Genomic DNA, 115,343 nt, shown 5'->3' on the forward strand with positions numbered 1-115,343 from the left:
ACCACGAAATCTGCGTCGTGCTAGGTCTATCTTTGCCACAAGATGTTTGCAATCGAGCTACTGCGTGCGGACCGGGAACGCCCGCAAGTGGGCGTTTCCAGTCCGTCCGCTTAGCCGCCCGAAAGCTGCCAGTCCGCTTTGGGGAGCATCCGGCGCCCCCACCGTACCTAAACGTCGCGAACTGGTGGTAAGCGGAACGGCAGCTATCGTAACGCATGCATGACAGTCCCGCCGATGCCGCTTAGAAAAACGATATAGATAAAAACCGGAAGGGTGAGGAACTTAGATAACCGCCACGCCTTGTTAGGGGGTTGCGCGGTGCGCCCCAGGTATACTGAAGCGATTATAGCACCGACACCGAATAGCGCCGGGATAGCCGCCAAACCTTCCCTGCCTGACTTGGTGCTCTCGATTACTGACCAAGTTGCAAATGCGCAGACGCACGCCGACGACCACAGTGCCATCCGAAGCTGGTTTTTAGAGGTCATCCAACGGTTTAGTTTGTCCTCGGCAGAGCCGGGCCTTGCGATCCATCCCATTGTGTCAAAGTGCCGGATCAGAGCCGACGATGCAATGACTGCAACTGGCCGTTTGCGGAACGTCCGCTCCGCCGCCCGAAAGCTGCCGGTCGGCTTCCGGCAACGGTGGTCATGTTCAGACCGGCTGAACGTCGCGATCTGGTGGTTAGCGGACGTCTGTTTTTAGCAACACAGCTTCGACATCACCGCCGACGGTTCCCGACGACTTTGACGCGCTCCACGTGTTTGTAAACGAGCTAATCCCGCCGCTGGCGTAGCAGATTTGAAGCGTGCGCCCGTCCGGCCAACGAAGTGACAGGTGATCCATATTGTCGCCCGATAAAATTAACCGGCGATCTGCACCGTTCTTCGCAGAGATATAGACGCTTGAATAGGTCGACGTCGCCGCTCCGCCTCCGGCGTCGAATCGAATTTCTGCACAATATTCTGCTGTGCACGATCGCTGCTGTAATTGTCCATTCGCAGAACTCGCTGAACACCCGATTAGCGTCGCGGCTGTTATGAATGATAGGACAGCCGAGCGGTTGCGAACATACGTCATATCAAGCGACCTAACATGACGCGCGTATGTCAGCTATTGGGCGTGAGCGGACTGGCAGCTTTCCCACCCGATAGCTGCCGGTCAGCTTTTAGGCGTCTTGGACGCCCGCGAAGGCTTTGAACGGCGACAGATGGTGGGAAGCAGCCGTCAGCGATGCTTGGCAGAGCCAATAGCGCCCCATAGACAAAGGCCGACCCAAGTAAGGTTCCAAATCACTGCGGGCCAAAACCCAATCGGCTGCGTCTTTCGCTCGGCGGTGAGAGAGAGAGACCTTTGTAGATTGCCTCCATCGTGCCGGTGCGAAACCCTTGGAGCTGAGGATTACGGTACCCACTCCCTTCGACGCACCAAGGCGTCGATCATCCACAAGGCGACGGGCAACCTTCGCGCAGTGCCAAGCCTGCTCGGTCATGCCAAGATCGAGAGCACCGTCCGCTATCTAGGCGTTGATGTGGAAGACGCTTTGGAACTGTCCGAGCGGACCGAAGTCTGACCGGGTCAGTTTGACCAGTCACGGCCATCCAAGCGGTCTTAGCTGTGTCCCGAAACCGGACCTTCGTTATTTGGCGTCTATCGGCAAATGGTGATGCTGACGCATGACTACTCCCGTTAGCGGCCGCAACGAGAGCGATGGTCCGACCAACCTCAGCCGGGCCATTTGCGCCGTTGCATTCAGGCGCCGAAAGTGCCGTCGATCGTATGCATTGCACCGGTTACGAAGCCCGCCTTCGGCCCGGCCAGCCAGGCGACCATGCCCGCGACTTCCTCAAGCCGTCCGTGGCGCTTAATCGTTATAAAGTTATGCATCAGATTTTTCATCGGACCGTCTTCGGGGTTGGCTTCGGTATCGATCGGCCCAAGTTAAACGATGTTGATCGTGATGCCGGAAATTGCGTGCAAGCCCCCGCGTCTAGGCAGCAATACCCCAGCAGCATGCAGCCAATTTCGGCCGAACAGCGTTAGCTACAACACAGCACCACTTTGGATCAGTACCTTATGACCCTTGCACGTTGGCCGGCTCGTCTCTGGATTGTCCGTCACGGAGAGAGTGCGGGAAACGTGGCGCGGGACGCAGCCCATGCCACTGGAGCCGAACGCATTGAGCTCTCGGGTCGCGATGTCGATATCCCGCTGTCCCCGCTCGGCGAGCACCAAGCCCGCGCGCTTGGGGCGTGGTTCGCGAGCGCGGCCCCGGACGACCGCCCCGACATTCTGCTGGTCTCCCCCTATGTCCGCGCGCGCCAGACGCTGAGCCTTTTTTATGAGCACGGGGGCGCAACCGGCGATGAACCGGTCGGTATCGACGAACGTCTGCGCGAAAAGGAGTTCGGCATCCTCGACGGCCTGACGACCAGTGGTGTTGCGTCGGTATACCCGGACCAGGCTGAGTTCCGGCGTATCCTTGGCAAATTCTATCATCGCCCGCCTGGCGGGGAAAGCTGGTGCGATGTCATCTTCCGCCTGCGATCGCTGATGGACACCATCGCGTTGCACTATGCCGGACGTCGCGTGATGATCGTCGCGCATCAGGTCGTCGTGCTGTGTCTGCGCTATGTCATCGAGAACCTGAGCGAGGACGAGATCCTTGCCATCGACCGCGAAGGCGATGTCGCGAACTGTTCGGTCACCGAATACCGCTTTGATCCCAAAGGTCCGCAGGGTGGAGCGCTCGAGCTCGTTCGCTACAACGATCTCATCGACCAGGAAGGGTCTGCTCCGGTCACTACCGAGCCGGACCATACCACCGGAGTACGAGGATGACCGATACCATTCCGCTCGACAGCAACTGGATTGCGACTAACCCGCCCCCCGTGCACGGCAGCGGCACGACCAAGAACAGCCGCGGACGCGTGCTGGCAATCGGTGGCTCCGCGATGGTTCCGGGCGCGCTTCGTCTCACTGGCGAGGCTGCGCTGCGCGTTGGTGCGGGCAAGCTCCAGATGGCGACGATCGCATCTGCGGCGATCGGACTCGGCCTGCTTGTTCCGGAGGCCGGCGTTCTCGCGCTGCCGCAGGACGACGACGGAGAGATAGGCGACGCCGCCGGTCCTCTACTCGAGAAGTCGCTGAACAGTTGCGATACGCTGGTCGTCGGTCCCGGCATCGGATCCACCGACGCTGCCGAAGCGCTCTTGCGCCTGATCCTGACACAACCCTGCGACAAGGTAACGCTGGTCGTAGATGCGCTGGCCATAGGGTCCGCACGAGGTCTGCGCGAAGCGCTGGCGGCGTTCGACGGTCGAATGGTCTTCACGCCGCATCACGGCGAAATGGCCATGTTGACGGGTCTCGAGGAAGATGTGGTCGCGCAGTCTCCCGACAAGGTCGCGCGCGATGTGGCCGTGCAATACGGGGCTGTCGTGGTTCTGAAAGGCAGCGATACCGTGGTCGCGGCTCCCGACGGAACGGTGCTGCATTATGGCGGCGGCGGCACCGGCCTCGCAACCGGCGGTTCGGGGGATGTCCTGGCCGGGGCAATCGGTGGCCTGCTGTCCCGCGGCGCGGCACCCATCATCGCGGCCGGTTGGGGCGTATGGTTGCACGGCCAGAGCGGACGCCGTGTTGCGACCACCCGCGGCCCCATCGGATTTCTCGCGCGGGAAGTCCCTGCCGAGTTCCCCCGCCTGCTTCCGCAATGACGACGGATCTTGTGGCGCGCGGCGCACGGCGCACTGCCGGTTTCGACCGCATCATACCGCACGCGCCGGATCGGCATAAGTTGAAAATAAAATCGGGCCAGCCGTCACGAGTTTACGTCGGCTGGCCCGATACGATGGCGTCCTGTTTTCAGGACATTTGCGCGAGACGCAGCGCTAATCTCGGTGCTGCGCTACCGCTTACATGCCCGACATGCTCCCCATCGGCTTGCCTGCCTGCATTTTCATCGCAACATCCAGATGCTGCTTCACGATGGGCACCGCAGCCTTGGCCGACATACGCAAGGGTGCCTGGTCTCCACCGGCTGAGTAGCTCTGGTTGAGATCCAGTGCAGCCTGGTGCGCCGGGATTTGCTGCCCAATGTACAAGCGATCGAAATCGGCTGCGGATGCGGTCTGCAGTTCGTTGATCGACGCGGTCGTACCGGCATCCAGCGCAGGCGGCGTCGGCGTCAGCCCCGCCTTGGCGGCCGCCTTGATGGTCGCCGCAGTCGTCTTCTGGTGATGTTTAATCATCATTGTAGCGAACTTGCGGATCGCCGGCGTCTGCGACTTCTGCAGCGCGACCTGACTGGAGTTGATCTCGTACAGGTCACTCATTCCGGCGGCCATGACATACGGCATCGCGGCTGTTTTCGCTTCGGGTGGTGGTGGCGGGGGTGGCGTCTGGGCAAATGCTGCCGTGCCGATCGTCGCTGCAAGCAACATGCTGATATGTCTGATCCTCATGGGTTCACTCCTGTTTGACTTTAAACTGCGGGTTGGCCGTGGTGGGGTCCGGCTATTCGTTCCAGTCGCTACGAACCGCTGCCCACGACCGACGACAATGATCCGTCCGGATTGCGACCCTCGCGCGCGAGAGCCGCATCCTGCTGCGCTTGCCGAATGTCTTGCGGACTGCCCTGTCGCGCTACGGGGATCGCGACTTCGGCAGTCCCTCCGGCGCCAGCCGCGCCATGCAGTGCGCCTGCGATCTCGCGATCGAATTCGCCGGCTTCGATCGCAACCCGCATGTTTACCAGGTAATCGGCGAAGCGGTCCCTCGGAATGAAGTTCGTCGTCTGTCCGTCGATGGTGAGGGGCGCCCCATTACGGGTTGTGGGCGTAAACGCGACATGGTCACCGTCCCGGACGAACCAGGGACCCGACCGAACTCCGTCCGTCGCCCACGCCTTCTCGGCCAGATGCAGATCTTGCAACACCGCGTTGCGGTCCGAAACCGGATCGGCGGATGTAGAGAGCGCATCCTGCAACGCGGATTTGGCCGCGCTAATAATGCTATCCAAGGCCACGCTACGTCTCCAAATACTCTTGCAGGACCACGATCGCTGCGGAGCGAGCGACTGCGCGCTCCGCAGCGTCACCCTCAGCCGATTTGCTGGTTCTGCGCACCGCTGTCGGGACGCGCCGGCCCCATCACCGGCTCGTCGCCAAGCGGTTCGTTCCGGAACACCGTGAACTCGCCCTTGCCGTCCATTGACGGGCCTGACGTCCAGCGGCCTTCCGGGAACGTCCCGTCCACCGACGTCGCGTAGAAATTATAGTTGTTCTGCTGGTCTTCCATATCCTGCGGGAAGCTGTTGGGGATCGGAAGGTTCATCGCTTCGGCCCCCAGCTCCTCGATGACGGCGAGCCACTGTTGCTGATGCATCGTGTCGCGCGCAATCATGTAATGGAGCATCTTCTTCATGCCCTCGTCATGCGCCGCATTGAACAGCCGCACCGCGAGAACACGGCCCGTGCTTTCGGCCGCGACGTTGCAATACATGTCCGCTGCGACGTTCCCACTCGCGTAAATGTGGCTCATGTTGAACGGCACGCCATCCGAATCCATCGGCATGGCGGCCATGCCGCCCGACAGTAGATTCTTGTGAATGATCCCCTCGATGCTCTGACGGGGGTTCTCGCCGCCCATCACCGCGCCGACGATGCTATCCTTGACGCCTTCTTCCTGCAGATGCGTCGGCGCCTTCTCGAGGTTCAACGCAACGGCCGTCGCCAGCATCTCGATATGACCGATTTCCTCGGTTGCGGTGTGCAACAGCATGTCACGGTATTTCGTGGTCGGCGCACGGTTACCCCAGGCCTGGAAGAAATACTGCATACAGACACGGATCTCACCTTCGACGCCGCCGATCGCCTGCTGAAGCATTCGCGCAAATGCAGGGTCGGGGTTGGTGACCTGGACCGGGTACTGCAGCTTCTTGTCATGGTAATACATGTTCGGCTCCGCTATGATGAATATCGCCAAGAGACAATAAGGCCGAAACGCGCTTTGCCTCGGGTTGATCCGCAGAAAACCAGGGCAGTTGATCTTGGTTAATGCATTCGCAAGTCAGGGTTCTGTTCTACATCGGTCATAGGAAACGATCTTACTGATCCATATTAGTCGGGGGAAACGATTGTGGATGACGCCTGTTTGCAACCTTGGCGTCGCGGTTTCGCAAGCTGCCTACTGAGCCTGCAAGCCCACGACCCCTGGCAAACGCGTATTCGTTAGTCAGGCATTTATGGCGACCTACGCAAGGGGTTAACATTGATCAGGATCCATCATCTGAACTGTGGAACGTGCTGTCCGATCGGTGGGCGTCTGTTCGACGGCTACAGCCGCGGTCTATCGGCGCATTTGGTGTGCCACTGTCTGTTGATCGAAACGGATGCCGGCCTTGTTTTGATCGATACGGGCTATGGCACCCAAGACGTGACCCGCCCGGGCGAACGGCTGTCCAACTTCTTCCGGGCGCTCAACCGACCGCAACTCCGGCCTGACGAGACGGCGGTAGTGCAGGTGCGCCGCCTCGGCTTCGAGCCGGCCGACGTCCGGCACATTGTTGTGACGCATCTCGATTTCGATCACGCCGGCGGGATCGAGGATTTTCCCAACGCGCGGATCCACGTCACGGCGCGCGAAAAGGAGGTCGCCGATCAGCGTCGCGGCGGTGCCTTCGTCTCCCGCAAACGCTATCGCCCGCAGCAATGGGACGAGGCGATGAACTGGTCGCTCTATCCCTTGGGCGGGGGCGAACGCTGGTTTGGCTTCGATGCAGTCCGCGACCTCGAAGGCCTGCCGCCGGAAATCCTGCTCGTCCCACTCGCGGGTCACACATGGGGCCATGCGGGGATCGCGATCCGGGAAGATGACGGCCGCTGGTTGTTCTACGCCGGCGACGCCTATTTTCACCACGCCGAGATCGACGGCGAACGCCGCACCTGCCCGCCCGGGCTGCGCGGATATCAGCGGCTGATGCAGGTCGATGCCGATGCGCGGATGGCGAACCAACGTCGCGTGCGGGCGCTGTCAAGCGATCACGGCGATCGCGTGCGCATCTTCTGTGCGCACGACCTCACCGAATTCGAAGCCCTTACCCGCCATTCTATCACTTGAGGAGGATATCCATGACCACGCATCCTGACGACGTTTTACGCTCCGTTTTCGTCACCGGGTTGAAGAACGTCCACGGCGTCGAACATCAGGCGCTTGCCCTGATCGACCGGCAGCTCGACCATTTGACGCATTACGCCGAGGTTGCCGACATGCTGCACAAGCACCGGGTCGAAACCCAACAGCAAATCGTCCGCGTCGAGGAGATCCTCGATGGGTTGGGTGAAAGCCAGTCCTGGTTGAAGGACGCGGCGCTGACCGTGTCGGGAAATCTTGCCGCGATCGCGCATGTCTTCGCGCCCGACGAGATCCTCAAGAACAGCTTCGCCAATTTCGCCTTCGAGAATTTCGAGGCTGCCAGCTACACCTCGCTGATCGCGCTTGCCGAAGCTGGCAGCTTCACGAGCGCGGTGCCGTTGCTTCGGACTTCGCTCACCGAGGAGCAGGCGATGGCTGCGTGGCTCGACTCCAACACCGCCGCCCTCACGCTGCAATATGTCGCACGCCGCGCGGCCGGCGAAACCGCCAGCCACTGATTGGGATAAGGGGAAGCTATCCAATGAACGTCAAGACGCGCCCCGCAGAATTGCCAGGGGTCAGCGCATCGGTACTGACGCTCAAGGCCGAACTCGACGCGCAGTCGATGCAGGCGTTGGGCACGCTCGTTCTGGCCGGGCGCGACGTGCGCGTGATGGCGGGGCGCGACGCGATCTGGGTCATCGTCCGACGCGATGGCCTGGGCGGCGTCGCTTTCCGGGCAGCGCATACGCCCGGCGGTGCGACCGGGATCAAGACTCGGGTCGACCGCGCCGGCACCAGCCTGACGGTCACGATGGACAGCGCGCAGGGGCACCATTCGCTCCAGATCGCGACACACGAAACGACGCTCCCTACCCTGCGCTTCACATCGAAACTGGTGCCCGCGGCCCCCCTGCTGATCGCCTTCCAGCCGCGCGATGTCTATCCGCTAGGCCTGGGTGATGACCCGCTCGTGGCGGTGGGCGAGGTCGCGGCGGCGCAACGTGGGCTCAATTCGGGGCTGATCTTCTTCCATCTCGACGAACCGGCGTTTGGCAGCGTGCTGTACTTCCAGAACCTGACCGCGATGAACGACTATTTCGTCGCGACGAAGACGACGCCCGACACCGCCGTTGGCGGCGTGTGGCCCGAACTCGGCTATCTCCCCCCTACCCCGGCGCAGACCGGCACGCCGGCGGTCGATCCGTTGCCCGCGGACCAGGAAGTGACGATGTCCGACGCGATCATCGTCTTCCACGACGCCGCTGCGCGCGACGAACAGGATTCCGGGCTGCGCTTCCTGCAGATGCAGGGCGCCGCCTATCGCTTGCTCGATCTGCCAAGAACCGAATATCGCGACTGGGTCACACGCTCGGAAACGACGATCCGCGACCTCGACACCGCACCCGAAGCCACGATCAGCCACTATGGCCATCGTTATTTCCACCCCTACACTGCGACCGAATATCCTGACATCATGGTGCAGATGTCGCTGTTGTCGGCGATCCGTAATTATGCCGACTGGGCGGGCAAACCCGTTCCGCTCGCTGACGAGATTGAGGCCGGGCTCGGGAAATTCCACGACACCAAACTCAAGACGATGCGGCGGTATCTGCCCAACGTCGGCAAGGACAAGGACAAGACCGCCGTCGACAGCTGGTATCTCTATCACCCACTGCTCAATCTTGGTCATCTCGCGGTGGACGGCGATGCCAAGGCTAGGCGGCTATTCATTGGCTCCCTCGACTTTGCCATCCGCGCAGCGAAGCATTTCGATTATGCCTGGCCGATCCAGTTCAAGGTCACCGACTTTTCGGTGATCGTCGAAGCGCGCAACGACGATGGACTGGGCCAGACCGATGTCGGCGGACTCTACGCCTATGTCATGCTGCAGGCGTTCCAGCTGACAGACGACAAACGATATCTCGATGAGGCGCGCAACGCGATCGACGCGGCTCGCGGTATGCGGTTCGAGCTCAATTATCAGGCGAACCTGACCGCCTGGGGTGCCGCCGCCTGCATGCGGCTGTGGCGTGTGACGAACGAAGGCTATTACCTGCGGCAGAGCTACGTCTACCTCGCTTCTTTCTTCCATAATTGTGCCATCTGGGAATCCCGGATCAAGGGCGCCGCGCAATACAGCAATTTCCTCGGCGTCACCTGCCTGCACGACGGCCCGTACATGGCGATCTACGAATGCTTCGACAGCTTCGCCGCGTTCGAACGTTATTTGAAGGATAGCGGGCCCGACCTCGATCCTGCCGCCCGGATGCTGATCAGCGAATATTGCAAATACGCGCTATACCGGGCGTGGTTTTATTATCCCGATGCCTTGCCCGAGGCATTGCTCGCCGACGAGCAGCGTAATGGCCACATCGATCGCAAGCGGTCCTTCCCGCTCGAGGATATGTACCATGACGGCCAGCCGGCGGGTCAGGTCGGGCAGGAGATATACGGCGCGGGGGCTGCGATGGTGTTCGCAAGCCGCACCTGCCACGACATCGACGGCGCACCGTTCCGGATGTTCTGCGACCATTTCGTAATGACGATGGAGCGCAACGCAGCGACATCGGTCAGCTTCCGGCTCGACGGCGGCGACGGCTGTCTTGCCAGCGTCAGCCTGATCCGGACAGGTCGCCGCGAGCTACCCGGTTTCGTCGTTGAAACCGCGACGGGGGACCGCGTCCGTGCGCATCACACGTCCGCCGATCGGATCGACTTCCATGTCCCCGCCTCCGGGGGCGTCACCATCCGTTGGAAAGAGGATGCCGCGTGAACTATCCGGTCGATACGCTGATCCTGGTACCCGATGACATCGACCTGACCCGATCACCACTCGCGGGGCAATTGGCGGAGGAAACCTATGTCCTTGGCGCATTCAACCCGGGGCTGACTCGCTTGCCGAACGGCAATCTGTTGATGATGGTCCGCGTTGCGGAAGCGCTGCGTACCCCCATTCGCGACAATGAAATTCGCTCGATCCGATGGACAGACGAGGATGGTGCCGGTCGGTTCGTGCTTGATGCGTGGCCGGTCGACCGCACCGATACCGCAGATCCGCGCAAGTTCACCCTGCGCAGCGGTGGCTGGAAGATCATGGCACTGACCTCGCTGTCCTGGCTCCTTCCCGTCGAACTGACGCCCGATGGCACGCAACGTATAGCCATCCATTACGACAAGGCGATCGTCCCCGCGTACAGCTTCCAATGCTATGGGATCGAGGATCCCAGGATCAGCCGGGTCGATGGCCGGTACCTGATGACCACCTGTTCGGTCAGCCCCGAACGCCATTCGACCACGCTTTACACATCCGACAACGGGATCGACTGGGATTTCGCCGACATCATTCTAGATCATCAGAACAAGGACATGCTGCTGTTCGAGGGGCTGATCGACGGGCAATATTGGGCGCAGACGCGGCCACTCGGCGATCTGTATTTCGCTTATCCGCCGGGCAGCGAATGGCGCGCGGGACCATCGATCAACCTCGCGACATCACCCGATGGCCTGCACTGGAAGCCTCACCGCCACCCCGGGATCCGCACACGCAACGAAACCGTCGCGACCGCGCGGATCGGTGCAGGCACACCACCGATCCTGACAGAACGCGGCTGGCTGACGCTATGGCATGCGGTCGAACCGCAGGAGATCGTCGGCATCTACCGCACATACTGGTCGATCCTCGATCGCGATGATCCGTCCCAGGTCATTGCGACAGACGAGGTCGCGATCCTCGAGCCGAATGTCGACCTGACGCGCGCGATCGAGCACCAGATGTATCTGCGGGACGTCGTATTCTCGACCGGCATCGCCGAACATGAGGAGCAATATATCGTAGCGTCGGGCGAGGCGGATCTCGCCTGCCGGATCACGCACATTCCCAAAAGTGCCTTCGGACTAACGCGTTGATCTTCGATCGTGAAAATCCGAGTGCCCGACCGCGCACGCCCAATCCGCTATGCCTAGGGCATCGGACGGCTGAGAAATGCGGAACCCGCCATGCCAAAGCGCCACGGCGTTTCGCTGCCATGCCGTATTCCAATACGGGGGCCGGTCGCGACCGCAACCACCGCAGTGCCGCCGAAAAGTGCAAACGGCGGCGCTGCCAGGTCGGCCCCGTTGAAGGTTGCATCAACCGCCAACGCCTGAGCCAACTTTCCCGGGCCGCTGCATAGCGAAGGCAGGCTGTGCATCTGTCGGCGAGCCATCATTTCCTCGATCCCGGTCGTCGGTTGGATTGCGCGAATGAGCACCGCACTCCCCGGCGGGCCATCCGAACATACGAAGTTCAGGCACCAATGCAGCCCATAGATCCGATAGACATATGCCCGGCCCGGCGGACCGAACATCGGTGCGTTCCGGGGCGTCGGCCCGCGATAGCTGTGCGACGCCGGATCTGTCGCGTCGTACGCTTCCGTCTCAACGATGATCCCGCCAATACCATGTACCAGCAGACAGGTACCGATGAGCGCCGCAGCGACAGTCGGCGCATTGCGCGCGAAGAAGTCGTCCGGCAGGTTCGCCGACGGTTTGCAAGATGAACCCCACGGCAACCCGTCCCTCAAATGTTGCGGCTTCAGCATGATGTGCGAACCTTCCGCAAGGAAGATGAGTTCCGCGCCGCACTCCTGTTGAACAAGTGCCGTGATGGAACGTTCAATCTGCACCTATAGGAGCACGAAATGTCCACCAACCGCGCTAATCCTCCTGCCGCTTCGAAGACGTCGACAGACACGGACATTGGTCCCGACAACGGCGTGCGGCCGTCCTTTGCTACACCGATCGATGAACGACTGGGCGAGATCGGCACGGGCGATGGGTATTCCGGACAGGAGTATGACAGCGTCGGTCAGGCGGAGTGGCGGGCCGAACAGGAGCGCCGGAATGCGTCCGCGGATGGCGTCGTGCGGGGGAGCGGCGCTGGTGCGGCCGGAGGAAACCCGGGGGAAGATTTCGATGTCGCCACGCCAGGTGGTGCCGATCCCGAATAACGGGCGACTTTGGCACCCGGTCGCCCGGAAACCCGTAACAGCAGTACATGCCCCCCCGGTTGTCGGGGGGACTATCGCGAACAGACCGAGATATGCGAGGCGTCGAGGAAGTTCTACGCTTTGGGGGCCCCTCCCCGTTCCGCGGCAGTCACGCTACCGACAGCAGCTGCAGGACGGAGCGGGCTCCGCCGATCGCCGGGCTTCTGCCGCCAACCGTCTGCGTTCCGTCCGGTTCAATGCGGGAGCCAGCGCCGACACCCCCTGCAAACTTTTCAGGGTCGCGCCGTCCTTGTCCGACAGCGCAGTCAAAGCGCATCACCTTCAGCGATTGCCTGTTCGATCATGGCAGACCAGACCCGGACATCACCCGTGGCCGACATCGCGCTGGACGGTTCGCGGATGGTGCGAAGAATAGCGTTGGCCTGTTCAAGATAACCGCGCCACGTCTCGTCCACACTGTTCGATGCCGACTGCTCGGTTCCGTTGGCGTTGGCACTATGGTCTGATCCCGCCAAGGCGCGCGCGATGCGCTCGGCCAGAGTTGTGGTCGCTACGTCCATGATCGACTCCCGTATTGCATGTCTAACACCGCTCGAACGGCGTGTGAGTTCCACGGAAAGCCGGGAATAGTTCAGATGGCGGCACTGTACAGTGCGCGCTGTTGTCCTGCAGCCTGATCTGCCGACGAGTTTGGAAAACCTGGTCAGCGGGTCAACGAGGCGGGACTGTCCACAGCCCGGCAACGCCGCTGCCGCACAATAAACACGCCGGCAAACAGGGCTTTTCCTCGGCCGCTGCGTTGGGCCCGCGTGGCGAGTGGTATCCTCGGCTCAAAGCAGGGAGAGTGGTGATGGCAGCGCAGTTGACGGTGCGGCGGTCCGTTGTGGTGATCAGCGACTTCGTCGAAGGTGTTGACGGCCCCTTCCCCGCCAAGCGTATGCCCTCAACGCCTGCGCATGCGAACGACCCCCATAGCTTTCCTTGGATCGGTGATACCGGCAAAACCCGCGAAGTCGAAGTCGCTGGCGGGTATCTGGAGCGGTTGCCGTTGGCACTGATCGCAGCCGGGATCGTCGAGCAGGCCGAGATTTGGCACCATTACCGTGGTGCGGGCGAACCACCCTTCCGCCGTGAGAGCCCGGAACTGGCAAGGCGCGCCTTCCGTCCAGACAGCGAAACCCCGCCTTTGGCATCTGCCGAGATGGCAGACTTTGTGCGGACCTTCGGCGCACCGCATATCCTCGTCGTGCTCGGGCTCGGTGTTTCGCGCGAGCTTCTCGCGCTCTGCGCCCATAGCGTCATCATCTACAATTCGATCGATGCGCCCGCATTGCGCGTACCGCACGAGGTCAGCGCCTGCTTCGATCTCGTTCTGACCGGCGCTCAGTGGCAGTCCGACGCGGTAGAAACGGAGCATCCCGGCATGCGGACCGCGATCCTGCCGATCGGGCCTGAATTCGCCGCGGTCGACCAGTTCCGCCCGCTCGGGACCAACAAGGATATGGACCTGATCTACGTTGCGGCGGCACAGCCCTATAAGCGCCACGACATCCTGTTCGACGCACTGGCGACATTGCCACGCGACGTGCGGGCGCTCTGTGTCTTCGGCTATGGCGAAGATGGCGATATGCTGCGCCGACGGGCGCATGAGCAAAATCTGTCGATCGAGTTCGTTGGGCCACCCGGGGTGTCTGTCGACGAAGTCAATCGGCTGATGAACCGCGCAAGGTTCGGCGTGGTTTGCGGTGTCGATGACGGCGCTCCGGCAATCCTGACCGAATATATGCTCGCCGGTTTGCCCGTATTGGCAAATACCGAACTGCGCTGTGGTTTGCAGTTCATCTTGCCGGAGACGGGGCGAACCGCATCGGCCGACGAGTTTGCCGCGGCGATCCTGGACATGCGCCAGAACGCTTCGCACTACAGTCCGCGCGAGACCGTGTTGGAACGATGGACATGGCCGCACAGCGTTGCGCGCCTTCGCCCGATAATCGAGCAGATACATGATTCAAAGCAATGACAATTGCATGGCGAGGTTGTTGGAGACAGCATAAGTTCGGTTAACAAGGCGGATTACCGCGGGTTCACGGAGTAGAAGTGCGTGCACGGTAGCGGACAGGATTACGGCCTTTCGAACGCAATCGAGTCCGACCCGCCGCTGATCTGCTTTTCGCATCTTCGCTGGGATTTCGTGACCCAGCGGCCGCAGCATTTGATGAAGCGGTTCGCGCAGAACCAAGCGGTGTTCTTCTGGGAAGAGCACATCCCGTGCGATCACCCGCTGCCGTATCTTGAACATCATCCGTTCCCGGCGGACCGCATCGTCACGCTTCGTCCGCGCTTGCCGCACTGGTGGAACCCAGACCAGGTCGAGGCAGGGTTGCGCGAGTTGCTCGACATGTTCGTCGCGACGAGCGTTCGCGCGAAGCCGCTGCTCTGGTTCTACACGCCGATGATGGTGCCGTTCGCCGAGCATCTCGACGCTGCGGCGGTCGTCTATGACTGCATGGACGAACTGTCCGCGTTCCGCTTTGCGGACCCTGCCCTGCTGGAGCGCGAAGCGCGGTTGCTTGCTCTGGCTGATCTCGTCTTTACCGGTGGTCACAGTCTGTACGAGGCCAAGCGCGAACGGCACCGCGACGTCCACGCATTCCCCTCGGCAGTCGATGTCGCGCATTTTGCGCAAGCCCGTACGGGCGCTGTCGAACCCGAAGACCAGCGAGGCATCGGTGGCCCGAAGCTCGGTTTCTTCGGCGTGATCGACGAACGCATCGACCTGGCGCTTCTCGATGCGGTCGCCGACGCCCGCCCCGACTGGTCGTTCGTGATGATTGGCCCGGTCGTGAAGATCGATCCCGCGCATCTGCCCCGCCGTCCGAACATCAACTGGCTGGGTTCGCGCCATTATGGCGAGCTTCCCGCATATCTGGCGGGGTGGGACGTCGCGTTGATGCCGTTCGCGATCAACGCCGCGACGCGGTTCATCAGCCCGACCAAGACACCCGAATATCTCGCCGGCGGGCTGCCGGTCGTCTCCACACCGATCGTCGACGTCGTGCGACATTACGGTGACATCGCGGCTGTAACGATCGCGGCTGACGCCAAGGCTTTCGTAAACGCATGTGCCGACGCTCTGACACTACCACCCGAAGGCGCGTGGCGCGACGAAGCCGATCGCCTGATCGCAACGCAATCCTGGGACCGGACCCAAACCGCAATGGCAAACGAAATCGACCACGTCCTGCGCACCAGGCGATCCTACGAACCCTCCGTAAAGCGCGAGCGCTACGACACATTGGTCGTCGGTGCGGGCTTTGCCGGTGCGGTCCTGGCCGAGCGGCTTGCTGCGGACAGTGGCCAGCGCGTCTTGGTCGTCGACCGCCGCCCGCATATCGGCGGCAACGCCTTTGACGAGCATGACGAGGCCGGCGTGCTGATCCACCGGTACGGACCGCATATCTTCCACACCAATTCCGCCGACGTGTTCGACTATCTCTCGCGCTTCACCGCATGGCGGCCGTACGAACATCGTGTTCTGGCGAGCGTCGATGACAAGCTGGTGCCGATGCCGATCAACCGCACGACGCTCAACGCGCTGTACGGCCTGTCGCTCGAGGACGACGCGGCGGCGGCTGCTTTCCTTGCCAGCCGGGCCGAACCGGTCGGCGAGATCCGCACCTCCGAGGACGTCGTCGTCGCTGCGGTCGGGCGCGATCTCTACGAGACGTTCTTCCAGGGCTATACGCGCAAGCAATGGGGTCTCGATCCGTCGGAGCTAGACCGCACCGTCACCGCGCGCGTGCCGACGCGCACCTCGACCGACGACCGCTATTTCACGGACACCTTCCAGGCGATGCCCGCCAACGGCTACACCCGGATGTTCGAGGCGATGCTCGATCATCCCGGGATCACGCTCGACCTGGGCGTCGAGTATCGCGACGTTATCGAGCGCGTAGACGTTGGCCACATCGTCTTCACCGGACCGATCGACGAGTATTTCGACTTTCGTTTTGGCAAGCTGCCGTATCGCAGCCTGCAGTTCCGTCACGAAACACACGACGTCGCGCAGTTCCAGCCGGTTGCGGTCGTAAACTATCCCGACGAGACCGTGCCCCAGACGCGGATCACCGAATACAAGCACCTGACCGGTCAGCTCCACGCGAAAACCAGCATCAGCTATGAATTCCCCAGCGCGGAAGGTGACCCTTATTATCCCATCCCCCGTCCGGAGAATCAGGCGTTGTTCAAACGCTACGAGGCGCTTGCCGATGCGGAAACGGGGGTGACGTTCGTGGGACGGCTGGCGACGTATCGGTATTATAACATGGACCAGGTCGTTGGTCAGGCGCTCGCGACCTATCGTCGGATGGCGGCCAAGGTCGCTGCTCCTGCCGCTCCGGTTCTGGCCGCCGAATGACCCGCATCTGTCTGCTGACCGACAGCCTCGCTCCGTCCGGCGTCGGCGCGCACATGATGGCACTTGCCGAGGGGTTGCCCGCGGACGATATCGTCGTTGCCGCTCGACCCGGTAGCGGTCTGCTCGAGCGGGCCGCCGCCGCGGGCTTCGCCGTCAAGGCGCTTGACGATGATCCGGGCCTTGCGCGCTGGTTGCGCCAGGCGCGGCCTGACATCGTCCATGTCCATGCGGGTATCGGCTGGGAAGGGCACGCTGCGGTTCGCGCGGCGCACGCGGTCGGCGTGCCGGTGATCCGGACGGAACACCTTCCCTATCTCCTCACCGATCTTGCACAACGCGACGAACACCGGGAGTCTGCTTCCATGCTCGCGCGGCTGATCTGTGTTTCGGACGCCGTCCGGGACACGCACCGGGCCGCCGGCGTGGACCCGGTTCTGATCGACACGATCCACAACGGTGTCATGCCGCACCAGCCCTCCCGATCGCGGGCGGTGCTGCGCGGCGAATGGGCCGTCGGCGATGCCCCCGTGCTCCTGATGGTCGGGCGTTTTGCCGAGCAGAAGGGCCATGCGCTGCTGCTCGACGCGCTTCCGGCAGTGCGCGCCGTGTACCCGGATGTGATCGTGCTGTTGGCGGGTGACGGTCCCCTGCTGATCCCCACTGCCCGCAGTGTATCCGCAAGGGGCCTTGCCGGCAGCGTACGGATGCTTGACAACCGCAGCGACGTCGCAGACCTGATGACGCTGGCGGATCTGTTGGTCCTCCCTTCCGCGTTCGAGGGCTTGCCGCTGGTCGCGCTCGAGGCGATGGCCGCCGGTCTTCCCGTCGTGGCGACCGTTGCGCCGGGCAATGCCGAAGCGATCGAGGACGGGGTCACCGGCCGCCTGACCGCTGCCGACCCGGCAAGCTTTGCCGACGCGATTGTCTCGATGCTTGCCGATCGCGACACGCTCGCGACGATCGGGACCGCGGCGATCGAACGCCAGCAGGCGCAGTTCTCGGCGGACCGGATGATCGCCGAGACACGCGCGGTCTACGCCGGCGTGCAAGACCAGACAGAAACAAAAGAAGGAGACGGTGTGGAGCGTACACGGATCGGGTTCATCGGCGCGGGCGGCATCGCACACCGGCATTTCGGCGTACTCGAACAGTTCGACGACGTCGCGATCGTCGCGGTCGCCGATGTCGACATGGCGCGCGCGACCGAGGCAGCCGCCCGGTTCGGGGGGCGCGCGTTCGACGACGCCGCCGCGATGCTCGCCTCGGTCGACCTTGATGCGCTCTACATCTGCGTGCCCCCCTTCGCTCACGGCGAACCGGAACGCCTCGCGATCGACCACCGGCTTCCGTTCTTCGTCGAGAAACCGGTCGCGCTCGATCTGGGCACCGCGGAGGATGTCGCTGCGTCGGTCGAGCGGCTCGGCCTCGTCACCGCAGTCGGCTATCACTGGCGGTATCTCGATACGGTCGACGAGGTGAAGGCACTGCTGGCGGCCACGCCGGCGCGCCTGCTGTCGGGCTATTGGCTCGATTCCACGCCACCGCCGCGCTGGTGGTGGCGCAAGGACGCCTCGGGCGGCCAGATGCTCGAGCAGACGACGCATCTTGTTGATCTCGCGCGCTATCTCGTCGGCGATGTCGTCCGCGTCTATGGCCAGTCGGGCCACGTCGACCGTGCAGCCTTCCCCGACCTCGATGTCGCGACGACGAGCACGGCGATGCTGACCTTCGCGAGCGGTGCGATCGCAAATTTCGCCTCGACTTGCCTGCTCAACTGGAACCACCGCGTCGGGCTCCACCTGTTCGGCGAGGGCCTCGCGATCGAACTCACCGACCGTGACGTCATGATCGACATCGGTCGCGGGCGTCCGGTGCGCGGAACGCAGAGCGATCCCGTCGCACTGGAGGACCGCGACTTCATTGATGCGGTCCGCGGGGGCGAGAACCGCATTCGTTGCCCCTACCCCGCCGCGCTCGAAACGCTCCGCCTTGCGCTGGCGATCGAGCGCTCCGCCAGCGAAGGCCGCGCAATCGACGTGTTGGAGCGGGAGGCAGCGCATGTCTGAGTGGCGCCACGTCCGTTCGCTTGGCGTCGAGCGCCCTGGGCAAGCCTATTTCTTCGGCTATGACGAAGCGCCCCCGGGGGACGGGCAGGTCAGGCTCGATCTGCTGTACACCGGCTTTTCCGCAGGCACCGAGCTCACGTTCGTCAAGAACAGCAACCCGTACCTTCATTCGCGCTGGGATGCGGGTCGCGGCGTGTTCGTCCCCGGCGAACCGAGCGCGCACTATCCGGTGCCGTTCCTCGGCTACATGGAATGCGCGCGCGTCAGTGACAGCCGCGTTCATGATTTTGTAAACGGCGACATCGTGGGTACCGTGTTCGGGCACAAGACCGGCCACACCGCGGACCCTTTCAACGACATCCTGACCAAACTCCCCGCCGAGATGGACCCCATCCTCGGCATCTATGTCGGGCAGATGGGGCCGATCGCCGCCAACGGCATATTGCACGCCGACGCCGAACTGCTCGGCCCCAATGTCGTCAACCTCGGCGACGGCATCCGCGGCCGTCCGGTGCTGGTGATCGGCGCCGGGATCGTGGGCATGCTGACTGCGCTGTTCGCGCAAGGCAGCGGAGCCAGCGAGGTCGTGATCGCCGACCCCTCCCCCTTCCGCCGCCTTCGCGCCGAATGCCTCGGCATCACAGCGATGACCGAGGATCAGGCCTGGGCGCATGCCAAGGCCCGCTGGCTCCACGGTGGCGACGATCGTGGTGCCGACGTCGTTTTCCAGACCCGTGCCGATGCCGCGAGCCTTCACGCCGCGATGCAGGCGTTGCGGCCGCAGGGCACGGTGATCGACCTCGCGTTCTACCAGGGTGGGGCGGACCGGTTGCGGCTCGGTGAGGAGTTCCATCACAACGGGCTCAACCTGCGGTGCGCTCAGATCAACCGCGTTCCCCGCGGCCTGAGGTTCCAGTGGGACCGCCGCAGGCTCGCAAACGAGACGGTCAAGCTCTTGCTTGCGCGCGGTCCCGAGATCCGGGCGCAGTTGATCACGCACGTGGTGCCTTACGACGATGCGCCCGCGTTCATCGCACGGCTGGTCGGCGAACGTCCCGAATTCCTCCAGATTGTGTTCAAGGTCGGCGATTGAAACCTCTACCGATTTCCGACGCTCGCCCGATCCGCATCCTGTTCGTCTTTGCCTGGCTCGTCGTCGGCGGCGAAGAGACGGAGGTGCGGCTGCTCGCCCAGACGCTCGATCCCGCGAGCTACCGGATCGAAGTCGTCGCCTGCTTCCGCAAGCATGGGATGCCCGAGCAGACGCACGCGCAACTGGAAGCGATCGGCGTTCCCGTCGACCGAACGCCGTACGCGCTCGGCTTCAACGAGACCGTGGCGTATCTCGCCAGCAAGATTCCCGGCTACGACATTGTCGTCTCCTGCCAGAACGTTGCGGATATCTATCCTGCGCTCGAACGAATCCATCTCCGCCCGCCGCTGATTGAACATGGCGGCCTCGTATCCGAAGCACTTGCCGGCCCGAAGCATTTTACCAGCCGCTACGTCGGTGTTTGTGCATCGATCCGCAACGCCGCTGCCAGCCATATGCCGGGCCGCGAACATCATGCGCTCGAGATCCCGTCGATGGTTGACACCCGCGCTTTCGATCCGGCTTGCCGAATGCCCGTTCGTGCGACACTTGGGATTGCGGACGACGCCCCGTTGATCGGATGGCTCGGTCGGCTCGATCCCAAGAAGCGAGTCGAGGACTTTATCGACGCCGCGGCGCTGGTGCACCGGCGACATCCTGCCGCACGCTTCGTCATAATCGGCGGGCCGGACGCGTTCCTCCCCGATTATGCAGTCGCGTTGCGCAGCCGTGCGACGTCTCTCGGACTGGATGGAGCGCTCAGTTTCATCGGCGATCGGGACGACGTGCCCGACCTGCTTGTGGCACTCGACGTCTTCGTATGGCTGTCGCGCGGCGAAGGGATGCCGCACGTCATCGCCGAAGCCGGTGCAGCCGGCCTGCCCGTGGTAGCGACGCGCGACAACGGGTCCGAGCAGCAGATCGTCGATCAGGTCAGCGGCCTGTTCGTTCCGCACGAGGATCCGTCGGCGGTTGCCGCGGCGATCGAGCGGTTGATCGACGATCGGTCGCTCAGGTCCCGCCTCGGCCGCGCGCTGCGCACGAAGGTGGATGCGGAATATGCGGTCGGCGCCGTCGTCCCGCGGTGGGAAGCGCTGTTCGCCGAGCTCCTGGGGGACCGTACGCGCCTTCCCCGTGCGGCAGGACTCTTCCGGAGTTTCCTGCAAGGCGGCTTCGAATGCTCGACGCATCGACGGGCGCACGACCGGAAGCGCGTCGACGTGGTCGCAGCAAGCCACCACGACGTGCTTGCCAAGCATGACTACGCGGAACTCGCCAAGCTGGGCATCCTGACCGTCCGCGACGGCTTGCGCTGGCATCTGATTGAACGCGAACCCGGTCGCTACGACTGGTCGAGCCTCGATCGCCAGCTTGCTGCTGCGAAGATGACCGGAACCGAGGTCATCTGGGATCTGCTGCATTATGGCTGGCCCGACGACATCGACATCTGGACACCGGCGTTCGTCACGCGGTTCGCCGCCTTCGCCGCCGCCGCGGCGCGACATATCGGCCCCGCTGCCGCCGGCGAACGCCGCTTTTACGCCCCCGTCAACGAGATCTCGTTCTTCGCCTGGGGCGGCGGGGACGCGGCGTACCTCAACCCGTTTGCCCGCGGGCGTGGCTACGAGCTCAAGGTGCAGCTCGCCCGCGCTTCGATCGCCGCGATGGAAGCGATCCTCGTGGTCGATCCGGCGGCGCGGTTCGTCCACGCCGACCCGGTCATCAACGTCATTACCGATCCGGGCCGCCCCCATGACGCTCCCGCCGCCGAAGGCCACCGCCTTGCGCAATATCAGGCATGGGACATGATCGCGGGGAAGGCCTGGCCACAGATCGGGGGCCGCGACGCATTGCTCGATATCGTCGGCGTGAACTTCTACCACAACAACCAGTGGATCCATGGCGGCCCGCCGCTACCGTACGATCATCCGCTCACTCGCCCGCTCCACGCAATTCTCGCGGATGCCTATGCCCGCTATGGCCGCCCGATCTTCATCGCCGAAACCGGGATCGAGGGGAGCGCTCGCCCTGACTGGTTGCGGATGATCCTGCGCGAGGTGAAGATCGCCCGATCGCTCGGCGTACCCGTGGAGGGGGTCTGCCTCTACCCGATTCTGGATCATCCCGGCTGGGACGATGACCGCTATTGCCCCAACGGGCTGCTTGCCTGTTCGGAACACATTACCGAGCGTATCGCGTTCGCTCCGCTGGCCAAAACCATTCTCGACGAAGGTTTGGTTCCGTCGAGCACGACCCTATCGGAGACCGCTTACCGATAGTGGCTCCAGCGTCTGGCGTTCCAGGCCCGCTGCTGCACCGTGTCGCCGAAGCGCCAGAACATGGTCTTGCGTTCGTGCGGACCGGCACGAACGAGCGTCCAGCTTTCTCCCAGCGGCAATGCCACGATCCGGTGAATGTGACTCGCATCGATCCAGTGGCGCGAGTGTGGGTGCCGGTCAACGAATGCGCTTCGCCACGCACCGTCCGGCTGGAAGGTGAAGACCTCTTCGATATATCCACCGGACAGAATGGTGGTCTCGAACGACCAGGGATGATCATGCGGATCGGCGTGCGGCTCAGGCCGAACGAACCGATGCAATACCCTGCCATCATCGAGATGATATTTCACAAATGCGGGGGACATTCGCTCTGCGCGAACGATCGACGTGCCCGGCGGAGCATGATTGCGGGCGACTGCGGGGATACGAATAGGCACATCGCGGACATGGTATCGCGCGTTGCTACCAAGAAGACCTGTATCGATAAATACTAGGTCGAGCTTGGTATTAAAACCGGCAATCTTGCCCCGCGGTTCGGCGTTGAGCGTCGGACCGGGCGTAAGGTTCGATGATCGCCTCCCGAAAAGCGCCTTCAGCCTAGCAGTTAAGATTTGCTGCACAGTGACCATCAGACCCGCGGACTTTAGCGGTACTAGACGACCCGTTAATCGAGGCGAGGTTCAAGCTTTTGATCTCGAATGCGTCGATGGCGGCCATCGCGTTCACTCAGGGCTGTCCTTGGCATTAAGCATCTTGGAGGAGCACGATTGGCTCCAGTTCCTGACATATTCGCTTCACGTCATCGACGGTGACGAACCGGTGCGCGTTGCAGACACATTGTCTCCTTGTCGGAAAGTGAACGAACGTCAGCTTACTGTAGTCGCGACCCGAAAGCGGACTGGCCGCTTTCCACCCTTCACCCCGACAGCGCCCCCATCAAAGCGCGATCGATGAAGTTACCCGCCACCGGGCCGATTGCATGGACCAAGGACATGGGTCGGCTTAAATTGACCTGTCGCCCGCTACAATCAGGTGCTACAAATGCTACGAAATACCTGATCAGGCCTTTTACCAGGCTATTGTTTTTATTGGATTACTCCGCGGGATGACGTCTCCCGTAGGGGTCACCATTTTGAAAAGCAGTTTTCACTATGGTGACGAGATTCAGAACTTTAGAAACGGACCACTCATAAGTTGAGCATGGGGCGCCCAATCGAGCGTCCCTCTTGCGACGCGACTCTGCGCCCTCGATGTTTCAATTTCCGCCAACAGGCCAAGCGCGGATCGTGGCGCTCACACCTTGGACAAATGGTTTTCATACGCGCAATGAAGCCACGCGACAGCTTACGCTCCGCCACCGCGCGTGTGTCACGGATGACCGTGTCAATATCCATGCCGTTCATCGCGGTGATTTCGTAATGAGTTGCGACGATACGTATCGGGCGGGATGTTATTAGAAATTACGCCTTGGCCGGTAGCAGACTAATCGAGGAATACCTGTATTTGGGATATCGTCGTCTGCACGCGACTATTCGCGCACAGACGGAGTAAGTCCGTGACACGCTGACAATAGAGCATTCGATTTCGGTGTTCGGTTTGCCGACCAAGCCTGAGGCGCTGTCAGGTCAGACACTCCGTAATGCAGCAATGCCCCAGACCTTGACAGCGTGATGCATGCGCCCGTTCCCAACTCCCACCATTTGTTGAGGACCACCTACTTCCGTCTGGACCTTTGCAATAGTCGCTTCGAGCGATTGCCGGATGGTCTTCGTCAGGATACACAGTCTCCGCTGACCTGTTCCAAGTGAAGAGGCCGGCATGATCGCGTCGGTGCCCCGAAAGGGGCTTAAAAGGGAACGCGGTGAGGGTGGCTCGCCACCTGAAGCCGAGGCTGTCCCTGCAACTGTAAGCGGCGAGCGCGATGCATTTCGCTTCTTCCTTGTTCGGAAGGAGCAGCCACTGGGCCGGTCGTGATGTCACGCAAGGCCTGGGAAGGCCGTGCATCGTGTGATGACCCGTGAGCCAGGAGACCTGCCGGCGTCTGGTCGCTCTTGCCTGGCCCAGGGGGTGGCCGCGGCACGGTACTCCGTCGAGCGACGACGTGTGCGGTGGGGACCGCACGGGCATGCGTGCCGGTCGCGATGGCGTCCGGCTGGCGCGGATGTCGGCCGTTCGCGGGAGGTCCCTGCCGGGTTCGCTCGACGCCCGGGGGTTACCATATTGCCGTTCCTGTCTTCTCGCCTCGCGTTCGCGGGCGCTTTGCTATCGCCTGTTGTCGCAGCACCGCTCACGGCCCAGTCCGCGCCTGCTTCCGACGCCGAGGACATCCTGGTTGTCGGCCAGCATGCCCAAGTCACGCTAACCACGCCAAATCAGACCGGCAGCCGCCTGCGCCTCACGCCGCTCGAGACCCCCGCGACGATCTCGGTCATCGATGGCGCCACGATCCGCGCGCGGGGCGACATGTCGGTGATCGACGCGACGAGCCGCGCACCGGGCATCAGCAACGCTGGCAATCCCGGCAATGGCGGCACCGCGCTCGCCGCGCGGGGCTTTAGCGGTCAGGGATCCGTGCTCCAACTGATCGACGGCGTACGGCTGTTCCCGGCTGCGGGCACGATCACCTTTCCGACCGATCCGTGGATGGTCGAACGGATCGACATCCTGAGTGGTCCGGCCTCGGTGCTCTACGGCCAGGGCGCGCTTGGCGGCGCGGTGAATGTCCTGATGCGCAAACCCGATACGCAGCGTACGCAAATGGAAGGCGAGATCGGCTATGGCTCGCAAGACAGCTTTCATGTCGCGGCAGGCGCAGGGGGGGCGATCACCAAGCGCCTCTCCTATCGCATCGACGGCAGCTACCGCCGCTCCGACGGCTATGTCGATCGTGGCCAGTCGCGCAGCCATGCCGTGTCGGGGACGCTGCGCTGGGCACCGACCGACACGCTCGTCGTCACCGCGCGAGACGATTATGGCGACCAGAGGCCGATGCGCTATTTCGGGACGCCGCTGATCGACGGACGGCTCGACGACCGCATCCGGGAGCGAAACTACAACACGCGCGACGGCTATATTCGCTACCGCGACAACCGCACCAGCCTGCAGGTCGACTGGACGCCAAGCGATGCGGTCAGCGTCAGCAACCAGGCCTATCGCCTGACCTCCAAACGGTCGTGGCTCAATCTCGAAAGCTATTGCTGGATCGCCGCAGACGGCGTCTGTTCCAACGGCAGCGGCAACACCAGCACTCCCGGCAGCATCCTCCGCACCGACATGACCGGTATCGTCCACGACCAGACGCAGTGGGGCGATCAGGGCAGCGTGACGCTCAGGACGGACGTCGCCGATGGGGTCCGCAACGACTTTGTCGTGGGCTTTGACGTCAACCTCATCAAACTCACCTACTCCCACAATTTCGGGTCCGATCCCCAGATTTCGGAGGTTGATCCCGTGGCGTTCGATCCCGGTCTGATCGTCGACACACAGGGCATCGCACCGCGTTATCGCACACGCACCACCGAATATGCGGTCTTTGCCGAGGACAGACTGAAGCTCGGCACGCACGTCTCGATCGTCGGTGGCGTGCGCTACGAGCGTGACACGATCCGCCGCTGGTCGATCGACTATCCAGGCGGCGCAAGCACTGAGACGTTCGCGCTCGACAAGCGGCTGCGTAACGTGACCTGGCGGGTCGGTAGCGTCTATCAGCCGATCCCGACGGTGTCGCTCTATGCGCAATATGCCACCGGCGTGGACCCGCTGGGGACGCTGACGACCTATTCGACCGGGCAGGTGCAGTTCAGCAACGCGGTCGGCGACCAGGTCGAGGTCGGCGCCAAGGCAGTGTTTCTCGACGGTCGCGGCACCGCCACCCTCGCCACCTACCGCATCGTCAAGAAGCGCTTGCTGGCGCAGCTCACCCCGGCGAGCCCGGTCGAGCAGGTAGGCCAACGATCGGCCAGGGGCATCGAGGCCGCGGTGTCGCTCGATCTGCCTTACGGTGTCGGGATCGATGCAAACGGCAGCGTGCTCGACGCGACGTTCGACGACTTCGTCTCCGGCGGTTCGAGCTTCAACGGCAATACCCCGCCGGACGTGCCCGAGACGCTCGCCAATCTCTGGCTGCGCTGGAACGCGACGCACGCGCTCCAGGCACGCGCCGGGCTGCGCTACGTTGGACGACGCTATTCGGACAACGCCAACAGCTTCCGCGTCCCCAGCTACATCACGGTCGATGCCATGCTCTCCTACGCGGTGACGCCGCACTTGGCGGTCGATATCCACGGCTACAACCTGTTCGACCGGGACTATGCAATCAGCACATACAACAACCAGCAGTGGGTCCTTGGTCGTCCCCGCTCGGTCGACGTGTCGCTTCGTGCCAGCTTTTAACGCCCGGATGCGCCTAGCGCTTGGCAAGACTGCCCGGCGCTGGCTCTACCTCGTTCACCGCTGGATCGGTATCGCCAGCTGCCTGCTCTTCACCATGTGGTTCCTGTCCGGGCTGGTGATGCTCTACGTGCCCTACCCTGCTCTCTCGCAAGCAGAGACGCTGGCTGGGGGCGAGGCGATCGACTGGGCAGCAGTAAACGTGCCGCCCCCGCTAGATGGCGGACGACTACCGCAGGGGCTGTTGCTGGAAATGCGCGACGGCACGCCTGTCTGGCGGGTGACCGGGTGGAACGGAATGCACACCACGGTCGCAGCCAGTCGCGGTACTGTCCTGCGACCGGTCGACGCTCTTTACGCCGGTCGGATCGCCGGTCGTTTTGGAAACGCACCGACGCAGTACGTAGAACGGCTGACCCGCGATCAGTGGACGGTCGCTGGCGGTTTTGATCGGCACCGTCCCCTTTGGAAGGTTGCGCTTGCCGACGCGTCCGGCACGGAGGCCTATGTGTCCTCGACTACGGGTACCGTCGTTCAAGTGACCACGCGTCGCGAGCGGTTCTGGAACTGGCTTGGTTCGGTGCCACACTGGCTTTACCCGACGGTGCTGCGACAGGATCAAACGGCTTGGCGTCAGGTCGTGCTGTGGGTGTCTGGCCCCTGCATCGCCGCGGCGGTCGCGGGGATGTGGATCGGTATCCTGCGGACCCGCATCGGCGTACGCCGCTTCAAAGGCGGACGGATGACGCCTTACAACGGCTGGATGCTTTGGCATCATGTTGCCGGGCTGGTGGGTGGTGTCTTCCTGATCGCCTGGATCTTCAGCGGATGGCTGTCGGTCGATCCCGGCCATCTGTTTCGCGGGACGAAGCCGGACGAGGCGGCGATGCGGATCTATCAGGCTTCCGATCAGATGCCGGGCATGGCATTCGACCGGCTCCGCGTCGCTGGCGCAGGTGCGGTTGAAGCAGAGCTGACTGACCACGCCAGAACCCCGCTCATCGTGTTGTCCTATCATGACGGGCGGAGAATAGTGTTGCGTGCGGCAACACTCGCACCGTCCCGCGCTGCAGAGACAGCCATCGTGACGGCCGCACGCCAAATGGAGAGCTCCGCGCCGCTCCTCTCGGTCGATCGCCTGACGGCGCCCGATACATATTGGTATGCCGTCGCGGAGCTGCCGCGGCTGCCAGTATTGCGGCTACGTTTCGCTGATCCGGCGCAAACCTGGTGCTATGTCGATCCTGCCACCGGGCAAATACTCAAGACCGTCGATGCGCGCCAGCGGGCGTACCGTTGGGCATTCGACCTCCTCCACAAATGGGATCTGAACACGCTGACGTTGCATCGGCCGGCCTGGGATGGGCTGATCTGGCTGTTCTCAATCGTTGGTACGGTGACATCGATAAGCGGCATATGGCTTGGATGGAAACGGCTCAGACGATGACGAGGCGATGACCCACACCCCTACGTTCGTCCCGTGCGACGGACGGGTCTGAACCGCAATTGTTTTTGACCCTCTTGAAGATGCACCATGTCCTGGCTCGCGCACTTACCATCTGACGAAGAAAGACTGTTTCATCCATGCAGGGGCAAAGTTCAGCGACAGAAACGCGGCACCGGCACCGAGCATGACTGCGCCCATCCAACGCACCGGACCGAAGTCCCAGCCACCACCGACGACCGCCGCCAGAAATGCCGCAACAAGCGAACTCCAGCCCGCGACCCGCATGGCCGTACACCGTCGCGCCGACAACACGCCGCTGCATCGACGCCGATGATGAGCCTCCGTAGCAAGGCCGAAGAACAGGAAGCCACATATGCAAATAAAGACTGTGGCGCAGCTCATAGCGTAGGCCTTACTGTATCAACAGACCTTACCGAAGGGGCACGTCGTCCCGGACGCGCGACGAAAGAAGCAGCGTAACCGAACGGCACCGCGGCGAGAACGCGCGGCGCAATATCACCGCGTTGCGCCCAGCGCGCCTGCGCGTGGGAATGCCCCCCTGTCCTGCTCATCACATCTTGTACCGCAAGGTCGCGAACACCGTCCGCGGAGAGCCGTAGTAATTGCCCCGCGCGGTCGAGAAGATGCGGGCATAGTAGGTGCGTTCAAGGACGTTACTAAGGTTGACCGACACCCCTAGCCGTGGCGTCAGGCTATACCCAGCGCGGATGTCCAGGACGGCATAGCTGCCCTGTCGGACCAGCGTCGATACCGTACGTGTCCCGTTCGCCGCGACTGATGACGGCGTGCCGCCTGCGGTTGCGCCGAAGACCGTCAGTCCTCCACCGATGCTTGCCCCGGCGAACCGCCCACTGGTCGGCGCGTAGTTGGTGAAGACCTTGCCCATATGCCGGGGAATAACCGGGACGAGCGAACTGCCCTCCAGCACCGGGTTGATGTCCTCGAGCAATTTGGTGCGGGTGTAGCTGTAGCCACCGTTGATCCGCCAACCCGGCAGGATCTCCCCGCTTGCCTCCACTTCGATCCCGCGCGACCGCGCCTTGCCGAGCTGATAATAGAGCGTGGTATCGACCGGATCGTTGAACAGCCGGTTCTTCTGGGTGATCTGATACGCTGCCGCGGACAGCAACAACCGGTTGTTCATCAGCGACAGCTTGCTGCCGGCCTCATATTGCGCGCCAATCATCGGCTCGATGCCGCCCCCGTCGCCGCGTTGCCGTCCGACGGGTTGCGCTTGCGGTGTAAAGCTGTCGGCGTAGCTGGCGTACAGGTTGAGCTGCCGGGTCAGGTCCCACACGACCCCGGCATACGGGGTGAACCGGTTTTCGATCGTATACCCCGTCCGCAGACCCCGCGTCGGGAGCAGCGTCTGGCTGTCGGTATCGAACCATGTCAGGCGGCCGCCACCGATCAATGTCACGCCTTGAACCGGGCTCAACCGCATCTGCCCGTAGAGCCCATATTGTTCGAGGTTGGTGACGGTCCCGCCATAGACCTGGGTGACGCACTGCGCGGGTGTCTGCACCGGTGCGCATTGGCCGACGGTTCCCTGAACCGGATAGGCCGGGAGCGGTCCATAAGGGTCGAGCGGCGGCTCAGCCGGTGACACCGGATTAAAGACGTCGATCCGCGCGTAATTCGACAGCCGCGTGAAATAGGATGTCCCTGAGCTCGCCTGATAGTCCGCGCCAAGGATCAGCGTCTGCTCCCGATCGGTTCCTCAACGTGGCTTGATCCGGCATTGCCATAACAGGCCGAATGGCCCTGCAATCGCGTGCCATCAGGCACAACCGTCACGATCAACGGCGCAACTTTTCTACGAAAAACCGCACGACGTCTGCATTGAAGTCGGCATGAAAGGCAGTTCGGTCGAAGCCCGGCCCGCTGGCGCATAGTTGGGGCATGGTCGCCGGATCGGCGCATGGGGCCAGAAAGTCAAAGTGCCCTGCGCCCGGCATGGAATGGAACTCCGGCGTCTTCGGCAGCGCTGCACGAACCGCATCAGCGTAGAACGGCGCAGGGAGGATCCCGTCGTCGTCCGCGCGCCAGAGCTGCACGGGGATACGCACGCCCCTTAATCCAGCACGATCGAAGGTGAAACCGATCGCGGGGGCAGCGACGACAATTGCCTTGATCCGCGGGTCGGTCATCGACGGCCAGACACGCGTCAGCGTTCGGGGTTGCGCCTTCAGGAGCGTGCATACGAAAAAGACGGGATGCCGCGCGCAATGATCGGCAAAGCGCGTCATGTCGGGCCTTCCCCCCGCCGCCGCGAGAACCGTGAAGCCACCTGCAGAGAAACCGAAGGCGCCAACGCGATTGGGGTCGATGACGGCGTGGCCCGCCCAGGCCTTCAACATGTACGAGATGGTCGCACTCAGTGCGGGCGGGCGACGCTCGATCCGGGTAGCTCTGCTGTTGTCGCGCCAGTTATCCCCCGGGTGGGTGAGCGCGGCGACGATGAAGCCGGCCTGCGCAAGCGCGACGGCCGTATCGACGTGACCGGCGAAATCCCCCCCGGTGCCGTGCGAGATGACGACCAACGGATGCCTGCCTTTCGGCAGGCGAGCGTCGGGCACCACGTCCTGCGTATAGAGCCCGAGCCGCTGGCGAACCGGTATCCCCGACGTCGGATACCAGACGCCCACCTCGATACCATCTGGCGTCACACGATGCTGAAACCCGGCCGCTACGGATTGGGCTTCGACCGCAGGGGCGACTGCGGCAAGGAACAGGGCAGCGATAGTGAGGCGCAACGACATAAGGGACTCCCGGGTGAAGCATCTGGATGACCCGGCCAACGCGCTTCGCGGAAGCCCGCCATTCGCCAATGGGCGAATGGGTACGCCAGTCGGCAATCGGGTTTCGTCCGCACCCGTAATCGCGGTAGAAGATGGCATGCCCCATCCGCCCAACCTCGTTTCTGCCCGCAACCGCGTGGCGATCCCCGTGGTGCGTTGGGTCAGTCTGGCGATTGTCGCCGGTGCCCTCCTGGCGATCCTCGGACCGTTCGGCAGCTACATGAACGGGGGCCCCGTTGGGCTGCTCGCCTATTGGGTCGGTGCGATGTTGCTCGGGCTCGCCCTCTACGGTGCGGCATATGGGATCGTCGGGGTTTCGACCGTGGTCGGTTCGCGAAGATGGTGGCTTGCGCTGGTCGGGGCGGCGTTGCTCGCCAGCATTCCCGAAGCGGTGGCAACGCGCATGGCAGCGTTCTGGCTGTGGCCCGAGCTGGCGGGGCTCAACCTGTCGTTCCCGTTGTGGTTCGCGCAGACGGCAACAATCGGCGTGATCGTGATGGCGGCTGTCGGCTTTGTCCTGCATCGTCCTGCTGCGATGTCGCATACTGCTGCTGGGTTGCCGCTCTTGCTGGATCCAGTGGCAACCCCATTGGCGGGAGAGGTTCTGGCATTGCAAATGGAGGACCACTACGTTCGCGTGCATCGCCCCGGCGGCTCCGAGTTGATCCTCATGCCGCTCAACCGCGCGATCGAAGCGGTAAAGGCAGAGGGGCTGCGCACACACCGCTCCTGGTGGGTGGCGACCCATGCCGTCACGGCCGTCGAAGGGAATGCTCGATCCTTGCGGTTGCGGTTGACCAATGGCGTCGTCGCACCCGTTGCCCGATCCGCTGTCACGCACCTGCGGACGGCCGGGTGGATCAACGATTCACTGGGACGATAACAATTTCGCCGAGTTCGGTCTGCCGATGCGAGCGTAGAAGCGATGCGCTTGTCGACAATTGCGGAAAGCATTGCGCCGGGCTGGTGGATCACATCGTGCGACACCGCCCTTTGGCATCATAGCCAGCGGTAACGCATGCGTTACACAAAAAGGCCGGCCGGACCTCTCGGACCGACCGGCAACAGGGTAGAGGCTAGCGCGAAAGTCGGAAGCGCCCGGTCCTCCTCGCGATCAGAAGGTGGCGCGCACCGTTGCGGTGTAGGTCCGCCCGTCATAGTCGAACCGGCGCGGTAAGCTCTGTTGGTTCTCATATTCGTAGCGGTTGGCGTTGGTCAGGTTGAATGCGTCCACCGACAGCGAAAACCGGTCCGTCAGGTTGTACGACGCCGACATGTCGACCTGACCGCGTGAGCGCACCTTGCGTGCGGCACCGGTAAAGGTACCCGCCGACGCCAGATCGTAGCTGCTGCGCCAGTTGTAGACGGTGCGGATACCGAAGCGGGGCGTCTCGTAATAGCCGATGACGTTGACGTTGTGCTTGGATACGCCGGGCAGCGTCGCGTCAGCGCCCGAATTCGTGGTGCCGCTGATCGTGGTGTAGGCATAGTTCGCGCCGCCGCCCAGATTGCGCAGGATGCCCGGCAGGAAGTCGAACGATTGCTGCACGTTCGCCTCGACGCCGCGAACGGTGATCGGATTGTCGCGATTGACGAAGCCGGATGCCGCAACGAGGTAAGGCTGAGTGACGCCGCCGGCGGTAAAGGTCAGGCTGCTTTCGCAACGATCCCCGTTGATCGTCAACGTACCCAGGCCGTATGGCGAGCCGTCCGACGGGCAAAGCTGTCGCGGATCGGTGATTGTCGCGATCAGACCCGTGATCCGCTTCTGAAACGCCGCAATCGATACCAGGCTGTTCGGACGGTTGTACCATTCGGCGGAGATATCGAACGACGTCGAATCATACGGCTTCAAACTGGAATTGCCCAACGTCAGCGTATAGACGCCGTTGTTCGGCGCGCTGACCACCGTGGTCGGATAGAATTGGCGCGGCTGCGGCCGGACATACGTCCGGTAGAATGCACCGCGAACGATCAGCTTGTCGGTGATGTCGGCGACCGCGATGAACGACGGCAGCCATTTGTCGTACTTGTTCTCGTTGATGAGCGTCCGGAAATCGCTTGGCGTGCCGATCACGCCGGTCAGTGTCACGCGGTTCAGCGTCTCGATCTTGTTGTCAGTATGCTCGAAGCGCAGGCCACCGTTGCCCCGGATGGTGACGCCGCCCAGTTGGAACTCATACTTCACCTGTCCGTAGCCAATCGCCAGGTTGTTCTGGTTGGTGAAGTTGTACAGCTGATAACTGTTGTCGGAATAGAAGATGTTGTAGCCCGTCGGCGACAATCCTCCCCCCGGATAGGTCTGCACCGGCCGCAAGGCGGGCAGGATCGCATCGAGGTCGATGGACTGCCAGTTCTGCGTCGGGCTGCCGCCGTTGCCACTGAAGAAATCGCCCGCGACCGGATTCTGGGTCAGCATCGCGCTCGTGATGTTCTGCACCGGCAGGCCAAAGGCCATGATGCGATAACCGCGCGACGTGAACTTGTTATGCTCGAAGCGGGCACCGACCTGGAGACCGGTAATCAAGCCCTCCAACTTGCGCTCGACGTCGAACTGGCCGGCGAAGAGGTCGTTGAAGGCGTAGGATTGCGACCCCTGGAAGTTGAACCGGTTGGTGCTGGTCGCCAGCGTCGCCCCGTCCAGATAGGCTTGTGGCAGGCCTTGAGACGCGCCGCCCCAAGTGCCGTTCGGTATGCCGGAGAAGCTGACCGCCGGGGTGGGAGCAAGCGCGAAGGAGAAATCGTCCAGATTGCCCGCGCCGGTATGCAGCGTGCCGTTGACACCGTTGCCCGCAGCGGTCTGCAGCGTTTCCGCATCCAGGCCGATTTCGACCGAGTTGTTGGACGCCTTGGAGAACGTGCCAACCGCGTTCAGCCGCCAGTCGTCGTTTTTCCATTCGCCGTTCGCGTTGACGCCCCACGCCTTCTGATGCTGCGCATTGTCGCGCGAGGACGACACCACGTCGGCATTGGAATAATCATAGTCGTTCAGGACGTAGCGACCGTCCCCTTGCAACACCGGCGCGCTGAGCGCCTTGATCGCGCTGGCGGCGGTCTGCGACATGATGAGCAGATATTGCCGCGTCTTGGGCAAGTTGCGATCAGTGTAGAAGCCGGTGACACCGATCTTCGCCTTGTCCGACAGGCGATACTCCGCGCCGGCAGCGCCGCTGTACAGGTTACCTTCGTTCAGGCGGCTATACTGGCGAAGCTGCGAATTGTAGAGCACGCCAGCGGTGGAGGTCGCCCCCGTGCACGACGGACAGGCCGCAGAAGTCGGGTAGTAGGCACTAAGGGTCGCGGCATTGGCCTGCGCCTGTGCGGGCGTCGCGGTCAGATAACTGTTGAACAGCAGCGAATCACGGCGGAAGTTTTCTCGCTTGTACGCGAACACGCCGAACACGGCGAAGTCGTCGCTAAAGTGATGGTTGTAGCTTGCCGTGGCGGCGGGCGACTTCTTGTTGCCCAGCTCGTTATACTCATAGGCGAACTTGAGCGATCCGCCGTCCTTGCGGCCCAGCGCGGGTGCGATCTGAAGATCGACGTTGCCGCTCAGGCCGCCCGACTGGGCATTGGCGAGTGGGCTCTTGTCGATGACGATGCCGCTGAAGATATCCGAGTTGAACGCGCCGAGCGGGGCGGCATCGCTCAGGATCGGTTCTGCGAAGGCAACGCCGTTGACGGTCAGCCGCGCATATTCGCCCGGCAAGCCGCGCAGGTTAATCGTCGCGTTCCGCCCTTCCGCCTCGCGATTGATCTGGACGCCGGGAACACGCTGCAGCGCCTCGCCCACGTTCAGGTCGGGGAAGCGGCCCAGTCCATCGGAGGAGATGCCGTCGGTAATCCCGACCTGCGATCGCTTCGACGCGATCGCGTTGGCGTAGCTTTGCCGGAAGCCGGTTACAACGATGTCGCCATCGGTAGCGGACGCAGTATCCTGCGGCACGCCGGGCTCAGCCGCGGTCGACTGGTCGGGATTGGCGGGGGTTGCGACGGTTGGGGTCGGCGTGTCCAGCTGCGACGGTGCCGGCGTGGGCGCGGTCTGGGCAAAGGCCGGAACACCGGCCAGCATTGTCGCCCCCAGCAACGCCGTAATACGCATACGGCTCGACACGTTGGATACGCCCATCATGATAATCCCCCCTTGTTGCGGCCAGACCGATCACGGGGAGAAATATCCCTCCCGAGACGGACCGATCCGGCTTTTTTCTTAAATAAGGGGATTTCACATATCTGACCAACATGTCAACCATGCACCATGGATTGGTCAGTCAAATTGGTGATTTGGCCATTTTGTCGGCAGACAGTAGCTGTTACCGAGTTTGAAGAAACTGCGCCAAAGGACCAGCCTTGCGCGATCATTTACGGTGTGGGAATGAAGCGATTGGTACCGGACGAACAGCACAATGATCCTCGGTCGTAGTCGTCGACTCCGGCGGCGCGTAGCTCGCGATCAGGTGGCGTCCGACGGCCACAGCACCGGCAATCGATTGCCCGCCGAGCGCGCGTTGGCCATCGGCAGAAGGTCAGTCACTCTGAGGTTTGGAAAACCACGGCAGCCATCTCACAACTGGCCAGCTGCACGGGGCGGACGTACTGTTTGTCCGCCACCCCCCGATTCAGGCCCAACGGTCCTCAAGAGCAGTGATTACACCTCGATGAAGAGATCTTTGTATCTCCCGCTTCTGACGAGCCTTGTCCTGCTGGTGATGGTCGATGCCGCCCCGGCGCAGACCCGTGATACGATCGCGGCACGTGATGCGCTCGGGCGGCTCGGCATCCCCGCCGCTCGGGTGACGCTGGCGGTCAAACCCGCGACCAAACCCTATTATCGCGTGCGCGTCGCGCGCGGGGGGCACATGCTGGTGGAGGGATCCTCGTCCGTCGCGCTGGTACACGGCGCAACGCAATATCTGCAGCGGCAAGGCCGCTTGTCGCTTAGTTGGGAGGGGCGCCGGGTCGCGCCGATCGGCACCTTGCCGAACGACGACACCGGTCCGGTGGAATCCGCCTTCACGCTGCGGACGTATCTCAACACGTGCACCTTCGGTTACACCACGCCGTGGTGGAATTGGGATCGCTGGAGCAGCGAGATCGACTGGATGGCGGCGCGCGGAATCGACACGCCGCTCGCGATGGAGGGGCAGGACTATGTCTGGCGCGCGCTGTGGCGCGATCAGGGCCTCGACGACGCGACCATTGCCGCCGGATTGTCCGCCGCACCGTTCTTGCCGTGGCAGCGGATGGGCAACATCGCGGGCTATCGCGCACCTTTGTCCGCCGGCTGGATCGAAAAGAAGCATCAGTTGCAGCGGCAGATCCTGGGGCGGATGCACGCCTTGGGGATGAAGCCGATCCTTCCGGCCTTCTCCGGCTATGTCCCGAAGGCATTCGCCGACCGTCATCCGCAGGCGCGCATCTACCGGATGCGGGCGTGGGAAGGGTTCGCCCCGACCTATTGGCTCGACCCGTCCGATCCGCTGTTCGCGACGCTCGCGAAGCGCTTCACGCAACTCTACACGCAGACGTACGGGCCCGGCGACTATTACCTCGCCGATGCCTTCAACGAGATGGTCCCGCCGATCGCCGAGGACGGCAGCGACGCCCGGTCTGCGCAATATGGCGACAGCATCGCCAATTCCGCCGCCACACGGGCCGCCGCCCTGCCCGCCGCAGTGCGCGACGCGCGGCTTGCGGCCTATGGCGAAAAGCTGTTCCAGTCGGTGACCGCCGCCGCCCCGAACGCGACCTGGGTGATGCAAGGCTGGCTTTTCGGCGCGGACAAGACCTTCTGGACGCCCGAGGCGATCCGCGCGTTCCTCAGCCGTGTCCCGAACGAACGCATGCTCGTGCTCGACATCGGCAACGATCGCTATCCCGGTATCTGGAAGTCGACCGAAGCGTTCAACGGCAAGAATTGGGTGTACGGTTACGTCCACAATTACGGTGGCAGCAATCCCGTCTATGGCGATCTCGGCTTCTACCGGGACGATCTCTCGGCGTTGGCACAAAGCCCGGGACGCGGCAATCTGACGGGGTTCGGACTGTTCCCCGAGGGGCTGCACAGCAACTCCGTAGCCTATACCTACGCCTATGATCTTGCATGGGGGGAGCAACCGCGCCGTCCGGTTGCCGACTGGATCGCCGAATATGCCCGGGCGCGATACGGTGCGGCGCCCACCGGGATCGTAACAGCATGGGAGAAGGTGATCGCGGGCGCATACACCACCCGCTATTGGACGCCGCGCTGGTGGGAGACGAAGGCGGGCGCGTATCTCTTCTTCAAGCGCCCCACGCCGTCGGGTGCCGACTATCCGGCCGCGCCGGGCGATGCGACGGCCTTGCGCGCGGGGATCGCCGGCCTGCTCGCCAACGCCCCCCGCCAGCCTGCGCCGCTGCTGGTGTATGACGTGATCGATTTCTCGCGCCATTATGCCAGCCTCCGGCTCGACGTGCGGCTGCGCGCAGCGGTTGCGGCCTATGCCGCCGGCGACGTGGCCAAAGGCGACGCGGACGCCGCCGCCGCCGCCCGGCTTGCTCGCGGCATCGATGCGCTGATCGGCAACCAGCAGGAAACGCTCGGCAGCTGGATTGCCGATGCCCGCGCCTATGGCGACACGCCTTCCGAAAAGGACGATTTCGAGCAGCAGGCCAAGGCGATCGTAACGGTCTGGGGCGGCGAGGGCAATTTGTCCGATTATGGTTCGCGCGCGTGGCAAGGCCTGTATGCCGGCTATTACCTGCCGCGCTGGCAGATCTTTCTCGCGGCGCAGCGCAAGGCAGCGCAAGCCCATACCCCGCTTGACCAAGCGGCGACGCTGGCAGCGATCAGGGCGTGGGAGCAGTCGTGGCTCAAGGATGGCCGCACCTGGCCGCGTCAGCGGCCGGCCGCACCGCTCGTCGCAGTCCGCGCGCTGCTGGCGGAAGCAGACCGGACATGACCACCACGATCGACACCCCCCGCCCCCGCCGCTTTACCGCGCTGGATGTGTTCCGCGGGATCACCGTCTTCCTGATGATCCTGGTGAATACCGCCGGGCCGGGCGCACCTGCTTATCCGCAGCTGGTACACGCCAAGTGGATCGGCTTCACGCTCGCCGACGCGATCTTCCCTAGCTTCCTGTTCGCCATGGGCAACGCGATGAGCTTCGCGATGCGCAACCCGCTGCCCGCGCGCCCCTATCTCGCGCGCTTGCTGCGTCGGGGCAGCATTATCTTCGTACTCGGCTTCCTGATGTACTGGTTTCCCTTCGTAGCGGAAGGCGATGACGGATGGGCACCGATCCCGTTCGCGCTGACGCGCGTGCCGGGCGTGCTGCAACGGATCGCCTTATGCTATGTCGCGGCGGGCCTTCTCGTGCGCTGGCTGAGCGTACGGCAGATTCTGATGGCGTGCGCTGCGCTGCTGCTGGGCTATTGGGCGATGTTGCTGGTCCTGTCCGCACCGGGCATGGCCTATGACAAGTTCGGTACGATCGGCACGCAACTCGATCTGTGGCTGCTGGGTCCCGGACATCTCTACAAGAAGGATGGTGGCTTCGATCCGGAGGGGTTGCTCGGCACGCTTCCGGCGATCGTCAACGTGCTGGCCGGCTATCTGGCCGGGCGCGCCGTGCAGCGGGGTATCGATCTGTCTCGGACGGTGTGGCTGATGGCGGTCATCGGCGCCGCGCTGATCGTCGCCGGTCTCGCGTGGTCGCCGTGGTTCCCGATCGCGAAGAAGCTGTGGACCGGCTCCTATGTCTTGCTGACGACGGGGATCGATTGCATCGCGCTCGCCGGCGTTATCGCACTGGTGGAGATTGCCGGCATTCGTCGGGGTACGCGCTTCTTCCTCATCCTGGGGCGCAATCCGCTGGCGATCTATCTCTTTTCCGAACTGTTCATAACCGCGATCAATCTGATACCCGCGGGTGGAGACCACGGCCTGTACGGATGGGTCGGGATCGAAATCTTCCAGCGGGTCGCGCCGGGTGCGTTGGGGTCACTGCTCTGCGCGTTCGCTTACACCATGGTGTGTTGGGCGGTCGGCTGGTGGATGGATCGCAAGGGCCTCGTCCTGAAGGCATAATGATAACAAGGAGATGCGCCATGTTCGCAAGTTGCAAGAGAGCGATCGGGGTGGCGCTGCCGTCGACCTGCACGTCGTTGACCGGAAGGGACCGGACCGATGCGTAGAGCAACCGCTGCATCGTTGATCGCTGCGCTTTCGATCACCGCCATGGTATCGGCCTCGGCGGCCAAACCCCCGGCACCGTCCCGCTGGGATGCGCCGGGTGCGCGCAATCCGTTGCTGCCCGGCTATTTCGCCGATCCGTCGATCGTCCGGGACAAGGGCCGCTGGTACATCTTCGCGACGATCGATCCGTGGGGCGACGACCGCCTCGGGCTGTGGACATCGGACGACTTCCGCAATTGGACATTCTCGACACCCGCCTGGCCGACCAAGGCCGCCGCGACCAGCAAGACGTCGGGGGATTCCAAGGTCTGGGCGCCATCGGTGGTCAAGGCGGCGAATGGGCGATGGTACATGTACGTCTCGGTCGGCAGCGAGATCTGGGTCGGCAGCGCCCCCTCCCCGGCGGGTCCGTGGGCGGACGCGAACGACGGCAAGCCGCTGATCCCCGGTGACTTCCGCCCCGGCTACCACATGATCGACGCCGAGGCGTTCATCGACGACGACGGCCAGGCTTACCTGTTCTGGGGATCGGGGCTCAACTGGGTCAACGGGCGGTGCTTCGTCGCGCGCCTCGACAAGACGATGGCCAAGCTTGACGGTGCGCCGAAGGATTGCACGCCAGCGCATTATTTCGAGGCGCCATTCATGGTCAAATCGGGTGGATCGTATCTGCTGACCTACAGTTGGGGCAACACGACGCGCGACACCTATCAGGTGCGATACGCGGTCGGAAAGTCGCCGATGGGACCGTTCACCGAAGCGCCCAACAGTCCGATCCTCGAAACACACGCCGACCGGCAGATCATCAGCCCCGGGCACCACGCCATCTTCCGTTATGGAAATCGACCGTACATTCTCTACCACCGGAATGGCCTGCCCTTTCCCCCCGCCGACAAAACCGTCTTGCGACAGGTTGCGGTCGACGCCCTGACGATCGACGGCGACCGGATCGCGCGCGTGACTCCGACCCATGGCGGCGCCGATCTGCCGGGCCAGGCGGCGCATCGGGCAACCGGCTTGCCGTGGCGCGCAAGCGCGTCGAGCGCCAAAGATGCAGAACACGGCCCTCAGCGGGCGGGTGACGACAATTACGCCACCGCGTGGGTCGCACGCGAGGACGATGCCGCCCCGTGGCTGCAGGCGGATCTCGGAAGGGTCCGGCAGATCCAGGGCAGCAGCGTGCGGCCGTTCTCTCCCGGACGGGCGGTCGATATCAGCGTTGCCACGTCAACGGACGGACGCCGTTGGACGAGGATCGTAGCATCCACTCCAAAACAGGGATCGCCGATCGTCATGCGTCACGTCGCCAAGGCGCGTTATCTGCGTCTTTACGCGAAACAATCGGCGGTGATCGAGTGGACGATCAAGTGATATCCGCGCTCGCGTCGCTGACCCTGTGTGAATGGCAACCGGTCGAGCGCAGTCCTGAGCGCGCCCAGCACGCGATAATGATGTTCGGATGTAACGACGATGATGACGGCATCTTCTTACCGCCTCATCGCAAAAAGCTCTGGTAGCTTGTATTCATACGAAGATATACCGCCGCCGCAGGGTCACACGGCGGCGGTTCCTTTCCGTCAAGGCCGAACGAAGTCTTTGCTTCTGGCGAGCCTCAGCTTGGGTTCTGCTTCCATGAAATAATGCGCGGCATCGCCCTTGGTGCGGATCGCCTGCACCCGCGCCAGCAGCTCCTTTCGCTGACTTTCCGGAAGCAACGCCGCATGCTGCACCATAGCCGAATGCAGGAACCCGGGCAGATTCCCCGCGTCTACTGTCGAATTGGCCGGCGGCGGCGCGACATAGCGAAGGCCGGATTTGGGCGTCGGTGCGGGGTCGGGCAGGACCGTCGGCGTGTCGGTACGCGGCGTGGAAAGCGAGAGCAGCGACAGGAGGTTGTTTGCGGTCTTGTCGCGCTTGGTAAGCGCCTTGATACCGAACAACGGCTCAATCGTGGCAAGTACGGAGCTATGGTCGTACACTTGGCTGTTGACGGTGCCCTTGGGGATAAGCGGCGACACGATCACCGCTGGTACCCGCACACCATATTGTTTGAAATCAAAGCCATATTCATTGTATTTCTTGGGCGAGCCGTCGTCTGGTGCCGGCGCCGGCCCTGGGGCCACGTGATCGAAAAACCCGCCATGCTCATCGTACGTGACAATCAGCAGGCTGGTGTTCCAGTGCGGTGAATTGCGGATCGCCTCATAGGTCTGCTTGATCAGCAGTTCCCCACCCGAGACGGTATCCAGCGGATGCTGGGACGTGCCCCCCTGGAAAGTGACGATATTGCCATAGTCCGGCTCGATGAAGGTGAAGCCACCGGGATAGCTGCTGCTCGCAACGTCGCTCGCAAAATCGGCGTACCAGTCGATACTCCACGGGAAAATGCCCTTCAATCCGCCGAAGATCGTCAGGCTGCCATCGGCGTACAGGCGCCAGCGATTACTGCCGAGCTTGTCGAAGATCGTTCCGTTTGGGAAGGAAAAGCCGCTGACCGTTTCCCAGGTGATGATGTCCGAAGCGGAGGGGCTGTGATCCAGTCCGCCCGACGATGCCGCGGCGACGAAGAACCGGTTGGGCCAGGTCGGCCCGGGCATCGACGAGAACCAATGGTCGCACACCGCAAATTCGGCCGCGAGGGTATTGAGAACAGGCAAGGCGCTGGCCGGGAATCCCTGCATGATCTGCCCTAGATCCGCCGTGGGCGCATTACCCTCCCCCGAACTCGGCGACGAGGCATAATCGGCCACAAATCCGCTCATATTAATCGCCGGATAAGGACCTCCTGAGGGATACGAGGCGCCATTGCCTGCGAGCTGGACAACGACATCCGGAAATTCATGCCCCGGATCGACCGCCATCACGGCGGGGGCTTGATTGCCAAACGGGTAGTTGACGCCCTTGTAGCTGTTAGAGGTGCCTGCGGGTGGAACCGCAATTCCTGGGAGACCCGACGCCCCGAGCATATGGTCAAAGGACCGGTTTTCCAGCATCAGGACGAACACATGTGTGATGTTAGGCAACGTCATTGATGGTCTCCCCTGTGGTTAACTTACCTAAACTTGCGACAAACGGCCTCGGCGTTGGTACGCCTGCACGCGGAGCGGCGAGCTGCCGTTGCCAGTCCGACGGAATGGAGAAGCCGAAGCTCCAGCGATGCGCGCGCGCTAGGTTAGCAACACAGTGCCAGAACACCCCGCTACCGGCGCCTTCGATGCGGAAGAAGCGGGCGATAGGCTGATCCTCCCGCAGCGTGACGATCTCGCCGGTGTCGGGCCGCCGATAGCGGAAGAACTGGTCCCCGCCGCTGTCGATACGGCTGCCGGGATCGATCAGGTACAGGCGCCAGCCAGGCTGGTTCTCGTTGGTATGCCACGCCTGCCAACCGCCCGGCGGGTAGAGGAAGCTGCCGGAAAACCGAACGGTATCGCCCAGCCAACTGCGCAAGAGTTGCAGCAGTTCCAGCTTCGCTTCGAAATAGCGGGCATAGCCGGGTCGGCCTGGATCGGCATCCAGATCGAAGATGGACGCAGTGCGCACCGGCCCGGCGGCTGCATCGGGGTCCGAGAACGGGTCTGCCAGCTTATGTCGGATCGCGGGCCATTGCTCGGGTGCACTCCCCCCGCCCTCGGGCAGCGGCATCGCCGCCTGCAGCGCGCAGACCGCAGCGAGCACGGCATCCCCATTCGGCAGCGCGCCCATCGGCAGTTCGACGGGATCGACCGCAGCGTCGGACTGCCCCGGTTCGATCGGGACCCCCAATGCGGCGGGGGCATGTTGCATTCCGGCGCAGGCGGCGAAAAACTCGCTGGCGGAAAACGCGTGGCCTAGCGATCGTGCCAGATGCACGATTTCCTGGGGTGCCGTTATCGCCCCCAGTTTCAACGCCAGGACAGGTGATGCCTCCACCGCGCGCAGGAAAGCCATGCAGTCACGCTGCGACATAGAGTTCTTCCTTCTCCCAGGGAACAGGATCGTCAGCGGCCTGTATCATTGGCGGATCGAGCAGCAGCGGCGACGGAATGGAAGAAGGACGGCCGAGCCGCAGCAGGTACATCCCGATCCCCGACAGCCCGACCATCAGCCCGGGCGACACATCGATACCGCTTGCTCCTGACAGCCATGCCTTGGAGTGTTCAAACTCCTGCCACATCGAGCGGGCCTGGATCTTTACTTCCATCTGGAGCGCAGGATCGTCGCGCATCAGTGCCGTGCGCAGCAGCAACTCGGCATTGCCGGCGCGGCCGTGGCAGAGCGAATCGTTGCCGAGGCGGTGATAATTCCGGATCGTGGCGCTGAGGGCAGTGAGCGCTTCCTGCAGCATCGCGGAATCGCACCGCCCCAACCGATCCCAACAATCGATACGACTGAGCCCTATGCCTGCCGCACCATTGCACCAGGCATTGGCATAGCGGGGCACACCTGCAACCGACAGGGCGGTCTGTCGCAGGTCCGGCCAATCTCCCTGCTGCGCGTCGAAATGGCGCATCTCATAGCGAAACGCCTGACGCCCCGCTTCCCCGTAGCGTGGATCGCCGGTGGCTTCGCCCAGCTGGATCAACGCCCACCCAATGCCTGCCGCACCATGGGCGAAGCCTGTCAGATGGTCTCGCGCGCCATCGTCTTCCTTTGGCGGCCAGCTGAGCGCGCCGTCCCGGTCAACGGCATGCCGCAGCAGGTGATTGCCGCAGGCCCTTGCGCAGGCAAGCGGCGCACCCGGTCGAACGGCCTCGAGTGCGAGAAGCGCGGGAAGCGCCCCTGCAGCGCCGAACAGAATGTCGAAAGTGCGGTCGGTGCCGATCAACTGCTCAATCTTCCCAACGATCGCTTCGGCTTCGTCGAGCAGGCTGTCGTCCCTCCACAAGGCGTGGAGGTGGACGAGCAGATAGAGCGTACCGCCCAACCCGTAAAAACCGCCGATCCTCGTGCGATCCTGCTGTCGACGGCAATGGGCAAGCGCCAGTTCGGCAGTTTCACGGAACCGGTCGTCAGGCCTTAGTCGATCGATATAGGCGAGGAACAATGCGATACCCGCGCTGCCGTCATACAGGTCCGGGCCGATCGGCATCCGGTACTTGCCTGCCGCGTTGAAACCGAAACCATGCCAGGGCGCATCAGCGTTGGCCGCATCCGCCGTTGTGCAGATCCGATCGGCCAACTGCTGCGCATAGTCGATGGCGCTTTCGGCGAATGCCGAACGCTCCTCGAAGGCGGCGTCCAGGCTCGCCTGGATGTACCGTATCTGCCGGTCGAGATGATCCTCGTCGAGGCTGGCGATCCGGTGCCGTGCCCACTCTAGCGGACTGCACGAAAAGCAGGCGACCCCGGCGGGACAGGTGTCGAGATCCGGCGCGGCAAGATCCCTCCCCTGCGCAGGCAGCAGGAAATACGGTACGTCGCGGCGCCACAGCGCGGCCCGTTCGACGTGGCCGATCCGGCGGGATTCATCCCAGCGGCGGGGGTGTTCCTCGAACGTTGCGAAGACGAGGTCGACTTCCAGCGGGTCCATCAGACATTTTGGATGGTCGATCGAATGGAGCGCGCTGGCATATATCTGGGTTGCGCGGTTGATGAACCGGACACCCAGATCGCCGAGCAGCGCATCGATCACGTCGCCCCCCCGCGCGGGCGCTTCCGCGAACCAGCGATAGGCCGCCGTGAACCCTTGCACGATCGCCGCGACATGATCGCCCGGCTGGACCAGCACGTTTCCCAGAAAGACGCGGTTGTGCGCCTCTACGGTCACGAAGGGCTGGTCGACCTCGCCGACGCCGATCTGTAGTGAGCCGCGACGCGCGTTCACACACGGAACTTTGTGCGGAAAGTGGAAGGACTCGCCACCACCATAGCCGCTGACACGCATCGCGGTACCGGCTTCGCCAGGTCGCAGCGGCCAGTCGAGCAGACCGGTGCGGAATACCGAGTCCGCTAGCGTTCGCTCCCCCGCATCCCGGCCGAAAACGGGAACGCCGAGCATCGTTTCGAGGTCGATGATGAAGGCATTGCCGCCCGCGACATGGATGTTCTCGCAGTGCAGGTCGGTGCCACCGAGAACGTAGAAGATCGCGAGATAGGCGCCAAGCTGGCGGTAGATGCGGTCGACCACCTGGAGGGTGTCGACGTGATTATCCCCGCTAGGCAGGTATTCCACCCAGCCGTAACCCGGCCGCGCAACCACCGCGTAGGTCGCGAAACTGCCTGCCCCGTCAGTCGCCATCGCATCGAGCAGCTGGTGGAAGCGGTTCTCCGCTTCGACGCTGCGCGGCTTGTAGACCAGTCGCCGCAAGCCCTGCGCAGTCGTGAACGTCAGGATCGCGACCGTGCGACCGCGCAGGTGCGGATCGGATTTTCCCAGGATGCAATCGGTCAGGGACAATGGCTCGTCGGTAGACAGAAGTCGGGTGGCGACTTCCGTGGCATCGGCCTTCAGCCGCTCGATCAACTCGATGGCACCTGCGATGATACCCGCTGATAGCTGCGCGAGATGCCGCGCGAGTACCGGGAAGCGCAGAAAGAATTGATGATAGGCGGCCGCATCGGCGAAGCGGGCATGCAGATAGGCCGCGCATTCCACGACGCCGGCGTCCACGGTCGCTATGCCCGTCTTGCTGCAAAATACCTTGATGTCGGTTTCGAGTGCCCAGGTAAGCGCGACGTCCATCCGTTGGAGCAGTTGCTCGACACATTGGCGCACGATCTGCGCATCCACCCGTACCCGGCCGTCGCGCGCGTCCACGAGTGGCGCGAGCCTTGCCGCGATCAGCGCCAGGAAGGGTTGGGCGACACAGTTGGCCAGCGGTTGTCCGGCCTCGGCAAGCGTGGTGGCTGCAGCCGCATCCAGCGGAATTACCAGCGCAAGCGCTTCCCGGTACGTTGGCACCCATTCGGCGTGCAGCGCGAGCAGGTCTGCCCTGGCCCTTGGGCACCGGACGATTGCGGGCCGGGCACGCTGAAAGCGCTCCAGCACTTGGCCGACCCGGTCGGTCAAGGCCGCAACAGGCGTTCCGTCATCCTGAAGGGCCGCGAAATAGGCGGCGCTCAGCTTGGCTGTCATCTTGTCGATGCGCCAGCGTTCCACCGCGGATACGGGAACGGCACAATCTTCGGCATCTTCGGCATCGCGCTTGGCAAAACCAAGGATCTGGCTGCGTTCGTCGAAGTTGCTGGCGGCTAACGCAAGCTCAACCAGCTGCGCCTCCGATATCGGGTGCGTCATAGCTGCTCACCCCTGAAAATTCCGGCTCGGATGTGGACGCAGCCGTGACGGCTGCGTCCACATCCTTTGCCGTGATGCGAACTCTATTTGGTCGTGCCGTCGCAGATCAGCGTGATCGGCCCCTTGCTGCAGGTGCTGACGCAGGCGAGGATTTCGATCGATTCCAAGTCTTCACGCAGCAGATCGCGGAAGGTGGTGTCGGGCGGCAGGATCTTTTCGATCGCGTCGATATCGCCGACGGTCCCGAAGCGATCGGCCATGTCCTGGCGGAATTCGGGGTCGACGACCGTCAGAAACATCGCCGTGTCGGCAGAAAAGTCGTCGAACTGGCGGGTGTTCATACGAAGCATGATCGTTCCTTTCAGAAATAATGGGTGTGCCGTCAGCATGACGGCGGATCCGAAAACCTTTGCCTGGCAATCAGTGCGCGACGACGTCGAGCCGGAAGCCGAGCGCGTATTCAGCGGCCACAAGCTCGCGAACGGCCGTGGCGACGTTGGTGGCGTCCTTCTGCCATTCGAGGATTTTGGCTTCCGCCGGCTGCAGCTTGGCTGCGTTGGTAACCCACCGCGCTTCGAGATAACGCTTCAGGCCTTCCGTGCTGAACTCACGGACAGCACCAACGGCATCGGTGGCCTCGCTGTGCGACTCAGCCACAAGGGCAGCGTCCAGCAGTTCGCGCAGCTTGCCCTTCGCCGGGAGTGCGGAGAGAAGAACCGCCAGCAGCTGGATCTGCCGGATTTCGTCGGTGCCGATCTGGCTTTCGATCGGTGTCGATACAGCAACCATTTTCATCACCCCTTCGAATAATCCCGAAATCTGCATCGGGCGACGAAGGTATGACTCTCATAGAAAACGCCATCAAAGCACGAATGGTCCGCCTCGGACGTAACGGAAGCATGACGATATGGTTTTTGGCAAAGTATCGAGGCGCCAGGCGTTATGACTATGCGAAAGGTATTCGCGAATAAGGCAAATACGCTATCTTTACATAGGCCGCCTAATAGTTCGTTTCGGGCCATAGTCTGGTGACCCGATAGATCATTCGTCAACGTTCCTTGAACGAACGTTCGCTGGCCGCTTCATCCCCTTCCGTCAAACAGTCCGCTTGCGCATTTTGAGCCGACCATCATGCAGCGAACAGCCCCCGTTCCGCTTCAATGCGCCTGCGACTCCCGTCGGCAACGATCCGGGTTGGGCACCTCCGCCACCCCGTTCAGAACGACCGGTTCGACGCTGGCTGACGAAGCGATACAGGGCCTGCCGCAACGCTGCATCGTGCGCTGTGGCGATGCGCCGTTCCGCTTTCGTCGCTGACGGGCTTACTAAATCGACCGCACCGCACGGACCGTGCCGACCGCTTCGGCATGCGCATGCTTTTTCCCAACAGATCGGGGCTTGGCGCCGATTCACAGCGGGCCGTTACGGAGACGGTGGAAACCTCGACGACAAGCGCGCGCCAAATGCAGACGTTCGGTCATCAGAACGCGATCATCACCTTGCCGAGATGCTTGGCCGCCGCGAAATAGCGGACCGCGTCGGGTGCATCATCGAAGGCAAACGTTCGGTCGACGACGGTCGTCGTCCGGCTCGCCACCATTGCGTCAAGCAGATCGACGAACATGGCGCGGCTGCCATTGGCGATCCCGCGGATCGTCACGTTCTTCGTGATGAGCAACAGATAGTCGGGGATTGCCGGCCCCTCCCCCGGGGAAACGCCGACAATGATGATCCGCGCGTTGATCGCCGCGGCTGCGATCGAGTGCCCCAGCGTGTCGACGCCGCCAGTTTCGATCACGATATCGGCCCCCTTGCCCCCGGTCTGCGCGATCACTTCGGCCGCCCAATCCGGTGACGTCCGGTAATTGACCGTGATGTCCGCGCCAAGGGCACGTGCCGTCTCGAGCTTCGCGTCCTGCGACGACGTGATCGCGACGCGCGCGCCCCGGGCCTTGGCGATCTTCAAGGCCGCCAGCGCAACGCTGCCGGTGCCGAGGCAGAGGACGGTGTCGCCAGCCTCGACCCGACAGATTTCGACCAGCGCGTTCCAGGCCGTCAAGCCCGCCGAGGCAAGCCCTGCGACATCCGCATCGGCCAGCGCGTCGGGCACCCGGATCAGCGCGGCGGCGGGGAGAACCACGCGCTCGGCGAGCCAGCCGTCATGCGTGATGCCGATATCGTGCGCAAAGACGTCCGACCCGAACGGGCCGTCCAGCCAGGTCGCGAAATGACCGCAGACGACACGGTCGCCGACCGCAACTTCGGTTACGCTCGCACCGATCGCCACGACCTCGCCGACGCCTTCCGACATCGGGATGCGGCTCTCGGGCTGTCGGGCACCGTAGGTGCCACGCAAGAGCTGAACGTCGCGGCTGATAAGGCCGATAAGACGCGGGGCGACCAGTGCTTCGCCGGGGCCGGCAACCGGCATGGGTCGGGTCGTCGCAACAAGGCCACTGATGCCGTTCTGGGCACCGATCTGGAAGGCTTTCATCGAAATCGTCTCCTGCTGAGCGCGCACGACGGGCGCATTATTAAAAAGCCCTGGGGCCGGGCTTAAAGGCATGGCGGCGCGCGCCGGCTGCGAGTGCCAAGGCCAGCAAGGTCGGTCCCAATACCGCCCAGGCCAGCGACCCTGCGCCCGCATGGTCGAGGATCACCCCGCCGACGATCCCGCCCGTCGCGATCGCCCCGTTCCACACCGTCGTGAGCATCGCATTCGCCAGGTCGACGCCCTCGCCGGCCGCATCGGCGAGCGCGGTCGACAACTGCGTCGCCGCGCCGCCGAACGACAGCCCCCACAGGAGCGTCGCCGCGATCGTCATCGCAGGGGTAGTGGCGAACAGCGCGAAGGCCAGCGACACGACCGCAAACGTCGTAAGGCTGACGAGCACGAGCAGCCGCAGCGCGCGATCGATCAGCACGCCCGTCACCCAGATTCCGACCAGCGCGGCAAGTCCGAACCCCAGCAGCAACAGATCCAGCCTTTCGCGCACGCCTGACAAAGCGGCGACCGGGGCAATATATGTGTAGAGGATGTTATGGCCCGTAATCCATGCGAACAGCGTGACCAGCACGGGACGAACGCCCGGCGTGCGAAACACGTGCGCGATCGACAGCCGTTGTTCGGCAGGCTGACCGGCAAAATCGGGCACGCGCCACAGCACCCAGCCGATCAGGATGAGGGTGGTGATCGCCATCAGCCCGAACGCCATGCGCCAGCCAAGCGTCGTGCCCAGCATAGCCCCCAGCGGTACGCCGATCGACAAGGCGAGCGGCGTACCGACCATCGCGATCGCGAGCGCCTTGCCGCGCAACGGCGCGATGACCATCCGCCTGGCATAGCCCGCGATGATGCCCCACCCCAGTCCCGCCGCGACGCCGCCCATGAACCGCGCGACGAGCGTCAGCGCATAGGACGTGGACACCGCGGTCACGCAGTTGAAGATCAGGAAACCGACGATCGCGACGAGCAACGTCGGTTTGCGCCGCCACCCTTGCGTATAGAGCGTCAACGGGATCGCCGCGAGCAGCGATCCGACCGCATAGACCGTGATCGTCTGTCCTGCGAGCGACTCCGATACGTCGAGCCCGGCGGCCATGTGCGGCAACAGCCCGGCGGGGAGCGTTTCGGTGAGGATCGCGGTAAAGCCGGTCATTGCCAGCGCCAGCAACGCGGAGATCGGCAGCGTCTCGCTCGCGCCGTCGTCGGTCTGGCTAGGTCTTGGGATCACGCTGCACTCACTTCTGGATCGACTGGTCCAGTGCGTTCGACCCTGCGGTGCGGCTTGTCAACGAGTAATGGATTGATTAGTCCACAATCGGGAGCGACGATTTATGGCACGAAGCGGACGACCGCGTGGTTTCGACCGGGATGCGGCGCTCGACGGCGCGATGCACCTGTTCTGGGAGCATGGCTATGAAGGTGCGTCCCTGGCGGTCTTGCGCCACGCGATGGGGGACATCTCGTCGGCAAGTTTCTACGCGGCGTTTGGCTCGAAGGAAGCACTCTATCGCGAAACGCTCGCGCGTTATCTCGACAAGCATGGCGGCATCGTCGGCGCGCTCGACGATGAGACGCTATCGCCACGGTCACGGCTCGAACAGGCCTTGCTGGCGTCGGTTGCGGTGCAGACCGACCCCGCCCATCCGAAGGGCTGCATGTTGACGCTGTCGGCAATGGTCTCGTCCGAGGCTGGCGCGCCTACCCGGGACCTGACCCGTGCCGAGCGGGAGATCACCCGGCAGGCATTGCAGCGATGCATCGCCGCCGGGATGCGCGTCGGCGATCTCGAACCTGCAACAGACATTGCGGGGCTGACGGCGCTCTACGACGGGCTGGTGCTGGGCATCTCGATCCAGGCGCGGGACGGCGTGCCGGCCGATACGCTGCGGGCGGCGATCGGCCACGCGATGGCGGCGTGGGATACACAGTGCCGCGCGTCGTCTCATCCGGAAGCCCCCCGGCGACAGCATTGACAAGAGGATGGCCGATCGATCCTAGGTGACGATCGACAATCCGGGGGGACCAGCCATGAAAACGATGTTCGCGACTTTAGCCGCCGCCACACTGCTGACGCAGGCACCCAGCCCCGCGATCGCGCAGAGCAAGGTTCCGGCGGCGATCCAGTATGAAATCGGGTTCCCCAATGCGGTCCATCACGAGGCGCAGGTGACCGTGACCTGGCGTGACCTCGGGCCGGCGCCGTTGCGCGTCCAGATGGCGCGTTCGTCGCCTGGCCGCTACGCGATCCACGAATTCGCCAAGAACGTCTATGCGCTCTCCGCCAAGGATGGCCGTGGTCGCGCGCTCGCGGTGACGCGGACCGACCCCTATGGCTGGACGGTTGCCGGGCACGACGGGACGGTGACGGTCACCTACACGCTGTTTGGCGATCACGGCGACGGCACCTACGCGCAGATCGACGCGGCCCACGCGCATCTCAACATGCCAGCGACCTTCCTGTGGGCGGTTGGGCAGGAAAAGCGCCCGATCCGCGTCCGGTTCGTGCCGTTCGACGCCAAATGGAAGGTCGCGACCCAGCTTCAGCCGACCGCCGACCGCACTGTCTTCGCCGCACCCGACTTCCAATATTTCATGGACAGCCCGACCGAGCTCTCCGATTTCGATATGCGCGAATGGCAGGTCGGCGACGGGCCGACGCGCGCCACGATCCGCCTCGCGGTCCATCACGACGGCACGCCCGCAGACCTCGATCGCTTCGCCGCCAGCGCCAAGAAGGTCGTTGCGCAACACATCGCAATGTGGGGCGAACATCCCGCTTATGACTTCGGCACCTACACCTTCATCGCCGATTACATGCCGCAGATCAGCGGCGACGGGATGGAGCATCGCAACTCGACGATCATCTCGCAGCCGCGCTCCTTCGCCGCGGCGAATTTCGCACAGATCGGCACGCTTAGCCATGAATTCTTCCACAGCTGGAACGTCGAGCGGATCCGCCCCGCCGAGCTCGAACCGTTCGATTTCACGCGCGCCAACCCGACCCCGTCGCTGTGGCTCGCGGAAGGGTTCACGCAATATTACGGGCCGCTGATGATCCGCCGCGCAGGCGAATCCGCGGTGGACGCGTATCTGCGCGGGGTTGGCTCGACCATCGACGCACTGACCAACGGCACCGCCCGCAGCTATGGCGGCCCGCAGGAAATGAGCCTGCGGGCGCCGTTCGTCGATGCGGCGAAGTCGATCGATGCGACCAATCCCAATATCTTCGTATCTTACTACACTTACGGCGCCGGCCTTGCGCTCGCGCTCGACCTGACGCTGCGCCAGCGCTACCCGGACATCACGCTCGACACGTTCATGCGACACCTGTGGCAGACCTTCGGCAAGACCGAGCGCCCCTATACACGCGCCGACCTGTCGCACGCGCTGGGCGTGGTGACCAAGGACCCGGCCTTCGCAGCGGCCTTCTTCAAGACCTCGATCGATGCGAGCGGGCTTCCCGACTATGCCCCGCTGCTCGACCAGGCCGGGCTGAAACTCCGTCCCGCCAACCCGACCGCCGCGTGGCTTGGCAACGTCCGCTTCAAGACGACCGGCAGCGAAGTCCGCATCGATGGCGCACCCGCGCCGGGCACGCCGCTGTACCGCGCCGGTCTCGACAATGGCGACCAGATCGTCAGCCTGGGCGGGACGCCGATCACCAGCGATGCGGAGGCGGCGGCGGCATTGGCCCGCGCCAGACCCGGCCAGACCGCCGACATCACTTACCGCCAGCGCGGCATCGAGCGCCACGCAACGCTGACCTTCGTCGCCGACCCCACCGTCGAGGTCGTCCGCGCCGAAACCGCAGGGGTCACACCGACCGCCCGACAGCTGGCGTTTCGCACTCAGTGGCTCGGGCCGGATACGGCGGCCAATTAGGCCGGATCTTCAAATGCCTGAGGCAGATCCAGGGATGCCTAGAACATTACCGCATCGACCTATGCGCTCGGGCTGGTGACGACTGCGGTTTGGCGAATAACTGCCGTCCGGTGACAACCCAAAGCGGCCATGCCGTTTTTCACTCAGACCCGGACATTCCTGAAGATCTGTTTCAGCAAAACGACCGAATGCTGCGCTGATCTTTGGTTCTGACGTTTGCCCGGATCGATTAACTGGAGAGTTTACCTTTCCTGTCAATATGTTGCGAACGGTTGAATAGCAGAGTGCGGAAGCACGGTACGCTAGACGTGGGTCTTCGCGGCAACGGCAAATTCGGCAACCGTGCGAACGGGGGATCTTGCGTGAAGAAAGTTCTGATGTCCGGTGCGGCGCTCTGCGTGGTCGCTGTTTTCCCTGCTCAAGCGCAGGATTCCATCTTCGGCAAGCTGTTGAAGCAGGTTTCGCGCGCAACCGGGCCAACGACCGCCGGCGCAGCCGGTCAGCCGCTTCTGCGCCCTTCCGCAACGGTTCAGCCCACGGCGGAGCAGACCGCCAGCCTTCGCGCTGCGTTACTCGTCAAGCAACCGAATACCCAGATTGCGCAAGATGTCCGGGACGCCAATGCGCTGATCGAGCGTTTGGCGCAGACAGGGGCCTGCGCGGTCAACAACAATGCATGAATCATTCAACCGCGAATCCGTCAGTCCGACAAACTGGAACAATGCCTAAGGTTACGTTCCCCGCGACGGCGATCAATATCATGATGGACGGTATTGCCTGGATGTGATCCGTATCACGGATTATGCGAAGCCCGCAGCCAATGCGCTCAGCTTCAAAGTCTACTTTATTTCCCCCCAGTCGCAGCGAGCAACCCATCAGACGTTCGAACTGCTTCGGTCGACCGAGGGGCCCTGGCTCGTAAAGTCCATCGGTTATTCACATTGAGCAAGGCCGCGGTCACCGCCCGACTGGTGGCCGCGGCGCTGGATCGCGCTTGCTCACAAGACACTGTTCAACCGGTCCGGCTCGCCTTGAAACGCGCCGGCTATTCCGTACCGGCGCGATCCGCGCCGGTTGCAGCGAGTCCGATCATGGGATTTCATGACACTGCACGACCTGCTGGTTGCCGGTTCCTTCACACCCTTGGAGCGTGACAGACCATGAGCATCATTCCCCTCATCGCGCTGCTCGCGAGTGCGACCGCGACCGTCCCGCAGCATAGCGTCGATCGCGGGCTTGGTACCGGCACCGGAAGCCTTTGCGTGCTGACGCCGCGGCAGCAGGTAGCGTTCGACGCGTTGTTCAGAACCACGGGCCCCGCCCGCAGCAGGATCACGACCGTCCGTCGCCGCCTGTCCGCCAACAGCGTCGAAACGCGAAAGCGGGCGGACTTTGCGGCTGCACTGCAATGGAATGGCCTGCCCCTGATCGCCGCCGAGCTGGTCGATGTGGCCAATGCCGAGAGCGAGGGGATGCACACACGCTCGCTCGTGTTCCGACTCCCGCTGCGATCCTTGCAGGCTGCGCTTGGCAGGATCGGCCTTAGCGTCCCCGTCGCACCTGGATATGGGCGTATTGAGATGGAGCCGTTTGCGGGCGCGGCGAGGATCGCACGACGCCGGGGCGGCTCCGCGCTGACCTGCGCGTGGGATTTGTAAGAGTGTCCAGCCACGGGGAGCCAGACGCGACGGGGTAATCGCTCTGGTCATCCCGTGATCCGGGCGCTGGTGGCCTTCTGTCGCGAAGGACCACCAACACCCGAACGATCAGGGAAGGTCGGACGTCCGAACGACGACTGTCTTGGGATGCCCGGCCATCAGCGACCAGATCAGTGCTGCAACCCATCCCAGCACCGACCAGCCCAACAGGATGTTCAGCGCAATGATCGGGATCTTGTTGTGATGGTTTCGCACCAGCGCGATGATGGCTGGGACGAAGTACAAGCATAGTACAATGATCACAAACGTCGTCATAACCCACTCCTTCAGTGGGATATATTTCCCGGACTCGATGACAGAGCTATGGCATCAGTATCGGATTGACCACCCCGTAAGCGCGCTGGTGGACCGTTGGTTGACATCCTGCATCACACCGAACCGAAATTGCGAACGGGGACCGCCTTTCGCAAAGCCAGCGGTCAGTTGCACCCGCCGCTCACCCGCAAGACTTGCGTTTCTCGTCGAATATACGAGTGATCTCGAAGCGAGGTCGTAGGCAGAGGCGTATGTGAGCCGTGCGGCACCGGATTCGATCGTCAGCGGTTGCGCGATCCCGAAGCTCACCAGACCACCAAAGGCCTGACGAACTGCCTGGAACCCGACCCGCGACCCGAGGATCGGCGTCGATCCCGTAACCAGGGACAGCGCATCGACCTTGAGCCGGGTGATACCGAGTGACCCATAGCCTTCGAGCGTCCAACCTTCCGCCACGGCGAAGGACCGATGCGCTTCGGCCATCGCAGTCCGCGCGCCCGTCCCCAGCCGCAACGCGCCCATCCCCGTCGCCATGCCCATCACCGTGCCGCTCTCATCGATATAGGAGAACCGCAGGTCGGTGTCGTGGATCAGCCAGCCGATCGTCACCGCCTGTGCACGGCTGATCCCCTGCCTGCCGCTGGATACCGTGACGCCGATCTTGCCGTCCGGCAGGTAGCGATCGATCCCCATATTGGTATCGGCCTGGGGAACATACGCCAGCACGCCATCGGCAAAGGGTGCGAGACCCATGATATCGGACTGGAGGGAATCCGCAGCGTTCCATGCGGCATGAACGCCGACCCCCTGCCCGACGTAGCCGAAGCTGCCTGCGGTGGGTTGGGTTCGCACCTGGTCGTCGGCCGGACCAAACCGCTGCGAGAGGAAGCCCATGCTGCTGGTGAAGCCGCCGAACGACAGCTCGGTATGCTGGTTCATCTGGCGCACCCTTCGGTCGATCGTGCCCCGGGTTCGCACCTCGGGACGAACGACCAGCGCCGCGACCGATCCATGATAATCGCGTCCGAACGCGTCCAGGACGGTGACGTTGGAAAGCGCCGTCTGGATGGCACCGGCGCCCATGGCGCTTGGCACGCCCATGACCGAGCTTTGCACGCTGGTCTGCGACGCACCGTTCGACAGCGTCGGGCTGATGGGTGCCAGCGCTGCGGCAAAGTCCACGAGCCCCATCCCGTAGATATCGTCCGGCCCCGGAGCGCCAAGATCCTTGGTCGTGCTCAGGATGACATTACCGGCTTGCTGGCCAGTGAGTTGCGGCCATTTCGACAGAATATCCGCAGCGAGGGCCGCCACAACCGGTGCGGCCGAACTGGTGCCAGAAAAGACGCCGATCGTGCCATCGACCAACGTCGTGACGTTGGAGCCGACCGCAACGACATAGCGATCTTTCATGATCCCTGCCCTGTTTGAATAAGTCTCAATCTCATAGACCTGCAAAGCGGGGCTGAGCGCGCCAACGAAGAGGATGGCGTTACGGTTGGTCGCGTTGATCCACTGCGCATTATAAGGGTTGGGCGAGCCGTCGTTCCCTGCCGAATTCACCAGAAGCCCGTCGGTAGCACCGAGCTTTGCAACGGCCGCCGACCATTGGGCCGAACCGCCGACCAGCGAGCTGCTCACGACTTTCAGCCTCATGTCCGCCGCATAGCTGATTGCTTCGACGGAATGGCTCAAGATCTCGGTTTTTGTGTCTGCGTTCCAGTCGGACACCCGCAGAACGGCAAGCGTGGCATTTGGCGCATAGCCAACCGTACCCCGTCCATTCACACCAGCCCCGAGAATGTTGGCAACGGGCGTTCCATGATCCGAGTGTTCGTCACCCAGAACGTCGCGCTTGGTTCTCACGCCCCCGCTTTCGATAAAGCCGAAGTCCTTCGAGAGACTACTGATACGGCCGTCCAGCTCGCCATTCACGTTGACGACGCCGTCATCGACGACCCCGACGGTTACCCCCTGCCCCGTGTATGCATGATCAAGCGCATAGAGCGCGTTCATGAATTCGTTCGCACCGTAATTGCGGCGGAACTCGGCTGTATCGTTTGCCGACCGGATCGGCTGCCGGCTGGACGGGGTGATGACATAGCCGTCCGGTGGCGAAACCGGATTTGAATAGATGGGTGTGGGCGTTGGCGTCGGCGTCGGCGTGGGATTTGGAACCGGCGTCGGTGCGGGTGTGGGCGTGGGCGTGGGCGCTGGGGTTGGCGCAGGAGTTGGGGTTGGGGTCGGGGTCGGCGAGGGACTCGGAACCGGCGTCGGTGCGGGTGTGGGAGCAGGCGTCGGCGTCGGGGTTGGTGCTACCGGTGCAGGTGTCGACGATATTGGTCCCGTGCCAGGCGCGGCAACGGGTGGCGCTACGCTGCCCCCTGAAGCAACGCCGCCACCAGCGCCGCCACATGCTGACAGACCGACCAAGGCAAACACGCTTGTCGATGAAATCAGGATCTTCTTCAGCATGTTTGCCCCCGCAAGCTTTCGCGTGGGCGAACAGCTCGGTAGCTGTTCTGCCCGGCCCACTCCGGAAGCAGCGCCGAGTTATCTTTAAAGTATTGATGATTTGTTATAATTCACGACGAGGCGCGGCGTTGCCGCCTCCTCGGAATGGTGTGTCGGCGGATAGGGAATCCCTGATCGACCGGTGCCTGCGCAATCTGAGGGAGTTTGTGCGGTCCACCCTCCACACCCCGGACGGTTGGGCCTCGATCGAGGCCGCAGTCCGTTTCCCCCAAGCGTGGATTACTAAAGCGGCCGCCGGGGCGGCGTGCCGAAACGCGATGACCGCCTCTTGCCGGCGCTTGTCCGGACTGCCTGACACGCCCGACCGGGGACTTGGGCGATCCGGGCATGCGCTGCTGCGACAGGTTTCGTCGGGAGCAAGTGGCCGCTCGCGCGTTATGGCCCTGCCCCCTCGGGGTCTGTTCATTTCCACGGAAGACCAATCCATGTCCACCTCGCCTGCCAGCCCCGTCCTGCAACCCGTCACGATCGGCGACCTGCAGTTGCAAAACCGTATCGTCATGGCGCCGCTCACACGCAGCCGCTCGGACGATGCGGGCATTCCCCCCGCCTTTGCCGCCGACTATTATGCGCAGCGCGCGGATGCCGGCCTGATCATCACCGAGGCCACGAACGTTTCGGCGCAGGCGCGCGGCTATGCGATGACACCCGGGATCTGGTCGGATGCGCAGGTTGCGGCGTGGCGTCCGATCGTCGACGCGGTGCATCGCCGCGGCGGCGTGATCTTCCTGCAACTCTGGCATACGGGCCGCATCTCGCACCCCGATCTGCATGACGGCGCGCTGCCGGTGGCACCGTCCGCGATCGCCGCGGAAGGACAGGCCTTCACCAACGACGGCCTCAAGGACTTCGTCACCCCGCGCGCGCTCGAAACCGACGAGATCCCCGGGATCGTCGACGACTATCGGCGTGCCGCCGAACAGGCGAAGGCAGCAGGATTCGACGGGGTCGAAGTGCACGCCGCGAACAATTACCTGCTCGAGCAGTTCATCCGGGACAGCACCAACCAGCGCACGGACGACTATGGCGGCTCGATCGAGAACCGCCTGCGCTTCCCGCTCGAGGTGGTCCGTGCGGTGGTCGACATCTGGGGCGCCAAGCGCGTCGGCATCCGCATCTCGCCGGCGACGACCGAACCCGGCAAGACACCGCTCGACAGCCAGGTCGGTCGCACCTTCGACACGTTCGTGGACGCGCTGTCCGACCTCGGGCTGCTCTACATCCACGATATCGAGGGCGTCACCCAGCAGACGCGGGACGTACCCGACGGGGTTGACTTCGCGGCGCTGCGTAAGCGCTTCTCGGGCGCGTACATCGCCAACAATCAGTACACGCTGGATCTCGCCGAAAAGATGCTGGCGGAGGGCAATGCCGACCTGTTCAGCTTCGGTCGTCCCTTCCTCGCCAATCCCGATCTCGTCGACCGCCTGCAGACCGGCGCACCGCTTGCCGAAGCGCCCAAGGAATATTGGTATGGCGGTGGCTCGGTCGGCTATTCAGACTGGCCCGGCATGCATGGGAAGATCGACCTCGCCTGACCCGGCATGACGCACGGCGGAATATGACGCCGGGGACGTGGGCAAGGCGACGTTGCCTTTGCTCACGTCCCACCGATTGCGTCAGGGCGCGACCTGCCTGACCGGGCGGATCAGGATTTCCTCCACCAGCACGCGGGGCGGCTGCGCGAACGCATAGACGAGCGCTTGGGCGACGTCCTCCGAGGTCAGTGCGTCGAGGCTCTCGCGCCGCTCGCGCATGGCCTCGCTGACGTTCTGGCCGAATTCGGTCCATACCGCGCCGGGTTCGATCACCGAGACGCGGATACCCTCCCCGCCCAGTTCCTTGCGAAGCGCGTCGTGGAAGCCGACCACCGCGAACTTGGTAGCACTGTAGACCGACCAGGACTCCGTCCCGTAGCGCCCACCGACGCTCGACACCGACGAAATCATCGCGCCCGCCCGGCCCCGCATCAGCGGGATCGCCGCGCGGGTGCAGTGGAGCACGCCGTACAGATTGACGTCGATCATCCGCTTCCAGTCCGCCGGATCGCTGGCATCGAACCGCGCGTTGACGCCGAGACCGGCATTGTTGAACAGCAGGTCGAGCCCGCCAAACCGCCGTTCGACCGTGGCGAACAGTGCGGCCACCGCTGTGGCATCGGCGACGTCGGCGACCAGCGCGAGCGCCGCATCGCCGAGCTCGGCAGCCAGCGCATCGATCCGCTCGCGCCGCCGCGCCACCAGCACCACGCGAACGCCTTCTGCGACGAGCAGGCGCGCCGTCGCTTCGCCGATGCCACTCGACGCCCCGGTAATCACCGCGACCTTGCCCGTCAGATCCTGCATCTTCATCGCCAACCGTCCTTTGCTGTGTCCAGGCGCAGGGGAACGCGCCGCGTCAGGCAACGAGCCGTGTTGGTCAGATATCGTACCAACGGGGTTGCCTGTGAACGCAGCCGGGATCCATGCGTTAGACACCATGCTTCGATTGGCAGAGCATGATTTCATTCCCCTTGCTGCAGGACCCCGACATGGCAGAACCGTTCCTAATTGCCGTGCCGGACGACCGGCTCGCCACCATCCGCGCCAAGGTTGCAGCATTCGACTGGGGCATGATGCCGGACGCCGGCGAATGGCGGTCGGGCGTCGGGTTGGCCGATCTGAAGCGGCTCGTCGACCACTGGCTGACGCGGTACGACTGGCGTGCGCAGGAACGACGGCTCAACACCCTGCCACAGTTCACCACCATGGTTGAGGGCCAGCGCCTCCACTTCATCCACGCGCGCGGCGACGGTTCCCGCCCCCCGCTGCTGCTGCTTCATGGTTGGCCGGGGTCGTTCCTGGAATTCGAGACACTGATCGCGCCGCTCGTCGCCGACGGGCATGACGTCGTCATCCCTTCGCTTCCGGGCTATGCCTTTTCGGGGCGGCCGCTGTCGCCGATCGGACCGCGGCAGACCGCGGACCTCCTGCACGGTCTGATGGTCGAACTGTTCGGAGACGCGCGTTATCTCATTCAGGGAGGGGACTGGGGTGCCGCGATCGGCGGGTGGATGGCGTATCAGCATCCCGAAGCGGTCGCCGGGCTCCATCTGAACATGGTGCTGCTACAGGCAGAGGACGCGGTGCCCTCGCGCCCCGAGGAACGCGACTGGGCCGCACGGCGCGCCGATCTCGCCAAGCAGGAAACGGGATATTCGCTGGAACAGGGCACCCGCCCGCAGACGCTCGGCGTGGCGATGTCGGACAGCCCCGTCGGCATCGCCGCGTGGATCCTCGAGAAGTTCGGCGCCTGGGCCGACGTGCCGCGCGACGCACATAGCCGTCCCGCGCTGTGGCAAGTGTTCGACGAGGACCTGCTGCTCACCAACATCATGCTGTATCTGGTCGAGGGATCGTTCGTGACCTCGACCTGGATTTATCGCGGTCGCATGCTCGAGGACTCGGGTAAGTTCCCGGCCGGGACGCGGATCACCGTGCCGACGGGGGTTGCGGCGTTCCCCGACCCCGTCTTCCCCGCGCCGCCACGCTCGCAGGCGCAGAAAACCTATAACATCGTCCAGTGGACCGAGATGGCCGCCGGCGGCCACTTCGCGGCGTTGGAGCAACCCCAGCTGTTGCTCGCGGACATGCGCCGTTTCTTTGCCTCCAAGGCGGTATCGCGCGATCCTGCGAAGCGCTCGATTGCGCTGCGCTCGGCGGGCGTGATCGCTGCTGCCCTCGCCGCCGCGGCGGTCTACACCCGCGCAACCACCAGCCGGATCGAACGCGACGTGCCCGCGGACGGCAAGTTCATCGACGTGGCCGGCGCCCGGATCCATTATGTCGATCGCGGGACTGGGCCGACGATCGTGATGCTTCACGGGTTGGGCGCCCAACTCCGCAACTTCTCCTACGGCGTCGCGGATGCACTGGCGGACACGTATCGCGTCGTGCTGGTCGACCGCCCCGGGTCCGGCTATTCGGTGCCGACCGGGGAGCAGCCCGGTATCCTCGGCCAGTCGGCGGTGGTCGCGGCGTTCATCGAACAGCTGGCGCTGGATCATCCGCCACTGCTTGTCGGCCACTCCTTGGCGGGGGCCGTTGCGCTGGGGGTTGCCACGCACCATCCGGGTTCGGTCGCGGGACTGGCGTTGCTGGCACCGATGACGCAGCCACCGCAGGCAATGCCCGCTGCGGTTGCAAGCGCGATCGAGAACCACGGCACCACGCGCGCACTGTTCGCCAACATGCTTGGGACGGTGATCAGCCGCACGGCCTTTGGCGTGCGGTGGAGCAAGATCTTCGCGCCGGATCCGGTCCCGGCCGATTTTGCGACGCGCGGTGGTGGCGCGCTCGGCGATCGCCCGGTCGCGGTCAATGCGGCAATGGTCGAACTGGCGAGCGCCGATAGCGACCTTGCTGCAATCGGAAGCCGCTTTGCCGACCTGACGATACCCGTTGCAATGCTCTACGGCCGTGACGATCAGGTAATCGCCCCTGCGATCGACGGCGATCGCGCCGTGGCGGCGATACCGGGCGCGACGATTCACATGACCGACGGAGGGCACATGCTTCCCGTTGCTCACCCCGAGGCCAGCGCTGCGTTCATACGTGTCTGGGCCGAACGCGTTCTGGGCGCGCGCTAGGCGCGCTATCGCGGCGGCTTCGAGAGGGCACCAAGGGACGACGACTACGTACCGGTTCTCAGGAGTGATTGGGGTCGTGGCGCAGCAGTGCCGCCACACCCCCTCGCGGGTCAAAACTTCGCGATGAGCGTCACACCGGCAACCATCAGCACCGCCCCGGTCGCCCGCCACGGGTTCATTGCGTGCTGCGCCACCCCGAACAGCGCGAAGTGATCGATCGCGAGACTTGCGATCAGGTTCGCCGAGATCGTGACGCCGTTCACCGGCCCTGCCCCCAGCTTCTGGATCAACAACAGTCCCGCGAATACAGCGACCGCGCCCGCAACCCCGCCGAGCGGCGCCCACCACGGCATACCGGCGAGGTCACCCGCCGAAGGCAGCGGTCTGGGCATGCAGACGAACAATGCGGTTGCGACGAACAGCACGATCAGGAACGAGACCGCCGTCGCAAGCCACGGATTGACCAGAGATTTATTGAGCGTGCCGTTAATGGCGGCGCCGACCGCCTGCAGGATGCCTGCCACCGCAATGAAGGGGAAAAACCAGGCCGAACCCATTTTACGTCTCCTTGATCAACCGGCTGTGGGACCGTCCCTCACCAATCCGCCCCGTTCCGGTTGGGGCCCCGCTGCGCACCGTCTATGCAGCGTTCTGGCCAGGCACCGATCGCGTGGACGTTGCGCCCCAAAGCGACCGGCGCGGTGCGCTTGGGCGTTGCCTCGGGACCGCGTACGAGCACTTCGATGACATCTGCGCTGCCGCCCGCGGTAACGCGCAGTTGGTGAAGCCCGTCTTCCACGTCGGGAAGCGTCGCAGTCCACATTTCCGCCACGTCCGCGACGCGTACCATCGCGATCTCTGGTCCGTCATCCAGACATACGGTGGCCCGAGCTGTCCCGCCAAAGATCCTGGCGCGGACCGTGAAGCCGCCTTGCGGAACTTGCCGGTCGCAGGCAGGATCGGTGATCAGGCGGCGATCGGCGGGCGTAGTGATCTGGACCAGCGGCCAGACGGCATCGATCGCCTGGAAGCGCCAGCTCGGGACGCCATCGTCGATCGTGACGACCGAGAAGCCGGGCGCGCCTTCCTCGCTCTGGCCGATCGATCGCGTCGCGCCGTAGATCACGCGCCCGTCGTTCAGCAATTCATTGTAATGGGTGTGGCCGGTGTCTACGAAAACAACGCGATGCGCGGCGAACACCCCGGCAACGCCGTCTGGATCGTCGCGGAGATCGCCGGGATAAGCGTGCATGAAGACCACCGCGCGCTCACCCGCCGCACCGGCCATATCCAGCTCGCGTTCGATCCAGCGGCGTTGGGCGGGATCGATGCGGAAGTCGGGACCGCCTTTCCCGGCTGACACGATATCGAGGAAAAGGCAGCTATAGCCACGGATGTGCGCCGCATAAGGGGCGTCGCGGGTGGTGATCGCACGCATCGCATCGAGGTTGCCGGGTTCGAAGTCGTGGTCCCCCGCCAGCACGTGCCACGACCGCCCGAGCCGGGACATCGCATTGGAAATGCCGCGATATTGCGCTTCCGTGCCGTGGTTTGCATTGTCGCCCGGCAACAGCGCGAAGTCGACCGCATCCCCAAGGTGCTGCTCGGCCAGACCAACCAGGGTCTCGAAGCGATGCAATCCCTCCAGGCCATCCGCCTCGTCCACATGCAGGTCGCCAAAGTGAACCCAGCTCAGGCAGGCCGTCATATCGTGATCCTTCCAGCGCCAGACCAGCAGGAATCGGTTGATCGGCGCGATCGTTCCATGACATTTCTGCCACGTTTCCGCCCTGAACCAGCGCGTTCAGCGCGTGTTTAAGCAGGATCGTGCAGCCCCTCGCGGCGCAGCGCGGGCTTATAGGGTCCAGGAAGCCGCGACAGCCCCGGTTCTGCAGACATCCGACCGAACGCGGCTTCACCCATAGGCCGCGGTCGCTGCCCAGGCGGGGATCGCCGCGGCAACCGTGAGCGCATCTGCGCCCGCGGTGATGCCCCGACGAGCCCCGCCATTCTCTCGTTCGGCGCCCCGGTCAGCGCGCGACCGGTGCGCTCATCGAGAAAGGCGCGTTCGCCTTGGCGCTGCCCCAGCGCGTGTTGGGGGTCGGCCCCATCACGAAGCGGAGCGTCCCGCCCGCCTGAAGCGCCGCGCGCGACAACCACGGCTTGTCATGCGGCTTGCCGTTCAGCGTCACCGACTGGATGTAGACGTTCTTCGGCCCGTTGTTGGGGGCCTCGATCGTCAGCACCTTGCCGCCCGGCATGGTCAGGCGGACCGACCGGAACAGCGGGCTGCCGATCGCATATTGGCCGACCGTCGGGGTCACCGGATAAAAGCCCATCGCGGAGAAGACATACCAGGCCGACGTCTGGCCATTGTCTTCGTCGCCCGGATAGCCATCCGGCGTCGCCGAATAGAGCTTTGCCATCACATCGCGGACATGGCCTTGCGTTTTCCACGGCTGGCCGGCCCAGTCGTAGAGATAGGTCATGTGCTGGATCGGCTGATTGCCGTGGGCGTATTGCCCCATGTTGACGATCTGCATCTCGCGCGTCTCGTGGATCACCGATCCGTAATAGCTGTTGTCGAACACCGGCGGCAGCGTGAAGATCGAATCCAGCTTGTCGGTGAACTTGCGATCGCCGCCCTGCAGGTCGATTAGTCCCTGCACGTCCTGCATCGCCGAGAAGCTGTAATGCAGCGCGTTTCCTTCGGTGAAGGCATCCCCCCAGGCGTAGGGGTTGAACGGCTGCATCCAGCTGCCGTCCTTGTTGCGGCCACGCATCCAGCCGGATTGCGCGTCGTAGAGCTTGCGGTAATTCTGCGCCTGCGCGGCGTATTTCTTGGCATCCGCGGTCTTGCCCAGCGCGGCGGCGAGGCGCGATAGCGAGAAGTCGGCGGTGGCATATTCAAGCGTGCGCGCGGCGCTCTCATTGATGCCGACATCATAGGGCACATAGCCGAGCTTGTTGTACCATTCGACGCCTTCGCGGCCGACCGCGGTGACAACCGCGCCCTTCTTGTCCTTCGGTCGCCCTTCCGAGGTCGTCGCGTTCTTGACCATCGCCTCGTACAGCGTCTCGATGTCGAACCCGCGCACGCCTTCCAGATAGGCGTCGGCGATGATGTTGGCGGAGTTGGACCCGATCATCACGTCGCGCTGTCCCGGGCTCATCCATTCGGGAAGCCAGCCGCCTTCCTTATAGGCGTTGGCCAGCCCCTGCATGATCTGACCGTCGAGTTCGGGCCGGACGAGCGCGAAATACGGGAAGACCGCGCGCCAGGTGTCCCAGAACCCGTTGTCGGTATACATCGGCCCATCGTGGACCTTGCCGTCATACGGGCTGTAATGGACCATCGTGCCGCGCGCATCGATCTCGTGGAACTGCCGTGGGAACAGCAGCATTCGGTACATCGCCGAATAGAAGGTGCGCTTGTTGTCGAGATCGGGATCGCTCACCCGGATGATCCCGAGTTCCTTCTCCCACGCGGCCTTCGCCTTGGCCTCGGTCGCCGCAAAGCTGTCGCGACCGATCTCGCTGTCGAGATTGCGCTGCGCCTGGTCGGCGCTGATGAAGGACGAGGCGACCTTGACGCCGACCTGCTCGCCGTCGCGCGTCCTGAAGCTGACGACCGCGCCGACATGGCCGCCCTCGCGCGTGGTGTCCGCGCCGATCTGCCAATTGTCGTCCCAGGTGCGGCTGACGCTGAAGTCGTGGTCGAACTGCGCGACGAAGTAATTGTGGAAATTGTCGGGCACGCCGCCGTGGTTGTTGCGGACATAGCCGGTGATCCGCCGGTTCGCCGCGTCGATCTTGACCATCGACCCGCCCGCCAGCCCGTCCAGCAGGATGTGCGCGTCGTCGCTCTTGGGGAAGGTGAAGCGGAATTGCGCGGCGCGGTTGGTCGGCGTCACCTCGGCGGTGACGTCATAGTCCGCCAGATAGACCTTGTAGTTGTAAGGGTGGCTGGTCTCCGCCTTGTGGCTGTACCAGCTCGCGCGCTCGTCTTCCTTGATCTTGAGCGGGCCGGTTTCCGCGAACAGCGAGAAGGCCGCATAGTCGTTCATCCACGGGCTCGGCTGGTGCGTCTGCTTCAATCCGTTAATCTTGAAATCATGGTACATATAGCCCCAGCCGCTGCCGGGCTTGCCGGTCACCGGGGTCCAGAAGTTCATCCCCCACGGCACCGCGACCGCGGGATAGGTGTTGCCGTAGGACAGTTCGTGGGTGGAATCGGTGCCCATCAGCGGGTTGACCAGATCGACCAGCGATTCCGCGGCTTCTCCCCGCTTCTGCGCCATCGCGGGCGAAACGAGCAGCGGCGCTGGCAGACCGAGGCCGGTGACGGCGAGCAGCGCAAGGCTACGCCCGGCGGTTGCTGCAAGAAGGGTCTTCACGTCAGGTCTCCCGGAGAATGCGGTTCGCGGCGGACGGATGCGGCGGACGGCGTCCGCCATCCGGTCATTTCCGCCGTACGATCGGACGCAGGGGTGCGCCGCTGTTGGTGAGCACGACCGGCTTGATAGAGCCGTCCGCGGCAAAGGTCATGCGATCGATCGCGATCTGGCGATGTTCGCCCTTGTCGTCGCCGAGCGGGCGGCGGTGGTAGACGATGTACCATTCGTCGGTGCCGGGCACGTTGACCACTGAATGATGCCCTGCCCCGCGCGCGATCCGCGCATCCTCCGCGAGGATCGTGCCCTTGGGGGTAAACGGCCCGGTCGGGCTCTTTCCCGTCGCATAGGCGACGCGATAGTCCGATCCGGTCCACGCGCCCTCGGACCACATCAGATAATAGACGCCCTTGCGCTTGATGACGAACGAGCCCTCGACATAGCCCGGCGGGGTGATGTCCTTATAGGTCGTGCCGTCCGCGAAGGGCCGCACGCTGCGCAAGTCGTCGCTCAGGCGGACGATATTGCACTGTCTCCAGCCGCCGTAATAGAGATACACCTGACCGTCATCGTCGCGATAGACGAACGGGTCGATCGGCTGCGCCTTGTTGTGGAACGCCCCGATCAGCGGCTTGCCGATCGCATCCTTGAACGGCCCGCCAGGCTTGTCCGCGACCGCTACGCCGATCCCGCCCTGCTGCGCGTCGCTCTGAATGTCGTTCGCGCCGAAGAACAGGTAGTAGCGGCCCTTGTGTTCGATCGCGGAGGGCGCCCACACCGCATAGCCCGCCCACGCCACGTCGGCGACGTCGAGCACATGGCTGTGCTTGGTCCAATGAACCAGATCGGGCGAGGAAAAAGCGTTGAAGAAGGTCTGCTGGAGATAGGACGGCCGCACCGTATGCTGTCGGCGCAGCTTGACCTGCTCGGGCGTGAAGGATGGCGAAACGTCGGGCTTCCCCGCGTCGTCGGAATAGGTCGGGTAGATCCAGTAGCGGTCGCCGAACACCCGGATCTCGGGGTCGGCATACCAGCCCGGAACGATCGGATTGCGCGCCGCGGCCGGCGTGGCGACCGCCAACACCGCCAGTGCGGTCATTCCCAGCCGGTTCATCGACACATCATCCTTGCTCCCGGATCAATAAAGGGCGCGGCACCGCCTGGGGAAGCGGTGCCGCGCGACGTACTCGAGGAGGGGTACGTCGCCTCAGAAAGTCCACTGCACGCCGCTGTAGAAGCGACGTCCGGTGTACTGGCTGGAGTAATAGCGCGCAGTCGTGTCGTTGCCGAGATGTGCGCGCTGTTCGGACTTGGTCAAGTTGATCACCGAAGCGGTCAACGAGATATGATCGGTAAGGTTATATTGCGCGTTCAGATCGACCTGCTCGTATGGATCCGAATAGACGTTCAGCCCGGAAACGATCCCGCCGACCTGCTCGCCCTTGCGATTGTACGACGCGCGCAGCAGCACGCCATGCTTTTCGTAGAAGACCGAGGCATTCCACTGCGTCTTGGCGCTGCCGACCAGCGGCGACGTCCCGATCTTGGTACCGTTGAGCGACACGTCCGCGGTCGACGTATGGTTGTAGGTGAAGTTCACCTGCGCCCCGAGCCCGAAGTCCAGCGTGTGCTGGGCGTAAAGCTCGACACCCTCCGATACCGCGCTCGCGCCGTTCGCCTGGGTGGAATATTGCCGCACCAGGACTTGCTGGCCCTGCACATTCTGGGTCAGGTCGAGCACCAGCGGGACCACGAAGTTCTTCACGTCCTTGCGGAACAGCGCCGCGCCAATCACCGATCCGCGGTGAAAATACCATTCCGCACCAAGGTCATAAGCCCAGGCCGAGAAGGGTTTCAGGCCGAAGTTGCCGCCGTTGCCGGACCAGCCCGCGACTTCGCCGAACTGGTTGCGGTCATACGTATAAGCATCGGAGTTGAAGGTGAGCGAACGTGCCGCCGCCAGATCGTTGAATGCCGGGCGCGCCACGACCTTCGAAACCGCACCGCGAAGCAGCACGTTGCTGGTCACGTCCCACGAGATGTTGAAGCTCGGCAGGACGTCCGTGTAGCTCTTGGATTCGTTGTTCGGGCTGAATTCACGGACTTCGCGCTGGCTTTGCGGCAGCACCTGGCAATTGCCGTCGGCGCCGATCGGGGGCGGGCTGAACGGACCGCCGGGTCCGTCGCGGCAATAATCGATCTCACGATAGATCGTGTCGGTCGACGTGCCCGACTGCTTGGTATTGGCGACGCGCACGCCGATGTTCCCGCGCACCGGCCCGGCCTTGAAGTTCGCCTCGACATAACCAGCCCAGATCCGTTCCTTTATCTGGTACAGGTTCTGTGGCTGCGGCACGGTGACCGCGTTGCCATAAGTCTTGTTCAGATAGCCGAGATAGTTGTCGAGGTTGATGCCGGGGAAGGACGTCGCGGTGAACCCGCCCGGAATGTTGCTGATCGGATTGCTATAGAAAAACGAAGGCTGCGCCACCGCGCCCTGCGCCGTATCCTGGAACCGCAACAGGGTTGCCGGATCGGCATACCAGTTGAGTTCGCCCGTCTGCCGCGTGATCTTGCCGTCGCGCCATTTCGCGCCGACCTGGATTGCGTCGAGAACGCCGCCGAACTTGCGCGTGACGTCGACCTGTCCGTATTTCTGTTCGATCGAACTGTTGGTGAAGCCTGACCCGGTCGACCCGGTATCGATCTGTGCGACGCCGTTCATCAGGTTCTGCTGGAGTTCCGGCGAGAACGCCATGGCCAGGCCACTGCCGCTATAATCGTACGAGCTCAGGAAGTTGCCGTTCTGCGTCACCGTGCCGGTCAGGCGCGGTTTGGCAGCGACCTGGAATTGCTGCGACGGTCCGCCGGTCGATCGCGTCTTGCCCGCGATGAACGACACCGAAAGGCGGTCCTGCGACCAATCGCCGTGCAGATCGAACGTGTTCGAAACGTCCTTTTCCTTGGAGTAGATGCCCGCGATCTGCGGCGTTTCCATGGTGCAGATCGGCGTCTGCGTCAGGCATCCCGTCCCGGCGTTCGGCACCTGGAACGTCGCGGATTGCAGGACCGTGTTGCTCTTGTCGAACTTCGCCGCGGTGAAGAAATTGTCATACCCCCATTCGGGGATCTTGACCACGTTCGTGCGGGTTTCGCTGTTGAGCTGGAAGCGGAAATAATTGGCGGTCAGCCGCAAATTGTCCATCGGCTTCCATTCGAGCGTCGCCTGCGCGCCGATCCGCTCACGCTCCGATACGAGGATCGATTCATTGACCGACTGGGGCGCCCAATAGCCGTTGTAATGCTGGCCGGACTGAGTCGTCTCCCCACGATCCTGCGACCAATAAGAGACGGCGGCATCGTTCGCGATCGGGCGGCCATTGACGTCGGTCGCCTTGATTCCGTCGCGTCCGCCGTCAGTCCACCACTGCCAACTCTCGGTTGAGCCGTTCATCTCGCGGTTGGTGCGCTTCTGGTACGTCCCGCCAAGCAAAAGGCCGAGCGTGCCGGACGCATTATGCCATGACAGCTGGCCGGACACTTGCGGTTCGACCTTTTCGGTGACGTCTGCGATCGTACCTTCCGCCGAAACGAACCCCGACCACGGCTTCAGGTCGAGCGGACGGCGCGTGTGCAGGATGATCGTGCCGCCGACACCACCTTCATCGAGCCGCGCCTCGGGCGATTTGTAGACATCGATGCTGCCGATCATGTTCGACGGCAGCAGCAGATAGTTGAACGACCGCGATGGGTCTCCCGTATCCGCGCCGGCGATGAAATTGCCGTTGAGTTCGGTCAGCGTCAGGTCGGATTGCAGGCCACGAATGCTGACCCGGCTGCCCTCGCCGCCGTCGCGCTCGATGACCACACCCGGCACGCGCTGGAGCGAATCGGCGACGTTCTTGTCGGGGAACTTGCCGACGTCTTCTGCGGTGATGACGTCGATGAAGGCATTGGCGTCGCGCTTACGCGCAAGGCTGGTTTCGATCGAGCGGCGATAGCCCGTGACGACGATATCATCAGCCGTGACCCTGACCTCTTGACCGGGGGCGGTGGTTGCCTCCGCTGCGGGTGCTGGGCCCTGGTCAGCTGGCGCGGTCGGTTGTTGCGCGTTCGTAACCGGCGGCGTTGCTGTTTGCGCCTGTGCTGCCCCGCCGCAAATGACGGCCACGCTTGCCGATGCCAACAGCTGTCGCAGCAGCCGCGCTTGAATCGACGAAGATCCGTAAATCCGTGCCATCCCCAAATCCCTCCCCATGCCGAACACACGTCCGGTACCATTGTTTTTTATAGGTCTGGGTTTCTCCCCGACGTTGGCAAAATCAGAAAATTAAATTAATTTGTCAATTAAAAGATTGCCGGAACATTTGTTTTTGTTGCTGATTAGCGTGAGTGATCGTCGCGCAACCAATGGTAGCGCGATCATCGCGAGTGATGGCTGCGGACGAGTGATCGGTCCGCGCACGACTTCGACATGACAACACGCGACCGCTGGCGGTCGTCGCCAATCGTCACGGCTTTCGCTCACTCATATCGGACGGCAATATTGCCACCCGGCCGCTCTATGGATGTGAGAGGGCGGTTAGCCGGTACACGCCCGCCCCCACCTTCCCGGGTCAGATTCAGCCTAGCCGCCAGTATCGTTGGCAAGCGCACTACCGATCCTCACAGCGTCCACCCCTCACGGTACTGACGATCCAGGAATTGATTGGCCTCGGGGAGATTGGTGACTTGCCCCGTCTGCCCGTCGTACCGGATCGGCTGGCCGGCGCGCATCGCAACCATGCCGAGCAGCATCGTCTCGTTGAGCGTCACCGCATCTGCAAACGGAGAGGATGCTTTTGCTTCCCCACGGATGGCCGCGATCCAGTTCATCTCATGCCCGTCACGTCCGCCAGCGATCCGCGGCAGTGATTGCGGGATCGCCGCGGCGCGCTCGGCGGCACCGTCGCCAAACACGATGGGCTTCTCGCCGTACGTTTCGTGCATCAGCATGCCCTTCTCCCCGATGTACAGGACACCGCCGCCAGGGGTCATCGTCACGCCCGTCGGCAAGCCCGGCGGGGTCGGCGGCATCAGCCCGCCGTCATACCAGGTCACGCGAAGCGGTCCGCCCGGCGCATCGGCAAAGTCGAAATAGGTCACCCCCGCCAGCGGATAGCTGCCGAGCTCGACCGGCGGCTTGTCGTCCCATAGATCGGTGTCGCCGCCCCAGATCGAATGCCGGTTTTCGACCGCCGTCGGCACGCCCAGCGAGAGCGCCCAGACCGGAAAATCGAGGAGATGCGCGCCCATGTCGCCCAACGCACCGACGCCGAACGGCACCCAGCCGCGCCAGTTGAAATGCGCGTAATCGGGGTTGTAGCCCCATCCGACCGTCGCCGGCCCCAGCCAGACGTCCCAGTCGAGGCTCGCCGGCTTCGCGACGGGCGCAGGGCGGGCGATCCCTTGCGGCCAGACCGGGCGATTGGTCCACGCGTGCACCTCGCGCACGCGCCCGATCGCATTCCCGCGGATCAGCTCGACCACGCGGCGACCGTCGTCGCTCGAATGGCCCTGATTGCCCATCTGCGTGACCAATTTGGGCTTTGACGCGGCGAGATCCCGCAGCACCCGCCCCTCTCGCACGGTATAGGTCAATGGCTTCTGGACGTAGACGTGCAGGCCGCGCTCCATTGCCATCTTCGCGGCAACGGCATGATGGTGATCGGGGGTCGCGATGAGCACCGCGTCGATATCGCGCTGTCGATCGAACATGCGCCGATAGTCGTTGTAATGGGTGGCGCGGTCGTAGGCGGCGCGCAGCGTGGTCATCGTCGGCTTGGTTGCGCCGGCCTTGGTCACGAAAGCACTTGCGACATGATCGAAATCGACATCGGCGATGGCCACGATGTTCTGGCTGGTGAGCTGGCGCATGTTGTTCGCGCCCATGCCGCCCCCACCGATCACGGCGACGTTCACCCGGTCGCTCGGTTTCAACCGTCGTGCGCCCGCGACCGCCGGAAGAGCGAGTGCCGCGGCGGCGCCCAGCATCGTGCGCCGCGAGATGGTGGTGGGTTTCACATTGCTCTCCTGTTCTGAATTTGCGCGCGCGCCCTCATTCGGCCTTCTGCGCCCGCGCCGCCCATTTGGACCAGACCGCCGGTGTCGCGAGCATCTTCATGTACACGCCGCCCACGACGGCGCGTGCCTGGAACCCGATCTGTGCGCCATCGGTCGTTTCATACCAATCACTTAACGGCACCCTGCTGGGCGTTTCAAGCATGTAACGATGCACCGGCGCGATCAGCTGTGCGAACGCTGCAGGATCATCGGAGAGGGTCGCGCTCCACGTGATCCAGTCCAGCTTCGTATAGGTCTTGCGACTGTCGAGCGGCACGCCGTACTTTTGCTGCTTCTTGAGATAGAAGGCGACTTCCTGGCGCAACAGCGCCTTGGGGAAAACGTTGCGGCCAAGCACCTTGTCCCATGCGAGATTGTACTTCTGGCTCCACGTGCCAGGTCGATCAAAGGCGAGCTTGGTATGGTCACCGTCCTGCGCCATCGCCACCCACTTCACCGCCATTTGCCGTGACAGCGTGCGATAGCGGGCAGCTTCGTCCTTCTTCCCCAGCAGGCGGGCGAGTTCGGCATAGCTGTCCAGCGCGCTGATCGCCTTGATCGACAGGTTGGTGTTGTGCGCCAGATGGCCGGCGAAATCATCGGTGCTCAGCTGGTTCTCGGGGTCGAGCCCCTTTTCGCGGAGATACGTCGCCCAGCGTTGCAACAGCGGCCAATATTGCGCGGCGAAATCGGCATTGCCCCGGATCTTCGCCAATGCGCCGATCATCAGCAGCATGTTGCCGCTTTCCTCGACCGGCATCTGGTCGTCCTCGGTCCGCTCCCCGCCCCCGTAGACCTGGCCGTTGGCTTGCGGATACGTCCCGATGTCATGCGGGGCGAAGGGAAACCGCCAGCGCGGCATCGAGGCATAGTCGAGGATCGGGCGAAGCTGCGCTTCCAGCAGCGTGGGGTTGAACAGCAGGAAGAACGGCGACGTCGGATAGGTGATGTCGACCGTGGCGATGCAGCCGTTGCTGAAATTCTCCTTGGAGAAATACAGCGGACGGCCATCGATATTGGCGACCAGCTTGTGCGCGGCGAGCGTCTGGCGATAGGCGACGACCGCAATCTCCGCATAGGGGCGACCACCGACCCGCTCCAGATCGGCGATGAGGTCGCGATCGAACGCCTCGCCCCGCTTGCGTAACGCTGGTTCGTCCGCCTCCGCCTTGAGCAACAGGTCGGCCATCGTCATCCCGTTGCGACGCCAGTAGGCGGGCAGCCGCCGCTTGAAATATCCGATCGCGTCGATGTCGTCATAGGCGAGCATCGCCCGCCGCGTGTCCGCCGCCGCGCCGACATCGCCGAAGTCCGCCAGCATCGCCATCGCGGGACGATCCTGATGTGCGAGGCGCGGCATCGCCATGTCGTCCGCGATTGGCATCTTGCCGGTCTTTAGCAAAATGTCCCGCGCTCGCTCGCCGAGCGTCGCGGTGGTGGTCCCGGCCTGGCGCGGCACGGCCAGTTGCGCCCAGCCCCAGTCGATCCGCAGATTGTCGCCGACCTTCTGCAACACCTGCTGCGTGTTCGTGCCGATGTGCTGTACGGTCATGTCGCCGACGCGGCTCGTGCCCCAGACGACGCTCTGCTGATCATTGTCCACCGCCAGTTGCGCACCGGCGTCGAAGTACAGCTGGACTGCGTGACGGCCACCATCGGTCGCGCGGACCGTCCAAGTCAGATAGGTGACCGGTCGCGACAGCACATCAAGATCGTCGGGTAGCGCGGGGGTGAAGAACGTCGCGGTCAACCGCACGCCGCCGCCCTCATAGTCATAGGTGGTCCGCGTCGGCGTCAGCGCGCGCGATGTCTGCCGCATCGCGTCACCGGCCCCGCCCCGCCCCATGAAGCGGAGCGCCTTGCCATCGACGCGCAGCCAACCGGTCATCGGCTGGTCCGTCCCCGTCCAGTGCCGGGTCGGTTGCTCGGTCGTCGTGTCTGCGAAGCTCCAGATGCTGAAATAGGGGTCGTGCGCGATCAACGGCGTTGCGGGGGTGCGGGTCGTGACGGGTTCCTGCGCGCCGAGCGGTGGCGCGAACACCGCGCCGCCCAGCAGGGCAACGGTCATCGCACGCAGCGCGATCGACTGGATGGCGGACGTCTTCGGTATGGCGTCCTTCATCAGATCACCGCGCGGAGCAAATGGGGTTTGGTACTTGCCAGATGCACCATCAGTTCGCCGAACAAACCGTTTGCCCACGCAAACCACGGTCGCGTGAATTTGCTCGGATCGTCCTTGTGGAAGGTTTCGTGGATGAACCCGGTCCCGGCATCGGTGTCGCGGATCACCTTCAAGCATGCGCGAATCTGGGTGTCGTCGTTGCTCGAGAAGGCGCGTACGATCGTCGCCATTGGCCAGATCAGGTCGAAGCCTGCATGCGGCCCGCCAAGCCCTTCGCCAGCCTTGCCGCGGACGAACCACGGATTGCGATCGCTCCACGCAGCCGCCTCGGTCCGCCGCCAGATCGGATCGTCCGCGGGGGCGCACCCCAGGAACGACAGACCCGACAGCGAAAGCTCGCAGCAATCGTCGAGGAAGAGCGCGTTGCCGAAGCCGTCGACTTCGAACGCCCACACTTCGCTTCCGTCCGCCAACCGCATCCGGCCATGCGCCGCAAGAGCGGCCTCGATCTCGCCGGCGAGCGTTGCCGCTTCCCGCGCAAGGTCTGCGTCACCGCGCGCACCCTGCGCCACTTCGGCCAGTTCGCGTAGGGTCTTGGCGGCAAAGATGTTGGCGGGGATCAAGAAGGGAAGGATCGTGGCATCGTCCGAAGGGCGAAAGCTCGAGTGGATCAGACCGACCTTGCGGGTCGGATTGCCGACGCCCCACAGCTGCGTCTCGGTCGGCTGGATATCGCGACGCTGGAAGCGGTACGGCCCGGCATCGGTCGTGCGTTGTTGCTCGCGGAAGGTGCGGATGATCGCGCGCGCGGACTGCGCCCATTCGGCGGTAAAGGGCGTACGATCGCCGGTCGCCCGCCAATAGCTCGAGGCAAGCCGGAGGACGTAACATAGCGAGTCCACCTCCCATTTCCGCTCCGCCACACCCGGCTTCATCGTCGTCTGGTCATGCGCGGACGACGGCAGGTCGGACCGAGCGGCCGGGTCCTGCAGGAACGCATTCGCATAGGGATCGATCAGCACGCATCGCGCCTGACGCGCGATCAGACCGCGAAACAGCGCGGTCAGCGGCTTGTCGCGCTTTGCCAGATGGAGGAACGGCCTGAGCTGCGCCGAGGAATCGCGCAGCCAGAGACACGGTATGTCCCCGGTAATGACAAAGGCGTCGTCTGCGGTCACCGACAGTACGGTGGTATCGAGCGTGTTGGGATAGCAATTCTCGAACATCCAAGCGAGCTTGGGGTCCGCGATCATCCGTCCGACCCGGCTGATCTCGCGCTCGACCGCGGGACTGTGATATTTCCGATCGGCCGGCTTGGGGCGTTGGGAGACGTACATCGACCCGGCCGCTGCGGCAGGGTGCACGGCCAGCGCGGCAGTGGCGAACAGCATCGTTCTGCGGTCGATCAGCACGTCAGATCGCCGTCCAACGCGATTGTCCGAAAGAATGCGCGCATATCCCCTCCTCCATTTCGGTCGACGCAAGCCAACCGTCTCGTTCGAGGCCGCGCCCGTTGCAGGCTGCGGCCAAAGACCATCCGATGCGACCAGACAGGCAGCATCTGACCACACTCTGTCGCCCCGACTATGCATCGTCAAGCAATCTTAAACTTACTTGTTTTTTTAATTGCAGCCTCCCGACCCCGGTGTCACATGACGTGGATAGCGAGAAGACTATGGGCCGGCCGGAGCGCTTGCCGAAACAGGGAGAGTTCCATGCCCGTCACCCGACGCGATGTGTTGGCCGCCGCCGGCGCAATGACGATTTCGACGATCGCACCACGACCCGCGCTTGCCGCTTCGTTCGTCAGCCGACGGCCCCCCGTGCGGGATCGGAAGTTTCTCAGCCGGGCCGTGGAGAGCGAATTGTCGCGGATCAAGGCGCGCATCGCCGACCCGGAAATCGCGTGGATCTTCGAGAATTGCTACCCCAACACGCTCGACACGACGGTGTTCGCAGGGTCAATCGACGGCAGGCCGGACACGTTCGTCATCACCGGCGACATCGACGCGATGTGGTTGCGCGACAGTTCGGTACAGGTCGAACCATATACCCACCTGATGCGCAATGACCCTGCGCTCCGCACGATGGTGCATGGCCTGATCCAGCGGCAGGCACGCTGCATCCTGATCGACCCTTACGCCAATGCCTTCGTTCGTGACCCCAACGCCAAATCGAACCTGGATTCCGCGACACTCGATGCGACCGAGATGAAACCCGGCGTCGCGCAGCGCAAATGGGAAATCGACTCGCTTTGCTACCCGATGCGGCTCGCGCATGATTACTGGCAGGTCACGCGGGACAAGACGCCGTTCGACGCCATCTGGGCCAAGTCCGCCAAGCTGATCGTCAGCACCTTTCGCGAGCAGCAACGCAAAACCGGCCCTGGCCCGTACACCTATCAACGGCTGACCAAGATCCCGACCGACAGCCTGATGCTCGACGGATATGGCCCCCCTTCGCGCAAGGTCGGGCTGATCCATTCGATGTTCCGACCGTCCGACGACGCCTGCGTGTACCCGTTCCTCGTTCCCGCAAACCTGTTTGCCGTATCGAGCCTCCGCCAGGTCGCCCGCGTCCATCGCGAAGCGCGCGGCGACACTGCGGCAGCGACCGATGCGGAGGCGCTGGCGAACGAAGTCGAGGCTGCTCTGCGCGCGCATGCGATCGTACCCGACGGACAGGGCGGAAAGGTCTGGGCGTATGAGGTGGACGGATTCGGCAACTGGCTGTTCGCCGACGATGCCGGGATTCCCAGCCTGTACGGACTGCCGCTGATCGAAGCCGCGGACGCGCGGGATCCGCTGTATCAGCGCACCGCAGCGCTCGTCTGGAGTCCGCGCAATCCGTTCTTCGTGCAGGGCAAGGCCGCCAGCGGCATCGGCAGTCCGCACATGGGATTGGACAAGGTCTGGCCGATGGCGATCATCGCGCGCGCGATGGTATCGACGGATGAAGGCGTGATCCGCGCGTGCCTGCGCGACCTGAAGGCGACGCACGCGGGCACGGGCTTCATGCACGAATCCTTCGACAAGGACGATCCGGCCAAATTCACACGTCCGTGGTTCGCCTGGGTCAACGGCATGTTCGGCATGATGATCGCCGATCTGGCGAAGACGCATCCCAAGCTGCTGGAGGAGCGGTATTAGGCCGGGCGTTACTCGGTCGGCGACTGGAAGACGAGATCGTTGAACGGGAGGATCGCCGCGCCGAGCGCAGGCGCGTCTGCGGCGAGTTGCGCGGTCAGGACCGGAACCGTCGGGACGATCTGGTCGTCGATGCTGCTGACCCGTCGCGCAACCGCTTCCGCCAGCTCGTCGATGAGCGGCAACGGCAGCCTGCCCCCGATCACGATCGCGCCAGGATCGATCAGGCAGTTGATCGTGCCGATCGGTTGCGCGAGCGCGTCGGCGGCGCGTTCGATCCACGCCCTGACCAATTCGAGGACAACGGGCCCGCTGGTCATCAGGTCGGTCGGCGCGATGTTGGCGAAGTCCCGCGCGACGAGGTCCGCGCGCAAGGCAGAAAGCGACGCGATCGACTGAAGCGACTTTCCGTCGCCGTCGTTCAGAAAGCCGATGCGTCCGGCGCGGCCGGTCGCGCCCTGATAATAGCTTCCATCCACGACCATCCCGCCGCCGAGGCCGGCGGAGAGCAGGATGTAGAAGAAGCTGCGGTGGATCAGCCCGCTGCCGAACCGCGCCTCGCCGATCGCCGCCGCCGCCGCATCGTTTTCGATGAGGATCGGCCATGGCCCCAGTTCGGTGAACAAGGCGGGGAGATCCACCGTGTCCCATTGCGCATAGTCCGCAGGGCGACCGGGCAAATCGACCCGGCCCAACCCGCCGGGAAGCGCAACGCCGAGGCCGATGATCCGATCGGGCAGCACCAGTTTCTGCGCAAGCAGTTCGGCGACCCTGTCGCGGAGGAACGCGAGAACCTGCTCCGGCGACGCGTAATCGGTTTCCTGCGTGTAGCGTGCGCGGACTGCACCGGTCAGATCCAGCGCGACGATGCTGACGTGATCGCGATCGACGTTGACCCCGAGACTGAAGCAGCCATCCGGATCGACCGCCAGCCTTATCGCGGGCATCCCTCGAACGCCAGTCCGTCGACCCTTCTCGAAGATGAAGTTCCGGTCAAAGAGCCTCTGCGTGATGTTGGCGATCGCGGCGGCCGACAGGCCGGTCTGTTTGGCGAGTTCCAACCGCGTGCATTCGCCCGCGCGCTGGATCGCCTCCAGCACGATTCGCTCGTTTCGCGCGCCCGCACGCGCCGGGTTCGTCCCGTGGAGCGCCGGTCCCTGCTGTTGCGTGCTGTCGTCGATCATCAGCGGCCTTCGCATGCCAAAGCCTATCCTTCAATGCCGGCGGAACGGCGAGAGCCTCGCCTGATTACTCCACCCTTCCGCAAGCGTGAAGGTTCGGCGACCCGGCTCCCCCCTGCCCGGGACATACCGACGGGATGTTTCCTCTAATAATCTAGAAAGTTTCTTTTTAATTGACGGCGAACTTTCATTGGGGGAAAGCTGCGTGAAATCAGGGTGCCTAACGCAACGCAACGCGGCGACGGGACCGGCACCAGGATCGCACGATTAGGGAGGAGGTTCGTCCGACGTAGGCGCCCCCCGTTTGAAAGGAGAGGCGCAGATGGGCACTGGAGCAGCACGTACGACCCTGATGTCTGTCGTCGTCGCCGTGTCGCTATCCGGCTTGCTGTTCGGCTTCGACACTGCGGTCATCTCGGGCGTGACGGATGCGCTTCGCCTGCAATATGATCTGTCGGCCGCCGCGCTTGGCATAACGGTTTCCTCCGCGCTGGTCGGCACCATGTTCGGTGCGGCCGCAGCCGGCGTTTTCGGCGATCGTCGTGGCGCACGATCCGGCCTGCGCTGGGCCGCTGCCCTGTACCTGATCTCGGGGCTCGGCTGTGCGCTGGCGTGGGGATGGTTTCCGCTGCTCGCCTTCCGGATCATGGCCGGGATCGCGATCGGCGCGTCATCCGTGCTCGCGCCGATCTATCTCGCCGAGATCGCGCCCGCTGCTCGCCGCGGCGCGATCGTCGGCGGCTTTCAGGTCAGCATCGTGATCGGGATCCTGCTCGCCTATGTCTGCAATGCCGCGATCGATGCCGCGATGACCGACCCCGCGATCGCATGGCGGTGGAAGCTCAGCTGTACCGCGCTGCCCGCAGCGATCTTCCAGTTTCTGATGATCCGGGTGCCCGACAGCCCACGCTGGCTGATCGTTCGAGGCCGCTCCGACGAAGCCGCAGCAGCGTCGCTCAGCCTTTATGGGCATGCGCCGATGCGGGAGGAAAGCGTTCCCGCCGCTACGGGCAGCAAGGTTTCGCTTGCTTCACTCTGGACGCAAGCGCGCCGCCCGATGATCCTCGCGATCCTCATCGGTGCACTCAACCAGCTCACCGGGATCAACGCGATCCTTTATTATCTGAACGACATCTTCGCCGCGGCCGGCTTCGCGCAGGTGTCGGCGAACCTTCAAGCGATCGCGGTCGGGGTGGCGAACCTCGTCTTCACCATCGTCGGCATGATGCTGATCGACCGGGTCGGGCGCAGACCACTGCTTCTGGTCGGCGGGGCTGCGATGGCCGTCCTGCTGACGATCGCGACCGCGATCATGCTCGGGATTCTGCCGAAATATCTGATGGTCGGTGTCCTCGTCTGCTTCATCGCGGCGTTCGCGACGTCGCAGGGCGCGGTGATCTGGGTCTATATGAGCGAGATCTTCCCCGCGCGCTTCCGCGCCGCGGGACAGGCGCTGGGTGCCGGAACGGTGTGGCTGTTCGACGCGCTGGTATCAGCGGTCTTTCCGGTCGCCGCCGCCATGTCACCCGCAATTCCGTTCGCCTTCTTCGCGGTCTGCATGGTGGTGCAATGCATCCTCGTCTTCCGCCTGTTTCCCGAGACGAAGGAAGCCTCGCTCGAAGAAATCGAACGTCGGATGCACCACGCAAGCCCCGGCCTCGTGGCATGAACCGCTATCTGGCGATCGACATCGGCGGCTCCCACATCGCGTACGCGCTGGTGCGCGGCGGCGTGGTGGAGCGCCGCGCCGAGATCGCGGTCCCGGTGACCCCGACCCTGGAAACGCTGCTGCCCGAACTCGAGCGCATCCTTGCCGACCTGCGCGCGGGGCACGCGGTAGCGGGGGTGGCGGTGGCCTTTCCGGGGCTGATCGATCCGCGCTCGGGGCACGTCGTCTCCACGCCGGCCGGCAAATATGAGGATGCGGTCGGGTTCGACTTTGCCGGTTGGTCGAAAGCGCATCTCGACCTTCCGATCATGCTCGAAGTCGATGGTCGCATGGCGCTGCTCGGCGAACGGACCTACGGCGCGCTGATCGGTCGGGACGATGCCGTTCTGCTGGGTCTCGGAACCGGGATCGGATCCGCGGCGCTGATGGGGGGGACGATCGTGCGCGGCCGGACCGGCCACGCTTCGGTGCTCGCGGGGCATATGACGATCGACACCGATGGGCCGCTGTGCCGGTGCGGCAATATCGGATGTGCCGAAGCGATCGCGTCGACCTGGGCCTTGCCCCGTCTCATCGCGACCTTGCCCGAGCGAGGCCGGCTTCATGCGCTGGACGAGCCCGACCTCAAGACGGTGCTCGACCTGGCGCGCGCGGGGGACGAAGGCGCGCGCGCCATTCGTGCGATCTGCCTGAACGCCTGGGCGACCGTCGCGCTCAATCTCGTCACCGCATACGATGCTTCGTACGTGCTCGTGACCGGCGGCGCGGCGGCGGCGGCGGAAGTCGTGCCCTTCATCCAGGACCATGTCCGCCACCACGTCTGGTGCCTCGGCGCGCCACCGGTCGTGGTGCGGGGCGCGCTCGGGTCCGACGCGGCGTTGCTCGCCGCCACCCCGCTCTGGGAGGATCGCCATGACCCGCTATGACAAGCAGCCTGTCGTTCAGGTCGACGACCAGCCCGCACCGTGCGCGGTGGGATGGTCCGAGATCATCCCCCTCCTCCCCGACACGGGCGATCTCTGCATCGAATGTTATCCGGGTGCGCCGGTGGCCGACGTCATCGCTGCGATGCGCGCGGCCTATCCCGACGCGCTGGTCGTCGACACGGCATCTCTGTTCAAAGCCCCCGAGGTGATCGATGCGGCGGTTGCGACACACCTCGGCAGCGATCCGGTCTTCGCACGGTTCGAGACCATCGGGATCGATGCCTTTCTAGATCATGCCTTTCTCGAGACCTGGCGATCCACCCGCGCGACGGATTCGCGGACGATCGTGGTCGGCCCGGGCGCCGCGACGATCCTGCCGTCCCACGATGCGGCGATCTACGTCTCGATGGCACGGTGGGAATTGCAGCAGCGCCAGCGCCGTGGGCAGATCGCCAATCTCGGCAGCCGCAATGCCGGAACCCGTGCTGCCGATTTGTATCGCCGCGCCTTCTTCGTCGATTGGCGCGTCGGAGACGAGATCAAGTACGAGCTGCTGCCAGCCACGCAGTTCGTCATCGAGATGAACGGTCCCGACCCCCGGATGGTCAGCACCGCAACCTACTTTCGCGCGCTCGATCTCGCGGTCCGCCGCCCCATTCGGGTCGTGCCGTTCTTCGACGCCGGGCCGTGGGGCGGCCAGTGGATGCGCGCGCAGTTCGACCTGCCTGACGGGCCGCTCAATTACGCCTGGTGCTTCGATTGCGTGCCAGAGGAGAACAGCCTGCTGCTTGGCTTCGGTGATCGCCGGTTCGAGATTCCGGCGCTCGATCTCGTCCGGCTCAGACCGGAGAAGTTGCTGGGGCCCGCCATCGTCGCACATTTCGGTGCGGAGTTCCCGATCCGGTTCGACATGCTGGACACGATGGGGGGCGGGAACCTGTCGCTGCAGGTCCATCCGCAGCAGGACTATGCACGCGATGCCTTCAACCTGCGCTACACACAGGACGAAAGCTATTACATGCTCGATGCAGGCGACGATGCGGTCGTCTATCTCGGGCTGACCGACGCCGCCGATCCTGCCGTGTTCGCCGAAACCTTCACCGCGGCGCAGAACGGCGGCCCTCCCCCCGACGTCGACGCGTTCGTCAACCGGATCCCCGCACGGAAGCACGACCACTTCCTGATCCCTGCCGGGACCATCCATTGCTCGGGCAGCAATGCAATGGTGCTGGAGATCAGCGCGACCCCGTACATCTTCACCTTCAAGCTGTGGGATTGGGAGCGGCTTGGTCTCGACGGTCGACCACGACCGATCCACCTCGAGCACGGTCTCGCGAATATCGACTGGTCGCGGCGCGAGGATTTCACGCGCGACGAACTCGTCAATCAGGTCACCACGGTCGCCGAAGGAAGCGACTGGACGCGGGAGCGGACCGGGTTGCACCGGCTCGAATTCATCGAGACCGAGCGGATCTGGTTCGCGTCCAGCGTCGATCTTCAAACCGACCGGAACCTCAACGTCCTCAACCTCGTCGCGGGCACCGCCGCGGTCGTGGAAAGCCCGTCCGGGGCCTTTGCGCCGTACGAAGTTCATTACGCCGAAACCTTCATCATCCCCGCCGAAATCGGCGCTTACCGGTTGCGGTCGCTCGACGGGGGCGACGCCCGCTGCGCCGTGATGCGGGCGTACGTCCGCCCGCACGACTGAATCACTGACATTACAAAATGATAATCTACCCAGGGAGAGACCATATGAAAGCACTCGACCGACTGGTCGTTTCGACCATCGCGCTTGCCGCAGCGTCGCTATGGAGCAGCGGCAGCGCCGCGCAGACGACACCCGCAACGCCGCCGCAGCCCGCAGCGCAAAGCGATGCGACGCCCGCGGAAGCCGGTCCACCAGCCGCCGCCGACGGCGCGGTCGCCGCGGAACCCGCATCCGGGGACATCGTCGTCACCGGGTTGCGCCGCAGCCTTCAGTCGGCCCAGACGTTGAAACGCGATTCCGACCAGATCGTCGATGCGGTCGTCGCCGAGGATATCGGCAAGCTGCCCGACAACAACGCATCGGAGGCGCTGGCGCGCATCACCGGCGTGCAGGTCAACCGCAGCAGTGACGAAGCCGGCAGCGTGCAGGTCCGCGGCCTCCCCAACCTCACCACCACCTTCAACGGGCGGGAGATGTTCACCGCCGAGCAACGCAACGTCGCGCTGCAGGATTTCCCGGCGGGCGCGCTTGCGGGGCTGGAGGTCTACAAGACGACGAGCGCGGACCAGATCGAGGGCGGCATCGCTGGTCTGATCAACGTGCGGTCACGGCGTCCGTTCGATTTCGCCGGGTTCCAGATCGCGGGCGCCGTGCGCGGCACGTACGGCGATCAGGCGAAGACGTTCGATCCCAATTTCAACGTGCTCGTCACCGATCGCTGGGACACCGGCATCGGGCAGATCGGCGCGCTCATCAACGTGTCGTACACCCAGCTGCATTACCAGACGTCGTCGCGCTACATCAACGGCAACATCGTCGCGCCCAACGCCGCGCAACCCGTCGCGGGATCGCGCGACTTCGTCCTCCCCGAGTCCGCTGGCGTCTATTACGATCGCGGCAAGCGCTGGCGGCCGTCCGTCAACGGCACGCTGCAATGGCGTCCGAGCGAACGGCTCGAATTCTACATCGACGGCCTGTTCCAGGGCGCGCGGACCGACGTTGCCAATGATTTCGCCGGGCTCAACCTGGTCAACGACAATCCCGCGCTGAGCAACATCGTCCGCAACCCCGACGCGCCGGGCACGCTCACCAGCGTCACGGCGACCCCCGACTTCGCGAACGGCAGGAACATCGACTTCTCGCGCAGCACGCGCGCGGGTCGCACCAATGCGTATCAGGGCGCGATCGGCGGATCGTGGAAGAGCGATCGCGCGACGATCACGACCGACTTCGCCTATACGGACTCGAAAGCCGAATATACCGACTACAACTTCGATTACGCGCCCGCGCAGGCGCAGGCCGCGTCGATCGTGTTCGACATCGGCGGCAAGGACGGCGGACCAGCGCTGGGCCTGCCCGGTTTCGATGCGAACAACGGTGGCAACTATATCCTGCGCGGCATCTACGATCGACGTTCGCTCGCCACCGGCAAGGGGATCCAGTGGCGCACCGACCTCAAACTGCAGACCGAACTGCCGGTCATCAAGCAGATCGACGTCGGGTTCCGGTTTACGGATCGCGACGCCCGGCTGCGGAGCGGGGGGCGCTATGCAACGCTGCGGCCGCTCGCCTTGCCGCTGACCGCAGTTCCGGGAGGCGACACGGGGCAGCCGATCGACGTCGGCTTCCGTGGCGGTCAGGCACCACCGCTCAGCCAGTGGTACGCGCCCACCCGAAGCGGCATCGTCGACAACATCGACGCCCTGCGGGATCTCGCCCGCTCCGGCCTCGCGCAGATCGGGACGCCCGCCGCCCTGGCCGAACTGGCGCAATGGGGATCGGAGATCCCGGCGTTCGTCCAGAACGAGCAGCTCGACGCGGTCGAGCGGTCCTACGCCTTCTACGGTCAGTTCCACTATGGCTTCGACGTCGGCACCGTCCCGATCGACGGCGTGATCGGCACGCGCGTGGTCAACACCAAGGCCAATCTGACCGGCAATGCATTGGTCGGCGGCACGCTGGTCACCACGACATCGCGGCAGAACTATCTCGACGTGCTGCCGAGCGCCTCGTTCCGCGCCAAGTTCTCGGACAAGCTGCAATTGCGCCTGTCCGCGACGGAAACCCGGACCCGCCCGGAATATGGCCAGCTCAACCCGGCGATCACGATCGGCAACCCCAACGGCACCCCGCCGATCACCGGCAACAGCGGCAACATCAATCTCCAGCCGATCCTGTCCAAGAATTACGACGCGTCGCTCGAATGGTACTTCACCAAGACCGGCTCGCTGACCGGCGCGATCTTTCGGCGGGATGTGAAGGGCTTCATCACCAATCTCAACGTTCCCACGGTGGTCGAACCTTACGGCCAGATCGTCGTCAACCGGCCGGAGAATGGCGGCAGCGGCAGGCTGCAGGGTGTCGAGGTTGCGTTCCAGACCTTCTTCGATTTCCTGCCCGGCTGGCTCAGCGGGTTCGGGACGCAGCTCAACGGCACCTATATTGACGCATCGCAGGCGCTGCCGGTGTCGCTCGGCACGACCGGCCAGAACAGCGACATACCGGGCGTCTCCAAGTGGAGCTACAACGCGGTCGGCATTTACGAAAAGGGTCCGGTTTCCGCACGGCTGGCGTATAACTGGCGGTCGCGGGTGACGAACTTCTTCGCCACCGACCAGCTCGGGCAACTGATCGGCGCGGAGTTCAACCGCCCGATCGAACGGCTCGATTTCTCGCTGTCGGTCGCCGCGATCGAAGCCGTCACGCTGACGTTCGACGTCAGCAACATCACCGGGTCGCCCTATCGCGCCTTGCGCGCGGTTCCGGGGCTTGAGAATGCCAATTACCCACGCGATGTCCGGTACGAAAGCCGCGTCTTCGCGGTGGGCGCACGGTTCCGTTTCTGATGACGGGGCAAAGCGTATCGCGCCGGACCCTGCTCGGCATGGCGGCGGGTCTATCGGCCGCCGTCGTCGCCGATGCGGCGGTCGGTCAACGTGGTCGCGGCAATTCCGGGGCCACGCTTGACCGGGCACTCGACTGGCATGCCGCGCTCGAGCGATGCTTCGCCGTGGCGGATGGAACCGGCCTGTACCGGGAATACCATCCGCCGGAGCCGCGCGACGAGCGCTATTCAACGGAATGGCCCTTCTCCCAGGCACATATCGCCTTGCTCGACCTGGCGATGATCCCCGGCGCGACGGGGCGGCGGTTCGCGCCTGCGCTGGCGAAGGTCCGTGCCGCACAGGCGCGTTACTGGTCGAAGACGTCGACGACGGGGCGCGCCGGGCATCTGGCCAAGGTGCTGCCGCCGCTCGGTCATGGGGACGACCTCTATTACGACGACAATGAATGGGTCGGGCTGGCCGAAATCCAGCACCATCTGTTTCGACGCGATCCGGTGTCACTCCACAACGCCCGCGATATCTTCGAGCTGATCCGGTCAGGGTGGTCAACCGACACGACCCTGCCCTCGCCCGGCGGCGTGCGCTGGACGCAGAAGAGCGACAATGGTGACCGCAATACCGTGTCCAACATGCCGGCCGCAGAGATGGGCGTTCGGCTGTACATGCTGACCGGGGATCGCAGCTATCTCGACGATGCCTTGCGCTATTATCACTGGACCAACGCCACGCTGCAACGGCCGGACGGCTTGTACGCCGACCACCTCAAGACGAACGGTTCGATAGAGAAACGCGTCTGGAGCTACAATCAGGGCGTGCCGGTCGGCAACAACGTCCTGCTCTGGCGCGCAACGCGCGACGCGCAGTATCTCGCGACGGCCAGACGCATCGCCGACGCCAGCCATGCGCATCTCGTCGTCGGCAATCGCGTCGACGATCAACCCCCGCCGTTCAACGCGATCTATTTCAAGAACCTGCTACTGCTTGAAAGCGAAACCGGCGAGCATCGGTATCGCGACGCCATGCGCGGCTATGCCGACCGGATGTGGCGCGTGCGCCGCGACGGGGATGGACTCGTGCGCTTTCCCGGGCGGCGTGCAGAACTGATCGATACCGCCGCGATGGTTCAGATCGAAGCGGTGCTCCAATGGCGCGTGCGAGACTGGGCGCTGCTGTACTGAGCAACGATCCGCCGACGCGATTGCCGGTCCGCCGCCCTGGGCTATGCGGGCGGCGGTGTCAGTCCCATCCGGTCGAGCGCATGCGCATAATGCGCTAGCGCTTCGCGCGTTGGTCCGGGGTAAGCGCCGGGGGTGGGCTGGTCGCCGACATACCCCATGTCCGCCTTGCCCTCCGGCAGGCTGTAGAAGCCGAGCACGAACAGCCGGCGCAGCGTGTCCATGAACGCGACCGGAGCCACCATCCTGGCGACCGGCACGGGGACGCTGAGAGCGTCGAGCAGCATGGCCTGCTGCTGCGCCGCGATATCGACGAACGCCCGGTTATGCAGCGTGCGGCTTTGCGCGTCGAGCCAGAGCAGGCCGCCAACCACCTTCGCGCGATCTGCGCGCTGCTGCGGATAGGGTGCGCTGATCCATTCGTCGATGAACGCCCCGACGCCGAGCGCCCCCGCCCCCGGCGATGCCGCGTCCTGCGGCAGTATCAGGTCGCCCAGTACATCCACCGTCTTGCGCTGCGCGGCATCCAGCGTCAGCGGCCAGGGGACTTTGGGGCTCGCCAGATCGGGATCGCGGCCATAGCCCGGCGCCGGCGGCGGTGGTGGAGTGTCGGGCCAGTCGGCGATGCCATCGAACGGCGGCACGGCACCCGCGGCGTCGTCCACACCCTCGGCCATCGCCGGGCTCGTCCAGTGCGCGAGCGGCAACGCCGCCGCGGCCATCATCCATTGCAGCGTGGTGCGGCGTGACGGCGTCATGCGAAAGCCCCCGATTTCAGGCGCCGGGCAAGCTGCTCGGACGCACGCAACGCCAGCGCGAGGATCGTGAGCGTCGGGTTCTTGTGCGCGCCGGACGCGAAGACCGCACCATCCATCAGCACGAGATTGTCGACGTCCCAGGTCTGGCCATAGCCGTCGACCACCGACGATCGTTTGTCGGCCCCCATCCGGGCAGTGCCCAGTTCGTGGATGATCTCGCCCCCCGCGGTCATGATTTTCTCGGGCGGCACGTCGGGGTCGAGGATCGTGCCCCCCATCCGCTTGAACACGGCATGCGCGGTGCGGCGACCGTGGGCGACCTGGTTCACCTCATTCTGCGACCAGCGAAAGGCGAACCGTAGTACCGGGATGCCGAACCGGTCCTTCACGACCGGGTCCGCCTCGCAGAAACTGTCCGTGTTGGGGATCATTTCACCCCGCAGCGTCAACTGGATCGTCGCGCCCGAGGCGCTTCGGACCGCTGTCTTCAGCGCCGATCCCCAGACGCGCGGCACGGCATCCGCCGGCGGGATGCCGAACCGGCCGCCGATCTCGAAATGATACCCCCGCGCGAAGTCGAGCTCGCCGCGTTTCTGCTGCTGGTAGAGCCAGAAGGGGATATAGATGTGCTGGCCGCCGATGCCGTCCTCATTGTAGCGCGGACGATCGGCGAGCGCCGGAATATAGGCGCGGAAGGATGCACCGGTGGAATCGGTCAGGTTGCGGCCCAGCTCCCCGGAAGAATTGGCCAGCCCGCGCCCGCCTTCCCCCGAATTGAGCAGCAACCGGGTCGTTTCGCCCGTGCCGGCCGCCAGCACAACGGTGCGGGCGTTCATCGTGTGCCGCAGCCCGGTCCTGCGATCGACATATTCGACCCCGGCGGCGCGATCGGGACGCGCCATCGTCACGCGCGACACCATCGCGTCGGTGACGATCGTCAGCCGCCCGGTCGCCTTCGCCATCGGCAGCAGCGACGTCGTCGTCTGGAACATCGCGCCGATCGTGCAGCCGCGCGTACAAGGCGTCGCGTTGAGGCAGGCACTGCGCGGCGCGACCGCGTCCGGCATGTCGCGCGTCAGCACCGCAGTATGCGCGGCACGCACCGGGATCCCCAGATCCTCGGCGGCAGCCTTGATCAGCATCTCCGGAATGCGGGGATGCGGCGGCGGCATCAGGCAACCCGGCGGGGAATCGGGGTGGTTCTCGAGCCCGAGCGGACCACCGTTGACGCCGACCATGCGTTCGACACGATCGTAGAACGGCGCCACATCGTCATAACCGATCGGCCAGTCGACCCCGAGGCCGTCGCGCGAGAACGGCTTGAAGTCATACGGCCCGAACCGCGGCACGTGCCGACCCCAGTGGTTGGTCCGTCCGCCCAGCATGCGCGGGCGGTACCAGCGGAAATCGGAGCCCTCGCGCTGCGTGTATGGCTCACCGTCGACCTGCCACCCGCCGCCGACCGTCGCGTCGAAATAGCCGAACGGCTTGTCGGGCGTGGCGGCACCGCGCAACGGCGCGTCGCTTTCGGGCGCGAACATGTTGACCTCGGCCTGCGGATCATAGTCGCGTCCTGCCTCGAGCAGGATGCACCGTAGCCCCGCTTTGGTCAGGCTGTAGGCGGCCATGCCTCCTGCCGCCCCCGATCCGACGATGACGACGTCCGCCTGCGCATCCGACGCAGGCTTCGCGTCGCGTATCACTTCGGCGCTTCCACCGCACTTGCCCCGATCACCCGCAGCTTGACGTTGCGGAACGCCACCGGTTCGCCGTGATCCTGCAAGGCGATCAAGCCGCTGGGAAACGTTCCGAAGAACGGCATCTTGGCGAACTTCGACGCCGCAACGCGGCTGCGCCAGGCATCGTCGCCGTAGGACACATCGGCGGTGGGTTTGCCGTTGAGCCATTGCCGGATCCGACCATGCTCGACGAGCAACCGCGCGTGGTTCCAGCTTCCGGCGGGCCGCGAGACGCCTGCTGGCGGCACCGTCAGATCGTAGAGTGCGCCTGCATGGTGCGAGGGGATCTTGCCGTCGGGATGCCCGGCGTCGTCGAGGATCTGCATCTCCAGCCCGGTCTCGTAGATTTGCCGGGTCTGCGGCACGTTGCGCGCGAGATAGAGAACGCCACTATTGCCGCCACGCTCGACTTTCCAGTCGAGCGTCAGCTCGAACGCGCCATAGCTGTTGGCGCTCACCAGATCGCCGCCGCTCATCCGCCCGCTGGTCGCGGTGAGTTCCAGCGTGCCGTCACGGACGACCCAAGACGGCGACGGTGCGCCGCCATCGAACGACCGCCAGCCGTCGAGATCGCGGCCGTTGAACAACAATTGCCACCCCGCCGCCCGTTCCCGCGCAGTCATCGTGTTGGGTGCCGCCTCTCGCGCAAGCGCAATCGTCGGTGCCATCGACACTACGGCCAGGCAGAGGATCGCCTTTGTCATCGTCACCATCAGGTCTCTCCAGTCGGCGCCCCTCTTCGAAGAGGAGCGATCTCGGTTCATCTGCGCCTGTACCCATCATTCAACAGAAACAGGCTTCCGTGAAGAGGCCTATCGCAGACCGAAGACTGAGGCGTTGCTGCGCGCGTCGCGAACACTCTGCGGAACGCCGCCGCGCGGCATGCCAAAGACGAATCATGCCGCGGCCAATAAAAGCTCTGTCCACAATCCCGATCATCGCCATAGGGTATCGGTACAGGGCAAGCGTCGAGTAAAGGCTCGCAAACGGGGGTTATCATGGCAGGAATTCCAATTTCGGGCGGGCGCGCCCTGTCGATGCTCGCGTTGATCGCGGGCATGGTTGCGGCACCTGCGCTGGCGCAATCGAGCGCGGTGCCACCGACCGCACCAGGGGCCGCTGCCGGCGACGCAGTGGGCGACGCGGTTGGCGACGCGGTGGGCGACATCGTCGTCACCGCCCGCCGCCGTGAAGAACGGCTCCAGACCACGCCCGTTTCCGCGACCGTCCTGTCACGCGACAACCTTGTGCAGCAGAACATCCGCACGTTCCAGGATCTGCGCGGGGCGGTGTCCAACCTCGAACTGGTGCCGCTGCTGTCGGGCGGCACGAGCTTCACGATTCGTGGGATCGGGCAGACCTTCAACCAGGTCAATTCCGACACCAAGGCGGGTTTCTACGTCGATGAGATGTACGTCAGCCGGCAGGAAGGCAATGATCTCTATTTCTACGACATTGCCTCGCTGCAGGTGCTGAAAGGACCGCAGGGCACGCTGTTCGGCAAGAACACGACCGCGGGCGCGGTGCTGCTGACGACGCAGCGCCCGACCGACAAGTTCGAGGGCTATGCACAGGTCCGCGCGGGCAGCCTGCGGCGGATCGATACCGAGGGTGCGCTCAACGTACCGCTGACCGACGGCATCTCCGCGCGCGCGAGCTTCCGGACGCAAAGCGTCCGCGGCTATATCACGCACGAACTGGACGATGGTCGCAGCGGCAACGTCAACAACCAGTCCGGACGCCTCCAACTGCGCGTCGACAGAGGCGGCCCACTCACGATCGACCTGCTCGGCGAATATAACCGGTCGAAGACCGATGGCGGCGCGACCATTCCGGTCGGCTGCCTTTCCACCGCCGGCTATATCCAGAATTACGATGCGCTCCACACCACGCCTTATTGTTCGGCCTATCCCGTTCTGGGGAAGCCCTATGCGGTCTACGGCGGTGCGACGCTGCTCGCGCCCACCAGCGCGGCGGTGACTGACATCGCACGCGGCGGCGATGCTGGCGGCATATCGCGCTACGGCGGCCGCGGCCCGTTCAACGACACCGACGCGACGACGCTCAACGCGCGGATCGGCTATGATCTCGGCGGTGGCCTGACGTTGCATTCGGTGACCGCCTACCGTCGTTCGCAAGCAAGCTTCTACACGCCGGTCAACAATGCCCCCAACGACATCTATGCGGAATATGACGACACCCGCAGCACGCAGTTTACGCAGGAGCTGACGATCGGCGGCACCGTGCTCGACGATCGCCTGACGTTCCTGGTGGGGGCCTTCTACTTCCAGCAGAAGACCGACTTCCTGCAGGACACCGGCCCCGACTGGATCGACCCGCTCGGCTATGTCTACGACGCGTCGCTGAATTATCGCAGCTACGCCGCCTTCGCGCAGGCATCGTACAAGATCACGCCGCGGCTCGAACTCACGCTCGGCGGACGCTATACCTATGACCGCAAGACCGGGTCCAGCTATGTCTTCTTCGCCGGACGCGAAAACACCTTCCTCTCCAATGGCGTGCCGACCCAGTGCGGCTATTTCAACGGCGATTTCCTGGGTGGCATCGCCAATTGCGGCGGCGCGCCGTTCACCGCGCGCGACACCAACGATTGGGACGGCTTCGACCCGAAAGTGCAGCTCGGCTATCGCTGGTCCGACACGGTCTTCACCTATCTGACCGCCGCGCACGGGTATAATTCCGGCGGGTTCAACCAGCAGTTGGGCAGTCCCTCGGCCGATGGACGCTTCCCGTCGTTCTACGATCCCGAAAAGCTCTGGTCGTATGAAGGGGGGATCAAGCTCGACCTGCTCGACCGGCGAGCGGTCATCAACCTGTCGGGCTTCTATCAGAAGTACACCGACATCCAGGCGGGCGTGAACGTGCTGGTCGGCAACGTCTCGACGCGGCAGGTGCAAAGTGCGGCCTCCGCGCACGAAGCGGGGTTCGAGGGGGAGTTCGTGTTGCGTCCGGTGCGGCACCTGACCGTCCGCGGGAACGTCTCGTACCTGACGCAAGCCTATGACAGCATCCGGCCGAACGCCGTGACCCTGACGCTGGACACGCCGGTCAACTCCGCCCCGAAATACACCTACAGCGCAGCGATCGCCTATGACTTCCAGATCCGCGGCGGCACGGTGACGCCGAGCATCGACGTCCGCGGCGTCGGCGAGAAGCCTGCCTGTCAGGATGGCGCGGACTATGTCTGCCGGCTGCCAGCCTATGCACTGGCCGGGTTCCGGGTCGATTATGTACCGCGCGCGGGTGGTCCGTGGCGGATCGGGGTGTATGGCACCAACGTATTCGACACGGTGACCCAATTGGCGCGGACCGGCTATTTCGGCGGGTTCGGGATCGATCGCGTCACGCCGGGACGGCCGCAGGAGTTCGGCGTCGAGACGTCGGTGCGGTTCTAGGCGGGCTCGGGGGCAGGAAGGCGGCTGCGGAGATCCGCCCCGGCGCGCTGCTCCTGCCGCTCGGCGTTCACTCGGCGAGGACACCGGTCGTCTGCAGCACGATCCCCGCGACCGACGCCGCGCCAAGCGTCGCGAAGATCCCGAACTTCAGCCGGAACATCGCGACGATCGCGGCGAGCGCGATGCCGAGCGCCCAGGGATCGAGGCTCGCCACCACGGGCAGGTCGAGCCGCACCGGCCCAACCGCAAACGGCCGGACACTGCGGAACAACGTGTGGATCGCGAACCACACCGCCAGGTTGAGCACCACGCCGACCACCGCCGCGGTAATCGCGGACAACGCACCCGATAACGCCACGTTGCCGCGCATCCGCTCGATGAACGGAGCGCCCAGGAAAATCCACAGGAAGCACGGCACGAACGTCACCCAGGTCGCGAGCAACCCGCCCAGCGTCCCCGCCAGCAGCGGCGACAGCATCCCGGGGTGACGATACGCGCCGAGGAACCCGACGAACTGGAGCACCATGATCAGCGGCCCCGGCGTCGTCTCTGCCATGCCCAGCCCGTCGAGCATCTCGCGCGCAGTGAGCCAGTGATAGTGCTCGACCGCCTGCTGCGCGACATACGCAAGCACCGCATAGGCACCGCCGAAGGTGACGACCGCCATGGTCGAGAAGAAAGTCGCGATCTGGGTGAAGACGTTGCCTTGCCCAAGCAGCACCAGCAACGCCGCGACCGGTGCCAGCCACAGCACGAGCCACACCGCGGCCTGCTGCATCGACTGGCGGATCGTGGGGCTGGCGTGCGCGGGCAGACTTTCGCCGAGCAGCGTGTCGGCATCCGCGACGACCGTGCCCTTGTCGGACGCATGGCCCCCGCCGATCCGGAAGGCGGGCATATCAGCGCGCCCGCCCAAATAGCCGACCAGCCCCGCGCCTAGCACGATCAGCGGGAACGGCACGCCGAGAAAGAAGATCAGCCCGAACGCCGCCGCCGCCAGGCCACGCATTACGCCGTTCCGCAGCGCACGGCTCCCGATCCGCACCACCGCTTGTAGCACGACCGCGAGCACCGCGCATTTCAGCCCGAAGAACAGCCCCGCGACCAAACCGACCTGCCCGTACAGTACGTAGATCCAGCTCAGCGCCATGATCGATACCGCCCCCGGCAGCACGAACAGCGTTCCCGCGACGATCCCGCCGCGGGTCCGGTGCAGCAGCCAGCCGATATAGGTGGCCAGTTGCTGCGCCTCCGGCCCCGGCAGCAGCATGCAATAATTGAGCGCGTGGAGAAAACGCTGCTCGCCGATCCAGCGTTTCTCCTCGACCAGGATGCGGTGCATCACCGCGATCTGCCCGGCGGGTCCGCCGAACGACAGCGCCGCGATCCGCAGCCACACCCAGAAGGCTTGCCGCAGCGTCACCGGCGCGGGCCGCGCGATCGGTGCGACTGTGTCGCCGGTGATCGTGCTCATGCCGACACCTTCGGACGCGCCGCCTTCGGGGTGTGGGACACCCAGTCGTGCGTTTCGCCGGTCGCATCGCGGCACCAGCGATACAGCGCATCGTAGAGCAGCATTCCGGCATCGAGTTGCGCGAGATCGTTCGCAAACATCCGCGACAGGCCGAGCGAGAGCGCGACCAGCCCCGCCGCCTCGGGGGCAAGGTCGGGCCGCGCGGTATCCGCGCCACGCACGATCACAGCGAGCTGCGCGAGACCCGGGACAGCGGCAAGCCCGAACCGCGCCACCATTGTGTCGAACGTGCAATGCGCGCCGACGTGGCTCCACACCACGCCCTCCCCCGCAACATCGAACGCAGCCGCGCCGAACCGCTCCGCCACGCGCGTCACCTCCCCCGGGCTGACGAACAGGAACACCGCATCCGGATCGACAAAGCGACGGATCAGCCAAGGACAGGCGATGCGATCGACCTTCGGTCGCGCACGCGTCACCCACACCGTCCGCCCCTGCGCGTCGCGCGGCGGAAGCACCGCTTCAGGCACCATCGGCAGCCCCGCAGCGGCCCAGCCGAGCGTCCCGCCGTCCAGCATCTCCGCCGAGACGCGCTCATGCCGCAACCATGCGGTGACCCCCTCGCCGGCTGCGCCGCACTGCGCGTCGACGATCACCGCAGACCGACCGGCTAGTCCGCCCGACCAGGCGGCGATGTGGGTGTGGTCCCGACGCACGGACCCCGGCACCAGGCGCGGGTCGCTTGCGATTTCCTGATCGGTGCGGACGTCGACGATCGCGGGGCCATGCGGCAGCCCGATCAGGCGCGCCAATTTTTCGGGGGTGATTGAATTAATCGCGGGCATGAAGCGTCCTCCGGTGCAGCAGGGACGCGATGCTTCGGCTGTCGCCTCATGGGGAGATCGCTGGCCCCATCGCCATATTGAGCAATCCGCCGGTCGTGTTGTCAACTACTCGATCGGGGCCAACCGCCTTGGTAGCAGCAAATCCCACAAATAGCTGAGCTTAGCCGATCGATAGAAGAAGCAAGCTTCAATTCATATCACATTGGTGGACAATGCTGCTCCTGATGGAGAAAGCCGATGTCGCACCCCTGCCTTTCTCGCCGCCGCCTGTCGGAGGCCCGGTCATGACTAAACGCGCGATCGAATGGCCGACGCTGCTCGTCACGCTGACCATCTACGCCGGGTGGCTTGCCGCGACGTATTTCCACGCCGTCATTCCTGATCCGCTGCTTGTGCTAACGGGCGGATGGCTGATCGCCTGGCATGGCTCGCTTCAGCACGAGACGATCCATGGGCACCCGACGCGCTCTCTACGGATCAATGCAGCGATCGGTTTTCCGCCGCTCGCCCTGTGGTTGCCCTACGCACTCTACAGCCGCAGCCATGCTGCGCATCATCGCAGTCCATCGATCACCGACCCGCGGCACGATCCAGAATCACGCTATGTCGCAAGCCGGTCCAGCGTTTCGCTATGGTTGGCGCGGGTGCAGGCGCCGCTGCTCGGTCGCCTGCTGCTGGGACCACCGATCGCGATCCTGTCGCTCGGCGTGGAAGAAATCCGCCGTCTGCGCGACAAACCCCTGGCGGTGGCGCGGGACTGGCTGCCGCATCTGGCGGCAGTCGCCATCGTGCTTGGCTGGCTGCACTGGACGCAATTCGGGCTTGGACGCTACGTCGTGATGTTCGTATATCCCGGCATGGCGTTGACCTTGCTGCGATCCTTTGTGGAACATCGGGCTGACCTCCAAGCACCCGGCCGGGCTGCGACGGTCGAGCGCGGGGGCGTGCTGGGGCTTCTGTATCTCAACAACAACCTCCACGCCGCGCATCATGACCGGCCGGATCTCGCCTGGTATCGACTGCCCGCCTATCATGCGGCACACCGCGCCAGGCTCGCGCCCGATCATCGCACGACGTATCGCGGATATGGTGCGATCCTGCGCCGGTTCGCGATCCGGCACCACGATGTCCTCACCCACCCCGACTATCCGGGCGAGCCGTCGTGAGTGGCGCCGTGGCTTCGCTCGGCATGTACGATCACCCGGCGCAGCACGCGGCCAATGACCAGCTCTGGACGGCGCTGGCGGCACGGCTCCGCGCGCATGGGATCGACGCGCCCGACCGGCTCGACCGAACGCGGACGGTGGAGGCGATCTGGCGGGATCCGAAGCTGCTGTTCGGCCAGACGTGCGGCTATCCGCTCGTGACGGACGCCGCGCTTGCGCTGCACGTCATCGGGATCCCGGCTTATGACGCACCCGATTGCGCACACGGCCGGCACGTCTCCTATCTCGTCGCACGGCGGAGCGACGACGGTTCGCTCGCGACGTTCCGCAACCGCCGCGCCGCCATCAACGCGCGCAACTCCAACACCGGGCATAATCTGTTCAGGGCGACGGTCGCACCCCTTGCGCAAGACGGGCGGTTCTTCGGCGATGTCATTGAGACAGGCTCGCATCGCGCGAGCGTCGAAACCGTTGGCGCGGGCGCAGCCGATATCGCCGCGATCGACGCCGTCAGCTTCGCGGCGCTGCGTCGCTTCGATCCCGATGCGGTTTCAGGACTGCGCGTTATCGGCGTGACCGCCGACACCCCCGCGCTGCCGTTCGTGACGGCCCGTTCGACGCCCGAGGAAACGATCGTCGCGCTGCGGGAGGCGCTCGCCGACGTCATCGCCGACCCCGCGCTGGTCGAGGCACGGGCGAAAGTGTTTCTGGCGGATGTCATCCTCAGCGGGCCGGAACCCTACGCCCGCGTTCGCGCGCTCGAATGTGCGGCGGTCGAAGCGGGCTATCCCGTCCTGCGATAAAGCCACCCACCGGAAGCCTCGAAAACGCCGGGCGCGTAGCAAATCGCAAGAACGATCAGCAACATGCATTATCTTGGCCCCCCAAAACCCAATACCCCATTGGATTGGTAGGAGTTTGAGCCATCATGCCCCGATGGGTGAGCGCAGAACGCTTACCCGATCGAATGACGAATGGGGGCAGAATGCTATTATCCACACGATCCGGCCTGATGGTTCTAGCCCTGGTGGCGGCACCTTATCCGGCCTTCGCCCAGACCGAAGCCGAGCAAGCCCCGTCAAACGCAGCAACCGCGATACCCGATGATCAGTCCGGCGACATCGTCGTCACGGCGCTGCGGCGCCAGTCGACGGTGCAGACGACACCCATCGCCATTTCAGCGCTCGGCGAAGGGCAGTTGGCGAAACTGGGTGCGACGACGATCGCCGATATCATCCGCCAGGTCCCCGGATTGCAATTGACCGAAAGTGACTCAGGACGGACCCGTGTCTCGATCCGTGGTGTTCAGGCGGCGGGCGAAAGCACCGTCGGACTGTATTACGGCGAGACCCCGCTGACGGGACCTTCCGGAACGAATTCCGACCCGGCGGGCAATACGCCCAATCTCAATCTCTTCGACGTCGAGCGGGTCGAGGTTTTGCGCGGCCCGCAAGGGACGCTGTACGGGTCCGGATCGATGGGCGGCACCTTGCGCGTTTTGTTCAACCAGCCCGATGCCCGCAAATACGAAGGTACGGTCGAGGCACAAGCCACCACCACACAGAATGGTGGTCTAGGGTATTTCGTGAAGGGCGCGCTCAACGTCCCGATCGTCGCCGACAAGCTTGCGCTGCGCGTCGTCGGCTACCGCGAGCGGCAAGGCGGCTATGTCGATTATACGCTGCTCGATCGCAAGAACACCAACCGGGCAACGCTCGAGGGTGGCCGTGTCATGCTCGGCTTCACGCCAAGCAGTGCTGTTTCGATCACGGCGACCGCGCTGCTCCAGAACCAGGACATCGACGGCACCGCGCAATATAATTCGGTCCTCGGTCCGTTCCGCACCGATTTTCAGATTTTCCAGCCGTGGCATGACAAGCTGCAACTCTACAACGGCGTCGGACGGTTCGACCTGGGCTTCGCCACGCTGACGACCAGTGCGTCGTGGTATCGGTGGGACGTGGAGAGCACCAACGACAACAATGCCGCCTTCGCCAGTGTCGTCTCGAGAGCCCGCTGGTGCCCGCTCTACACGCGGGTCGCGCTCGGCGTTCCGACGACGACCTGCACGCCCGCGCAGCGCACCGCCTATCAGGCCTATGCCCGCTCGAAGGCTCCGTTCGGTGCCTATCAACCGCGCTATGTCCGCAATTTTATTCAGGAAGCGCGGCTCGGATCCAACGGCAAGGGCCCGTTCAACTACACCGTCGGCCTGTTCCACGAAGACCGCTTCGACCGCGTCGATACCTTGCCGTTCGCAGGCGATCCGGTGACGGGCGGGCAACGCGATCCGGTCGACAATCTGGGTGGCCGCAACATCCTGACCAGCGTGCAGCAGACCGCGTTCTTCGGCGAAGTCGGCTACCGTGTGCTGTCCCCGCTGACCCTCACGGTCGGCTTGCGCCATTTCGACTATACCAAGGTCGTCGGCGGCGAATATCTCGGGTACAATTTCACCAACGGCCAGGAACCCCGACCGTATGAAGAGACCAAGGCCAACGCAAAGGGCTGGGTCAAGAAGTTCAACGCCGAACTTCGGGCGACCCGCGACGTGCTGTTCTACGCCAATGCGGCGCAGGGTTTCCGCCCGGGGGGCGCGAACAACATCCCCAATCTCCCCGCACAATATCTCGTCTACCGCCCGGACTCGCTGTGGAACTACGAGCTTGGCGCAAAGACATCGTGGTTCGATCGCAGGGCCACGCTGAACGTCGCGATATATCGGACCGACTGGGACGAGGTGCAGACCTCGGTTTCGACGCTCCAGCAAGGCGGCGGCAACTTTAACTTCATCTACAATCTGGCGGGCGTCCGGGTCGAGGGCATCGAAGCGGAAGCGAGCGTTCGTCCGATCCGCCACCTCAGCATCAACGGCAGCGTCAATTACAACAACGCCCGGCTGACGTCCGATCAAGTCGATTCGACCGGCTTCATCAATGCGCCGGGGCGCGACGGCGACACGCTGGCTTATATCCCGAAGACGACCGCCTCGGCGGGGATCGAATATACCCCGCCCCTCTCAGACCGGCTGACGGGTCTGGCAAGGTTCGACTGGACCTATACCGGTCGGATGAACACCGAACTCCGAACGACCAACGCCTTTTACCGCGAGATCGGCAACTTCAGCATCTTCAACGCCCGGATCGGTTTCGATACGCAGGACGGGTTCGCTCTGTCGGTGTTCGCGAACAATCTGTTCAACACATACGGCCTCAATCGCGTCGCGTCGGCCACCGGGGTTCCGGATTATTATGTCAGCTCGCGCCCGCGAACCCTCGGCGTCAATGCGCGCAAGAGCTTCTGACCTGCCCTGATCGAGATTGGCAGGCTTGCCATCTCGCTCCACACTTGCCCCCATATCGAACAGGACGACACACCATGAAGCCTCTCCTATCCGCCCTGCTGGCGACCGCCTCCGTGATGCTCCCCGTGGCCTCGGCCGCGCAGGCCCCCGCGCAACGGGCGGACCGGGCCGCCTTCCGCGCGCTCTACAAGGAACTGGTAGAAACCAACACGACGTCCTCGGTCGGCGACTGCACCAAGGCGGCGCAGCAGGTCCAGACCCGGCTGAGCGCGGCGGGCTTCGCGGCGCAGGACCTCGTGCTCTACGTGCCGGACGGACGCCCCCGCGATGGCGGCCTGGTGGTGACCTGGGCCGGATCGAACGCGAAGGAGTCGGCCTTGCTGTTGCTCGCGCACATCGACGTGGTCGAAGCGAAGCGCGAGGATTGGGTCCGAGATCCCTTCGTCCTCGTCGAGGAAGGCGGCTATTTCTACGGTCGCGGCAGCAGCGACGACAAGGCGCAGGCCGCGATCTTTTCGGACACGCTGATTCGCTGGAAGCAATCCGGGTTCAAGCCGCGCCGCACGGTGAAGCTCGCGCTCACTTGCGGCGAGGAAGGAACGAACGAGCGCGTGCTCAACGGCGCGGGTTGGCTGGTGGATCATCGGCCCGAGCTGATGAAAGCGGGCTTCGCGTTCAACGAAGGCGGCGGCGGGCGGACCGCGCCCGACGGCGGCCCAGAAACGCTCGGTGTCCAGGTATCGCAGAAGTCGCCGCGCAACTTCGTGCTCGAGGTTACCAATCGGGGTGGCCATAGTTCGCAACCGCAACCCGACAATGCGATCTATCGCCTCGCTGCCGCGCTGACCAAGGTCAGCACGCTGCAATTCCCGGTCCATCTCAACCCCGTGTCACAAGCCTATCTGGCGCAGGCCGGCGCGTTGCGGAAGGACTCCACCGGCGCCGCGATGGTCCAACTGGCAAGGCAACCCGGTGATGCCAAGGCGGCGGAAACCGTCTCGGCGGACCTGAGCCTCAACCCGCTGCTGCGTACGACGTGCGTCGCCACGCTGATCGAGGGCGGGCATGCGGCAAACGCCTTGCCGCAGCGCGTGACGGCGTCCGTCAACTGCCGGATCGTGCCGGGTGAAACAGCCGCAGAGACCAAGGCAGCGATCGAACAGGTGATCGCTGATCCGCAGGTCAAAGTGTCGCCGAGCAAGATTCAGGAGCGCCCGGTCGCGGTGACCCCGCCGCTCGACCCCGCGATCCTAAAGCCGATCGCCGCGATTGGGGCGAAACACTTTCCGGGCATTCCGGTGATCCCCACGCAATCGGCAGGCGCGACCGATGCGACATATCTCAGCAAGCTGAATATTCCGACGTATGGCATTCCCGGGCTTTGGAACGATCCGGCCACGGCCGGCACGCATGGGCTGAATGAACGAATTTCGACGGACGCGCTCTACCGCGGGCGGGACTACATCTATGATCTCGTGACCCATTTCGCATCACACTGACGAACGCCCCGAAACCCCGGGCGGATCGGCATAGAAGCCTGAAATCCGCTCGGGGCCAAACGGTCAGCGCCCGGCTCGCGCGGCATCGGCGCGGATTGATCCGGTTCGCGTTCTGAAGCCGCCTGTTCGTTCCCGACGGGCTGAGCTCCCGCCCGAGCCATTCACCAGACGACCAAAACGCCGCAGGTGATGGGTTGACGATAGATGCGGCATGCGCTTCCTGTGCGGCCAGGTGAATTTGCGAGGACATGATGGCGGACCCAATCGATCGACGTTCGCTGCTCGCGGGCGCTGCCCTGGGCGGCGTGGCCATTGCCAGCACCGAAGCGAGGGCGCAGCGCGGTACCGCGGCCGCCAGTCCGGAAATCTATGAACTGCGGACCTACAGTCTGGTCAATGGCCCGATGAGAGCGCGTCTGGACACCTATCTGAAGGACGCCTTCATCCCGGCCGCGCGCCGCGCAGGATGTGGGCCGGTGGGCGTGTTCACGGTCGCGATCGGCCCCGGGGCCCCGGCCGTCCGGGTGCTCGTTCCGCATCCCTCGATTGTCGACTTCCTCGCCTTGCCCGACCGGCTGGCTGCCGACGCGCGGCATACAGCCGCTGCCGCGACGTTTGCCAATGCCACGCCGGAAAGCCCGGCCTATGCCTCGCTCGACGTCAAGCTGATGCGCGGGTTCCCGCACTTTCCTCGTGTCGAGGTTCCCGACGCTGCGGAGGGCAACAAGGCCCGCATCTTCGAGCTGAGGACCTATATGAGCCATAGCCACAAGGCCGGGGCGACCAAGATCGCGATGTTCGATACCGGCGGAGAGATCGACCTCTTCCGCCGAACCGGCCTCAAGCCCGTCTTCTTTGCGCAGGACCTGACCGGACCCACCCTGCCCAGCCTGACCTACCTGCTGACCTTCCCGGACCTCGCAACGCGCGAGCGGAACTGGCGTACGTTCGGCTCGGATCCAGCATGGCAGCGGTTGATCGCGACGCCGGGGCTTACCGACCCCGAGATCACCACGGGCATCGACAACCAGATCCTGAGCCCGACGCCCTATTCGCAGATCTAGACGGTCGAGCGTGCCGCGGTCGGGGCACGCGCGATCAACTCGGCCATCGCGGCGTTGCCCTGCCCGGCCGCGATGCTCGCCGGGGTGTTGCCGGCGGCATCGATCACGTCGGTCGCTGCGCCGGCAGCCAGCAGCATCTCGGCTATTTCTGTATGGCCGAACATGACCGCGTTCATCACCGCGGTCTGCCCCGCCAGATTGCGCTGGTTGACATCGACGCCGGCATCCACAAGCAGGCGCGCGATGCCGGCATAGCCCTTGAACGCCACGCCCATCAACGCGGTATTCCCGCGTGCGCCGTCCCCCGCCGCGGCATCCGCGCCATGGTCGAGCAACACCGACGTGGCGGTGGCGTGTCCGTTATAGCTGGCGAGGATCAGCGGCGTGTATCCCTTGGCATCGCGTGCGTCGATCTCCGCCCCCGCTTGCAGAAGCGCCGGGATCACGTCGTCGCGCCCTAGCCGTGCTGCCTCGTGGAGCAGTTCCTGTAGTCGCTCGCGCGGCGGCAGGGGGCGCGGATCGGCGGTGGTTTGGGGCTCGGACACGGCATTTCCTGACAAGATGAGCCTCCCGAACGAGCCGATCGCGCTACTGGCTCCCACCGACGGGAAGAAAGATCCGCGCGCGACTGCGGCAAGGCTGATACGGGCGCTCAATCCTCCGCCCAGAGCCTGAGCAGATTGGACTGTGTCTTTGCGAGAAGATCCATCTCCGGGGTCTTGCCGAGCCGTTCGTACAGGCCGTGCCGCGCCGTCTCCAGATCGAACAGCAGTTCCCGCGCAGCAGCATCGCGCACGAGGCTGCGGACCCAGGTCACCGCCGCCAGCCGCTCGCCCGCCACCACCGGCGCAACCCGGTGCAGCGACGTCGTCGGATAGATGACCGCAGAGCCTGCGGCGAGCTTGACGTCCTGCTCCCCCGCCGCAGATTCGATGACCAACGCGCCGCCGTCATAAGCGTCGGGTTCGGACAGGAAGACCGTAACCGACACGTCCGTCCGCATCCCGCCCATGATCGCATCGTCGACATGGCTGCCATATTCCATGCCCGGCGCGTAGTGGCTGAACAGCGGTGGCCGGACGACATGCGGCCGCGTCGCCATCTTGAACAGGCGGTTGTCCAGCAGCCGGTCGATCACGCATTGCTGCATCTCCGCCAGCAACGGATCGGCCCGATCGACCTGCTCGTTGCGTTTGACCGTGCGTGCTTCCCGGCCAGCCGTCTGACGGCCGTCTACATAGCGAACCTCACCAAGCTTATCTCGTAACCATCGGAGATTGTTGGCGTCTAGAACGTTGGCGATCATCAGCAGCATGGGAAATCCTTGGTTCCGACGTGGAGCGCACAGGCCCCTTAACGGTTTCACGCCCAACGGCGAAAACGGGACAAAAAGCATATGCGTACGAAATTGTGGGTTGGTGTCGGCGCGTTCGTCGTGGCGCAATCGGGTCAGGCCGTTCTCACCGAGGCAGCCGCCATGCCGCTGTCCGCCGCCGCCGATCAGCGTGGCGAAGGGGGCGAAAACGAACGTGGCGAGGGTGAAGGTGAAGGCGAACGTCATGTCGTGCGGCGCACGAACGGGCAGCATCTCGTGAAGAACCCGCGGCGCGCGCGGGCCGCACAGCAGCATCGCGGACAGCGCGGCGAAGGCGAGAGCGAAGGGGGCGAGAACGAACGTGGCGAGGGTGAAGGCGAACGCTAACAGGGCCGGGCACGAGCGCGCCGGACTAACTCTTGCGACAGACAGCCGGTACGGTCATCGTTGAGCACCCACAAACCGGCAGCAGCGCGCTCCGGTCGCATTCGCACACAGACCGAGGAACTCCTTCATGCCAGCGACCTCCCGCATCGCGATCGTCGGCGCTGGCCATGTCGGAGCCACCACCGCCTATGCGCTGATGCTCCGCGGCCTGATCGCCGAGATCGTGCTGATCGACCAGTCGATCGACCACGCCATCGCCGAGGCCACAGATATCGCCGATGCCAGTGCGGTCGCGCGACCGGTCCGCATCTGGGGCGGTGATTATACCGATGTCGCGGATGCCGGCATTCTCGTGATCACCGCGGGTGCATCGACCAAGGATGGCGAAGCCCGTACCGCTGTCGCTGCCAAAAGCGCCAAGATCGTCCGCGACTGCGTGCGGCAGGCGATGGATGCCGGGTTCGACGGTGTCCTCGTCGTGGCCTCCAACCCCGCCGACGCGATGGCGCAAGTCGCCCAGCAGGAATCGGGCCTGCCGCCGGAACGTGTAATCGGGACCGGCACGCTGCTCGACAGCAACCGCTTCCGGAAGCGCGTGGCGGATGAACTCGGCATCGCACCCGGGGCGGTCGAGGCGCAGGTTCTGGGCGAACACGGCGACAGCGAAGTCGTCGCCTATTCGACGGTTCGGATCGGCGGCATGGAGCTCGACGCGTTCCTGGCTGGACAAGCGTTCGACCGGGCGCAGATCGCGCACGATGTGATGCGCGCGGGCTACACGATCAGCAAAGGCAAGGGCTACACCTCCTTCGGCGTCGCCTCAGCGATCGTTCGCATTTGCGAGGCCGTCGTGCGCGACGAGCGGGTCGCCCTGCCCGTCTCCACGCTGCTCACCGGCGAATATGACATCGACGGTGTCTATCTCAGCCTCCCCTGCCTGATCGGCGCGGGCGGCATATCGCGCGTCCTCACGCCGATGCTCTCGGATCAGGAGCAGACCGCGCTGCTCGCATCGGCCGAGGTGCTGCGGGACACTCTGCGCCATGCCGAAGGAAGCGACTGAAAGCCGATCGCGGCAGAGCGTCGGCTTCGATCGGCATCGGCCCAAGTCGCTCACGCCGGGCAGCAATCTCCCTCAACTCGTCAGGCGCTCGGCGAGAAAATCGACGAACGCGCGCACGCGCGCAGGCGTGTTCGCCCCGCCGACGAACACCGCATGGATCAGTTCGACATCGCCGGGGTTCAGTTCCTCGAGCACGGGAACAAGCCGACCGGCGGCGACGTCATCGACGACGCTGAACGCCCCGACGCGGGCGATGCCGACCCCGGCGGCGGCCAACTGCCCCAGCGTTTCGCCGTTATTGGCCTCGATCGACCCTTTCACGGTCAGCGCGACATCCTGACCGTCGACGCGAAACGGCCAGACTGGCTCGACGCGGCGAAAATTGAAGTTGAGGCAGTTGTGCCGGTGCAGGTCTTCGGGGCGAACCGGCGTGCCGCACCGCGCCAGATAGTCGGGCGCCGCGACGATCATCCGGCGGCTTTCGCCAAGCTTGCGCGCGGTCAACATGCTGTCGCCCAGCGGTCCGAACCGGATCGCGACGTCCGCCTGCCCAGCCGCCACGTCGACGATCGTGTCGGTCAGCGCGAAGTCGATCAGGATATTGGGATACGCCTGCGCGAATGCGCCCAGCAGCGGCACGACGCGCAATCGCCCATGCGACAGCGCCGCGCTGATCCGCAGACGCCCGCGCGGCGCACCCTGGTCGGCGATCTGCTGCTCGGCGTCGTCGAGATCGGCGAGGATCCGGCGTGCGGTCTGCAAATAAGCCTGCCCCTCCGCAGTCGGGGTCAAGGCGCGGGTCGACCGCAGCAACAACCGAACGCCAAGCCGCGCCTCGATCCGGTCGATCGACCGGGCAACCGCGGATGGCGTCAGCCCCAGCACACGTCCTGCACCGGAGAAGCTGCCTTCACGCATCACCGCCGCGAACACTTCGAGCGCCCGGGCACGATCCGCCCCCATCCCCGTCTTTGCGTCCATGTCAAAAATCCTTCGCGTCACCGACCTCTAATAACGCGTCCACCGCCAGTCCATCTATGCCTCAACAGAACAGTCGGGGACACGGAAATGGATTATCGTCAATTGGGGTCATCAGGGCTGCGTGTGCCCGCGCTCGTCGCAGGATCGCCACAATGAAGCTCAATCCCGGCCTGCTGGCCCTCGCCGTCGGTGCCTTCGGCATCGGCGTCACCGAATTTGCCCCGATGGGCCTGTTGCCCGTCATCGCAGGCGATCTCGGCGTATCGATCCCGACCGCGGGCCTTCTGATCAGCGCCTATGCGCTGGGCGTCGTGCTCGGCGCGCCGCTGATGACGCTGACGACCGGGCGGGTACCACGGCGAACATTGCTGATCGCGCTGGCCGGCATCTTCACCGTCGGCAATCTGCTGGCGGCGGTGTCGACCGGCTACGGCATGTTGATGGCCGCGCGGATCCTGACGTCGCTCAACCACGGCGCCTTCTTCGGCGTCGGCTCGATCGTCGCCGCCAGCCTTGTGCCGGCCGAACGCCGCGCAGGCGCGGTCGCGGCGATGTTCATGGGGCTGACGATCGCCAATGTCGTCGGCGTGCCGCTCGCAACCTGGGCGGGCGACCATCTCGGGTGGCGGTCGTCCTTCTGGGGAATCTCCGCGCTGGGGATCGCGACGATGGCAGCATTGCGCCTGACCCTACCCGCACTGCCCGCGCCGACGGGCGGCAATGCGATGGCCGAACTGCGCGTGTTGACCCGGGGGCCTGTCCTCGGTGCGCTCGGCCTGACCGCGGTGGGCGCAAGTGCGATGTTCACCGTCTTCACCTACATCACGCCGATCCTGCGCGAGGCGACGCAGGCCTCGCTCGGCTACGTCACCGCGATGCTGGTGACCTACGGCGTGGGTCTTACGCTGGGTAACTGGCTCGGTGGGCGGTTTGCCGATCGCTCGGTCGACCGGACGCTGATCGTGACGCTGGCGGCCCTCGCCGCGATCCTCGTCGCGTTTGCAATGCTGATGTCCTTCGCGGTCCCGACCGCAATCCTGATCTTCCTGTGGGGCGTCGCCAGCTTCGCGCTCGTCCCGCCGCTGCAGATCCGCGTGATGCAAGCCGCGGCGGACGCGCCCAACCTTGCCTCGGCGATGAACATCGGGGCGTTCAACCTTGGCAACGCGATCGGCGCGGCGGTTGGTGGTGCGGTCATTGCGGGCGGGCTGGGCTATCCCGCCGTGGCACTGGCGGGCGCGGTGGCATCGGCGCTTGGCCTGGTTGCGGTAATCGCCAGCGCCAAGGGGAAAACGGTACCCACCCACGCCGTGGCACAGGAATGTCGATAACGATCTGCGCGTGATGTAGTAACGGCCCCGGATCCGCCGCCTCCCCCGGTGGCACAGGCACGGAATCGATCGAAGCATGGCGCGCAAACATTCGAAACACGGCGGGTATGACGATGCGCAGCAGGACGAGGATGCGCCGGTCGAGATAGCGCCCTGCTGGTTGTGCGGTCGTCCCACGGGCAAGACGATCGTCTGGCATCATCCCGTCCCCAAGAGCCGCGGCGGTCGCGACGTCGTGCCGATGCACCCGATCTGCCAGCAAACGGTGACGGCCAATTTCACCAACGCCGAACTTGAGCGGCACGGCATGAACGTCGAGGGGCTTCTGGCCGAGCCGGCGGTGCGCAAGTTCGTCGACTGGGTCGCGAAGAAGGAACCCGATTTCACCGCGGGAAACACTAAGAAGCAGCGCTGACCCTGCCGGCCTTCCCGACGATCACGGTGGCGCTACAGCATCGCTTCCACCGCATCGCGCAGTGCGGCAACCACCGCCGCGATCGCTTTGGCGTTGGGATGGACCTTGTCGGCCAGGACCATGTCCGGATGCCCCAGCACACCGGGCGGAAAGAACGGCCGCACCGTCGCGCCATAATCAGCAGCCAGTTCGGCATGAATGCCGAGATACGCCGCGGCCCGGTCCCGCAGGATGGCCGGGGGCGCGACCGTCGTCAGCAGCACCGGGATCCCGCAATCTTGCAAGCGCAGCAACGTTTGCGCGAGGTGCGCCCGGGTACGCGCGGCAGGGACTTGCCGCAAGACGTCGTTGGGCCCGACCTGCACGATCGCCAGGTCGGGTCGCTGCGTAAGACCCGACAGGATCGCGGGCAGGCGTCGCTCGACGTCTGCAGTCGTGCTTCCCGATACGCCGGCGTTCAGCACGCGCGCACCCGGAAAACGGATCTGCAACGCCGCCTCCAGTTGTGCGGTAAAACTGTCCGTTGCGGCGAGGCCATAGCCGGCAACGAGACTGTCGCCGAGCGCGAGAATAAAGCGGGGTGTTGTCATCGAGCCATGTGAGATGGGACGTTGCGGTTCGAATGTAAGATGCCCACGAGATCGTCGGCATCGTCTGCCAACATGCGGGCCCGACGGGGGCAGTCGCGACGTCGCCGCCATTGCCACATCGTCAAAGTTTATTGCTCCGATGTCTCGAGCCGGACCTTTACCGCGCGGCGGGAGTATCGCCTCTATCGACACGGTTGCACAGAAAGAGGCCAGCGGATGATCGCAGCGGACGTTTTCACCACCCTGGACATAGAACTCAAACCGGATCCATCACGCACCGTCATTCGCCCGTTCAGTTTCGAATACCCGTCCGCCTTCGAACAACAGCCGACCCGTCTGCAGGAAGTTGCGGCGCGCGTGATGGCCCTGGAGCCTGCCACGCGGGATCGCATGCTGCAGTTGCTGACCGCCTCGATGTCTGCGCGTCATCGCAACGTCGACGATGGCTTCCTCCGTCGCTTCGCCGAGGTGAAGGACAAGCTCGGCGACGTGCAGGTCGAGGAGGAGCGCGACCAGCTGTTGCTGGGGGCCTATTACAGCCAGGAATATGCGTTCGAGTCCGCCGCGCTGTTCAACCCGAGCATCGTCACCTTGCCCGATCAGGATCCGAACGATGACAGCGTGCGCTTCATCGTGTCGCTGCGCGGCGTTGGCGAGGGTCATATCTCGTCGGTGACGTTCCGGACCGGAACCTGGGACGGGGGCACCAACCTCGTCGTCGATCCGCCCAGCGAACAGGGTGTTCCGCCGCGGATCGAGAGCGACAACGACGGCTGGGTGCGGATGCGCGCCGACGACAGCGAGGACATTTCCGAAACCGTGATCTTCCCGATCCTCCCGAGCCAGCGGCAGGGCGTCGAGGATCTCCGGCTCGTGCGCTTCACCGATCATGACGGGGTAGAAAGCGTCATCGGAACGTACACCGCCTATGACGGCAGTTCTGCGCGCGCCGAGCTTCTGCGCGGCATCGACCAGCGCACCTTCGAGATGCGCGCGCTGACGGGGGAAATGTCCGGCTACAAGGGCATGGCGCTTTTCCCGCGTCGGATCGACGGTCGCTTCGCGATGATCGGCCGGCAGGACAGCGTCAACATGTGGCTGCTCTACTCGGACGATCTCTACAATTGGGACGAGGGGACCCGGATCATGGGCCCCAAATACCCGTGGGAGTTCGTCCAGATCGGCAATTGTGGATCGCCGATAGAGATCGATGAGGGCTGGCTCGTCTTCACGCATGGCGTCGGCATGGTTCGCGGCTATTGCGTGGGTGCATGCCTGCTCGACAAGAATGACCCGTCGAAGGTGCTGGCCCGCACCCCTTCGCCGCTGCTGTTCCCCTCCGCCGAGCAACGCGGCGGCTATGTCCCGAACGTGACGTACAGCTGTGGGGCGCTGCTCCACGGGCGGCGGATCCTGTTGCCCTATGCGATCGGCGACGAATACAGCGCCTTCGCGACGGGCAGCGTCGATGACCTGCTGAGCGTGATGGAACCGTGACCCGGTGAATATCGGTTGCAGGGGCACATCGCTGCGTTTTCAGCGGCGGGGCCCCTGCACCCCGTCAACAACCCTGTCGTGTGCGTTCGGTAATCACCGCGCCGCCACGGGATCGCCGTAGAAGATGCCCCGCCCGTCCGTGCCCAGATAGACCCGCCCCTCACGTCTGGGGTCCCCCGAAACGACGCGGTAGCGTCCGCCCCAGCGATGCGCGTCATCGTCGATCCGCGACCACATCTTTCCCGTATCGACCGACCGCCACACGCCACGGATACCGTCCAGCGTTCCAACCGCAAAGACCGCGTTCTTTCCCAGTCCGAACAGTTCGACCTGCAACGCACCGCTGGCCGGTGCGAAGCTGACACCGCCATCCGTACTGCGAAACAGCCGCTCGCCCGCCTGCAACCACAATATGCCCGAACGGCCGGGGTCGACCACGAGCGCGCTCTGCGCCTCGCGGCCGCGGCGGCCCGCAGGGGGCAGGTCGGCGGGCAGCCCCCCGCTCGCCACGGGGGCAAAGCTGGCGGCGGCGTCGCGGGAAACGAGGATCCGCCCACGCGCGATATCGACCGCATAGAAGATACGCGGATCACGCTTGTCGGCGACGGCGCGGGTCTTGCCGGGCAGCCCGCGCACCACCGTCCAGCTTTTGCCGCGATCCCGCGACACCTGCGGCACCGGGGTTCCCACCACCATCGTCGCGCCATCGGCGGAAACGGTGATCGGCCAATCGCCGTTGAGATCCTCGCGCCTGGCCGGATCGCCCATCGGCGGCAGCGTCAACGCCGTCCACGTCCGGCCGCCATCCTCGGACCGCCCCATCGATGCGTCCCGCGGGCGATCGAGGTACAGGCTCCCGCTGCGGACGATCACATTGGGGGCAAGCCCGGCGTAATCGATCGTGTTGGTGTTGGACATGTACGGGTTGATGAAGGTCGGTTGCGGCGAAGCCGTCAGATCGTCGTGGACGAACCCGGCAAGGTCGCCGAAGCCCGAAATCAACGGCGCGCCACCGGTCGGCGAGACCAGCGTGATGATCGCGGTCTGCTCGATCCCCTTGGTCCAGGGTGCCCAGCCCACATCCGCCTTGCCCAGCGAGCGGGTTGCGTAAACGGTCGCGCCGGTCGTGTAGGCGATATGTCCCGGATCGAACGGATCGATCGCGAGGCCCGAGATCCAGTGCCCGAAATCGGCGCCCTTGCCTTCGTGCAGCAGGAAGGGCGTCTCGGACACGTCGCGCCGACTGCGCGCGCCGACATCGTCCCAGTGACCGCCGTCGTCGCGACTGACCCACAGCGAGTCGCCGTGGCGGTAGCGGTCAACCGTACTGACCGCGACGGTATTGGGCGCCATGGCCGAGACCGCGACGCCAAGGAACGCACCCTCCGCGCCGGTCTCGCGCCATGCCGCAGGCGTCACGTCCCGGCCGGTTCCATCGGGGGCATAGCGCCATACCGCCCCGGTCCTGATCCCGCTCGGCCCGAGCCCGCTGGCGTAACCGACCCACAACACACCACGGGAATCGATCACGCCCTTCGCCGCGAGCAGCGCAGGCCCCGGCGCGGCCACCCACGTCGTGCCGCCATCGTCCGAGCGAAAGAGATGCACCTCCCCCGGGTCGGCGACACCCGCCCAGATCCGGCGCGATCCCGTGCCCCCGCCGCCGCTCGTCGCGTCGATCGCAACGAAGGCGACGCCGCCATGCGTCCTTCGCAACGCGGGCCGTCCGAGCCCCGCAACCGGAAAGGTCGTCACCTTGCGCCAGGTCGCGCCCGCATCGTCACTGCGCCAAAGCCCGTCATGCCGCGAGCCGAAGAACAGGCGCTGCGGATCGTTGGGATCGACCGCGAGCCGCTCACCGAGCCCACGGCCATCCTCGTTACCCCCCATCGCGAATGGCACGGGGGTGACCCGCCACGTTTGTCCGCGATCCGCCGACCGCAGGATCGCGGCGGGTTGCCCGGCGTTCATGCCCGCGGCCATGGTGACGATGTCGGGATTGCGCGGATCGGGCGCGATGCTCTCGATCCCCATATAGCTCGGCGTCGCATTGCCGTCCTGCAGCGGGACCCAGCGCTGTACCTTCGCCTCCCAGCGATAGGCACCACCCATATCGGTGCGAAGATACGCCAGGCCGCGCTCTGCCGGACTGAACACGATGTTGGGCGCATAGCCCCCTGCCCCGACCTTCACGTTCGTCCAGCGATAGGGCACCGTCCGGTGCGGCCCGGCTGAAACCAACTGCCAACCCGAACCCGCCAGCGTGATCGCCACCGCCGCGGCCAGCGCCCGCAACCCTGCCGCCGACGTCATTCGGATCATGCCGGTTCCCGCAGAGGCGCTGCGCAATGCTGCGCGATGAACTGGTCCTGCGTCGGCATCGCAGCGGCGGTCTTGTCGATCATGTCGCGGACATGCGCCATGAACCGCACCGTCTCGTCCGCGGGCAGTGTCGCCGCCAACGGGTCGAACGACCGCGGCTGGATCCCCTGGCCAAGCAGGACCGCGATCCAGCTGTCGGGCGTGAACAGGTCGCGATGCTCACGGAACACGCGACCCTTGCCGGACCACAGCGCCAGCTTGGCCTCGAGCGACGCCGGCAGCGTCATCGTCCGGCAATGGTCCCAGAACGGCGAATCCGCGCGCGTGGTCGCGTGGTAATGGAGGATGATGAAGTCGCGGATCTGCGCATACTCGCGCAGCATCACGCGATTATATTCGTCGATCTCGACCGCAGCGAACCCGTCATCCGGGAAGAGGCTCATCAACCGCGCGATGCCCGACTGGATCAGGTGGATGCTAGTCGATTCGAGCGGTTCGAGGAAGCCGCCCGCCAGCCCGATCGCGACGCAGTTCTTCTCCCACAGCCGATCGCGCCGACCGGCCACGAACCGCAGCGGACGCGGCTCGCCCAGTGGCGCGCCATCCAGCCCGGCGAGCAGCGCCGACCGTGCGGCATCGTCATCGAGATGCGCGCTCGAATAGACATAGCCGTTGCCGACACGGTGCTGGAGCGGAATGCGCCAGCGCCATCCCGCGGCGTCGGCGGTCGCGCGCGTGTACGGCATCGGCGGAGCGTTGCGGGCACTCGGCACGGCCCAGGCCCGGTCGCACGGCAGCCATTGCTGCCAGCTTGTAAACGGCACCCCAAGGGCGTCCCCAACCAGCAGCGAGCGAAACCCGCTACAGTCGATAAACAGTTGTCCATCGATCCGTCCGCCATCCGCGAGCCGCACCGCATCGACAAAACCGGTGTCCGCATCCCTGTCCACCGCGACCACCCGCCCTTCGACGCGGACGACCCCATCACGCTCGGCCAGATCGCGCAGGAAGGCGGCATAAAGCGTGGCATCGAAATGGAACGCATAGGACAATGTCGACAGGACCGATTGCGGATTGGTGCTCGGTCGGGTGAACCGTCCGCGTCGGGCCGCCACCTCGGCCAGGCAATAAGCGCCGATCGGCCCCGGATCGGGCGCACCCGACGCCCGCTGACGCAGCCAGAGATGATGGAAAGCCACGCCTGCAACATCGCGGCCGTGCGTCCCGAACGGGTTGAGATAGGAGTCCCCAGGCTGCGCCCAGTCGCGAAACTCGATGCCGAGCTTGAAGGTCGCGGCGGTTGCGCGGATGAACGCGTCCTCGTCGATCCCGAGCATCGCGTTGAAGTCGAGCAGCGACGGGATCGTGGCCTCGCCGACGCCGACCGTGCCGATCTCCTCGGACTCGACCAGCGTGACCGACACGCCCCCCGCAACGAGCCGGGACAGTGCCGCAGCGGTCATCCACCCCGCAGTACCGCCGCCCACGATCACGACCTTGGTGATCCGCGAAGGCTCCGCCGTCACGCTGCTACCCGTGCGCCGAAGCGGTGCGTCTGCGCAAAGGTGACGAGATCGCGGTTCGACGGAAGATTGGCGATCGCAAAGTCGGCCTGCCGCCGCACTTCGGCGAACGCGCGCCGCGCGTCCTCATGATAGCGCAGCGCCCCCGCCTTCGCGCTCAGGTCGGTCTTCCAGCCCATGCCGTACAGGACGTACTGCCAGCTCGCGTCGGTGAAGATGTCGATCTGCCCGTCGATGTCGAGCTCGTTGGGCGGGCGGAAGCGCCACCGGTCGAGCATTTCGAGCAGGCTGTCAGGAACCGAGGCATCGTCGACATTGTCACGCCAGAACGCGCTGTCGCGCCGCTGCGAGATGCAATAATGCAGCTTGATGAAATCCAGCGCGCGTTCGTAGCGGCGCAGCATGTTCGCGTTGAACTGGCGCGCGGACGTCTCATAGTCGCCGCCCCAGGGGAACAGGTTGGCGATCATCCCCGCCGACACTTCGGCGAACGCGATGCCGGTCGCCTCGAGCGGCTCGAAGAACCCGCTCGACAGCCCGACCGCAACGCAATTCTTGACCCAATTGACCTCGCGATACCCCGCATCGAACTTGAAATGCCGCACCTCGGCATCCGCCCCGGCAGTCCCCAAATACCCGCGCAACACCCGCTCGGCGGCCTCGTCGTCGCTATGGTCGGAGGAATAAACGTGCCCGATGCCGCGCCGGCGATCGAGCCCGATGTCCCAGATCCACCCCGATGCCTGCGCGGTCGAAATGGTATAGGAAGCGATCGGATCGTTCGGCCGCGCATAGGGCAGTTGCGCGGCGATCGCACGGTTGCAGAACAGCACGTCGCGGCACGACTTGAACGGCACGCCCATCGCCTTGCCGATCAGTTCGGCGCGAAAGCCCGTGCAATCCACATACAGGTCGGCGTCGAGCACGCCATTCTGCTCGGTGCGCACACCGGCGATCGATCCGTCCTCGGCGAGCAGCACTTCGCCGACGGTATCGGTCAGGTGCCGGACACCGTTCCTGATCCCCTGCTCGCGCAACAGCCCGGCAAGCGCGATCGCGTCGAAATGAAAGGCGTAGTTGAGCGGCGCGACATAATCCGGGTTGGTCGGCAGCTTGGGCGCGCGGTGCTTGTCCGCCGCCTTTTTCTGCGGGTTGGAGACCTCATCCCAATTCTCCGGGCCGCCAAGCCCGAGCAGCCAGTATGGCAACAGGTCGAGCCCGTCGCTCGCGTCCGCGACCTGGAACGGGTGTGAGTAATGATCGGTCGCGCCCTGCCCCGGCGTGTGACGCCAGTGCGCGAATTTCGCGCCCTGCTTGAACGTGGCCCCGCACCGACGGACGAGCTCCGCCTCGTCGATGCCGATCGTCTCCAGCGTGCGACGGATCGTCGGGAACGTCCCCTCCCCGACGCCGAGAACACTGATGTCGCGGGACTCGACCAGCGTGATCGAAACCCCGCCCGCAAGATCGGCACCCAGCCGTTTCGCGAGATAGCCTGCGGTCAGCCACCCGGCGGTGCCGCCGCCCACAATCAGGATCCGCTTGCGCATCGCGCCCTCCGCTTGAGTGCCGGCCGACATCAGGTCGGCCGGCACCCCATCATCGTCAGAAGGCCAGGTTGATGCCAGTGCTCAGGCGGCGATCTGCCTGGAACCAGCTACGACCCACCAGCTTGCCACCGGGATAGCCGCCCATCAGCGTCCGCTGCGTCGAGGCGGTCAGGTTGGTCGCCTGCACGCCGAACGACAACTGATCGTTCACCTTAAACCGCACACCCGCGTCGATCGAACCATAGTTACCGCCGTAGATCGGCAAGGCGATCTGCG

The 115,343-nt window shown here is 64.4% G+C and carries 84 protein-coding genes, 1 pseudogene and 1 riboswitch (1 of these 86 running past the window's edge); of the genes and pseudogenes, 42 read left to right on the forward strand and 43 right to left on the reverse strand.

What is annotated here, in order from left to right:
- Window positions 1-1,399 precede the first annotated feature (1,399 nt).
- A pseudogene (locus ABIC17_RS13030) lies at window positions 1,400-1,573 on the forward strand (tyrosine-type recombinase/integrase); the annotation flags it as partial.
- Between the two features lie 179 nt (window positions 1,574-1,752).
- Here the strand turns inward: ABIC17_RS13030 and ABIC17_RS13035 are convergent.
- A complete protein-coding gene (locus ABIC17_RS13035; RefSeq protein ID WP_492727376.1) occupies window positions 1,753-1,932 on the reverse strand; it encodes an SDR family oxidoreductase in 180 nt (59 codons plus the stop codon).
- A gap of 144 nt (window positions 1,933-2,076) precedes the next feature.
- On the opposite strand from ABIC17_RS13035, the gene ABIC17_RS13040 reads away from it, so the two are divergent.
- Both ABIC17_RS13040 and ABIC17_RS13045 read left to right on the forward strand, forming a co-directional pair.
- Window positions 2,077-2,841 carry a histidine phosphatase family protein gene (locus tag ABIC17_RS13040; RefSeq protein ID WP_354282356.1) on the forward strand — a complete coding sequence of 255 codons (765 nt, stop codon included), beginning with the start codon at window positions 2,077-2,079 and terminating at the stop codon, window positions 2,839-2,841.
- Window positions 2,838-3,719: an NAD(P)H-hydrate dehydratase gene (locus ABIC17_RS13045; protein ID WP_354282358.1), complete on the forward strand. Its 882-nt coding sequence runs from the start codon at window positions 2,838-2,840 to the stop codon at window positions 3,717-3,719. Before ABIC17_RS13040 ends, ABIC17_RS13045 begins: the two co-directional genes overlap by 4 nt.
- A 198-nt stretch (window positions 3,720-3,917) precedes the next feature.
- On the opposite strand, the gene ABIC17_RS13050 is transcribed toward ABIC17_RS13045, so the two are convergent.
- The 3 genes from ABIC17_RS13050 to ABIC17_RS13060 form a co-directional block, all read right to left on the reverse strand.
- A complete protein-coding gene (locus tag ABIC17_RS13050) occupies window positions 3,918-4,445 on the reverse strand; it encodes a DUF4142 domain-containing protein (RefSeq protein WP_354282360.1) in 528 nt (175 codons plus the stop codon).
- An 89-nt stretch (window positions 4,446-4,534) separates the two neighbouring features.
- The gene (locus ABIC17_RS13055; protein ID WP_354282362.1) at window positions 4,535-5,029 is read right to left on the reverse strand and encodes a hypothetical protein; all 495 of its coding nucleotides are present in this window, start codon (window positions 5,027-5,029) and stop codon (window positions 4,535-4,537) included.
- Between the two features lie 74 nt (window positions 5,030-5,103).
- Window positions 5,104-5,958, reverse strand: coding sequence for a manganese catalase family protein (locus ABIC17_RS13060; RefSeq protein ID WP_354282364.1), 855 nt, complete (start codon window positions 5,956-5,958; stop codon window positions 5,104-5,106).
- 315 nt (window positions 5,959-6,273) lie between these two features.
- Here ABIC17_RS13060 and ABIC17_RS13065 point away from each other — a divergent pair, with 315 nt between their 5' ends.
- The 4 genes from ABIC17_RS13065 to ABIC17_RS13080 are packed head-to-tail and all read left to right on the forward strand — an operon-like array spanning window position 6,274 to window position 11,046.
- Window positions 6,274-7,122 (forward strand): MBL fold metallo-hydrolase, encoded by an 849-nt coding sequence (locus ABIC17_RS13065; protein ID WP_354282366.1) that lies wholly within the window; start codon window positions 6,274-6,276, stop codon window positions 7,120-7,122.
- An 11-nt stretch (window positions 7,123-7,133) separates the two neighbouring features.
- Window positions 7,134-7,655 (forward strand): ferritin-like domain-containing protein, encoded by a 522-nt coding sequence (locus tag ABIC17_RS13070; protein WP_354282368.1) that lies wholly within the window; start codon window positions 7,134-7,136, stop codon window positions 7,653-7,655.
- A 23-nt stretch (window positions 7,656-7,678) separates the two neighbouring features.
- Window positions 7,679-9,913, forward strand: a complete 2,235-nt coding sequence (locus ABIC17_RS13075; RefSeq protein ID WP_354282370.1) for a hypothetical protein — start codon at window positions 7,679-7,681, stop codon at window positions 9,911-9,913.
- The gene (locus tag ABIC17_RS13080) at window positions 9,910-11,046 is read left to right on the forward strand and encodes a glycoside hydrolase family 130 protein (protein WP_354282372.1); all 1,137 of its coding nucleotides are present in this window, start codon (window positions 9,910-9,912) and stop codon (window positions 11,044-11,046) included. The genes ABIC17_RS13075 and ABIC17_RS13080 overlap by 4 nt, the downstream gene beginning before the upstream one ends.
- Window positions 11,047-11,099: 53 nt before the next feature.
- Here the strand turns inward: ABIC17_RS13080 and ABIC17_RS13085 are convergent, their stop codons facing one another.
- The gene (locus ABIC17_RS13085; RefSeq protein ID WP_354282374.1) at window positions 11,100-11,804 is read right to left on the reverse strand and encodes a DNA-3-methyladenine glycosylase; all 705 of its coding nucleotides are present in this window, start codon (window positions 11,802-11,804) and stop codon (window positions 11,100-11,102) included.
- A gap of 15 nt (window positions 11,805-11,819) precedes the next feature.
- Here ABIC17_RS13085 and ABIC17_RS13090 point away from each other — a divergent pair, with 15 nt between their 5' ends.
- Window positions 11,820-12,128, forward strand: a complete 309-nt coding sequence (locus ABIC17_RS13090) for a hypothetical protein (RefSeq protein WP_354282375.1) — start codon at window positions 11,820-11,822, stop codon at window positions 12,126-12,128.
- A gap of 305 nt (window positions 12,129-12,433) precedes the next feature.
- On the opposite strand, the gene ABIC17_RS13095 is transcribed toward ABIC17_RS13090, so the two are convergent.
- The gene (locus ABIC17_RS13095; protein WP_354282377.1) at window positions 12,434-12,688 is read right to left on the reverse strand and encodes a hypothetical protein; all 255 of its coding nucleotides are present in this window, start codon (window positions 12,686-12,688) and stop codon (window positions 12,434-12,436) included.
- A 239-nt stretch (window positions 12,689-12,927) separates the two neighbouring features.
- Here ABIC17_RS13095 and ABIC17_RS13100 point away from each other — a divergent pair, with 239 nt between their 5' ends.
- The 5 genes from ABIC17_RS13100 to ABIC17_RS13120 all read left to right on the forward strand — a co-directional run bounded on the left by ABIC17_RS13100 (window position 12,928) and on the right by ABIC17_RS13120 (window position 21,983).
- Window positions 12,928-14,148, forward strand: a complete 1,221-nt coding sequence (locus tag ABIC17_RS13100) for a glycosyltransferase (protein ID WP_354282378.1) — start codon at window positions 12,928-12,930, stop codon at window positions 14,146-14,148.
- Between the two features lie 195 nt (window positions 14,149-14,343).
- Complete coding sequence (gene glf / locus ABIC17_RS13105; protein ID WP_502958468.1) at window positions 14,344-16,545, forward strand: UDP-galactopyranose mutase; 2,202 nt, start codon at window positions 14,344-14,346, stop codon at window positions 16,543-16,545.
- Complete coding sequence (locus tag ABIC17_RS13110) at window positions 16,542-18,611, forward strand: glycosyltransferase (RefSeq protein ID WP_354282382.1); 2,070 nt, start codon at window positions 16,542-16,544, stop codon at window positions 18,609-18,611. The genes glf and ABIC17_RS13110 overlap by 4 nt, the downstream gene beginning before the upstream one ends.
- Window positions 18,604-19,704 carry a zinc-dependent alcohol dehydrogenase gene (locus tag ABIC17_RS13115; RefSeq protein WP_354282384.1) on the forward strand — a complete coding sequence of 367 codons (1,101 nt, stop codon included), beginning with the start codon at window positions 18,604-18,606 and terminating at the stop codon, window positions 19,702-19,704. Before ABIC17_RS13110 ends, ABIC17_RS13115 begins: the two co-directional genes overlap by 8 nt.
- Window positions 19,701-21,983: a glycosyltransferase family 4 protein gene (locus ABIC17_RS13120; protein WP_354282386.1), complete on the forward strand. Its 2,283-nt coding sequence runs from the start codon at window positions 19,701-19,703 to the stop codon at window positions 21,981-21,983. Before ABIC17_RS13115 ends, ABIC17_RS13120 begins: the two co-directional genes overlap by 4 nt.
- On the opposite strand, the gene ABIC17_RS13125 is transcribed toward ABIC17_RS13120, so the two are convergent.
- A complete protein-coding gene (locus ABIC17_RS13125) occupies window positions 21,974-22,612 on the reverse strand; it encodes a hypothetical protein (protein WP_354282389.1) in 639 nt (212 codons plus the stop codon). The genes ABIC17_RS13120 and ABIC17_RS13125 overlap by 10 nt on opposite strands.
- Window positions 22,613-23,796: 1,184 nt before the next feature.
- Window positions 23,797-24,036: riboswitch (cobalamin riboswitch) on the forward strand.
- Between the two features lie 206 nt (window positions 24,037-24,242).
- Here ABIC17_RS13125 and ABIC17_RS13130 point away from each other — a divergent pair.
- Both ABIC17_RS13130 and ABIC17_RS13135 read left to right on the forward strand, forming a co-directional pair.
- A complete protein-coding gene (locus tag ABIC17_RS13130) occupies window positions 24,243-26,375 on the forward strand; it encodes a TonB-dependent receptor (RefSeq protein WP_354282391.1) in 2,133 nt (710 codons plus the stop codon).
- Window positions 26,376-26,382: 7 nt separating this feature from the next.
- A complete protein-coding gene (locus ABIC17_RS13135; RefSeq protein WP_354282393.1) occupies window positions 26,383-27,819 on the forward strand; it encodes a PepSY-associated transmembrane domain-containing protein in 1,437 nt (478 codons plus the stop codon).
- Between the two features lie 105 nt (window positions 27,820-27,924).
- Here the strand turns inward: ABIC17_RS13135 and ABIC17_RS13140 are convergent, their stop codons facing one another.
- The 3 genes from ABIC17_RS13140 to ABIC17_RS13150 form a co-directional block, all read right to left on the reverse strand.
- A complete protein-coding gene (locus tag ABIC17_RS13140) occupies window positions 27,925-28,221 on the reverse strand; it encodes a DUF3325 domain-containing protein (RefSeq protein WP_354282395.1) in 297 nt (98 codons plus the stop codon).
- 169 nt (window positions 28,222-28,390) lie between these two features.
- On the reverse strand, window positions 28,391-29,539 hold the full coding sequence (locus ABIC17_RS13145) for a TonB-dependent siderophore receptor (protein WP_354282829.1): 1,149 nt from the start codon (window positions 29,537-29,539) through the stop codon (window positions 28,391-28,393).
- A 100-nt stretch (window positions 29,540-29,639) separates the two neighbouring features.
- Complete coding sequence (locus ABIC17_RS13150; protein WP_354282397.1) at window positions 29,640-30,602, reverse strand: alpha/beta hydrolase family protein; 963 nt, start codon at window positions 30,600-30,602, stop codon at window positions 29,640-29,642.
- 136 nt (window positions 30,603-30,738) lie between these two features.
- On the opposite strand from ABIC17_RS13150, the gene ABIC17_RS13155 reads away from it, so the two are divergent.
- A complete protein-coding gene (locus ABIC17_RS13155; protein ID WP_354282398.1) occupies window positions 30,739-31,524 on the forward strand; it encodes a LytTR family DNA-binding domain-containing protein in 786 nt (261 codons plus the stop codon).
- A gap of 231 nt (window positions 31,525-31,755) precedes the next feature.
- On the opposite strand, the gene ABIC17_RS13160 is transcribed toward ABIC17_RS13155, so the two are convergent.
- Complete coding sequence (locus ABIC17_RS13160) at window positions 31,756-34,773, reverse strand: TonB-dependent receptor (RefSeq protein ID WP_354282400.1); 3,018 nt, start codon at window positions 34,771-34,773, stop codon at window positions 31,756-31,758.
- Window positions 34,774-35,299: 526 nt separating this feature from the next.
- Here ABIC17_RS13160 and ABIC17_RS13165 point away from each other — a divergent pair.
- The 3 genes from ABIC17_RS13165 to ABIC17_RS13175 all read left to right on the forward strand — a co-directional run bounded on the left by ABIC17_RS13165 (window position 35,300) and on the right by ABIC17_RS13175 (window position 40,191).
- Window positions 35,300-37,582 (forward strand): alpha-N-acetylglucosaminidase, encoded by a 2,283-nt coding sequence (locus ABIC17_RS13165; protein WP_354282402.1) that lies wholly within the window; start codon window positions 35,300-35,302, stop codon window positions 37,580-37,582.
- Entirely contained in the window at window positions 37,579-38,712 is a 1,134-nt protein-coding gene (locus tag ABIC17_RS13170; RefSeq protein ID WP_354282404.1) for an acyltransferase family protein, read from the forward strand. The genes ABIC17_RS13165 and ABIC17_RS13170 overlap by 4 nt, the downstream gene beginning before the upstream one ends.
- 99 nt (window positions 38,713-38,811) lie before the next feature.
- Window positions 38,812-40,191 carry a family 43 glycosylhydrolase gene (locus ABIC17_RS13175; RefSeq protein WP_354282406.1) on the forward strand — a complete coding sequence of 460 codons (1,380 nt, stop codon included), beginning with the start codon at window positions 38,812-38,814 and terminating at the stop codon, window positions 40,189-40,191.
- A 206-nt stretch (window positions 40,192-40,397) separates the two neighbouring features.
- On the opposite strand, the gene ABIC17_RS13180 is transcribed toward ABIC17_RS13175, so the two are convergent.
- The 7 genes from ABIC17_RS13180 to ABIC17_RS13210 all read right to left on the reverse strand — a co-directional run bounded on the left by ABIC17_RS13180 (window position 40,398) and on the right by ABIC17_RS13210 (window position 49,770).
- Window positions 40,398-41,849, reverse strand: coding sequence for an alkaline phosphatase family protein (locus ABIC17_RS13180; RefSeq protein ID WP_354282408.1), 1,452 nt, complete (start codon window positions 41,847-41,849; stop codon window positions 40,398-40,400).
- Entirely contained in the window at window positions 41,836-42,765 is a 930-nt protein-coding gene (locus ABIC17_RS13185; RefSeq protein WP_354282410.1) for a Nif11-like leader peptide family natural product precursor, read from the reverse strand. The genes ABIC17_RS13180 and ABIC17_RS13185 overlap by 14 nt, the downstream gene beginning before the upstream one ends.
- Complete coding sequence (locus tag ABIC17_RS13190) at window positions 42,752-46,036, reverse strand: type 2 lanthipeptide synthetase LanM family protein (RefSeq protein ID WP_354282412.1); 3,285 nt, start codon at window positions 46,034-46,036, stop codon at window positions 42,752-42,754. The genes ABIC17_RS13185 and ABIC17_RS13190 overlap by 14 nt, the downstream gene beginning before the upstream one ends.
- 83 nt (window positions 46,037-46,119) lie before the next feature.
- Window positions 46,120-46,386, reverse strand: a complete 267-nt coding sequence (locus tag ABIC17_RS13195) for a cinnamycin family lantibiotic (protein WP_354282414.1) — start codon at window positions 46,384-46,386, stop codon at window positions 46,120-46,122.
- Between the two features lie 70 nt (window positions 46,387-46,456).
- Entirely contained in the window at window positions 46,457-46,861 is a 405-nt protein-coding gene (locus ABIC17_RS13200; RefSeq protein ID WP_354282416.1) for a DurN family substrate-assisted peptide maturase, read from the reverse strand.
- Between the two features lie 655 nt (window positions 46,862-47,516).
- Window positions 47,517-48,530: a zinc-dependent alcohol dehydrogenase family protein gene (locus ABIC17_RS13205; RefSeq protein ID WP_354282417.1), complete on the reverse strand. Its 1,014-nt coding sequence runs from the start codon at window positions 48,528-48,530 to the stop codon at window positions 47,517-47,519.
- 40 nt (window positions 48,531-48,570) lie between these two features.
- Window positions 48,571-49,770: an MFS transporter gene (locus ABIC17_RS13210; protein ID WP_354282419.1), complete on the reverse strand. Its 1,200-nt coding sequence runs from the start codon at window positions 49,768-49,770 to the stop codon at window positions 48,571-48,573.
- A 103-nt stretch (window positions 49,771-49,873) separates the two neighbouring features.
- Between ABIC17_RS13210 and ABIC17_RS13215 the strand changes: the two genes are divergently transcribed.
- The 4 genes from ABIC17_RS13215 (at window position 49,874) to ABIC17_RS13230 (ending at window position 54,082) form a co-directional block, all read left to right on the forward strand.
- On the forward strand, window positions 49,874-50,515 hold the full coding sequence (locus ABIC17_RS13215) for a TetR/AcrR family transcriptional regulator (RefSeq protein ID WP_354282421.1): 642 nt from the start codon (window positions 49,874-49,876) through the stop codon (window positions 50,513-50,515).
- Window positions 50,516-50,570: 55 nt separating this feature from the next.
- Entirely contained in the window at window positions 50,571-52,424 is a 1,854-nt protein-coding gene (locus ABIC17_RS13220) for a M61 family metallopeptidase (RefSeq protein WP_354282423.1), read from the forward strand.
- A gap of 362 nt (window positions 52,425-52,786) precedes the next feature.
- A complete protein-coding gene (locus tag ABIC17_RS13225; RefSeq protein ID WP_354282425.1) occupies window positions 52,787-53,104 on the forward strand; it encodes a hypothetical protein in 318 nt (105 codons plus the stop codon).
- Between the two features lie 480 nt (window positions 53,105-53,584).
- On the forward strand, window positions 53,585-54,082 hold the full coding sequence (locus ABIC17_RS13230; RefSeq protein WP_354282427.1) for a hypothetical protein: 498 nt from the start codon (window positions 53,585-53,587) through the stop codon (window positions 54,080-54,082).
- 108 nt (window positions 54,083-54,190) lie between these two features.
- On the opposite strand, the gene ABIC17_RS13235 is transcribed toward ABIC17_RS13230, so the two are convergent.
- Window positions 54,191-54,397 (reverse strand): superinfection immunity protein, encoded by a 207-nt coding sequence (locus ABIC17_RS13235; protein ID WP_354282428.1) that lies wholly within the window; start codon window positions 54,395-54,397, stop codon window positions 54,191-54,193.
- Between the two features lie 54 nt (window positions 54,398-54,451).
- Window positions 54,452-56,413 (reverse strand): S8 family serine peptidase, encoded by a 1,962-nt coding sequence (locus tag ABIC17_RS13240; protein ID WP_354282430.1) that lies wholly within the window; start codon window positions 56,411-56,413, stop codon window positions 54,452-54,454.
- Window positions 56,414-57,357: 944 nt separating this feature from the next.
- Here ABIC17_RS13240 and ABIC17_RS13245 point away from each other — a divergent pair.
- A complete protein-coding gene (locus ABIC17_RS13245; RefSeq protein ID WP_354282432.1) occupies window positions 57,358-58,470 on the forward strand; it encodes an alkene reductase in 1,113 nt (370 codons plus the stop codon).
- A gap of 81 nt (window positions 58,471-58,551) precedes the next feature.
- On the opposite strand, the gene ABIC17_RS13250 is transcribed toward ABIC17_RS13245, so the two are convergent.
- On the reverse strand, window positions 58,552-59,283 hold the full coding sequence (locus ABIC17_RS13250) for an SDR family oxidoreductase (RefSeq protein WP_354282434.1): 732 nt from the start codon (window positions 59,281-59,283) through the stop codon (window positions 58,552-58,554).
- A gap of 146 nt (window positions 59,284-59,429) precedes the next feature.
- Between ABIC17_RS13250 and ABIC17_RS13255 the strand changes: the two genes are divergently transcribed.
- A complete protein-coding gene (locus tag ABIC17_RS13255; RefSeq protein ID WP_354282436.1) occupies window positions 59,430-61,559 on the forward strand; it encodes an epoxide hydrolase family protein in 2,130 nt (709 codons plus the stop codon).
- 110 nt (window positions 61,560-61,669) lie between these two features.
- Here the strand turns inward: ABIC17_RS13255 and ABIC17_RS13260 are convergent, their stop codons facing one another.
- The 8 genes from ABIC17_RS13260 to ABIC17_RS13295 form a co-directional block, all read right to left on the reverse strand.
- Window positions 61,670-62,116, reverse strand: coding sequence for a DMT family transporter (locus ABIC17_RS13260; RefSeq protein WP_354282438.1), 447 nt, complete (start codon window positions 62,114-62,116; stop codon window positions 61,670-61,672).
- A 38-nt stretch (window positions 62,117-62,154) separates the two neighbouring features.
- On the reverse strand, window positions 62,155-63,267 hold the full coding sequence (locus ABIC17_RS13265; RefSeq protein WP_354282440.1) for a metallophosphoesterase family protein: 1,113 nt from the start codon (window positions 63,265-63,267) through the stop codon (window positions 62,155-62,157).
- A 322-nt stretch (window positions 63,268-63,589) separates the two neighbouring features.
- Window positions 63,590-65,956: a GH92 family glycosyl hydrolase gene (locus ABIC17_RS13270; protein ID WP_354282442.1), complete on the reverse strand. Its 2,367-nt coding sequence runs from the start codon at window positions 65,954-65,956 to the stop codon at window positions 63,590-63,592.
- 64 nt (window positions 65,957-66,020) lie between these two features.
- Window positions 66,021-67,067, reverse strand: a complete 1,047-nt coding sequence (locus ABIC17_RS13275) for a glycoside hydrolase family 43 protein (protein ID WP_354282444.1) — start codon at window positions 67,065-67,067, stop codon at window positions 66,021-66,023.
- Window positions 67,068-67,160: 93 nt separating this feature from the next.
- Window positions 67,161-70,193 carry a TonB-dependent receptor gene (locus ABIC17_RS13280; protein WP_354282446.1) on the reverse strand — a complete coding sequence of 1,011 codons (3,033 nt, stop codon included), beginning with the start codon at window positions 70,191-70,193 and terminating at the stop codon, window positions 67,161-67,163.
- A 425-nt stretch (window positions 70,194-70,618) separates the two neighbouring features.
- Window positions 70,619-72,016 carry a Gfo/Idh/MocA family protein gene (locus ABIC17_RS13285; RefSeq protein ID WP_354282448.1) on the reverse strand — a complete coding sequence of 466 codons (1,398 nt, stop codon included), beginning with the start codon at window positions 72,014-72,016 and terminating at the stop codon, window positions 70,619-70,621.
- 34 nt (window positions 72,017-72,050) lie between these two features.
- A complete protein-coding gene (locus ABIC17_RS13290) occupies window positions 72,051-74,177 on the reverse strand; it encodes a glutaminase family protein (protein ID WP_354282450.1) in 2,127 nt (708 codons plus the stop codon).
- Window positions 74,177-75,589 carry a glycoside hydrolase family 125 protein gene (locus ABIC17_RS13295; protein ID WP_354282452.1) on the reverse strand — a complete coding sequence of 471 codons (1,413 nt, stop codon included), beginning with the start codon at window positions 75,587-75,589 and terminating at the stop codon, window positions 74,177-74,179. Before ABIC17_RS13295 ends, ABIC17_RS13290 begins: the two co-directional genes overlap by 1 nt.
- Window positions 75,590-75,892: 303 nt before the next feature.
- On the opposite strand from ABIC17_RS13295, the gene ABIC17_RS13300 reads away from it, so the two are divergent.
- Complete coding sequence (locus ABIC17_RS13300) at window positions 75,893-77,326, forward strand: glycoside hydrolase family 125 protein (RefSeq protein ID WP_354282454.1); 1,434 nt, start codon at window positions 75,893-75,895, stop codon at window positions 77,324-77,326.
- Between the two features lie 8 nt (window positions 77,327-77,334).
- Here ABIC17_RS13300 and ABIC17_RS13305 read toward each other — a convergent pair whose 3' ends face one another.
- Entirely contained in the window at window positions 77,335-78,522 is a 1,188-nt protein-coding gene (locus ABIC17_RS13305) for an ROK family transcriptional regulator (RefSeq protein WP_354282456.1), read from the reverse strand.
- Between the two features lie 304 nt (window positions 78,523-78,826).
- Between ABIC17_RS13305 and ABIC17_RS13310 the strand changes: the two genes are divergently transcribed.
- From ABIC17_RS13310 to ABIC17_RS13330, 5 genes are read left to right on the forward strand one after another with little or no spacing between them, the layout of a single operon-like run.
- A complete protein-coding gene (locus tag ABIC17_RS13310) occupies window positions 78,827-80,173 on the forward strand; it encodes a sugar porter family MFS transporter (protein ID WP_354282458.1) in 1,347 nt (448 codons plus the stop codon).
- Complete coding sequence (locus tag ABIC17_RS13315) at window positions 80,170-81,099, forward strand: ROK family protein (protein ID WP_354282459.1); 930 nt, start codon at window positions 80,170-80,172, stop codon at window positions 81,097-81,099. Before ABIC17_RS13310 ends, ABIC17_RS13315 begins: the two co-directional genes overlap by 4 nt.
- Window positions 81,086-82,807, forward strand: a complete 1,722-nt coding sequence (locus ABIC17_RS13320; RefSeq protein ID WP_354282461.1) for a class I mannose-6-phosphate isomerase — start codon at window positions 81,086-81,088, stop codon at window positions 82,805-82,807. The genes ABIC17_RS13315 and ABIC17_RS13320 overlap by 14 nt, the downstream gene beginning before the upstream one ends.
- A 44-nt stretch (window positions 82,808-82,851) precedes the next feature.
- A complete protein-coding gene (locus tag ABIC17_RS13325; RefSeq protein ID WP_354282462.1) occupies window positions 82,852-85,653 on the forward strand; it encodes a TonB-dependent receptor in 2,802 nt (933 codons plus the stop codon).
- The gene (locus ABIC17_RS13330) at window positions 85,653-86,831 is read left to right on the forward strand and encodes a glycoside hydrolase family 76 protein (protein ID WP_354282464.1); all 1,179 of its coding nucleotides are present in this window, start codon (window positions 85,653-85,655) and stop codon (window positions 86,829-86,831) included. The genes ABIC17_RS13325 and ABIC17_RS13330 overlap by 1 nt, the downstream gene beginning before the upstream one ends.
- A 41-nt stretch (window positions 86,832-86,872) precedes the next feature.
- On the opposite strand, the gene ABIC17_RS13335 is transcribed toward ABIC17_RS13330, so the two are convergent.
- From ABIC17_RS13335 to ABIC17_RS13345, 3 genes are read right to left on the reverse strand one after another with little or no spacing between them, the layout of a single operon-like run.
- Window positions 86,873-87,586, reverse strand: a complete 714-nt coding sequence (locus ABIC17_RS13335; RefSeq protein WP_354282466.1) for a gluconate 2-dehydrogenase subunit 3 family protein — start codon at window positions 87,584-87,586, stop codon at window positions 86,873-86,875.
- Window positions 87,583-89,289: a GMC family oxidoreductase gene (locus ABIC17_RS13340; RefSeq protein ID WP_354282468.1), complete on the reverse strand. Its 1,707-nt coding sequence runs from the start codon at window positions 89,287-89,289 to the stop codon at window positions 87,583-87,585. Before ABIC17_RS13340 ends, ABIC17_RS13335 begins: the two co-directional genes overlap by 4 nt.
- Window positions 89,286-90,038, reverse strand: coding sequence for a 3-keto-disaccharide hydrolase (locus ABIC17_RS13345; protein ID WP_354282470.1), 753 nt, complete (start codon window positions 90,036-90,038; stop codon window positions 89,286-89,288). Before ABIC17_RS13345 ends, ABIC17_RS13340 begins: the two co-directional genes overlap by 4 nt.
- Window positions 90,039-90,323: 285 nt before the next feature.
- Between ABIC17_RS13345 and ABIC17_RS13350 the strand changes: the two genes are divergently transcribed.
- Window positions 90,324-92,741 carry a TonB-dependent receptor gene (locus tag ABIC17_RS13350; protein ID WP_354282472.1) on the forward strand — a complete coding sequence of 806 codons (2,418 nt, stop codon included), beginning with the start codon at window positions 90,324-90,326 and terminating at the stop codon, window positions 92,739-92,741.
- 67 nt (window positions 92,742-92,808) lie between these two features.
- Here ABIC17_RS13350 and chrA read toward each other — a convergent pair whose 3' ends face one another.
- The gene (gene chrA / locus ABIC17_RS13355) at window positions 92,809-94,215 is read right to left on the reverse strand and encodes a chromate efflux transporter (RefSeq protein ID WP_354282474.1); all 1,407 of its coding nucleotides are present in this window, start codon (window positions 94,213-94,215) and stop codon (window positions 92,809-92,811) included.
- Window positions 94,212-95,060, reverse strand: coding sequence for a chromate resistance protein ChrB domain-containing protein (locus tag ABIC17_RS13360; protein WP_354282475.1), 849 nt, complete (start codon window positions 95,058-95,060; stop codon window positions 94,212-94,214). Before ABIC17_RS13360 ends, chrA begins: the two co-directional genes overlap by 4 nt.
- 284 nt (window positions 95,061-95,344) lie before the next feature.
- On the opposite strand from ABIC17_RS13360, the gene ABIC17_RS13365 reads away from it, so the two are divergent.
- From ABIC17_RS13365 to ABIC17_RS13385, 5 genes are all read left to right on the forward strand, one after another.
- Window positions 95,345-96,226, forward strand: a complete 882-nt coding sequence (locus ABIC17_RS13365; protein WP_354282477.1) for a fatty acid desaturase — start codon at window positions 95,345-95,347, stop codon at window positions 96,224-96,226.
- Window positions 96,223-97,029: a phosphate/phosphite/phosphonate ABC transporter substrate-binding protein gene (locus ABIC17_RS13370; RefSeq protein WP_354282478.1), complete on the forward strand. Its 807-nt coding sequence runs from the start codon at window positions 96,223-96,225 to the stop codon at window positions 97,027-97,029. The genes ABIC17_RS13365 and ABIC17_RS13370 overlap by 4 nt, the downstream gene beginning before the upstream one ends.
- Before the next feature lie 209 nt (window positions 97,030-97,238).
- Window positions 97,239-99,530: a TonB-dependent receptor gene (locus tag ABIC17_RS13375; RefSeq protein ID WP_354282480.1), complete on the forward strand. Its 2,292-nt coding sequence runs from the start codon at window positions 97,239-97,241 to the stop codon at window positions 99,528-99,530.
- A gap of 74 nt (window positions 99,531-99,604) precedes the next feature.
- On the forward strand, window positions 99,605-101,029 hold the full coding sequence (locus tag ABIC17_RS13380; protein WP_354282481.1) for a M20/M25/M40 family metallo-hydrolase: 1,425 nt from the start codon (window positions 99,605-99,607) through the stop codon (window positions 101,027-101,029).
- 248 nt (window positions 101,030-101,277) lie between these two features.
- Window positions 101,278-102,093, forward strand: a complete 816-nt coding sequence (locus tag ABIC17_RS13385; protein ID WP_354282483.1) for an NIPSNAP family protein — start codon at window positions 101,278-101,280, stop codon at window positions 102,091-102,093.
- Here ABIC17_RS13385 and ABIC17_RS13390 read toward each other — a convergent pair.
- Both ABIC17_RS13390 and ABIC17_RS13395 read right to left on the reverse strand, forming a co-directional pair.
- The gene (locus ABIC17_RS13390) at window positions 102,090-102,638 is read right to left on the reverse strand and encodes an ankyrin repeat domain-containing protein (protein WP_354282485.1); all 549 of its coding nucleotides are present in this window, start codon (window positions 102,636-102,638) and stop codon (window positions 102,090-102,092) included. The two genes, ABIC17_RS13385 and ABIC17_RS13390, sit on opposite strands and share 4 nt — an antisense overlap.
- 107 nt (window positions 102,639-102,745) lie before the next feature.
- Window positions 102,746-103,408: a Fe2+-dependent dioxygenase gene (locus ABIC17_RS13395; protein ID WP_354282487.1), complete on the reverse strand. Its 663-nt coding sequence runs from the start codon at window positions 103,406-103,408 to the stop codon at window positions 102,746-102,748.
- A gap of 81 nt (window positions 103,409-103,489) precedes the next feature.
- Here ABIC17_RS13395 and ABIC17_RS13400 point away from each other — a divergent pair, with 81 nt between their 5' ends.
- Together ABIC17_RS13400 and ABIC17_RS13405 are read left to right on the forward strand one after the other, a co-directional pair.
- The gene (locus tag ABIC17_RS13400) at window positions 103,490-103,795 is read left to right on the forward strand and encodes a hypothetical protein (RefSeq protein WP_354282488.1); all 306 of its coding nucleotides are present in this window, start codon (window positions 103,490-103,492) and stop codon (window positions 103,793-103,795) included.
- 127 nt (window positions 103,796-103,922) lie between these two features.
- Window positions 103,923-104,858, forward strand: coding sequence for an L-lactate dehydrogenase (locus tag ABIC17_RS13405; protein ID WP_354282489.1), 936 nt, complete (start codon window positions 103,923-103,925; stop codon window positions 104,856-104,858).
- 72 nt (window positions 104,859-104,930) lie between these two features.
- On the opposite strand, the gene ABIC17_RS13410 is transcribed toward ABIC17_RS13405, so the two are convergent.
- A complete protein-coding gene (locus ABIC17_RS13410) occupies window positions 104,931-105,839 on the reverse strand; it encodes a LysR family transcriptional regulator (protein ID WP_354282491.1) in 909 nt (302 codons plus the stop codon).
- Between the two features lie 152 nt (window positions 105,840-105,991).
- On the opposite strand from ABIC17_RS13410, the gene ABIC17_RS13415 reads away from it, so the two are divergent.
- Together ABIC17_RS13415 and ABIC17_RS13420 are read left to right on the forward strand one after the other, a co-directional pair.
- The gene (locus ABIC17_RS13415) at window positions 105,992-107,170 is read left to right on the forward strand and encodes an MFS transporter (protein WP_354282493.1); all 1,179 of its coding nucleotides are present in this window, start codon (window positions 105,992-105,994) and stop codon (window positions 107,168-107,170) included.
- 76 nt (window positions 107,171-107,246) lie between these two features.
- A complete protein-coding gene (locus ABIC17_RS13420; protein WP_354282495.1) occupies window positions 107,247-107,585 on the forward strand; it encodes a hypothetical protein in 339 nt (112 codons plus the stop codon).
- A gap of 32 nt (window positions 107,586-107,617) precedes the next feature.
- Here ABIC17_RS13420 and ABIC17_RS13425 read toward each other — a convergent pair whose 3' ends face one another.
- Window positions 107,618-108,175 (reverse strand): GDSL-type esterase/lipase family protein, encoded by a 558-nt coding sequence (locus ABIC17_RS13425; protein ID WP_354282497.1) that lies wholly within the window; start codon window positions 108,173-108,175, stop codon window positions 107,618-107,620.
- A gap of 216 nt (window positions 108,176-108,391) precedes the next feature.
- Here ABIC17_RS13425 and ABIC17_RS13430 point away from each other — a divergent pair, with 216 nt between their 5' ends.
- Complete coding sequence (locus ABIC17_RS13430; RefSeq protein WP_354282499.1) at window positions 108,392-109,672, forward strand: glycoside hydrolase family 130 protein; 1,281 nt, start codon at window positions 108,392-108,394, stop codon at window positions 109,670-109,672.
- 93 nt (window positions 109,673-109,765) lie between these two features.
- Here the strand turns inward: ABIC17_RS13430 and ABIC17_RS13435 are convergent, their stop codons facing one another.
- The 4 genes in view from ABIC17_RS13435 to ABIC17_RS13450 are tightly spaced (at most 25 nt apart) and all read right to left on the reverse strand, a layout consistent with a single transcriptional unit that may run on beyond the window.
- Window positions 109,766-111,994: a sialidase family protein gene (locus ABIC17_RS13435; protein WP_354282501.1), complete on the reverse strand. Its 2,229-nt coding sequence runs from the start codon at window positions 111,992-111,994 to the stop codon at window positions 109,766-109,768.
- Window positions 111,991-113,520 (reverse strand): tryptophan halogenase family protein, encoded by a 1,530-nt coding sequence (locus ABIC17_RS13440; RefSeq protein WP_354282503.1) that lies wholly within the window; start codon window positions 113,518-113,520, stop codon window positions 111,991-111,993. The genes ABIC17_RS13435 and ABIC17_RS13440 overlap by 4 nt, the downstream gene beginning before the upstream one ends.
- Window positions 113,517-115,097 carry a tryptophan halogenase family protein gene (locus tag ABIC17_RS13445; protein ID WP_354282505.1) on the reverse strand — a complete coding sequence of 527 codons (1,581 nt, stop codon included), beginning with the start codon at window positions 115,095-115,097 and terminating at the stop codon, window positions 113,517-113,519. Before ABIC17_RS13445 ends, ABIC17_RS13440 begins: the two co-directional genes overlap by 4 nt.
- A gap of 25 nt (window positions 115,098-115,122) precedes the next feature.
- On the reverse strand, window positions 115,123-115,343 hold the 3' end of the coding sequence (locus ABIC17_RS13450) for a TonB-dependent receptor (protein WP_354282507.1). 2,893 nt of this gene lie beyond the right edge of the window; only the last 221 of its 3,114 coding nucleotides appear in the window; its start codon lies off the right edge, out of view — the gene reads right to left on this strand; the stop codon is at window positions 115,123-115,125.

Source organism: Sphingomonas sp. PvP056 (assembly GCF_040549155.1).
In the GTDB taxonomy this organism is placed as follows: Bacteria; Pseudomonadota; Alphaproteobacteria; order Sphingomonadales; family Sphingomonadaceae; genus Sphingomonas.

Bases quoted from the DNA above. Each gene is read 5' to 3' on its own strand.
- ABIC17_RS13320 (WP_354282461.1), top strand. From the start codon at position 81,086: ATGACCCGCTATGACAAGCAGCCTGTCGTTCAGGTCGACGACCAGCCC.
- ABIC17_RS13160 (WP_354282400.1), bottom strand. From the start codon at position 34,773: ATGATGGGCGTATCCAACGTGTCGAGCCGTATGCGTATTACGGCGTTG.
- ABIC17_RS13415 (WP_354282493.1), top strand. From the start codon at position 105,992: ATGAAGCTCAATCCCGGCCTGCTGGCCCTCGCCGTCGGTGCCTTCGGC.
- ABIC17_RS13235 (WP_354282428.1), bottom strand. From the start codon at position 54,397: ATGACGACGTTTGTGATCATTGTACTATGCTTGTACTTCGTCCCAGCC.
- ABIC17_RS13350 (WP_354282472.1), top strand. From the start codon at position 90,324: ATGGCAGGAATTCCAATTTCGGGCGGGCGCGCCCTGTCGATGCTCGCG.
- ABIC17_RS13060 (WP_354282364.1), bottom strand. From the start codon at position 5,958: ATGTATTACCATGACAAGAAGCTGCAGTACCCGGTCCAGGTCACCAAC.
- ABIC17_RS13280 (WP_354282446.1), bottom strand. From the start codon at position 70,193: ATGGCACGGATTTACGGATCTTCGTCGATTCAAGCGCGGCTGCTGCGA.
- ABIC17_RS13400 (WP_354282488.1), top strand. From the start codon at position 103,490: ATGCGTACGAAATTGTGGGTTGGTGTCGGCGCGTTCGTCGTGGCGCAA.
- ABIC17_RS13260 (WP_354282438.1), bottom strand. From the start codon at position 62,116: ATGGGTTCGGCCTGGTTTTTCCCCTTCATTGCGGTGGCAGGCATCCTG.
- ABIC17_RS13445 (WP_354282505.1), bottom strand. From the start codon at position 115,097: ATGTCGGCCGGCACTCAAGCGGAGGGCGCGATGCGCAAGCGGATCCTG.
- ABIC17_RS13155 (WP_354282398.1), top strand. From the start codon at position 30,739: ATGCCCCATCCGCCCAACCTCGTTTCTGCCCGCAACCGCGTGGCGATC.
- ABIC17_RS13330 (WP_354282464.1), top strand. From the start codon at position 85,653: ATGACGGGGCAAAGCGTATCGCGCCGGACCCTGCTCGGCATGGCGGCG.
- ABIC17_RS13385 (WP_354282483.1), top strand. From the start codon at position 101,278: ATGATGGCGGACCCAATCGATCGACGTTCGCTGCTCGCGGGCGCTGCC.
- ABIC17_RS13195 (WP_354282414.1), bottom strand. From the start codon at position 46,386: ATGCTTCGTATGAACACCCGCCAGTTCGACGACTTTTCTGCCGACACG.
- ABIC17_RS13200 (WP_354282416.1), bottom strand. From the start codon at position 46,861: ATGCAGATTTCGGGATTATTCGAAGGGGTGATGAAAATGGTTGCTGTA.
- glf (WP_502958468.1), top strand. From the start codon at position 14,344: ATGAAGCGGTTCGCGCAGAACCAAGCGGTGTTCTTCTGGGAAGAGCAC.
- ABIC17_RS13070 (WP_354282368.1), top strand. From the start codon at position 7,134: ATGACCACGCATCCTGACGACGTTTTACGCTCCGTTTTCGTCACCGGG.
- ABIC17_RS13395 (WP_354282487.1), bottom strand. From the start codon at position 103,408: ATGCTGCTGATGATCGCCAACGTTCTAGACGCCAACAATCTCCGATGG.
- ABIC17_RS13305 (WP_354282456.1), bottom strand. From the start codon at position 78,522: ATGCGAAGGCCGCTGATGATCGACGACAGCACGCAACAGCAGGGACCG.
- ABIC17_RS13315 (WP_354282459.1), top strand. From the start codon at position 80,170: ATGAACCGCTATCTGGCGATCGACATCGGCGGCTCCCACATCGCGTAC.
- ABIC17_RS13380 (WP_354282481.1), top strand. From the start codon at position 99,605: ATGAAGCCTCTCCTATCCGCCCTGCTGGCGACCGCCTCCGTGATGCTC.
- ABIC17_RS13420 (WP_354282495.1), top strand. From the start codon at position 107,247: ATGGCGCGCAAACATTCGAAACACGGCGGGTATGACGATGCGCAGCAG.
- chrA (WP_354282474.1), bottom strand. From the start codon at position 94,215: ATGAGCACGATCACCGGCGACACAGTCGCACCGATCGCGCGGCCCGCG.
- ABIC17_RS13405 (WP_354282489.1), top strand. From the start codon at position 103,923: ATGCCAGCGACCTCCCGCATCGCGATCGTCGGCGCTGGCCATGTCGGA.
- ABIC17_RS13180 (WP_354282408.1), bottom strand. From the start codon at position 41,849: ATGACGTTGCCTAACATCACACATGTGTTCGTCCTGATGCTGGAAAAC.
- ABIC17_RS13410 (WP_354282491.1), bottom strand. From the start codon at position 105,839: ATGGACGCAAAGACGGGGATGGGGGCGGATCGTGCCCGGGCGCTCGAA.
- ABIC17_RS13125 (WP_354282389.1), bottom strand. From the start codon at position 22,612: ATGGTCACTGTGCAGCAAATCTTAACTGCTAGGCTGAAGGCGCTTTTC.
- ABIC17_RS13310 (WP_354282458.1), top strand. From the start codon at position 78,827: ATGGGCACTGGAGCAGCACGTACGACCCTGATGTCTGTCGTCGTCGCC.
- ABIC17_RS13205 (WP_354282417.1), bottom strand. From the start codon at position 48,530: ATGAAAGCCTTCCAGATCGGTGCCCAGAACGGCATCAGTGGCCTTGTT.
- ABIC17_RS13190 (WP_354282412.1), bottom strand. From the start codon at position 46,036: ATGACGCACCCGATATCGGAGGCGCAGCTGGTTGAGCTTGCGTTAGCC.
- ABIC17_RS13115 (WP_354282384.1), top strand. From the start codon at position 18,604: ATGTCTGAGTGGCGCCACGTCCGTTCGCTTGGCGTCGAGCGCCCTGGG.
- ABIC17_RS13175 (WP_354282406.1), top strand. From the start codon at position 38,812: ATGCGTAGAGCAACCGCTGCATCGTTGATCGCTGCGCTTTCGATCACC.
- ABIC17_RS13255 (WP_354282436.1), top strand. From the start codon at position 59,430: ATGATTTCATTCCCCTTGCTGCAGGACCCCGACATGGCAGAACCGTTC.
- ABIC17_RS13265 (WP_354282440.1), bottom strand. From the start codon at position 63,267: ATGACGGCCTGCCTGAGCTGGGTTCACTTTGGCGACCTGCATGTGGAC.
- ABIC17_RS13240 (WP_354282430.1), bottom strand. From the start codon at position 56,413: ATGAACGCGCTCTATGCGCTTGATCATGCATACACGGGGCAGGGGGTA.
- ABIC17_RS13215 (WP_354282421.1), top strand. From the start codon at position 49,874: ATGGCACGAAGCGGACGACCGCGTGGTTTCGACCGGGATGCGGCGCTC.
- ABIC17_RS13300 (WP_354282454.1), top strand. From the start codon at position 75,893: ATGCCCGTCACCCGACGCGATGTGTTGGCCGCCGCCGGCGCAATGACG.
- ABIC17_RS13435 (WP_354282501.1), bottom strand. From the start codon at position 111,994: ATGATCCGAATGACGTCGGCGGCAGGGTTGCGGGCGCTGGCCGCGGCG.
- ABIC17_RS13095 (WP_354282377.1), bottom strand. From the start codon at position 12,688: ATGGACGTAGCGACCACAACTCTGGCCGAGCGCATCGCGCGCGCCTTG.
- ABIC17_RS13335 (WP_354282466.1), bottom strand. From the start codon at position 87,586: ATGACGCCGTCACGCCGCACCACGCTGCAATGGATGATGGCCGCGGCG.
- ABIC17_RS13375 (WP_354282480.1), top strand. From the start codon at position 97,239: ATGGTTCTAGCCCTGGTGGCGGCACCTTATCCGGCCTTCGCCCAGACC.
- ABIC17_RS13110 (WP_354282382.1), top strand. From the start codon at position 16,542: ATGACCCGCATCTGTCTGCTGACCGACAGCCTCGCTCCGTCCGGCGTC.
- ABIC17_RS13045 (WP_354282358.1), top strand. From the start codon at position 2,838: ATGACCGATACCATTCCGCTCGACAGCAACTGGATTGCGACTAACCCG.
- ABIC17_RS13050 (WP_354282360.1), bottom strand. From the start codon at position 4,445: ATGTTGCTTGCAGCGACGATCGGCACGGCAGCATTTGCCCAGACGCCA.
- ABIC17_RS13365 (WP_354282477.1), top strand. From the start codon at position 95,345: ATGACTAAACGCGCGATCGAATGGCCGACGCTGCTCGTCACGCTGACC.
- ABIC17_RS13090 (WP_354282375.1), top strand. From the start codon at position 11,820: ATGTCCACCAACCGCGCTAATCCTCCTGCCGCTTCGAAGACGTCGACA.
- ABIC17_RS13345 (WP_354282470.1), bottom strand. From the start codon at position 90,038: ATGGTGACGATGACAAAGGCGATCCTCTGCCTGGCCGTAGTGTCGATG.
- ABIC17_RS13430 (WP_354282499.1), top strand. From the start codon at position 108,392: ATGATCGCAGCGGACGTTTTCACCACCCTGGACATAGAACTCAAACCG.
- ABIC17_RS13425 (WP_354282497.1), bottom strand. From the start codon at position 108,175: ATGACAACACCCCGCTTTATTCTCGCGCTCGGCGACAGTCTCGTTGCC.
- ABIC17_RS13075 (WP_354282370.1), top strand. From the start codon at position 7,679: ATGAACGTCAAGACGCGCCCCGCAGAATTGCCAGGGGTCAGCGCATCG.
- ABIC17_RS13325 (WP_354282462.1), top strand. From the start codon at position 82,852: ATGAAAGCACTCGACCGACTGGTCGTTTCGACCATCGCGCTTGCCGCA.
- ABIC17_RS13245 (WP_354282432.1), top strand. From the start codon at position 57,358: ATGTCCACCTCGCCTGCCAGCCCCGTCCTGCAACCCGTCACGATCGGC.
- ABIC17_RS13150 (WP_354282397.1), bottom strand. From the start codon at position 30,602: ATGTCGTTGCGCCTCACTATCGCTGCCCTGTTCCTTGCCGCAGTCGCC.
- ABIC17_RS13040 (WP_354282356.1), top strand. From the start codon at position 2,077: ATGACCCTTGCACGTTGGCCGGCTCGTCTCTGGATTGTCCGTCACGGA.
- ABIC17_RS13220 (WP_354282423.1), top strand. From the start codon at position 50,571: ATGAAAACGATGTTCGCGACTTTAGCCGCCGCCACACTGCTGACGCAG.
- ABIC17_RS13165 (WP_354282402.1), top strand. From the start codon at position 35,300: ATGAAGAGATCTTTGTATCTCCCGCTTCTGACGAGCCTTGTCCTGCTG.
- ABIC17_RS13360 (WP_354282475.1), bottom strand. From the start codon at position 95,060: ATGCCCGCGATTAATTCAATCACCCCCGAAAAATTGGCGCGCCTGATC.
- ABIC17_RS13170 (WP_354282404.1), top strand. From the start codon at position 37,579: ATGACCACCACGATCGACACCCCCCGCCCCCGCCGCTTTACCGCGCTG.
- ABIC17_RS13185 (WP_354282410.1), bottom strand. From the start codon at position 42,765: ATGTCGCAGCGTGACTGCATGGCTTTCCTGCGCGCGGTGGAGGCATCA.
- ABIC17_RS13290 (WP_354282450.1), bottom strand. From the start codon at position 74,177: ATGAAGGACGCCATACCGAAGACGTCCGCCATCCAGTCGATCGCGCTG.
- ABIC17_RS13250 (WP_354282434.1), bottom strand. From the start codon at position 59,283: ATGAAGATGCAGGATCTGACGGGCAAGGTCGCGGTGATTACCGGGGCG.
- ABIC17_RS13140 (WP_354282395.1), bottom strand. From the start codon at position 28,221: ATGAGCTGCGCCACAGTCTTTATTTGCATATGTGGCTTCCTGTTCTTC.
- ABIC17_RS13135 (WP_354282393.1), top strand. From the start codon at position 26,383: ATGCGCCTAGCGCTTGGCAAGACTGCCCGGCGCTGGCTCTACCTCGTT.
- ABIC17_RS13275 (WP_354282444.1), bottom strand. From the start codon at position 67,067: ATGAACCGGCTGGGAATGACCGCACTGGCGGTGTTGGCGGTCGCCACG.
- ABIC17_RS13230 (WP_354282427.1), top strand. From the start codon at position 53,585: ATGAGCATCATTCCCCTCATCGCGCTGCTCGCGAGTGCGACCGCGACC.